We start from the raw sequence: 111214 nt of genomic DNA, 5'->3' as shown, positions 1-111214 counted from the left end.
GCGGCCCGCATCCGGGGCAACTCCCTAACGTTATCCCGTCCGGTTCGTGGTGTCAAGTCCCGGCTTGCCGGGTTTGGCACCCACTGTCCGATCCGCGCACCAGCGCAGCAGACAACCAACGACACAACATCGAAGGATTTTGACAGGCCGGCCGCCACGGCGCTCCCGCACCGCACTCGCCCGGTTCCCTGCCGGTCGTTCAGGTTACCCGATTTGAGCTCCCACTCCAAACGAACCGCAGATCCGGTCGAAGTAGTTGCCACATCGGGCACCAGTCAGGCCAGCGCTCACGCACCACCCACCTGGCTTGGCCCGCCGCCGCCGGAGATGATCTCCGTCAGCCCCGCGGGCAAAGAGAAAATTACGCTCGACGGCTCATGATCGTCAAATCCGCGACCGTTGTCCTGCGTCACATTCCGACTGACCATCGCGAACGATGCACTACGGGAACGCTGAGGACGCTCACCGAGCGGAGCCCTACTGTCATCGCCGGCCAGCGACGACTCATTCCCACCCCAAGAGTCAGCACCCGGACCGGCCAAGCGGCCGGCGGCAGCGAGTCCAACAACCACGGCCGGAGACGCATTCCCGTCGCCGTCGACGCTGCGGCAACCACCCGTCGAGCTCCACGACGCCAGGTATGGCCGGCGCCCGAGAGGCGCCGGCCATACCCGTACGCCTAACGCACCAGCTCGACCCCCGCGATGGTCTTCTTGCCCCGGCGCAGGACGAGCCAACGACCGTGCAGGAGCGCGTCCTCGGAGACCGCCTCCTCCGCATCGGTCACCCGGACGTTGTTGATGTACGCGCCGCCGTCGGCGATGGTGCGCCTGGCCTCGTTCATACTCGAAACCAGGCCGGACTCCTTGAGCAGTGCGGCGACCGGTGGCAGAGAGCTCCGGATCTCGGCCAGCCCCGCCTCGGCAAGCGCCGCCCGCAGCGTCGCCGGCGGCAGCGCCTCGAGGTCGCCCCGCCCGAACAGGGCCTGGCTGGCGGCGATGACGGCGCGGGTCTCCTCCTCGCCGTGGACCAGGCGGGTGACCTCTTCGGCCAGCCGCCGCTGCGCGACGCGCGCGGCGGGCCGCTCGGCGGTCTCCTTCTCCAGGGCGAGGATCTCCTCGCGGTCGAGGAACGTGAAGATCCGCAACAGCGGTCCGACCGTCGCGTCGTCGACGTTGATGAAGTACTGGTACAGCGCGTACGGGCTGGTCATCTCCGGGTCGAGCCAGAGGTTGCCGCCACCGGTGGACTTGCCGATCTTCTCGCCCGACGCGTTCGTGATCAGCGGCGTGGCCAGCAGGTGCACCGACTCACCGGTGACCCGGCGGATCAGGTCGCTGCCTGCCGTCAGGTTGCCCCACTGGTCGCTGCCACCGGTCTGCAGGCGGCACCCGTACCGGCGGAACAGCTCCAGGAAGTCCATCCCCTGCAGGATCTGGTAGCTGAACTCGGTGTAGCTGATGCCGGCTTCGGAGTTGAGCCGGGCGCTGACCGCCTCCTTGGCGAGCATGGCGTTGACCCGGAAGTGCTTGCCGATGTCGCGCAGGAAGTCGAGCGCGGACAGCCCTTCGGTCCAGTCCAGGTTGTTGACCATGCGGGCGGCGTACTCGCCGTCGAAGTCCAGCAGCGGCTCGATCTGCCCGCGTACCCGCTCGACCCAGCCGGCGACCGTCTCGCGCGAGTTGAGCTGGCGTTCCGACTGCGGCCTGGGGTCGCCGATCAGGCCGGTGGCGCCGCCCACGAGAGCGAGCGGCTTGTTACCGGCGAGCTGCAGGCGCCGCACGGTCAGGATCTGGACCAGGTTCCCGACATGCAGGCTGGGCGCCGTCGGGTCGAAGCCGCAGTAGTAGGTGATCGGCCCACGCGCCATCTCCGCGCGCAGGGCGTCGAGGTCGGTGGAGAGCGCGATCAGGCCGCGCCACTGCAAGTCATCGAGTACGTCGGTCACGCCCGCGATTGTCCCTCATCGGGGGCGCGCGGTCGTAACGGGTTGTCAGGCGCGGATCCGCGACGACCGTTTCGGCACGTGCCGCCGGTACTCGCTGACGGTCGGGTCACCTTTGATCCAGAAGCGCCACGGGGTGTCGTGGCCGCCGGTCACCCCCACGCGCGGGCCACTGCAGATCAGCTCGGCGGGTACGGGCTTCTCCGGCGGCAGCAGGGTGACCGGGCCACCGCCGAGCAGGTACGTGCCGTACGCCGACCGGTCGATGCCGAGCGCCGAGCACAGCCGGGCCGGGCCGCGGGCGAGCTGCCGGTCGTCGGGTACCCGCAGCCGGCGCCGCGCCCGCGCCTCCTCGACGCCGTCGACCACCTCACCGGCCCGCAGCAGGACCGCCGCGGCCTCACCCTCCGGACCGCAGACCACGTTCATGCAGAAATGCATCCCGTACGTGAAGTAGACGTACGCGTACCCCGGCGGGCCGAACATCACCGCGTTGCGGGGCGTACGGCCGCGGTAGGCATGTGAGGCCGGGTCGCCGGCCGTGCCGGCGTACGCCTCGACCTCGCTGAGCCGTACAGTCACGCCGCCGGCGGTCAGGCGGCAGCCGAGCAGCCCCGGGGCCGCCACCTCGGCGGGGCCGGCGAGCAGATCCAGGAGTTGGTGACTCATCCGGCTACCGCGGTACGACCGACTCCCCGACCCATTCCCGCCAGCCGTCGAGGCGGTCCTGCACGGCGGCGAACTGCTCACTCACCGGACCGGGACCCGTCGAGCCCGGCGTCGTACGCGCCGCGAGCGCCCCGCGTACCGACAGCACCTCGCGCACGTCCGGGGTCAGGTGCGGGCTGCACGCGGCCAGGTCCTCGTCGGACACGTCCTCCAGCGGGCACTCGCGCGCGGCGCAGATCATCACCAGCTTGCCGGTGATCTCGTGGGCCTCGCGGAACGGCACGCCCCGCTGCACCAGCCAGTCGGCGACCTCGGTGGCCAGGGTGTACCCGCGCGGCGCGGCCTCGGCGAGTCGGTCCACCCGTACCGTCATGGTCGAGATCATGCCGGCGAGCGCGGGCAGGACCAGCTCCAGGGTGTCGACCGCGTCGAAGACCGGCTCCTTGTCCTCCTGCAGGTCCCGGTCGTACGCGAGCGCGAGTCCCTTGAGCATGGCCAGTACGCCGGCGACGTGGCCGATCAGCCGGCCGGACTTGCCCCGGGCCAGTTCGGCGATGTCGGGGTTCTTCTTCTGGGGCATGATCGACGAACCGGTCGCGAAGGCGTCGTCGAGCTCGACCCAGCCGAACGACGGCGTCGTCCAGAGCACGACCTCCTCGCCGATGCGGGACAGGTGCACGCCGGTGAGCGCCGCGACGAACAGGAACTCGGCGACGAAGTCGCGGTCGGCGACGCCGTCGATGGAGTTGGCGACCGCCGCGTCGAAGCCCAGCTCGTGGGCGACGACAACCGGGTCGAGCGGCAGCGACGAGCCGGCGAGTGCCCCGGAGCCCAGCGGCGAGACGGCGGCGCGGCGGTCCCAGTCGCGCAGCCGGTCGAGGTCGCGCAGCAGCGCCTGGACGTGCGCGAGGAGGTGGTGTCCGAAGGTGACCGGCTGCGCCGGCTGCATGTGGGTGAAGCCGGGGGCGGGCGTGTCGATGTGCCGGCCGGCCTGGTCGACGAGCGCGTCCGCCAGTTCGACGATCCGGGCGGCGACGCCACGGGCGTGGTCGCGCAGGTACAGGCGCAGGTCGGTGGCGACCTGGTCGTTGCGGGAACGCCCGGCCCGCAGCTTGCCGCCCAGCGTGCCGAGGCGTTCGAGGAGGCCGCGCTCGAGCGCGGTGTGCACGTCCTCGTCCTCGACGGTCGGCCGGAACTCGCCCGCCGCGCAGGCCGACTCGAGGTCGTCGAGCGCGGCGAGCATCTGGCCGAGCTCCTCGGCGTCGAGCAGACCGGCCCGAGCCAGGACCCGGGCGTGCGCCCGGGAGGCGGCGAGATCGTACGGGGCCAGGCGCCAGTCGAACTGGACGCTCACGCTGAGCCGGGCCAGGGCTTCGGCCGGACCACCGGCGAAGCGGCCGCCCCACAGCCGCGTGGGTCCGTCGGTCTGCGTCACGCGCTTACTCCTTCAGGACTTCAGGACTTCAGGTAAATCTTGGGGAGTTTGACACCGAATACGATGTCAAACTCCCCAAGATCGCGTATGGGCGGGTCAGTGCTCCAGGCGGGCGTCGCGGGCGGCGGCCAGCCGGCTGGGCAGGCCCCACAGGTCGACGAAGCCCTTGGCCAGCGACTGGTCGAACATGTCGCCCTCGTCGTACGTGGCCAGGCTGAAGTCGTACAGGCTGGCCTCGGAGCGCCGGCCGGTCACCGTCGCCCGGCCCCCGTGCAGCACCAGACGGATCTCGCCGGACACGTGCTTCTGGGTCTCCGCGATGAACGCGTCGAGCGCCTTCTTCAACGGCGAGAACCACAGGCCGTCGTAGACCAGCTCGCCCCACCGCTGGTCGACGGTGCGCTTGAAGCGGGCCACGTCCCGCTCGACCGTGACGTTCTCCAGCTCCTGGTGGGCGGTGATGAGGGCGATCGCGCCGGGGGCCTCGTACACCTCACGGCTCTTGATGCCCACGAGCCGGTCCTCGACCATGTCGAGGCGGCCGACCCCGTGCTCACCCGCGCGCCGGTTCAGCTCCGCGACGGCCTGGTACGGCGTGACGGTCTCGCCGTCGATGGCCACCGGTACGCCGCCGTCGAAGGTGATGACGACCTCGTCGGCGTCCTTCGGTACCGTCGGGTCCTGGGTGTAGCTGTAGAGGTCCTCGATCGGCGCGTTCCAGATGTCCTCGAGGAACCCGGTCTCGACGGCGCGGCCCCACAGGTTCTGGTCGATCGAGTACGGGGACTTGTGCGACACGTCGATCGGCAGGCCCTTCTCCTCGGCGTACGCGATCGCCTTGTCGCGGGTCCAGGCGAAGTCGCGGGCCGGAGCGATGACCTTGAGGTCGGGCGCGAGCGCGCCGATGCCGACCTCGAACCGGACCTGGTCGTTGCCCTTGCCGGTGCAGCCGTGGGACACGATCGTGCCGCCGTGCTTGCGGGCCGCCGCCACGAGGTGGCGCACGATCAGCGGCCGGGACAGCGCCGACACCAGCGGGTACCGGTCCATGTAGAGGGCGTTCGCGCGCAGCGCCGGCAGGCAGAAGTCGGCGGCGAACTCCTCCTTGGCGTCGACGACCTCCGCCTCGACGGCGCCGCAGTCGAGCGCCCGCTGGCGGATGACGGCCAGGTCCTCGCCGCCCTGGCCGACGTCGACCGCCACGGCGATGACCTCGGCGCCGGTCTTCTCGGCGAGGTACGGGATGGCGACGGAGGTGTCCAGCCCTCCGGAGTATGCAAGCACGACCCGGTCGGTCATGATGTGCTCCTTTCAAATCCTTCTACTAGCTGTGTGCCGCCCGGGGGAGCGGCTGCGATGTCGTTGTCAACGGGCCCGGCCGCGGCATCGGTACGGCCCCAGGCCGACAGCTTCTCGGCCAGCGCCGGGCCGCCCATCACGTCCCGGGCGACGACCAGGATCGTGTCGTCGCCGGCGATCGTGCCGATCACGTCCGGCAGGCCGGAGCGGTCCAGCGCGCTGGCCAGGAACTGCGCGGCGCCCGGCGGGGTACGCAGGACGACCAGGTTGCCGCTGGCGTCCGCGCCGGTGAGCAGCTCGCGCAGTAGCCGTACGAGGCGGGCCGGCGCCTGCTCGGCGTGGCGCAACGGTCGGCTGCCGTCCTCCGGGATCAGGTACGCCCCGCCCACCTTGACCGCGCCCAGCTCCTCCAGGTCCCGCGACAGGGTGGCCTGGGTGACCTGGATCCCCTCGGCGGCGAGCAGATCGGCGAGCTCGGTCTGGGAGCGCACCGGGCGCTGCCGGATGAGCGCGTCGATGCGGGCGTGCCGGGCGGCTTTGGTCTGCGGGGCGGTCATGACAGCAGCCAGGTGAGCAGGGCCTTCTGGGCGTGCAGCCGGTTCTCGGCCTCGTCCCAGGCGGCGCTGGCGTCGAGCACGTCGCTGGTGATCTCCTCGCCGCGGTGGGCGGGCAGGCAGTGCAGCACGACCACGTGCGGCTTGGCGCCGGCAAGCAGGTCGGCGTTGACCTGGTACGGCCGGAACGGCGTGATCCGGTCCAGGCCGTCGCTCTCCTGCCCCATCGACGTCCAGCAGTCGGTGGCGACCACGTCGGCGCCGGCCACGGCCCGCACCGGGTCGTGGCCGACCTCGATCGAGCCGCCCGTCGTCGCGGCGATCTGCGCGGCGCGCGCCACGACCGCCGGGTCGGGGTCGAAGCCGGCCGGGCCGGCGAGCCGTACGTGCATGCCCGCCGTCGCCCCGCCCAGCAGGTACGAGTTGGCCATGTTGTTGCCCGTGTCGCCGAGGAAGGCGAGGGTCCGGCCCTGGGTCGAGCCCAGCCGCTCCCGGACCGTGAGCAGGTCGGCCAGCAGCTGGCAGGGGTGGAACCCGTCGGTGAGCCCGTTGACCACCGGCACGGTCGCCCCGGCGGCGAGCTCGGCGAGCCGCTCGTCGGCGCCGGTCCGGATCACGACCGCGCGCACGAACCGCGACAGCACCCGGGCGGCGTCCGCCACCGTCTCGCCCCGGCCGAAGTGGGTGCTCTGGGCGTCGATGATGATCGGGTGGCCGCCCAGTTCGACGATCCCGGCCTCGAACGACACCCGGGTACGCAGGCTGGGCTTTTCGAAGATGACCGCGACCGAGCGCGGACCGGCGAGCGGCCGCTGGCCGTACCGGTCGGCCTTCAGCTGGGCCGCCAGATCGAGGACGGCGGCCTGCTCGGCCGCCGTCAGGTCGTCGTCACGCAGGATGTGCCGGATCATTGTGCTTTCTCCAGAGCGGCCGGCAGGGCGGCCACGAACGCGTCCGCCTGGTCGGCGGTCAGGATCAACGGCGGCGCCAGGCGCAGCACGTCGGGCTGTACGGCGTTGGCGAGGAACCCGGCGTCGCGCAGCGCGCCCGCCACCGCGGCCGAGACCGGTGCGCTGAACACGACGCCCAGCAGCAGCCCGGCGCCGCGGACCCCCGCGACGAGCGGGTGGCCGAGTGCCTCGATGCCGGCGCGCAGCCGCTCACCGACCCGCTTGACGTGGTCGAGCAGGTTTTCGGACTCGATGGTGTCGAGGACGGCCAGCGCCGCGGCGCAGCAGACCGGATTGCCGCCGAACGTGCTGCCGTGGCTGCCCGGGCCGAGCAGCGCCGCCGCCTCGCCGAACGCCATGCAGGCGCCGATCGGCAGGCCGCCGCCGAGCCCCTTGGCGAGCGTCACCACGTCCGGCGCGACGCCTTCAGCCTGGAAGGCGTACCAGTACCCGGTGCGCCCGATACCGGTCTGCACCTCGTCGAGGGCGAGCAGCGCGCCGTGCCGGGCGGTGATCTCGCGGGCCGCGGCCAGGTATCCGGCGGGCGGCACGACGACGCCGCCCTCCCCCTGGATCGGTTCGAGGATCACCATGGCGGTGGCGTCGGTGACCGCGGCGGCCAGCGCGTCGGCGTCGCCGTACGGCACATGCGTCACCTGTTCCGGCAGCGGCAGGAACGGCTCGCGCTTGGCCGGCTGGCCGGTGAGCGCCAGCGCGCCCATCGTCCGGCCGTGGAACCCGCCGGCCGCCGCGACGATGTGGGTGCGTCCGGTACGCCGGGACAGCTTGAACGCCGCCTCGTTGGCCTCGGCGCCGGAGTTGGCGAAGAAGACGGCGCCCGGTGCTCCCGCGAGCGCCACGAGCCGCTCGGCCAGCGCCGCCGGCGGCTTCGCCGCGTACAGGTTGGACACATGGCCGAGCGTCTGGATCTGCTCGGTGACCGCGCGTACCACGGCCGGGTGGGCGTGGCCGAGCGCGTTCACCGCGATCCCGCCGAGGAAGTCCACGTAGGACTTTCCGGCCTCGTCGACGACGACCGCGCCCTCACCGCGTACCAGGGCGAGCGACGGCGCGCCGTACGTGTTCATGACCGCGGACTTCCACTGCTCGACCACACTCATGATGGGACCACCATCGTTCCGAACCCTTCCGAGGTGAACACTTCGAGCAGGATCGAGTGCGGTACCCGCCCGTCCACGACGTGCGCGGCCGGCACCCCGCCCTTGACCGCCCGCAGGCAGGCCTCCATCTTCGGGACCATCCCCGCGTCGAGCGTGGGCAGCATGCCGGCCAGCTCGTCGGCGGTCATCTGGGTGATGAGGCTGCCGGTGTCGGGCCAGTCGGCGTACAGGCCCTCGACGTCGGTGAGGACGACGAGCTTGCGCGCGTTCAACGCCACCGCGAGCGCGCCGGCGGCGGTGTCGGCGTTGAGGTTGTGCAGGACGCCGTCGGCGTCGGGGGCGACCGTCGACACCACCGGGATCCGGCCGGCCTCGATCAGGTCGGTGATCGCGGAGGTGTTGACCTCGGCGACGTCGCCCACCTGCCCCACGTCGACCGGCTCCCCGTCGACCATGGCGGCCCGCCGTACGGCCGTGAACAGCGCCGCGTCCTCACCGGACATCCCGACCGCGAGCGGGCCGTAGCCGTTGATGAGGTTCACCAACTCCCGGCCGACCTGCCCGACGAGAACCATGCGGACCACGTCCATCGCCTCGGGCGTCGTCACGCGCAGGCCCCCGCGGAACTCACTTTCGATGTCGAGCCGACCCAGCATCGATGAGATCTGGGGCCCGCCGCCGTGCACGACGACCGGCTTGATCCCCACGTACCGCAGGAACACCATGTCCGCGGCGAACGCCCGCTTCAGCTCGTTGTCGATCATCGCGTTGCCGCCGTACTTGACGACGACGGTCGCGCCGTGGAACTCCCGCAGCCACGGCAGCGCCTCGATCAGCGTGGAGGCCTTGCCGAGCGCGATCCCGAGATCCCGTCCGTTCATGTCGAATACGCCGAGTTCTCGTGGACGTAGCCGGTGGTCAGGTCGCTGGTCCAGATCGTCGTCGCGGCGTCGCCGGCGTGCAGGTCGACCCGGACGGTGACCTTGCGGCTGGTCAGGTCGACCTTGCCCCGGTCGTCACCGGCGGCACCGTTGCGGCACACCCACACGCCGTTGATGGCCACGTCGATCGCGTCCGGGTCGAAGGTGGCGGCGGTGGTGCCGATCGCGGCGAGGATGCGGCCCCAGTTGGGGTCGTTGCCGAAGAACGCGCACTTGACCAGGTTGTTGCGGGCGATCGAGCGGCCGACCTCCAGCGCGTCGGCTTCGCTCGCCGCGCCGGTCACCTCGATGGCGATGTCCTTGGTCGCGCCCTCCGCGTCGGCGAGCAACTGCTGGGCGAGGTCGTGGCAGGCCTCGGTGACCACGGCGGTCAGCTCCAGAGGCGAGGGCTCGATGCCGGAGGCGCCGCTGGCCAGCAGCAGCACCGTGTCGTTGGTCGACATGCAGCCGTCGGAGTCGATCCGGTCGAAGGTGAGCCGGCACGCTTCGCGCAGCGCCGCGTCGAGGACCGCCGAGGAGGCCACCGCGTCGGTCGTGAGGACGCACAGCATGGTGGCGAGAGCCGGCGCGAGCATCCCCGCGCCCTTGGCCATGCCGCCGACGGTGTACCCCTCGCCGGTCTTGACGGTCGTCTTGGGCTGGGTGTCCGTCGTCATGATCGCTGCTGCGGCGGCGTCGCCGCCGTCGCGGGCGAGCCCACGCACGACCGCGTCCACCCCTGGCAGCAGCTTGTCCATGGGCAGCCGCTCACCGATGAGGCCGGTCGAGCAGACGGCGACGTCCGCCGCGCCGAACGGCTGCCGCGAGGCCGCCGTCAGCCGGGCCGCGACGTGCTCGGCGGTGCGATGGGTGTCCTGGAAACCCTGCGGGCCGGTGCAGGCGTTGGCGCCGCCGGAGTTGAGCACGACGGCGCGCACGATGCCCGCGCGCAGCACCTGCTGGCTCCACAACACCGGCGCGGCTTTGACCCGGTTGGCGGTGAACACGCCGGCCGCGGTGGCGTCCGGCCCGTCGTTGACGACGAGCGCCACGTCAGGCTTACCGGACGGTTTCAGGCCGGCGGTCACCCCGGCCGCCCGGAACCCCTTCGGACTGGTAACACTCACGGTGCCACTCCGTTCGCCGTGAGGCCTGCCTCCTCGGGCAGGCCGAGCATGAGGTTGGCGCACTGGACCGCCTGGCCCGCCGCGCCCTTGCCGAGGTTGTCGATCGCGGATGTGACGAGCAGGCGGCCGGAGTCGAGGTCGACCGTGCCCTGCAGGTGGCAGGCGTTCGACCCGTACGTGGCGGCCGTGTGCGGCCAGCGGCCCTCGGGCAGGACCCGGACGAACCGCTCCCCCGCGTACGCGTCGGCCAGGACCGCGCGCACGTCCACGCCGGCGGCGGTGGCGACCGCGGTGACGGTCGACAGGATCCCGCGCGGCATGGGCGCGAGGACCGGCGTGAGCGACAGCGTCCGGGCGCCGGACGCCTGCTTGATCTCGGGTACGTGCTGGTGCGCGCCGACCTTGTACGGGCTCAGGTCGCCCATGACCTCGCTGCCGAGCAGGTGCGCCTTGGGCGACTTGCCGGCTCCGGAGGTGCCGGACGCGGCGACGACGACCACGTCGTCGGGGCTGGCGACCCCGGCCGTGATCAGCGGCGCGAGCGCGAGGATGGTGGAGACCGCGTAACAGCCGGTCGCGGCGACCCGGGTGGCCCCGGCGATCTTCTCCCGCTGGCCCGGCAGCTCGGGCAGCCCGTACGTCCAGGTACCCGCGTGCGCGCCCGGGTAGTAGCGGGTCCAGTCCTCCGGATCGACCAGCCGGTGGTCGGCTCCCAGGTCGACGACCTTGGTGTGGGCCGGAAGTTGGGCGGCCACCGCTGCCGACTCCCCGTGCGGGAGAGCCAGAAACACCAGGTCGGCGTCGGCGAGAGCGGCGGGCTCGGTCGGTGCGAGGACGTGGTCGGCGAGGTCGACCAGGTGCGGGTGCACCGCACCGAGCGGCGACCCGGCCTGGCTCTGCGCCGTCGCGACGGCGAGCTCGAGGTGCGGGTGCCCGGCGATCAGGCGCAGCAGTTCGCCACCGGCGTACCCGCTCGCCCCGGCGACCGCGACTCGCATTCCCATACCGCCTCCTGCATGACTATGCAGGAGACTGTATAGAGGTCACGGAGGGTACGCAACCGAAACCGCGAAGAGGGTGACGGCCGACACAACCCGGCACCACTCCCGCTCTCATGATCACGGGCCCCAGCCGGAAAGAGCAGTCAGTCCATCGAGTCGAGCGCGCGGGCCAGCTGAGCCCGGTTGCGCACGCCGAGCCGCCGGTACAGGCGGGTCAGGTTGGCCTCCACGGCCTTGATCGACAGGAACATGGACCGGGCGATCTCCCGGTTGGTGGCGCCGCCACGCACCAGCTCGACGATGCGCCGCTCGGTCTCCGACAGCCCGGCGCCGCGACCGCCGTCGAGCCGGGCCAGCTCCGCGGTGGCCACCTGCCGCCACGGCACCGCCTCGGCGGCGGTGTACCGGCGGACCGCCTCGGTCAGGGCGGCCCGGGCCGCGCCCCGCCGGTGCGCGCGCCGCTCCAGCCCGCCGAGGGTGTGCCAGGCCCGCGCGACCTCCAGCGGGTACGGGTGGTCGGCCCACTTCTCGATCGCCGCGGCCAGCGACTCGGCGGCCTCCCGGGGATCGACCGCCGCGGTGAGCATCGCCCGGGCCCGGGCCAGGCCGAGCAGCGCCACGTCGCGCCCGAGCCGCTCGGCGCAGCGCTGCACCTCGGCCAGCACCGTCGCGGCCTCGGCCCGCGCACCCGACGCGATCAGCGCTTCAATGAAGTCGGCGTGCCAGGGCAGGACGCCCGGGTCCACCCGGCCGTGGGACTGCTCGATCGCCCACGCCTGCCGCATCACGTCCGCGGCCGCCGCCGGGTCACCGCGGTGCAGGTGCACCATGCCCTGGGTGGCGTACGCGAGCTTCAGCCAGTCCTCGTCGCCGGCGTCCTGGATGGCGCGCACCGCCTGCTCGGCATAGGTGGCCGCCTGGTCGGCGGTGCCGCCGAGCAGCTCACTCATGGCGCCGACCAGCAGCCCCGGCCCCGGCGTGATCTCCACGTCGGCGTACAGGCGGGCGCAGTAGCGACCGGCGGCGAGCGCGTCGGCGCACCGGCCGGCCCGCCAGTAGATGCCGGCGACCGAGATCAGTACGACGGCGAGGTCGTGGACGGTGCCGGCGCTCTCGACCGCCGTACGCAGCGACTCGATGCGCCGGATGGCCTCGGCGACATCGCCGCGGAACAGCCGGCTCATCGCGGCCAACTGCCGGGCCGCGATGACCGGGCGGGTCAGCGGCAGCCCCAGCGCCAGCTCACCGGCCCGCTCCAGGATCTCGTCACCCTCGGGGCCGTCGTGGAAACTGCCCTGCCAGCCGAGAACCTCGACCAGGCAGTCGAGATCACCGCACTGCCCGGCGGTCTCCTCGGCGCGCTTGAGCTCGGCGAGCGCCGCCTCGGTGTCGCGGTCGTAGTGCGCCTTGACACCCCGGTACAGCCGTACCCGCGCCAGCAGCGCGGGGTCATCGGCGGCGTCCCGGAACGCCTCGTCCAGCAGCGGCGCCACTCCCGACTTGTCCTGGCCGGCGAGGTCGACCAGCAGCAGCCGGGCGCCGACCCGGGTACGCGGGTCGGCCGCCTCCCGGACGGCCACCGTCGCGTACCGGGTGGCATCGGCGGGCGAACCCGCGTCGTAGGCGTACTCGGCAGCCGACAGCCAGCGCCGCGCCGCGACCCCGGGCAGCGCGGCCGGCGTGCGCTCGGACGCGAGCGCGGCCAGGTCGGCGGCCGTGGCAGGGGCGCCGCGCCGCCGCGCCACCGCCGCGGCGTCGGCGAGCGTGTCCGCCAGGGACTCGTCCGGCTCCGGCCGCGCCTGCGCCAGGTGGCGGGCCCGTTCGACCGGATCGACGACCGCGTCGGCGAGCATTTCATGCGCGCGCCGCCGCTCCGTCGGGGTGGCGTCGGCGTACACCATCTCGCGCAGCAGCGGGTGGGAGAACGTGACCGCGTCGCCGTCGACGGAGACCACCCCGGCGCAGACCGCCCCGCCCAGCTCCTCGTCGACGGCGATCCCGCAGTGCTCGAGCAGCGACCGGCTCGGGCGGGCGGTGGCCGCCGCCACCAGCAGCGCCGGGCGGACGCGCGGGGGCAGCGTGGCGATCCGGGCGGCGAGCAGCGCCCGCAGCCGGTCGGGCACGGGCAGCGGCGCGGTCGGCGAGTCCTCGTCGCGCTCGCGCAGCGCCCGGCCCAGCTCCACGGCGAACAGCGGGTTGCCGCCGCTGGCGGTGTAGACCCGGTGCAGCCGGCTACGGGGCACCGGCCCGCCCAGCCGGGCGCGCAGCAGGTCGGCGACGTCCGACTCGGGCAGCGGCGGCACGGCAAGCTCCACGCACCCGGGCGGGCACAGGTCGAGCGCTGTCGGAGCGCCGCCGTCGGAGACCCGCTCGGCGGCGAGCACCCGCGCGGCGACCGAGCCGAGGCGCCGGACGACGAAGCGGAGCACGCCCGCGCTGGGCTGGTCGATCCACTGCACGTCGTCGAGGACCAGCAGCACCGGCCGGTCGGCGGTAAGCGCGCGGACCAGTTCGAGCACGGCGAGCCGGACGGCGAGCTGGTCGTGCGCCGTGTCCGGCAGGGAGCTGCGCAGCAGCGCGCCGTCGAGGGCGGCGCGCAGGTGCGCGGGGAGCGCGGCGGCGTACTCGTCGAGCACGCCGTCGAACAGGTCGACCAGTGCGAGGTAGGGCAGTTCGGCTTCGGCTTCGGCGGCGTCGGCACGCAGGACCAGGGCGGGACCGGCGTCCGCGGCGAGGGCCTGCAGGATGGTGGACTTACCGATCCCCGCCGGCCCGTACAGCAGTACGCTCCCCCCGGCCGCGAGCCGGGTGCGGGCCTGGTCGAGGATTTCGCCGCGGCCGATGGGGATGGACGGCCGGGTATTCACCACGGTTGCGAGTCTGCCTTCGCGAGGGGCGCTCACGCGAGCCTCCCCGTCAGTTTGTTAGCGCACCGCGACTGTCGGTACACGCCGACCCGCTCAGCCCGCGATCCGGAAGGGGTCGAGGTCGGCCACGGCACCGTCACTCACCGGCCCTCCCCGACCGGTGAAGCGCGGCACGGCTGGCGAACAGATACACGTGTTTACCCTACAGTACGGTCACGTCCATCGATGGAGAGGAAGTGGTCCACCTAACGGCCACTTCCCCTCCATCAGCGAATATCGACGCGTATGAGTAGGCTACGCGCCGCGAAGCGTGGCGCCCAGTCGCTCGGCTGCCACGGCGACCGCCGCGTCACGGGCGGCGACCGCCTCCTCGACCGTGAGGGTCCGGTCGGGCGCCCGGAACGTCAGCTTGTACGCCAGGCTCTTGCGCTCCGCACCCACCTGCTCGCCGGTGTACACATCGAACAGTCGGACGCCCTCCAGCAGCTCACCCGAGCCCTCGACCAGCGCCGCCTCGACGGAGGCCGCGGACGTCGCCCGATCGACCACGAGCGCGACGTCGATGAGGGCCGGCGGGAAGCCGGAGATCGGCGGCGCGACCGTCACGTCGGGCAGCGGCAGCGCGTCGAGGTTGACCTCCATGGCCGCCGTGCGCCGGGGCAGCTCGAGCGCGGCGCAGGCCTGCGGGTGCAGCTCACCGGCGTGCCCGACGACCGTGCCGTCGACCAGGATCTCGGCGCAGCGGCCGGGGTGCCACGGCGCGTAGGCGGCGGCCCGGATCTCCGGCGTGTGCCCGGCCCTGGCCACGACCAGCCGCGCCGCCTCGACGGCGTCCGACCAGTCGGCGGCCCGGCCGGCGCCCCACCAGCCGGCCGGCTCGACCTCGCCGGTCAGCACCGCGGCCACGTGCCACGGCTGCTCCGGCAGGAACTCGTTGACGCGGGCCAGCTCCGCGTCGGACGGGCGCCGGTCCACGCCGAGGCGCGGCGGCGTGCCCTGTGCGTCAGCCGGGTGGAACACCATGCCGATCTCGTACAGCGCGAGGTCGCGGTGGCCGCGTCCCAGGTTGCGCCGCAGCGTGGCGAGCAGCGGCGGCAGCAGCGTGGTGCGCAGCTCCGGCTCCTGCTCGGAGATCGGGTTGCGCAGCCGTACCGCCCGGCGTCGCGGGTCGTCCGCGGGGATGCCCAGCGCGTCGAGGGTCGCCGACCCGACGAACGGGTAATTGATCGTCTCCACGTACCCGGCCTCGGCCAGCGCGCGGCCGACCGTACGGCGGCGGCGCTGCGTCGCGGTCAGCCCCCGACCGGGCGGTGCGACCGGCAGCTTCACGGGCACCTTGTCGTACCCGTCGAGCCGGATCACCTCCTCGGCGAGGTCCGCCGGGTCGGTGAGGTCGGGCCGCCACGTCGGCGGGGTGACCAGCAGCCGGTCGCCGTCGGACTCGACCGACGCGCCGATCTCGGTCAGCAGCTCGACGACCCGTTCTCCCGGGTAGTCGACGCCGGCGGTGCGGGCCGGCAGGTCGGCCGGGATCGCGATCGGCGCCGGCGGGGTCACCGCGTACACATCGGTCAGTCCGCTGTCGACGGTGCCGCCGGCGTACTCGGTGAGCAGCGCCGCGGCCCGGGCGAGCGCCACCGGGGTCAGCTGCGGGTCGACGCCGCGCTCGAAGCGCTTGCTCGCCTCGCTGGGCAGCTTGTGCCGCCGCGCCGTACGGGCGACGGTGACCGGGTCCCAGTGCGCGGACTCGAACAGCAGGTCGGTGGTCTCCACCGACACCTCGGTCGTCGCGCCACCCATGACGGCCGCGAGCGAGATCACGCCGGTGGAGTCGGCGATGACCAGATCCTCCGGGTCGAGGGCCCGGTCGGCACCGTCCAGGGTGGTCAGCCGCTCGCCGGGGCGGGCCCGCCGGACGACCAGCTCGCCGGACAGGCGCCCCAGGTCGAACGCGTGCATCGGCTGGCCCAGCTCGAGCATCAGGTAGTTGGTGATGTCGACCGGCAGCGAGATCGAACGGATGCCGGCGAGCGTGAGTCGTCGCTTCATCCACTCCGGACTCGGGGCGACGGGGTTGACGCCGCGCACCGCGACCGCGGTGAACCGGTCGCAGCCGGCCGGGTCCTCCACGCGGATCGGGTAGCCCGGACCGTCATTCTCCAACGGCAGGACGGCGGCGGCCGGGTCGCGGTAGGCGACGCCGAGCGAGTGCGCCAGTTCGCGGGCGACACCGCGCATCGACAGGCAGTACCCGCGGTCCGGGGTGACGTTCAGCTCGACGACGACCTCGTCGAGGCCGACGAGCGGCCGGGCGTCCTCGCCCAGCGCGGCCTGCGTGTCGGCGGGCAGCACGATGATGCCGGAGTGGTCCTCGCCGACACCCAGCTCACGGGCCGAGCAGATCATGCCGTTGGAGACGTGGCCGTACGTGGTCCGCGCGGCGATCTCGAACCCGCCCGGCAGCACCGCCCCGGGCAGCGAGACCACGACGAGGTCGCCCTCGGCGAAGTTGCGGGCGCCGCACACGATCCCCTGCGGCTCCGCGTTGCCGACGTCGACCAGGCAGTACCGGATGGGCTTCTTGAAGCCGGTCAGCTCCTCGATCGAGCGCACCCGGCCGACGACGAGGGGGCCGGTGACGTTGCGGCGCAGGTCGTGGAGCGCCTCGACCTCCAGGCCGACGCGTACGAACGCCTTCTCCAGCTCGTCGACGTCCAGGTCGGCCGGCAGGTCGACGTACTCGCGAAGCCAGGAAACGGGTACCCGCACGGCTCAGACCTCCATTCCGAACGCGCGGGCGAACCGCACGTCGCCTTCGACCATGTCGCGCATGTCGGCCGCACCGTGGCGGAACTGCAGCGCCCGCTCGATGCCGATGCCGAACGCGAACCCGGAGTACTCGTCAGGGTCGATGCCGCAGGCGACCAGCACGCGGGGGTTGACCATCCCGCAGCCGCCCCACTCGACCCACCGGGGCCCCTCACGGTGCTGCGGGAACCACACGTCGAACTCCGCCGACGGCTCGGTGAACGGGAAGTACGACGGCCGCCACCGGGTACGCACGTCGTCGCCGAGCATCGCCTTGGCGAAGTGGTCGATCGTGCCCTTGAGGTGGGCCATCGTGATGCCCTTGTCGACGACCAGGCCCTCGACCTGGTGGAAGACCGGGGTGTGGGTGGCGTCCAGCTCGTCGGTGCGGTACACCCGGCCCGGGCAGGCGATGTAGATCGGCGGCTTGCGGGTGAGCATCGTGCGCGCCTGTACTGGCGAGGTGTGGGTGCGCAGCACGAGCCCGGAATCCTCGTTACCGACTCCAGCGGCCGCGACCCAGAACGTGTCCATCATCGTGCGCGCCGGGTGGTCGGGGGCGATGTTGAGCGCGTCGAAGTTGTACCAGTCCAGCTCGACCTCGGGGCCTTCGGCGATCTCGTACCCCATGCCGACGAACAGGTCGGCGATCCGCTCCATCACGGTGGTCAGCGGGTGCCGGGCGCCGCGCGGGCGACGCTCCGTCGGCAGGGTGACGTCGACGGTCTCCTCGAGGAGGACCCGGCGCTCGTGGTCGGCCCGCAGCTCGTCCTGCCGCGCCTCGAACGCTTCGGTGATCGCGGTCCGGGCGGCGTTCACCCGCTTGCCGGCGTCGGACTTCGCGTGCGGCGGCAGCGCGCCGATCTCCCGGCGCGCCAGCGACACCGGCGCCCGGTCGCCGAGGTGCAGGTGCTTGACCGCCGCGAGCGCGTCGAGGTCACCGGCGTCGGCGAAGGCCTTCTGGGCGTCGGCGACCGCGGCGTCGAGGCTCGACTGGTCGAGCAGCGCGACCTGCTTCGGGTCGTAGGGATCGTTGCGGTACGTCATGCCGGCACCTCGCAAGGCTCGGGCGCGCTGGAATTACTGGTTGGCTCGCTCACAGCAAGGGCTCTCTTCCCCTGGAAAGGACCGGACAGAGTCTAGGGCGCGCGGCTTCGCCGCAGCCCGCCGGTGTTCGCGCGAAGAGAGCGTGGAGGTCAGCTGGCCCTTAGCCCCGTCGCCCGCCGACACCGGCGGGCTGGCTAAACAGGTGCCTCATCGGGATGTCCCCTCCATACGCTGCGCTCTCGCGCAAGAGTACAGGCAGACGGCTGCGGCGGCAGCCAGGTTCAGGCTCTCGGCGCGACCGTGGATCGGCACCCGCACCCGGGCGTCGGCGGCGTCGGCGAGCTGCGGGGGCAGCCCGTGCGCCTCGGAGCCGAACAGCCAGGCGGTGGGCCCGGCCAGCGGTACGTGGTCGAGGTCGGCCGCGCCGTACGCGTCGGCGGCGTACACGGTCAGGCCGGCGGCCCGGATCCGCTCGACGACCGCGAGCGGATCGTCGGCCCGGACCACGTCGACGTGGAACAGGCTGCCGGCCGACGCCCGCACGCACTTGCCGTTGTACGGGTCGACCGCGCTGCCGGCGAACACCACGGCGTCGGCGCCGGCCGCGTCGGCCGTGCGCAGCACCGTGCCGGCGTTGCCGGGGTCGCGGATGTCGGCCAGGACGGCGACCAGCCGGGGCTGCTTCGCCAGCGCCTGAGCCAACGGGACGTCGACGAACGAGCAGACGGCGACGACGCCCTGCGGCTGCACCGTCTCGGCCAGCGCGGCCAGGGCGTCGTCGGTGACCGGGGAGACGCGGGCGCCGTCGGCCTCGGCGGCCGCGATCAGCTCGGCGTACCGCTCGGCGGCCGCGGCGGTGGCGAACAGCTCAACGACGGCGCCGTCGGCGAGCGCCTCGCGTACGGCCTGGGGCCCCTCGGCGAGGAACCGGCCGGTTTCGGTGCGCTCACGGCGCCGTTGCAGTCGCCGCGCAGCAACGACCCGGGGCGTGCGCGTGGTGAACGGCTCGACCCCGGGTCGCATGTGCGTACTTCGATCAGGCGGCGGCAACGGCCTTGCGCGCCACCTCGACGAGGCCGGCGAACGCCTTGTCGTCGGTCACCGCCAGGTCAGCGAGGATCTTGCGGTCGACCTCGACGCCAGCCAGGCGCAGCCCCTGGATCAGGCGGTTGTAGGTCATGCCGTTCGCGCGAGCGGCGGCGTTGATCCGGGTGATCCACAGTTGGCGGAAGTCACCCTTGCGGTCGCGCCGGTCGCGGTAGCTGTACTGCATCGAGTGCAGCATCTGCTCCTTGGCCTTGCGGTACAGCCGCGAGCGCTGGCCGCGGTAGCCGCTGGCGGACTCAAGGACGGTACGGCGCTTCTTCTGGGCGTTCACAGCCCGCTTGACGCGTGCCACGGTTCGTACTCCTCATCAAGGACCGGGCCGGTGGGCGGCCCGGTCAAAGTGGTTCTCGTCAGTTGGTGGCGCGCCTCTTAGAGGCCCAGCAGCTTCTTGATCCGCTTGGTCTCGACCTGGTCGAGCTCAACGTTGCCGGTCATCCGGCGGGTGACCTTGGAGGACTTGCCCTCCAGAAGGTGGCGCTTGCCGGCCGGCTCACGGAGGAACTTGCCCTTGCCCGTGATCTTGACCCGCTTGGCCATGCCGGCGTGGCGCTTCATCTTCGGCATTGAAACTGCTTCTCCCCTACTGTTCGCCCGCACCGCGGTCTGCAGTGGCCGCGGCGTTGACCGTCTGTGCGGACGGAGCCGATGCCCCGCCACCCGTCGCCTCGCGCTGCGTCGCCTTCGCGGCCGCCGCGGCGGTCTTCGCCTCCGCTGACGCGGTCGCCTTCGCTTCGGAGGCGGCGACCTTGGCGTCGGACGCGGCGACCTTCGTCGCGCGGTGCGGCGCCAGGACCATGATCATATTACGGCCGTCCTGCTTCGGACTGGCCTCGACAAACCCGAGCTCCGCAACCTCTTCGGAGAGCCTGCGCAGGAGTCGGAAGCCCAGCTCGGGCCGGCTCTGCTCGCGGCCACGGAACATGATCGTCACCTTGACCTTGTCGCCCGCCTTGAGGAACCGCACGACGTGACCCTTCTTGGTCTCGTAGTCGTGCGCGTCGATCTTGGGGCGGAGCTTCATCTCCTTGATGACGGTCTGCTGCTGATTGCGCCGCGCCTCGCGTGCCTTGAGTGCACTCTCATACTTGAACTTGCCGAAGTCCATGAGCTTGCACACGGGTGGGCGGGCCATCGGCGCTACTTCGACCAGATCCAGGTCGACGTCCGCGGCCAGCTGAAGGGCACGCTCCAGCGGGACGATACCCACCTGCTCACCCTCGGGGCCGACCAGCCGGACCTCACGTGCCCGGATCTGCTCGTTGATGCGTGGCTCGGTGCTGATGTGGCCTCCTAAGTCAATATCTTTCGTGTCGCCGGGCATCTCCCGGCAAGCCGACCAAAAGCAGAAGGCCCCAGCACATGCCGGGGCCCGCTCGACCGGTCATCGCGCACAACGCGCTACCGCCCGTCGATATTCCGACGGCGGCTGACCGGACCCGGCCGCCCGTAGGCTGCTCGGGTGGGAGCGGGACGCTCCGCTTCAAACACCGTGGGTAACTGATCGCTTACGCGAATCAGCGGCACGATGTGGTCGACGCGACCAGACTATCAGGATCGCGCCGCAACCCGCCAATCGGCGCACCGTGGACGCCGTCAGCGATCAGAACCGACAGCGGACGATCAGCTGCCCTCGGCCGGCGCGGACGTCGCCGCCCGGCGCGACTCCAGCATGGCGCGCAACGCGCGCACCGCCTCCACCGCGTACTGCTTGTCGGCCGCCTGCACCGCCAGCACGCTCACGACGTCGTCGTCGTCCAGCTCGATGCTCGCCCACGGCGCGCCGCGCGAGAACCGCACCGCGCGCACGATGCCCCACTCCAGGTCGTAACCGCCCAGGACGTTGCGGACGTGGATGCCCCGGTCGTCGGCGACCACCCGCGGCCGGGTGAACAGCAGGATCCCCAGCGCCGCCAGCACCCCGATACCGATCATCGCGGCCTGGTCACCGCGCTGGAAGCTGCCGGGAGCACCGTCGCCCAACGGACCGTGCAGGCCGAACGAGACGGCCGTGAACACGGCGAAGACGACGACCGCCGACACCCAGCACACGACGCGGAGTCGACGCGGACGGAAGCTGACCGACTGGTTCAGAGACGTGCTCACGAGAATCGAGTGTGCCACGCCGGCCGGCGACTACAACCGGCAGGCGTGGATGCCGGTCACGAGGATCGCCCGCGCGCCCAGGTCGTACAGCTCGTCCATGATCCGGTGCACCTCGGCGCGCAGCACCATCGCCTGCACCGCGACCCAGCCCTCGCGGTGCAGCGGGGAGATCGTCGGCGACTCGATGCCGGGCGTCAGCGCCGAGGCCCGCTCCAGCAGGTCGGCCCGTACGTCGTAGGCGAGCATCACGTACCGGCGGGCGACGAGGACCCCCTGCAGCCGCCGCAGCAACTGGTTGACCGGGGGCGTCAACTCTCCGCCGCCGTTACGGCGGCGGATCAGGATCGCCGACGACTCCAGCAGCGGCTTGCCCACCGGCTCCAGGCCGGCCTGCCGCAGCGTCGCGCCGGTCGAGACCACGTCGGCGATCACGTCGGCCACTCCGAGCCGGATCGCGTTCTCCACGGCGCCGTCCAGCCGTACGACCTCCGCCGCGATCGCCCGCTCCGTCAGGTAGCGGTTGACCACGCCGGGGTACGCGGTGGCGATCCGCCGGCCGGCCAGGTCGGACGGCGCGGTAAGCGTGCCCGGACGGGCGGCGAAGCGGAACGTCGCGCCGCCGAACCCGAGGTCGAGCATCTCCTCGGCGTCGGCGTCGGCGTCGATGAGCAGGTCCCGGCCGGTGATGCCGAGATCCAGGTCACCGGAGCCGACGTAGGTGGCGATGTCACGCGGACGCAGGTAGAAGAACTCGACGCCGTTGTCGGCGTCGGTGCACACCAGGTCGCGGCTGTCGGAGCGCTGGCGGTAACCCGCCTCACGCAGCATGTCAGCGGCCGGACCGGACAGGGTGCCCTTGTTGGGGACGGCGATACGCAGCACGTTCAAAGCTCCTTGGCGGGACTTTCGGCGGACACGACGACGCGAGGCGTCACAGATGTCGGTACACGTCCTCCAGCTCCAGCCCGGTCGCGAGCATCAGCACCTGCACCTGGTACAGCAACTGGGAGATCTCCTCCGCGGTCCGCTCGCGCCCCTCGTGCTCGGCGGCCATCCACGCCTCGGCCGCCTCCTCCACGACCTTCTTGCCGATCGCATGCACCCCGCGCTCCAGGGCGGCGACGGTGCCGGAACCGGGCGTACGGGCCGCGGCCTTGCCCCGCAGCTCCTCGAACAGGTCGTCGAACGTCTTCACGGGCCCTGAGTCTGCCAGGGTTGCCCGCCTCACATCACACCGGTTCCACCTGGTGCGATACGGGACCCACTCAGGACCCGTCCGCCGGTCACCCGGTCGGCTCCAGGATCACCACCGGGATCTCGCGCTCGGTGCTCTTCCGGTACTCCTCGTACGGCGGGAAGATCCGGGCCATCTGCGGCCACAGCCGCGCCCGCTCCTCCGGCGTGGCGGTCCGGGCCCGGGCGTCGAACCGGTCGCCGAGCACCTGCACCCGTACGTTCGGGTCGGCGCTGAGGTTGCGGTACCAGTCGGGATGTTCCGGGTGGCCACCCTTGGACGCCACGACGACGTACCGGTCGCCGTCGCGCCCGTAGATCAGCGCGTTGCGCCGCGCCTGACCCGAGCGACGGCCCCGCGTGGTCAGCAGCAGCGTGAAGACGCCCGGCCGCCACTCGTGGCCGTCGAGGCCGTCGGTGTCGACGTACCGGCGGATGTGATCGGCCTGCCACCCCTCGGTGGGGTCGGTCGGCCGGTCGAAGTCGGTCGCCATGTCAGCCCCCCGCATCGATCGACGGTTCCAGCCTGGCACCGCCACCGGCGGGCCGCCACCCTACGACCGGAGCACCCGGCGGAGCGTCAGCACGGCGTCGAGCGCCGCGACGGTGGCGTCCCACCCCTTGTCCTCGGGCGAGTCGGGGAAGCCGGCGCGGTCGTGGGCCTGCTCGTACGTGTCGACGGTGAGCACGCCGTGCGCGACCGGCCTGGACTCGTCGAGGGCGACCCGGGTCAGCCCCTCGGTCACCGCCTGGCAGACCACCTCGAAGTGGGCGGTGTCCCCACGGATCACCACCCCGAGCGCGACGACGGCGTCGTGCCGGCGCGCGAGGGCCTGTGCGACCACCGGAAGCTCCACCGAGCCGGCGACCCGCGCGACCGTCACGTGCTCGACGCCGCAGGCCTTCGCCGCCTGCGTCGCGCGCTCGAGCAACTGCTCGGTGAGGTCGGAGTGCCAGCGGCTGACGGCGATGCCGAGGGTCAGCCCGGCCCCGTCCACCACCTCGAGGTCGGGAATCCCGTGTCCAGCCATCTGCTACACCAACCCTTCCGCCGTCATCTGATCCAGGCCCTCCAGCAGGTGCCCCATCCGGTCCCGCTTGGTGCGCAGATACCGCACGTTCTCGGGGTGCGGGCGCACGGGCAGGGCCACCCGTCCGGTGATCTCCAGACCGTACCCTTCCAGGCCCGCCCTTTTGGCCGGATTGTTAGTTAACAGCCGCATACTCTTCACGCCGAGCTCGACGAGGATCTGCGCCCCCGTTCCGTAGTCGCGCGCGTCCGCCGGCAGCCCCAGCTCCAGGTTCGCGTCGACCGTGTCGCGGCCGGCGTCCTGCAGCTGGTACGCCTGCAGCTTGTGCATCAGCCCGATGCCCCGGCCCTCGTGGCCGCGCATGTACAGCACCACCCCGCGCCCCTCGGCGGCCACCCGGGCCATCGCGGCTTTCAGCTGCGGTCCGCAGTCGCAGCGCAGCGAGCCGAAAACGTCGCCGGTCAGGCACTCCGAGTGGACCCGCACGAGCACGTCCCGGCCGTCGCCGAGGTCACCGAAGACCAGCGCCACCTGCTCGGAGTCGTCGAACTCGGCGCGGTAGCCGACGGCCCGGAAGACGCCGAACTCGGTGGGGATGCGCGCCTCGGCGACCCGCTCGACCTGTGTACCGGTACGCCGCCGGTACGCGATCAGGTCGGCGATCGAGATCAGCGTGAGGCCGTGCTCGGCGGCGAACTTCTCCAGCTCCGGCAGGCGCATCATCGTGCCGTCGTCGTTGACCAGCTCGCACAGCACCCCGGCGGGCCGCAGCCCGGCCAGCTCGGTCAGGTCGATCGCGGCCTCGGTGTGGCCCGGCCGGCGCAACACACCGCCCTTGCGCGCCCGCAGCGGCACGACGTGACCGGGGCGGGCCAGATCGGCCGGCGAGGTCGCCGGATCGGCGAGCAGCCGGATGGTGTGCGCCCGGTCCGCCGCCGAGATGCCGGTGGTGACGCCCTCGCGGGCGTCGACGGTCACCGTGTACGCGGTGCCGCGCCGGTCCTGGTTGGTGTGGTACATCGGCGGCAGCTCCAGCCGGTCCGCGTCGTCGGCGGTCAGCGGCGCGCAGATGAAGCCCGACGTGTACCGGACGGTGAAGGCCAGCAGCTCCGGAGTGGCGAGCTCGGCGGCGAAGATGAGGTCGCCCTCGTTCTCGCGGTTCTCGTCGTCCACGACGATCACCGGCCGGCCGGCGGCGATGTCCGCGATGGCCCGTTCGATGTCGGCGAACCCGGTCATGCCACGACCTCCACGTGACTCGGCGCCGACTCGGTACGCCGGCGCAGCACCCGGGCCGTCCGCAGCCAGGACACGAAGCCCCAGGCGCAGAAGAGCCCGTACACGCCGTACATGGCGGCCGAAGGGTAGAACCGGCCCTGCAGCAGCAGCGGCACCCCGACGGCGTCGACGGCGATCCAGATCAGCCAGAACTCCACCCAGCCGCGCGCCATCCCGTACGTGGCGAGCAGGCTGCCCACCAGGATCCACGCGTCGGGAAGCGGCCCCCACGACCCGAGGGCTTTCAGGGCCGGATAGGCCAGCGCCATCCCGACCACCAGCATGCCGAGCAGCAGGGCGCGCTCGCGGTTGGTGGCCCAGCGCGGGACGACCGCGCCGGCGTCGGGCGCCGTCCCGGTCCGGCGGTTACGCGACCAGCGCCACCAGCCGTACACGCTCACCGCGAAGAAGAACACCTGCCGGCCGGCCTGCCCGTACAGGTCGACGGCCTGGGGCGTGACGAACACCCCGCCGAGAAAGACGGTGAACAGCAGGGCGTTGCCGAGCATGCCGATCGGCCACGCCCACACCAGGCGGCGCATGCCGAGCAGCGCCGACGCCAGCCCGAAGACGTTGCCGATGATCTCGCGCCAGAGCACGGCGGAGCCGCCGATGTGCACCTGGGCGTCGAGCAGCCAGCGCAGGGTACCCATCACGCGACCTCGTCCCGGCCGGCCAGCAGCTTCTCGACGTGCTTGGCGATCACGTCGATCTCCAGGTTGACCGGGTCGCCGACGCCCTTGTGCCCGAGCGTCGTGAGCTTGAGGGTGGTCGGGATCAGGCCGACGGAGAAGAAGTCGGCGCCGACGGCGGTGACCGTGAGCGACACGCCGTCCACGGCGATCGAGCCCTTCTCCACGACGTACCGCCCGAGCGCGGGCGGGAGGGTGAACCGGACGGCTTCCCAGTGCTCACCCGGCTGGCGGCTGACGATCGTGCCGACCCCGTCGACGTGCCCCTGGACGAGGTGGCCGCCGAGGCGGGTGGCCAGGGTCGCAGCGCGCTCCAGGTTGACCGGGTCGTCGGGTACGAGCGACGCGAGCGACGTCCGGTCGAACGTCTCCTTCATGACGTCGGCGGTGAAGACGCCGCCGTCGACCTCGACGACGGTGAGACAGACGCCGTTGACGGCGATCGAGTCGCCGTGCCGCGCGTCGGCGGCGACGGCCTCGCCGCGGACGATCAGGCGGGAGTGGTCGGCCGACCAGCCGACGACGGTGCCCAGCTCTTCGATGATGCCGGTGAACAACGCCCGCAGCCTCCTTCGCGCGCGGCGCCGGCGAAGCCGCGGGCGGCCACGAGCAGGAGGGGACGGGTGGCCGGCGGGAAAACACGCACGGCACCCGGCGGCCGAATACACGGCCGACTCCCGCGCGCTGCCTCCCATCCGGACTTTCACCGTCGGCCCCGGAATTTCACCAGGTCCACCGGTCACCGGATGTGACCGGGTCGCGGGCTGCCGGTCTCACACGAGACCGATCACCGCCGGTTCGGACTTTCACCGAGCCCCGCCAGCGCGTGGTGGGTACTCTGCGAGTCTTGCACACCGACCGGCGCCCTGACCCGCCGTGAGCGACGGATCTCACACCGCCGTGTCGCGGCTCACGCGCGGCGGCGGTCCATCGCCACGTACGAGCCGTCGTGGCCCTTGGCTACGGTCTTCATCTCGGTGGCGATCTCGATGATCTCGCGGGGGCTGGTGTGGCGCCGGTTGGTCGACACCGCCACCCCGATCGACAGGGTGACCAGCGCGGCCCGCTGGATCTCACCGTTGCGCTTGACGACTTCGGCGTAGCCGCGTTCCCGGTCCTCGGGGTCGTACAACGCGTCGGCGGCGGCTTCGAAGTCGGTCACCGCCCGTTCGGTCACCGGGTACACCTGCTCCGGGGTGCACACCACGATGAAGTCGTCGCCGCCGATGTGCCCGAGGAAGGCCGGCGGCAGGCCGACCGCCACGACGGCGCGGTGCAGCGAGCGGGCCAGGGCGCTGATGAACTCGTCGCCGCGGGCGAACCCGTACACGTCGTTGACGCTCTTGAAGCGGTCGATGTCGATGTGGCACACGGCGTAGTCGGTGCCGCCGTTCACCCGGTCGGCGATCTCCCGGAGGATGCGGGTGTTGCCCGGCAGCCCGGTCAGCGGAGAGATCTCCCGGGCCTCCTGGTTGCGCCGCAGGGTGGTCTGCACCCGGGCCACCAGCTCCATCGTGTCGAACGGCTTGACCAGGTAGTCGTCGGCGCCGGCGGTCAGGCCGAGCACCTTGTCCACGGTCAGTCCCCGGGCGGTCAGCATGATGATCGGCATCGGCGCGGTCAGCGGGTTGGCGCGCAGTCGGCGGGTCAGCTCGAGACCGTCGATCTTGGGCATCATCAGGTCGATGATCGCCAGCGCGGGCTGGTGCCGCTCGATCAGGGCCAGCGCCTCCTCGCCGTCGTGGGCGAGCAGCACCCGGTACCCCTCCAGGGTGAGGTTGACCTCGACGAACCGCGCGATGTCGACGTCGTCGTCGACGACGATCAGCAGATCCGGACGTGACTCGGTCAGACCTACGCCGGCCCCGACCCCCTCGACGCTCACGGCAGTCTCCTCGTCTACCTCATGGTCGTCGGACTTGTGCCCGCACCCGATGCCGTCGCGCCGCCGGCCACCGCGCTCGTCGCCCGCGCGCGCAGCCGCCGGACCGCCTCCGCCGGATCGGCCGCCCCGTAGACGGCGGTGCCCGCCACGAACGCGTCCGCGCCGGCCTCCGCCGCCGCCGCGATGGTGTCGTCGGCGATCCCGCCGTCGACCTCGATGCGCAGCTCCAGCTGGCCGCTGGCCACGTGCCGGCGCGCGGCGCGCACCTTGTCCAGCAGCTGCGGGATGAACTTCTGGCCGCCGAAGCCGGCCTTGATCGTCATGATCAGCAAAGTGTCGAAGTGCGGTAGGAGCTCCAGGTAGGGCTCGACCGGGGTGTCCCGGTCGATCGCCAGCCCGGCCTTGCTCCCGGCCGCCCGCAGATCCCGGGCCAGGCCGACCGGGTCCGCGGCCGCCTCCGCGTGGAACGTCACGTTGTACGACCCGGCCTCGGCATACCCCACCGCCCACCGGTCCGGCGCCTCGATCATCAGGTGGCAGTCGAACGGGATCGTCGTCGCTTTGCGCAGGCTCTCGACCACCGGCAGCCCGATCGTCAGGTTCGGCACGAAGTGGTTGTCCATCACATCGACGTGCAACCAGTCGGCGGCGCCTTCGACGGCGTGCACCTCATCGGCCAGGTGTGCGAAATCAGCGGCGAGAATGCTCGGAGCAACGATGAGCGGGGAAGCAACCACGCGGTCAGTGTACGGATGCGGACCGGTCCGGGTCCGACCCGCGTACACCTCGTCTATGCCTCGCCCCGGCGCAGCACCGCCAGGAACATCGCGTCCGTGCCGTGCCGGTGCGGCCACAACTGCACGCTCGGGCCGCCACCGAGCTCCGGCATGCCCGCCGGCAGCAACGGCCGCGCGTCGACCAGCTCGACCGGGTACCCCGACCGCCGGCAGGCCTCCGTCACCCCCACGTTGGTCTCCACCAGATGGGGCGAGCAGGTCACGTACGCGACGACGCCGCCCGGGCGCACCGCGCGCAGACCGGCGGCGAGCAGCTCGCGCTGCAGCCGGGTCAGCGGCGGCAGATCCGACGGCTGGCGGCGCCAGCGTGACTCCGGGCGGCGGCGCAGCGACCCCAGGCCGGTGCAGGGCGCGTCCACCAGTACCCGGTCGAAGCCCTGCGCGGGTAGCTCGGCGATGGCTCCGACGTCCCGCCCGTCGGCGGTCACCACCGTCACCGGCAGGTTGCGGGTGGCGGCCGCGACGAGGTCGGCCCGGTGCGGGGTGACCTCGACGGCGGTCAGCGCGGCGCCCCGCTGGGCGGCGAGCGCACCGAGCAGCCCCGACTTGCCGCCCGGGCCGGCACACAGGTCCAGCCAGCGCTCGTCGGCCCCGTCGACGGCCGCGTTCACCAGCGCCGCGGCCACGAGCTGGCTGCCCTCGTCCTGAACGTGGGCGCGGCCCTCCCGGACGGCGCGGATCTCGCCCGGCGCGCCGCCCGGCAGGTAGACCGCGTACGGCGAGTACCGGCCCACCTGGCCGCCGACGTCGGCGGCCAGCTCGGCGGCGGTGACGAGCCCCGGCCGGGCCGCCAGGTGCACCGGCGGCGCGACGTTGTCGGCCGCCAGGGCCCGGGCGGTCTCGTCGCTGTCGGCGCGCAGCGACTCGCTGAACGCCCGCACGATCCACTCGGGATGGGCGTGGGCGAGCGCGAGCCGGCGGACCGGGTCGGCGTCGGCGGCCAGCCGTTCGATCCAGCCGTCCCAGTCCCGCTCGCCGACGCGGCGCAGGACGGCGTTGGCGAACCCGACCGCTCCCGGCGCGAGCGCCCGGACCAGGTCGACCGTCGTGCTCGCGCCGGCGTGCGCGGCGACCCGCATCCGCAGCAGCTGATACGTGCCGAGCCGGAGCGCGTCCCGGACCGGCGGGTCGATGCGCGCCACGTCCCGGTCGGCCGCCACCGCGATGATCGCGTCCAACGTGCCGGTCAGCCGCAGGGTGCCGTACGTCAGCTCGGTGGCGAAGGCGGCGTCGCGCCCGCGCAGCCCGCGCTCCCGCAGCAGCCGCGGGAGGACCAGGTTGGCGTACGCGTCGTCGCGGTGGACCGCCGACACGGCGTCGTAGGCGGCCCGGCGGGCCGGATCGGCGGGTGGACGCCGTCGGCTGTCCCGCCTCGGGCCGCCCTCGCGCCGCTGGTCACGGCCCACGCCGCTCTCGCGCCGCTGGTCGCGGCCCACGCCGCCCTCGCGCCGCTGGTCACGGCCCGCCGAGCCCTCGCGCCGCTGGTCCCGGCCCGTCCCGCCCTGGGGCCGTCGGCCTGCCGGGCGTCCCGCCTCACCCATCACGCGGCGCCGTCCACCCCGAAGCGCTCACCGGCGGCCGGGCGCACCCCGCGCGCCCAGGAGTCGGCAGCCATCGGCTTCTTGCCGGCCGCGCGCACCTCCCCCAGCGCGACCGGGTCGGTGGCCGTACCCACGAGCACCCGGCCCCGCTCCACCAGCAGTTCCCCCGGCGACAGCGCCGGCCCGCCCGCCGCAGGCGTGACGGGGCCGAGCTTGACCCGCTCGCCACGGAACGTCGTCCAGGCGCCCGGGGCGGGGGTGCAGCCGCGGATGCGCCGGTCGACCGCGAACGCCGGGTCGCCCCACCGCACCGCCGCGTCCTCGACGGTCACCTTCGGCGCGAGCGTGACCCCCTCGTGCGGCTGCGGCACCGGCTCGAGCGCGCCGGCCTCGATCCCGTCCAGGACGTTGACCAGCAGCCCCGCGCCCGACCGGGCGAGCCGGTCGAGCAGATCACCGGCGGTGTCCGACGGCTTGACCGGCTCGGTCAGGGTGCCGAAGACCGGGCCGGTGTCCAGCCCCTCCTCCAACTGGAACACGCTCGCGCCGGTCAACTCGTCGCCGTGCGTGATCGCGTGCTGTACCGGCGCGGCGCCGCGCCAGGCGGGCAGCAGCGAAAAGTGCAGGTTGACCCAGCCGTGGCGCGGGATCTCGAGCGCGACCGGCGGGACCAGGGCGCCGTAGGCGACCACCGGCACGCAGTCCGGGGCGATCTCCCGCAGTCGGTCCAGGAACTCCGGCTCGCGCGGGCGCTGCGGGGTCAACACCTCGATGCCCCGCTCGTCGGCCCACGCGCCCACGGGCGAGCGCTGGAGCTGGCGGCCCCGGCCGGCAGGCGCGTCCGGCCTGGTCACCACGGCGACAAGGTCGTGGCGGGAGGCCGCGATGGCGTCGAGGGCGGGTAGCGCGACGGCGGGCGTACCGGCGAAGACGATGCGCATGGCTAGCCGAAGATACCCCGGGAGCCGTGCGGGCTCACCTTGATCTGGGGCGGATTGGACGGGTCGTACCAGTCCGCCGAGCGGATGGCCCGCAGGGCCTCCTTACGGGCGGAGCGGTCGAGCCGGTCGACGAACAGCACGCCGTCGAGGTGGTCGGTCTCGTGCTGGACGCAGCGCGACATCAGGCCGGTGCCCACGATCTGCATCGGGTCGCCGTAGACGTTGAAGCCCTTGGCGATGACGTTCTGCCGGCGCTTGGTGTCGAAGTACAGCCCCGGGATGGACAGGCAGCCCTCCGGGCCGTCCTGCTCCTCTTCGTCGGGGAACTCCAGCACCGGGTTGACCATGTACCCGAGCACGTCGTCGACGTCGAACGTGAACACCCGCAGGCTCACGCCGATCTGCGGGGCCGCCAGGCCGGCGCCGCTCTGGTCGCGCATCGTCTCGGTCAGGTCCTCGACGAGCTTGCGCAGCTCCTTGTCGAAGTCGACAACCGGCTCAGCCGGAGTACGCAACACCGGGTCGCCGAACAGGCGGATCGGCTGCACGGTCACCCGGGCACGCTCCCTTCGTACGCTTGCCAAGAACCTTTGACGAGTTTACGGGTACCGACCCGGCGGCCACTCCACGCCCTACTCCCATGATCATGAAGACTTCGTGGGGCCCTGGCCCCACGAACCTTTCACGATCACGAAATCGGTACCGGTCAGAGAAGCTCCAACGGATCGATCTGGACGCGGACCGGGTCCCGGGCCTTCTTGGCGCTGCGCACCCCGGCGGCGGCGTGCAGGGACGCGGCCAGCCGCCGGCCGGCCGAGCGCGGCACCCGTACGAGCATCCGCTCCTGGTCGTCGTCGGCCGGTACCGGGCCGAGCAGCTCAGCATCCGGTGGCAGCTCGGCGGTGGCGAGCAGGTCGGCCACGGCGTCGGGGCTGCCGGTCAGCGACGCGAACCGGACCGCCGGGGGGAAGCGCAGCTCCCGCCGCTCGGATAGCTCGCGGGCGGCCAGCCAGGCCGGATCCCACCGCAGCAGAGCCTGCACGGTCGGGATGCCGGCGTCGGCCGTCACCACGACCCGGCCGCCCCGCCTGCCCGGGCGGGCCAGGGCGGCGGCGGCCAACCAGCGGCGCAGCGTCTCCTCGCCGGCCCGCAGGTCGGCGCGGGTGAGCAGGGCCCAGGTGTCCAGCAGCAGCACGGCGCCGTAGCCGCCCTCGGCGACCGGCTCCGCGCCGGGAGTGGAGACCACCACCGCCGGCTGGGCCGGCACGCTGTCGAGCACACCGTCGCGGCCGCTGGTGCGCACGGGCGTGCCGGGGAAGGCGCGGCCCAGCTCCTCGGCGGTACGCCGGGCGCCGGTCACCGACGCGCGCAGTCGCCGGCCGCCGCAGTGCGGGCAGGCGTACGCCGCGGCGACCTTGCCACACCAGCGGCAGACCGGGGCGCCGCCGGATTCGCGCAGGGCGAGCGGGCCCGCGCAGGACGGGCAGCGCGCCGGCGTGTGGCAGTCGGCGCAGGCGACCGACGGCAGGTAGCCGCGCCGCGGCACCTGGACGAGTACCGGGGCGCCGGCCGCCAGCGCGTCCCGGGCGGCGCGCCAGGCGACGCTCGGCAGCCGCGCGGTGACCGCCGCCGGGTCCCGGTCGAGCTGCACGTCGTCGCCGACCGGCTGTACGTGCGGAGCGGCGCGATGGACCACCTCGCGGGGCGCCGCGATCTCCTTGGCCCAGCCGGTCTCCAGCAGCTGTTGCGCCTCGGCGCTGCGGGCGTACCCGCCGACCAGGGCCGCGCAGTTGCCGAGCTGGGCGCGGGTGAGCAGCACCTCACGGGCGTGCGGGTACGGTGCGCGCGGCTCGGCGTGCAGGTCGTCACCGTCGTCCCAGATGGCGACCAGTCCGAGCGGGTCGGCCGGCGCGAACGCGGCCGCCCGCGTACCGGCGACGACGCGGACCCGCCCGCGGCTGGCCGCGAGGAACCGCCGGTAGCGCTCCTCCGGCCCGACCGCCGCGGACAGCGCGACGTGCCGGCCGGCGCCGAGGACGCGGGTGAGCGCGGCGTCGAGCCGGTCGAGGTCACGGGCGTCGGCGACCACGAGCACGGCGCCCCGTCCGCCGGCGTCCGCCGCCGCGGCGGCCTCGGCCAGCCGCGCCGGCCAGTCCTCGCCCGGCAGCGCGCTCCACACCGCCCGCGCGGGGCGGCCGTCGGCGACCGCGCGCAGGAACGCGGCGCCGGCCGGGTACGCCGACCAGCCGCTGTCAGTGGGGTGTGCCGCCGCTGCGATGCCGGCTGTTGTTTCCGCCTTCCCCTCGGCGCGGGCGTGTCGCGGCGGGACCGCCAGGCGCAGCACGTCGGCGAGGGTGCCGCCGTACCGGTCGGCGACGGCCCGGGCGAGCCGGGCGATCTCGGGGTGCAGGACCTGCTCGGGCGAGACGACGCGCTCCAGGAAGGCCAGCCGGCCGGTGTGCGCCGAGTCGTCGACGCGTTCGAGCACGTACCCGTCGACGAGCTGGCCGGAGAAGCGCACGCGCACCCGGGTACCGGGCACGGTCTGGGCGTCCAGGGATTCGGGTACGAGGTAGTCGAACGGCCGGTCGAGGTGGGCGTGCGGCACGTCGACGCAGACCCGGGCGACCGGCAACGAGGCCGCGGGCTCGGGGCGGGTACGCGGTGCCCGCCGGGCGGGCGCCTTCACGAGGTGGCCTTTCTACGATCTTGGACACTTGACGGGCCTATGACCCCGCCAAGTGTCCAAGATCGCGGGACGAGACTTACGCGCCGGCGGCCGACTTGAGGTCGGCGACCCGGTCGGTACGCTCCCAGGTCAGCTCCGGCAGCTCACGGCCGAAGTGACCGTAGGTGGAGGTCAGCCGGTAGATCGGGCGCAGCAGGTCGAGGTCGCGGATGATCGCGGCCGGGCGCAGGTCGAACACCTCGCCGATGGCCTTCTCGATCCGCTCGACCGGCACGACCTCGGTGCCGAACGTCTCCACGAACAGGCTCACCGGGTGCGCCTTGCCGATCGCGTACGCGACCTGCACCTCGCACCGGTCGGCCAGCCCGGCCGCCACCACGTTCTTGGCCACCCACCGCATGGCGTACGCCGCCGAGCGGTCCACCTTGGAGGGGTCCTTGCCGGAGAAGGCGCCGCCGCCGTGCCGGGCGTACCCGCCGTACGTGTCGACGATGATCTTGCGTCCGGTCAGCCCGGCGTCACCCATCGGGCCGCCGATCTCGAACCGGCCGGTCGGGTTGACCAGCAGCCGGTAGCCCTCGGTGTCCAGGCCCAGGTTCTCCAGCTCCGGACCGAGCACGTGCTCGCGCACGTCCGGCGTGAGCAGCGACTCCAGCGAGATGTCCGGGGCGTGCTGCGAGGACACCACCACGGTGTTCAGCCGCACCGGGCGGAGGCCCTCGTACTCCACCGTCACCTGGGTCTTGCCGTCCGGGCGCAGGTACGGGATCGTGCCGTCCTTGCGGGTGGCCGACAGGCGCCGGGCCAGCCGGTGCGCCAGCGCGATCGGCAGCGGCATCAGCTCGGGCGTCTCCGTGCACGCGAAGCCGAACATCATGCCCTGGTCGCCGGCGCCCTGAGCGTCCAGCGAGTCACCGGTCTCGCCGGTGCGCGCCTCCAGGGCCGCGTCCACCCCCTGCGCGATGTCGGGCGACTGGGAGCCGATCGAGACGCTGACACCGCAGGACGCGCCGTCGAAGCCCTTCTTCGACGAGTCGTACCCGATCCCGAGGATCGTCTCCCGCACGATCGCCGGGATGTCAGCGTACGCGTTCGTGGTGACCTCGCCGGCCACGTGAACCTGACCGGTGGTGATCATCGTCTCCACCGCGACGCGGCTACGCGGATCGGCACCGATCAGGGCGTCGAGGATGCCGTCGCTGATCTGGTCAGCGATCTTGTCCGGGTGGCCCTCCGTCACCGACTCGGAGGTGAACATTCGCCGTGCCACGGTGCTCCTTTACGGCTCGAGTGTTTCGGCAGAGTCTAAGAGTTGCCGTTTCACGTATCGTCTGTCGTCCGGTCCACGTACCGTCTGTCGTCCGGGCAGTTACCCAGTGCGAGGGGTGTCGGACAGCCGGCCGACGACCAGGTCGAGGACGGCGTCGGCCAGTTCATCCTTGGTACGGTCTCCGATCCGGACCGGTTCAATCCCGGCACCGAGCACGACTGCGGCGTTGTTATCGGCACCAAATGTACGGTCGGCGCCGACCTCGTTGACCACGATGAGATCGGCCCGCTTACGGCGCAGCTTCTCCTGCGCGTTCGCCAGCGCGACCGGCTCGGCCGCGGTCTCCGCCGCGAAGGCGACGAGCACCTGGCCGGGCCGCTTGCGCTCACCCAGCTCCGCGGCGATGTCCGGGTTGGCGACCAGACGGAGGGTCGGCGCGTCCTCGCCGTCCCGCTTCTTGATCTTCTCCGCCGCGTAGTGCGCCGGACGGAAATCGCTGGGCGCGGCCGCCATGATCACGGCGTCCGCCTCCTCGGCGGCCTTGACCGTGGCCAGCCGCAGCTCCTCGGTGGTGCCGACCCGCACGACGTCGGCGCCGGCGGGGTCGGGCAGCGCGACGTTGGCCGACACGACCGTCACCCGCGCGCCCCGGGCGACGGCGGCTCGGGCGAACGCGTACCCCTGCTTGCCGGACGACCGGTTTCCGATGAACCGGACCGGGTCGATCGGCTCACGGGTGCCGCCCGCGGTGACGACCACGTGCCGGCCGGCCAGATCCGGCCCCTGGTCGGGTCGCGCCAGCACCCGCCGGGCGACCGCGAAGATCTCTGCCGGATCGGGCAACCGGCCCTTTCCGGTGTCGACGCCGGTGAGCCGGCCGACGGCGGGCTCGATGACCACCGCGCCACGCCGGCGCAGGGTGGCCACGTTCCGGACGGTCGCCGGGTGCTCCCACATCTCCGTGTGCATCGCCGGCGCGTAGACGACCGGGCAGCGCGCGGTGAGAAGCGTGTTGGTCAGCAGGTCGTCGGCCTGGCCGGTCGCCGCCTTGGCCAGCACGTCGGCGGTCGCGGGCGCCACGACGACGAGGTCGGCGCGCTGCCCGAGCCGCACGTGCGGCACCTCGTGCACGTCGTCCCAGACCTCGGTGCTCACCGGCTGCCCGGACAGCGCCGCCCAGGTCGGCGCGCCGACGAACCGCAGCGCCGACGCCGTGGGTACCACGCGCACGTGGTGGCCGGACTCGGTGAACAGCCGGAGCAGCTCGCACGCCTTGTAGGCGGCGATCCCACCGGAAACGCCCAGTACGACCTCGGTCACGGCTGCTCCGCCTCGCGGCACGGCGCGACGACGGCGACCGGAGCTGACTGCCCCCGCTCCACCCGGTGCGCCGCTCAGCCCTCGATCGGCTCTGCCGTCAGCAGCGACGAGTTGATCTCGCGCATCGCGATCGACAGAGGCTTCTCCTGCGGCGTGGTCTCCACCAGCGGACCGACGTACTCGAGCAGGCCCTCACCGAGCTGGCTGTAGTACGCGTTGATCTGGCGGGCGCGCTTTGCGGCGAAGATCACGAGGGCGTACTTGGAGGTGGTCTTCTCCAGCAGCTCGTCGATCGGCGGGTTGGTGATGCCCTCGGGGCTGGCCACGATTCCGGACACGATGCAAATCCTCGAGACGGGGCTAGATGGTAGTCCTCAGCGGTACGCGGGAGAACCGAGCAAGCTTACCAGTTCATCGGCGGCGCGTTCGATGGAGTCGTTGACGACGACCTCGTCGAACTCCTTTTGCGCCTCCAGCTCCTCGTGGGCGTGCTGCAGCCGGCGCGCGATCATCTCGGGGTCCTCGGTGCCCCGGCCGGTCAGCCGGCGCTCCAGCTCCTCGACGCTGGGCGGGGCGAGGAAGACGAGCTGCGCCTCGGGCATGGCCGCGCGTACCTGGCGGGCACCCTGAATGTCGATCTTCAACAGCACCGGCGTGCCCATGGCGAGGTGCTTCTCGACCTCGATCCGCGGGGTGCCGTACAGGTTGCCCGCGAACTCGGCCCACTCGAGCAGGGCGCCCTCGGCCACCAGCCGCTCGAACTCGGTACGGCTGACGAAGTGGTAGTGCTTGCCGTCGATCTCGTAGTCACGCTTGCGACGGGTGGTGACCGAGACCGACAGGTGCACCCAATGGGTACGCGCCCGGATCAGCTCGATGACACTGTCCTTGCCGACCCCGCTGGGGCCGGAGAGGACCGTCAATCGAGCCGAAGCCGGGCGCGTGTCGTTGTTGCTCACTGCTTGTTTCTACACAACGGTCACTTGCCGTTGGCAGAGAACTCCCCAAGCAGTGCCTTGCGCTGCTGCTCGCCGAGGCCACGCAGGCGCCGGCTGTCGGCAATCTTGAGCTTCTCCATGATCTGAGTCGCTCGGATCTTGCCGATACCGGGCATGGCCTGCAGGACGGCCGACACCTTCAGCTTGCCGACGATGTCGTCAGACTCAGCTTGCTCGAGCACCTCGGCGAGCGTGGTCTTGCCTTGCTTGAGCTGCTCTTTGAGCTCAGCACGGGCTTTGCGGATCTCCGCAGCCTTCTCCAGAGCGGCAGCGCGCTGTTCGGGGCTCAATGACGGGAGCGGCACCAGGTCTCCTCGGGTCCCTTGACGAAACGGTGGTCCATGAATTGTGTGTTGCTAGCTGAATTGTGTTGTTGCTAGCGCGGGGAAAACTAGCGGTCCAGCGCGAATTCGGCAACGCCGGGGTACCTTGATCACATCTTGCCGCGTCATCCGATCGGCTGCACCACGCTCCGACAGACATCCAAAAGGCGCTCGATCGAATCCCGCAGCCGCGTCACGGACGGGCCCTGGGACAGTATCTCCCGGGAGTACGAGGGCAGCACCGCGCCGAGATCATCGCCGAAGACGGCGCGCAGGTCTTCGGGCCGGCCACCCTGCGCGCCGAGGCCCGGAACGAGCACCGGACCACCGAGCGCGCTCATGTCGTGCCCGGTGTCCCCGACGGTCGCACCGACCACGACACCGATATCACCAAGGGGGTTTACACCCGCGTTGACCTGCGAAACCTCGTCGATGACCGTCTGCGCGACGGTCCGGCCGTCGGCCGTACGGGCGTGCTGGAAGATCGGCCCTTCGGGGTTGGAGGTGAGCGCCAGCACGAAGACGCCACCCCCGGTGGCCACCGCCTTTTCGATCATCGGGCTGAGTGATCCGAACCCCAGATAGGGACTCGCCGTGATCGCGTCGGCGCGCAGCGGACTCGCCGGATCGAGGTACGCGTCGGCGTAGGCGGCCGCCGTCGAACCGATGTCACCGCGTTTGACGTCGAGGAGAACCAGGGCGCCCGCCTCGCGCAACTGTCGGAAAGCCGACTCAAGGACGGCAACGCCCTGTGACCCAAATCTCTCGAAGAAAGCCGACTGCGGCTTCACGACCGCCACCCGGTCAGCGACCGCCTCGACCACCGTTCGGGTGAATCGTTCGAGGCCGGACACGTTGTCCGGTAGCCCCCACGCCGACAGCAGCGCCGGGTGCGGATCGATGCCCACACACAACGGCCCTCGCGTGTCCATCGCGGCGCGCAGCCGCGCACCGAACCGGCCTTCCGTCATCAGCGCGCCCTTCCTCGACTCAAACCCCGCACGCTGGCGCGTACGAGTGCCGGACCGGCATAGATGAGACCCGAATACACCTGGATCAGGCTCGCGCCCGCGTCACGCAGCCGCACCGCGTCGTCCGGGCACATCACGCCGCCCACCCCGATCACCGGCAGCCGGCCGCCGGTCTCACGGGTCACGAACGCGACGACGTCGCGGGCCCGCCGCGTCAACGGGGCCCCGCTCAATCCACCCGCCTGGACCGCCCTCGCCGCGTCGGCGGGCGCCACGCCCTCACGCGAAAGGGTGGTGTTCGTGGCGATCAGCCCGGCCACCCCGTGCGCCTCGCACACCTCGAGCACCTCGCCCAGCGCCCCATCGGTGAGGTCGGGGGCCACCTTGACCAGCAGCGGCTTGGGCCCCACCGCCCGCAGCGCCGGCAGCAGCGCGTCGAGGTGGGCGCGGTCCTGCAGGGTACGCAGGCCCGGCGTGTTCGGCGACGAGACGTTGACGGCGAAGTAGTCCCCGTACGGGTACAGCGCCGACAGCGACGCCACGTAGTCGGCCACCGCCTCCTCCAGCGGCGTCACCTTCGACTTGCCGAGGCTGATGCCCAACGGCACCGGCAGCGGCCCCAACGCCGCCAGACGGGCCGCCAGGGCCCGCGCACCGGCGTTGTTGAAGCCCATCCGGTTGACGATCGCCCGGCTGGTCGGCAGCCGGTACAGCCGGGGGCGGTCGTTGCCCGGCTGCGCATGCCACGTGACGGTGCCGACCTCGACGAAGCCGAACCCGAGGGCCGGCCAGGCCGGCAGCGCCCGGCCGTCCTTGTCCATGCCCGCCGCGAGCCCCACCGGGTTGGGGAAGCGCACCCCGAAGACGGTCGTGGCCGCGCCCGGCGGCGAGTACGCCCGAGCCGGCGCGAACCGGCTCAGGCGGGCCAGCCACCGCAGCGTGGCCTCGTGGGCCGCCTCCGCGTCACCGCCCCCGACGCGGAACAGCACCGGCCGGGCCACCCGCTCGTAGAGGGTCACCTCACGTCACGCCTCGTCACCGCGCAGCGCCGCGTGCAGCTCCTGCAGCGGGCGTACGGTCATCTCGCCGCGCAGCAGCGCCTCGATGCCCATGACGGCCGCCGCGGCGCCCGGCAGGGTCGTGATGCACGGGATGTCGGCGGCCACGGCCGCGCTGCGGATCTCGTACCCGTCCATCCGCGCCCCCGAGCCCTGCGGCGTGTTGATGACCAGGCTCACCTCGCCCGACCCGATCAGCTCCACCGCGTCGCGGGTGCCGTCGTCGCCCTCGAAGTGCTTGCGCAGCACCTCGCACTCGACGCCGTAGCGGCGCAGCACCGACGCGGTGCCGTCGGTGGCGAGGATCGAGAAGCCCAGGTCGGCCAGGCGCTTGGCGGGGAAGACGATCCCCCGCTTGTCCCGGTTGGCCACGGTCACGAAGATCTTGCCCGACGTGGGCAGCGAGCCGTACGCCGCCGACTGCGACTTCGCGAAGGCGTGCCCGAACGCCCGGTCGATGCCCATGACCTCGCCGGTCGACTTCATCTCCGGGCCGAGCAGGCTGTCGACGCCCTTGCCCGCGCGGGTACGGAACCGCTTGAACGGCAGCACCGCCTCCTTGACCGCGATCGGGGCGCGCGGCGACGCGACACTGCCGTCACCCACGGGCGGCAGGATCCCTTCGGCCCGCAGCTCCTCGATCGAGGCGCCGAGCATGATCCGGGCCGCGGCCTTCGCCAGCTGCACGGCGGTCGCCTTCGACACGAACGGCACCGTACGCGAGGCGCGCGGATTGGCCTCCAGCACGTACAGCGCGTCGTCCTTGAGCGCGTACTGGACGTTGAGCAGGCCGCGCACCCCGATGCCGCGCGCGATCGCGGCGGTGTAGCGGCGTACCTCCTCGATGTGGGCCGCACCGAGCGTGATCGGCGGCAGCGCGCAGGAGGAGTCGCCGGAGTGGATGCCGGCCTCCTCGATGTGCTCCATGATGCCGCCGATGTACACCTCGCCGGTCGCGTCGCACAGCGCGTCCACGTCGATCTCGATGGCGTCGTCGAGGAACCGGTCGACCAGCACCGGGTGCTCCGGCGAGATCGCCGTGGCCCGCGCGATGTAGTCGCGCAGCGTCGCCTCGTCGTAGACGATCTCCATGCCCCGGCCGCCGAGGACGTAGCTCGGCCGGACCAGCACCGGGTACCCGATCTCGTCGGCGATGCGCTTGGCCTCCGGGAAGCTGGTCGCGGTGCCGTGGGCCGGCGCCCGCAGCCCGGCCTCGTCGAGCAGCTTGCCGAACGCGCCGCGCTCCTCGGCCAGGTGGATCGACGCCGGCGACGTGCCGACGATCGGCAGCCCGGCCGCGGCCATCCGCCGGGCCAGGCCGAGCGGGGTCTGACCGCCGAGCTGGACGATCACGCCGACGACGCCCGGCCCGCCCGCGGCCCTGCCGCTTTCGTCCTCGGCGTGGAACACCTCGAGAACGTCCTCGAAGGTCAGCGGCTCGAAGTACAGCCGGTCGGCGGTGTCGTAGTCGGTCGACACCGTCTCCGGGTTGCAGTTGACCATGACAGTCTCGTAGCCGGCCGCCCGCAGCGCCATGACCGCGTGCACGCAGGAGTAGTCGAACTCGATGCCCTGGCCGATCCGGTTGGGGCCGGAGCCCAGGATCATCACCTTCGGCCGGTCGGACGGGCCGACCTCGGTCTCGAAGTCGTACGACGAGTAGTGGTACGGCGTCTTCGCGGCGAACTCGGCCGCGCAGGTGTCGACCGTCTTGTACACCGGGCGCAGGCCGAGGCGGTGGCGCAGGGTCCGCACGCCGTCCTCACCGGCCAGCTCCGGGCGCAGCGCCGCGATCTGCTTGTCCGACAGCCCGGCGCGCTTGGCCCGGCGCAGCAGCGCCTCGTCCAGGACGGCCGCGGCCACGATCTCGGCGCGCAGGTCCACGAGCGACGCGATCTGGTCGACGAACCAGGGGTCCAAGCCGGACGCCTCGGCCACCTCGTCGACCGACGCGCCGAGCCGCAGGGCCCACTCCACCGTGTACAGCCGGCCGTCGTGCGGGGTGCGCAGCCGTCGCAGCACCTCGGCGCGGGCCGCCGCGGCCGGGTCGTCGACCGCCTCGGCGCTCGCGTCCGGCGGCGCGACCAGCACCGGGTCGGGCACCGTCCAGAACCCGGCGGCCTTCGTCTCGACCGAGCGCATCGCCTTGTTGAGGGCCTCGGTGAAGTTGCGGCCCAGCGCCATCGCCTCACCGACCGACTTCATGGTCGTGGTCAGCTCGGGGTCGGCGCCCGGGAACTTCTCGAAGGCGAAGCGGGGAATCTTCACCACGACGTAGTCGAGCGTCGGCTCGAACGCCGCCGGGGTCTCCCGGGTGATGTCGTTGGGGATCTCGTCGAGGGTGTACCCGATGGCCAGCTTCGCGGCGATCTTCGCGATCGGGAAGCCGGTCGCCTTCGACGCGAGCGCCGACGAGCGCGACACCCGGGGGTTCATCTCGATGACGACCAGGCGCCCGTTGTCCGGGTTCACCGCGAACTGGATGTTGCAGCCGCCGGTGTCGACGCCGACCTCGCGCAGCACCGCGATGCCGAGGTCACGCAGCCGCTGGTACTCGCGGTCGGTGAGCGTCATGGCCGGCGCCACGGTGACCGAGTCACCGGTGTGGACACCCATCGCGTCGACGTTCTCGATGGAGCAGACGACGACCACGTTGTCGTTGCGGTCGCGCATCAGCTCCAGCTCGTACTCCTTCCAGCCGAGCACGCTCTCCTCGATGAGGACCTCGTGGACCGGAGAGGCGGCCAGGCCGGTGCCGGCGATGCGCTCCAGATCCTCGTCCGTGTGCGCCATGCCGGAGCCGAGGCCGCCCATGGTGAACGACGGCCGGATCACCACCGGCAGGCCGAGCTCGGCGACCGTCTCCCGGACCTCGTCCATGGAGTGGCAGACCCGGCTGCGCGGCGTCTCCCCACCCGCTCGGGCCACGATCTCCTTGAACAGCTGCCGGTCCTCGCCGCGGCGGATCGCGTCGATGTCGGCGCCGATCAGCTCCACGCCGTACTTCTCCAGCACGCCGGCCTCGTGCAGCGCGACGGCGGTGTTCAGCGCGGTCTGGCCGCCCAGCGTCGCCAGCAGCGCGTCCGGGCGCTCCTTGGCGATCACCTTCTCGACGAAATCGGGCGTGATGGGCTCGACGTACGTGGCGTCCGCGAACTCCGGGTCGGTCATGATCGTTGCCGGGTTGGAGTTGACGAGCGTGACCCGCAGCCCCTCGGCACGCAGCACCCGGCAGGCCTGGGTACCGGAGTAGTCGAACTCGCAGGCCTGTCCGATGACGATCGGGCCGGACCCGATGACGAGTACGTGGTTGATATCGGTCCGTTTAGGCACGCTGCACCAGCTCCAGCAGGCGATCGAAAAGGTAGTCGGCGTCGTGCGGGCCCGCCGCGGCCTCCGGGTGGTACTGCACGGAGAACGCCGGCGCGTCCAGCAGGCGCAGCCCCTCGACCACGTTGTCGTTGAGGCAGACGTGGCTCACTTCGGCCCGGCCGAAGTCGGTGTCCACGGTGTCGCCGATCGGCGCTGCGACGGCGAAGCCGTGGTTGTGTGCGGTCACCTCGACCTTGCCGGTGGTCCGGTCGAGCACCGGCTGGTTGATGCCGCGGTGGCCGTACTTGAGCTTGTAGGTACCCAGCCCCAGCGCCCGGCCGAGGATCTGGTTGCCGAAGCAGATGCCGAACAGCGGCACCTTGCGTGCCAGCAGCGACCGGGTCAGCGCGACCTGGGGGTCCGCCGTGGCCGGGTCGCCCGGCCCGTTGGACAGGAACACCGCGTCGGCGCCGGTCGCGAGGACCTCGTCGACGGTCGCGGTCGCCGGCAGGACGTGCGTGGTGATGCCGCGGGCGGCCATCCGGCGCGGAGTGTTGCGCTTGATGCCCAGGTCGATCGCGGCCACCGTGAGCCGGTGCTCGCCGTCGGCGGAGACCACGTACGGCTGCGCCGTGGTCACGTCGGCGACCAGGTCGGCGCCGGCCATCTCCGGCTGCTGACGTACCCGCTCCAACAGCGAATCAGCGCCGTCCACACTGGAGATCCCCACCCGCATCGCGCCGCGCTCGCGCAGGTGCCGGGTCAGCGCCCGGGTGTCGATCTCGCAGATGCCCACGACGCCCTCGGCGGCCAGCCGCTCCTCCAGGCCGCCGCCGGCGCGCCAGTTGGAGTAGCTGCGCGAGGGATCGCGTACGACGTATCCGGCGACCCAGATCCGATCGGACTCGTCGTCCTCGCCGTTGACCCCCGTGTTGCCGATGTGCGGGGCCGTCATGATGACGACCTGCCGGTGGTAGGACGGGTCGGTCAGGGTCTCCTGGTACCCGGTCATTCCCGTGGAGAAGACCGCCTCACCGAAGGTCTCCCCGACGGCGCCGTACGCCTCGCCGTGGAACGTCGTGCCGTCTTCGAGCACGAGTACCGCGCTTCGCCGCCTCGTCATTTAACAGCCTTTCCGTCGAGGACCGTCGGTTCGCCGTGCAGGAACGTGGCGACCACCCGGCCCGGCAGCGTCATCGCCGCGTAAGGGGTGTTCCGGCTGCGGCTGGCCAGCCCGGCCGGGTCGACCGTCCAGCGGGCGGCCGGGTCGACCAGGGTCAGGTTGGCCGGCGCGCCCGCGGCCGGCTCGAGGCCGTGCCCGGTCAGGCCGGCGATGCGGGCCGGGGTGCGCGACATCCGTTCCGCGATCCCATCCCAGCCCAGCTCGTCACCGACCACGTCGAGCACGATCGACAGCGCCGTCTCCAGCCCGAGCATGCCCGGCCGGGCGTACGCCCACTCGCACTCCTTGTCCTCCACCGCGTGCGGCGCGTGGTCGGTCGCCACGATGTCGATGACCCCCTCGACCAGGGCCGCCCGGAGCGCCGCCACGTCGGTGGCCGTACGCAGCGGCGGGTTGACCTTGAACACGGGGTCGTACGAGGTGGCCCGCTCGTCGGTGAGCAGCAGGTGGTGCGGCGTGACCTCGGCGGTCACCCGGATGCCGCGGCCCTTGGCCCAGCGCAGGATCTCGACACTGCCGGCGGTCGACACGTGGCACACGTGCAGCCGCGCGCCGACGTGCTCGGCCAGCAGCACGTCCCGGGCGATGATCGACTCCTCGGCCACCGCGGGCCAGCCGGTCATGCCCAGGCGGGCGGCGACCTCACCCTCGTGCATCTGCGCGCCGGAGGTCAGGCGCGGCTCCTCGGCGTGCTGGGCGACCACGCCGTCGAACGCCTTGACGTACTCGAGGGCCCGGCGCATCAGCCGGGGGTCGGCGACGCAGTTGCCGTCGTCGGAGAAGATCCGCACCCGGGCGGCGGAGTCGGCCATCGCGCCCAGCTCGGCGAGCTGCTCGCCGGCTAGGCCGACGGTGACCGCGCCGATCGGCTGCACGTCGACCAGCCCGGCCTCCCGACCCAGCCGCCACACCTGCTCGACCACGCCCGCCGTGTCGGCGACCGGCGAGGTGTTGGCCATCGCGCAGACGGCGGTGTACCCGCCGAGCGCCGCCGAGCGCGAGCCGGTCTCGACCGTCTCGGCGTCCTCACGGCCGGGCTCGCGCAGGTGGGTGTGCAGGTCCACCAGGCCGGGCAGCGCGACGAGACCGTCGGCGTCGACGACCTGCGCGCCGGCAGCGGACAGGCCGGTACCGATCTCGGCGACGACGCCGTCGCGGATCAGCAGGTCCTTTTTCTGGCCCCCGAGGATCCGGGCGCCCTTGATGACGTACGTGGTCATGCCTTGCCCCCCAGCAGTAGGTAGAGCACGGCCATCCGGACGCTCACGCCGTTGGCGACCTGCTCGACGATGGTGGAGCGCGGGGAGTCCGCGACCTCCGGGGTGATCTCCATACCGCGGTTCATCGGGCCGGGGTGCATGACGATGGCGTGCTCCGGCAGCCGGCGCATCCGCGCGACATCCAGGCCGTAACGGCGGGAGTACTCCCGCGCGGACGGGAAGTACGCCTGGTCCATCCGCTCGCGCTGCACCCGCAGCATCATCACCACGTCGGCGTCGGGCAGTACCGAGTCGAGGTGGTAGCTGGTCTCGGCCGGCCAGGCGTCCACCCCGACCGGCAGCAGCGTCGGCGGCGCGATCAGCGTGACCTTCGCGCCCAGGGTGTGCAGCAGCAGCACGTTGGAACGGGCCACCCGGCTGTGCAGGACGTCGCCGACGATCGCGACGTTCAGGCCGGCCAGGCGGCCCAGCCGGGACCGCATCGTGTATGCGTCGAGCAGCGCCTGGGTCGGGTGCTCGTGGGTGCCGTCGCCGGCGTTGACCACGGTGCCGTCGATCCAGTTGGCCAGCCGGTGCGGCGCGCCGGAGGCGGAGTGGCGGATGACGACCGCGTCGGCGCCCATCGCCTGCAGCGTCAGCGCGGTGTCCTTGAGGCTCTCCCCCTTGGACACGCTCGACCCCTTGGCCGAGAAGTTGATGACGTCGGCGCTCAATCGCTTCGCCGCGGCCTCGAACGAGATGCGGGTGCGGGTGGAGTCCTCGTAGAAGAGGTTGACCACGGTGCGCCCGCGCAGCGTCGGCAGCTTCTTCACCTCGCGGTCAGCGAGCGCGGCCATCTCGGCGGCGGTGTCGAGCACCATCGTGGCAGTCCCGGCGTCCAGGTCCGCGGCCGACAGCAGATGTCGGATCATCGGACACCCCCCAGCAGCCGCACCTCGTCCACGCCGTCGGTCTCGGTCAGCGCGACCCGTACGTTCTCGGCGAGGGCCGTCGGGATGTTCTTGCCCACGTAGTCGGCGCGGATCGGCAGCTCCCGGTGGCCGCGGTCGACCAGGACGGCCAGCTGCACCACGCTCGGCCGGCCGAGGTCACCGAGCGCGTCGAGGGCGGCGCGGACGGTACGGCCGGAGAACAGCACGTCGTCGATGAGGATCACCCGCCGGCCGTCGATGCCGCCGGGCGGCAGCTCGGTCCGGCCGAGCGCCCGCGCGCCGCGCAGCCGCAGGTCGTCGCGGTAGAGGGTGACGTCGAGCGCGCCGACCGGCACGGTCACCCCTTCGAAGGTGTGGATGCGCTCGGCGAGCCGGTGGGCCAGGGGCACGCCCCGGGTCGGCACGCCGAGCAGGATCGTGTCGGCCGCGCCGGACGTCTTCTCCAGAATCTGGTGTGCGATCCGGTCCACCACTCGGGCGATGTCGGCCGCCGAGAGGATCGTCTTCGCTGGCCCCTCGGGGGATACGTCAGTTTCTGAGGGTGACGGAGCGGAGACAGCGACCGGGGCGGAGGAGACGGGGGCCGGCACGGTGCCGTCGGGGCGCGTGGCCGGCTCACCGGGGGCCCGGAAAGCGGGTGTACCAGGGGATCCAGTGCGCTGGGAGGCGTCGGAGCCGGACTGCCGGCCAGATGATGGATACGACAAAATGGACCTCCTTCCCCGCCTCGCTGGACGGGTCGTTAAAGGACGTCAAGGCCGTCGACCAGCCTAGCAACCCATCTGAGCAGGGAACCGGAAGGGTCGTGAGTACTTGACCACATCTCACATCCCGGTTACCATCACGCTCCGTAGCGATCGCTCGGGAGACCCCTCGGGCCAGTGACTGGGAGTATCCGTATGCCGTCTGAGTACGCCAAGTCCCTTGGCGCCCGCCTGCGCTCCATCCGCCAGCAGCAGGGGCTTTCCCTGCAGGGGGTGGAGGAGAAGTCGGCCGGGCGCTGGAAGGCCGTCGTCGTCGGCTCGTACGAGCGCGGCGACCGCGCCGTGACCGTCTCGCGCCTGGCCGAGCTCGCCGAGTTCTACCGGGTGCCGGTCGCCGAACTGCTCCCCGAGGGCAGCGGCGTCCGCCACGAGCCCACCAACAAGATCGTCCTCGACCTGGAGAAGCTGTACGACCAGGCGGCCGACGATCTCGCGTACGTCGCCCGGTACGCCCGGGCCATCCAGCAGCAGCGTGGCGACTACAACGGCCGGGTGCTCTCGATCCGGGCCGACGACCTGCGCGCGCTCGCCATCGTCTACGACAGCTCGCCCTCGGGCCTGGTCGAGCGGCTCACCGAGGCCGGCGTCACCGTTTCCGACCCGCGCAGCCTGTTCAACTCCTGAACCGATCGAGGAGAAGTGACCGGCGGGGGGTCACTTCTCCTCGATCGTTTCGGTTTCAGCTCGGTTTCAGCGGGTCGCGTACTCGGCGATCCGCCCGAGCACGCCGTTGAGGAAGCGCGGCGAATCGTCGGTGGACAGCGCTCGGGCCAGCTCCACCGCCTCGGTGATCGCGACCGCGTCGTCGATCTCTTCGCGGTACAACAGCTCGTAGACGGCGATCCGGGCGAGGTTGCGGTCGATGACCGGCATGCGGTCGAGCGTCCACCCCTCCGCATAGCTCGCGATCAGCTCGTCGATGCGGTCGTGGCGGCTCGCCACCCCCTCGGCCAGCGCCACGGTGTAGTCGAGCTGCTCGGGCCGCGGCTCGGGCAGCCGCTCCAGGTAGGCGGCCAGCACGTCAGTGATCGGCGACTCCCGGAGATCCGCCTCGTAGAGCACGTCCAGCGCCCGCTTACGGGCCTTGCGGCGCGCCGACATCGTCGAGGTGACGTCGCCGGTGAAGCTACTGCCGCGGGGTTTGCTCACGACCGGCTCACGCCCGCCCGAGATAGCGGCCGTCGCGGGTGTCGACCTTGATCTTCTCGCCGGTGGAGATGAACAGCGGAACCGCCACGGTCGCGCCGGTCTCCACGGTCGCCGGCTTGTTGCCGCCGGTCGAGCGGTCGCCCTGCAGGCCGGGCTCGGTGTAGGTGATTTCCAGGATCACGCTCGTGGGCAGCTCGACGTAGAGCGGTACGCCCTCGTGGGTGGCGACGGTCGCCTCGGCCTCGGGCAGCAGGTACTTCGCGGCGTCGCCGACGGTCGCGCCCGGCACCGGGATCTGGTCGTAGGTGTCGAGGTCCATGAAGATGAAGTCGTCACCGTCGGCATACAGGTACTGCATGGTCCGCTTGTCGACCGTCGCCGTGTCGACCTTGGTGCCGGCGTTGAACGTGCGGTCGACAACCTTGCCGGAGAGCACGTTCTTCAGCGTGGTGCGCACGAACGCGCCGCCCTTACCCGGCTTGACGTGCTGGAACTCCACGACGGTCCACAGCTCGCCGTCAAGGTTGAGGACCAGGCCGTTCTTGAGGTCATTGGTGGTGGCCATACGTACGCGCGTCTCCGTCTTCGGCTGCCTACTGAACCGAAGAAGTGTACCCATCGCGACGCGGCCGCCAGGCCATGCCCCCACCCCTTCTTCCGGGATCTTGGACACTCAGCGGTGCCACGGGCCCGCCAGGTGTCCAAGATCGCTGTCAGGAACGGGCGAGGTGGTGCAGCGCGAGCCGGTACCCGTCGACGCCGAGCCCGCAGATGACCCCCGTCGCGACGGCGGACACCACCGAGTGGTGCCGGAACTCCTCCCGCGCGTGGATGTTGGAGATGTGCACCTCCACCAGCGGGCCGGTCAGCATGGCGCAGGCGTCCCGCAGCGCGTACGAGTAGTGCGACCAGGCGCCGGGGTTGAGCACCACCGCGGCCTCGGTGTCGGCGGCCTCATGCAGCCAGGCCAGCATCTCGTGCTCGGCGTCGGTCTGGCGGACCTCGACGTCGAGGCCCAGCTCCTTGCCGACCTCGACGCACATCCCGGCGAGCTCCGCGTACGTGGTCGAGCCGTAGATCACGGGCTGGCGGTTGCCCAGCCGACCCAGGTTGGGCCCGTTCAGCACGTAAACCTTCATGCCGCCACCTCCTGGTAGGCCGTGCGGAGCAGGTCGTCGGACGGATTGTCCAGGATCGACGGCTCCGCGAGCCCGTCGAGCACGACGAAACGCAGTCGCGACCCGCGCGCCTTCTTGTCCACGCGCATGGCCGCGTGCAGGTCCGGCCACGCCTCGGCGCCGTAGGACACCGGCAGGCCGAGCCGGGTCAGCACCGACCGGTGCCGGGCGGCGGTCTCCTCGTCGAGCCGGCCCGCATGGCGCGCCAGGGACGCGGCGTACACCAGGCCCACCGACACGGCGTGGCCGTGCTTCCAGCGGTACCCTTCGCGCTTCTCGATCGCGTGGCCCAGGGTGTGACCGTAGTTGAGGATCTCGCGCAGGCCGGACTCACGCAGATCCTCGCTGACGACTCTGGCCTTCACCCGCACCGCCCGCTCGACCAGGTCGCGCAGCGCCGCGCTGCCCGGATCGGTGGCGGCGACCGGGTCGGCCTCCACGACGTCGAGGATCCGCGGGTCGGCGATGAACCCGCACTTGACCACCTCGGCCAGCCCGGCGCGCAGGTCATCAGCGGGCAGGGTATCCAGCGTCGCCAGGTCGCAGAGCACGCCGGCGGGCGGGTGGAACGCCCCGACCAGGTTCTTGCCGGCGGCGGTGTTGACCCCGGTCTTCCCGCCGACGGCCGCGTCGACCATGCCGAGCAGGCTGGTCGGCACCTGCACCACGCGTACCCCGCGCAGCCAGCAGGCGGCGACGAAGCCGGCCAGGTCGGTGACCGCTCCCCCGCCGACGCCGACCACCGCATCGGTACGCGTGAAGCCCGCGCCGCCCAGCGCGTCCCAGCACCTGGCCGCGACCTCGATCGACTTGCCCGCTTCCGCGTCCGGCACCTCGATCGGTAACGGCGCGATACCCGCGTCACGCAACGTGACCGCGATGCGCTCGGCGTACGCCCGGAGCGGCGCGGCGTGGACCACCGCGACCTGGGCGGCGCCGCCCAGCAGCGCCGGCAGGCCGTCGCGCAGGTCACGCCCGACCAGCACCTGGTACGGCTGGTCCCCGCCGACCTCGATGACGGTGTGCCCGCTCATCGGCCGCCGAGCCCGAGCGCCGCCGCCACCTCGTCCGCGACCTCGTCTGGCGTACGGCCGTCGGTGGCCACCACGACCGTGGCGACCTCCTCGTAGAGCGGCCGGCGCTGATCCAGCAGGTGGCGCAGGGTCGCCCGCGGGTTCATCGCCAGCACCGGCCGGCCCGCGCCGAACCCGACCCGCTTGAGCGCGTCCGGTAGCTCGACCGACAGGTACACGACCCGGTGGTCGGCGAGCCGCTTGCGGGTCTGCGGGTCCAGAATCGCCCCTCCGCCGAGGGCCAGCACGCCCGCGAACCCGTCGAGCGCGGCGGCCACCGCGTCGCGCTCCAGCTCCCGGAAGCGCTCCTCGCCGTCGTCGATGAAGATGTCGGGGATCGGCTTGCCGGCGGCCGCCTCGATGTCGGCGTCCACGTCGCGGAACGGCACGCCCAGCCGCTCGGCAACCAGCCCGCCGACCGTGGTCTTGCCCGCGCCCATCATGCCGACGAGCACACACACCGGGGTGCTCATGCCGTCACCTCGCTGCGCTCTGCGCGCAGTCTGGCTCGCGCCGCTGCGCCTTGCGACCCAGACCACGCGCTCACGCGATCACCAGGTTCTCGAGGTACCCGCGCAGGTTGCGCTGGATCTCCGCGACCGAGTCGCCGCCGAACTTCTCCAGCGCCGCCTCGGCGAGCACGAGCGCGACCATCGCCTCGGCGACGACCGCGGCGGCCGGCACGGCGCACACGTCCGACCGCTGGTTGATCGCCGTCGCCGGCTCGCCGGTCGTCACGTCGACGGTCTGCAGCGCCCGGTTCAGGGAGGAGATCGGCTTCATGGCGGCGCGTACCCGCACCGGCTCGCCGTTGGTGATGCCGCCCTCCAGCCCGCCGGCGCGGTCGGTGACCCGCCGGACGCCGTCGGGCGTCGGAATGATCTCGTCGTGGGCCTGCGAGCCACGCGACCTGGCCTGGGTGAAGGCGTCGCCGATCTCGACACCCTTGATCGCCTGGATCGACATCAGGGCCGTGGCCAGGCGGGCGTCGAGCTTGCGGTCCCACTGGACGTGGGTGCCCAGCCCCGGCGGCACCCCGTACGCGAGCACCTCCACGATGCCGCCGAGCGTGTCGGCGTCCTTCTTGGCGGCGTCGACCTCCTCGACCATGCGCGCGCTCGCGTCCGGGTCGAGGCAGCGCAGCGGGTCGGCGTCGATGCGCTCGGCGTCCTCGGGGCGCGGCAGCAGCCCCGGCTTGGCCGCCACCGAACCGAGCTCGACCACGTGCGAGACGATCTCGATGCCCAGCGCCTGCTTGAGGAGGGCCTTGGCGACAGTGCCCACAGCGACCCGCGCGGCGGTCTCCCGCGCGCTGGCCCGCTCCAGGATCGGCCGGGCGTCGGTGTGGCCGTACTTCTGCATGCCGGCGAGGTCGGCGTGGCCGGGGCGGGGGCGGGTCAGCGGCGCGTTGCGCGCCAGGCTCGCCAACTCGTCGGCGTCGACCGGATCGGCCGACATCACCTTCTCCCACTTGGGCCACTCGGTGTTGCCGACGCGGACCGCCACCGGGCTGCCCAGCGTGAGCCCGTGCCGGACGCCGCCGAGAATCTCGACCTCGTCCTGCTCGAAGCTCATCCGGGCGCCCCGGCCGTAGCCCAGGCGACGGCGCCCCAGCTCATGAGCGATCTCGGCGCTCGTCACCGCGACCCCGGCGGGCAGTCCCTCCAGGATCGCCACGAGCGACGGTCCGTGTGATTCTCCAGCGGTCAACCAGCGCAGCACGCGTCACAGTCTGGCACGCCGAGCGAGCGCCCGGACGTCCGATCCCACGTCAGGGCCCCGTCAGCAGGGAAAAGTAGCGTCGGTCACACCGCGGTCCGGCGCAGCACGAGCAGCGCGACGTCATTGGCCACGATCAACGACGGACGGTCAGCGCAGCCCGTCGCGGCGGCCCAGCCGCGGCTCTACCGCGGCTCAACCGCGAGCCCGCCGGAGCGCCGCCCGCATCGCGTCCACCGGCGCGGTCACGCCGGTGAACTGCTCGAACTGGTGTACGGCCTGGGCGAGCAGCAGGTCCAGGCCGGACACGACCGGGCAGCCGGCCCGCGCGGCGGCGGCGGCGAGCGGCGTCGGCCACGGCTCGTACAGCGCGTCGAACAGCACCACCGAGGGCCGCCACCGGACCGCCTCGGCGAGCCCGTCAGCCGCGCCCTTGGGGACGGTCGAGATCACCACCTGCGCGTCGGCGCAGCCCGCGGCGTCGTCCCAGGCGGCACCGGTCAACTCCACCCCGAGCGCCGCGGCCACCGGCGCCAACTGGTCGATCGCCGAGTGCCGGCGCGCGTACACCGTGACCTTCGCGCCCAGCGCTCCCGCGGCGGCGAGCGCCGCACGCGCCGTTCCGCCGGCGCCGAGCACCGCGATCTCGGCCGCCGCCGTGACGCCGGCCCCAGCGAGCGCGTCGACCATCCCCGGCGCGTCCGTGTTGTCCGCGCGCCAGCCGCGCTCGTCCCGGACGAGGGTGTTGGCCGCGCCGAGGGCCGCCGCGACCGGCGTCACCGCGTCTGCGACCGTGAGCGCGACCTCCTTGAGCGGCATGGTGAGCGACAGCCCGGCCCACTCCGGGCCGAGGCCGGCCACCAGACCGGCCAGCTCGGCCTCGGCGCACTCGGTCGCCGTGTACCGCCAGTCGGACAGGCCGGCGGCCGCGTACCCGGCGTTGTGGATCACCGGCGACAGCGAGTGGGCGATCGGCTTTCCGAGTACGGCGGCGCGGTGTACCGGCATATCAGAGCACACCGTTCTTCTTCGCGAGCTCGACGTTCTGCTGGAACTCCTGGAACGTGTCGGAGAAGCCGGTGTGGCCCTGCTTGTCGATGGTCACGAAGTACAGCCACTGGCCGTCGGCCGGCGACTGCGCCGCCTGCATGGCCTCCTTGCCGGGGTTGGAGATGGGACCGATCGGCATCCCGGCGACGTCATGGGTGTTGTACGGGTCGTTGGGGTCGTGCAGCTGCGAGACGGTCAGGTTCTTGGAGTCCTGCGCCTCCTTGCCGGAGATGCGCAGCCAGTAGTTGACCGTGCTGTCGAGCTGCAGGCAGGAGCACGGGAACTTGCCGCTGTAGACGCGGTTGTACAGGACCCGGGCGACCTTGGTCATGTCCTCCGGCAGCGGCGCCTCGGCCTGTGCGATCGACGCGGCGATGAGGCCCTCGTACGGGGAGATGTTGCGGGTGTTCTGCACGGTGTCCGAGAACTTCAGCTCGGCGTTGACGGAGTTGAACTTGTTGACCATGGTCGACAAGACCGTCTTGGCGTCGACCCCCGGGTTGAACTCGTAGGTCGCCGGGAACAGGAAGCCCTCGATCGACTTGGCCACGGGCTTACCGTCGTTGCGCTTGAACCACCACTCCGGCACACCGAGGGCGACCGGATCCTTCGCCGCCTCCTGGAAGTCGGCCACCGGGATCTTCGTCGCCTTCGACAGCAGCTCGAACGCCGCGAGGCTGATCGTGCCTTCCGGGATCGTCACCTTGGCCGAGATCTTGTTGATCAGGTTGCCGGCGGAGTCCGTGGCCAGGAGCGCCGTGAGAGCGGTCTTGGCCCGCATGTGCTTGTGGAGCTTGTAGGTACCGGGCTGGACCTGGTCACCGCGGGGGTCGGCCTTGGCGGCGTCCACGAACGCCTTGGCGCTCTTGACGACGCCGGCCTTGAAGAGGGTGTTGGCGATGTCGGTGGCCGTCTCCCCGCTGTTCACCTGCACCTGCGCGTCCCCGGTGCCGGCGCCCGTGTAGTCGGGCGCGGTGAAGAAGTTTTTCACCGCCGCGTAGCCGTACCACCCGCCGACGCCCAGGACGCCGAGGAGGACGACGCTGAGCAGGAGCGCGAGGAGGCTGCGGCCACGTCGTCGGGGTGTGCCGGGTTCGGTCCCGCGTTCGGCGGCGCGCTTGGCGCGGCGCATCGTGGAGCGCCGATGCCGATGTCGCACGCGCGCGCGATCCTGTTCATCGAACGCGAGCTCGAGCTCGTCCAACATCAGGGTCGCCTCCGCTGTGAGTCGAGCCAGGTCTGCAGGATCTCCACGGCGGCCGCCTGGTCCACGACCGCACGTTGGCGCTTGCCCCGTACGCCTCGCTCGGACAGCCTACGCGCCGCAGTTACCGTCGACATCCTCTCATCGACGAAAACCACCGGAACGGGATCGACGACAGCCGCTAGCTTGTCCGCGTATTGCCTGATGGCGGCCGCTGCCGGCCCTTCCTTCCCGGCCAGGTTGACGGGCAGCCCGACGACGACTTCGACGGCGTCGCGCTCAGTGGCCAGTCGGGCAATCTCCACCATGTCGGACGGAACGTCGCTACTCTCCGTAACATCCCGGGCCACGGTGACGAGCGGCGTCGCGAGAATGCCGTCGGGGTCGCAGACCGCGACCCCGACCCGCACCGTGCCGACGTCCACGCCCAGGCGGATACCCCGCCTCACCGGAGCCCTCCGAGATCTTGGACACTTACGGGGGCTATAGCCCGCGTAAGTGTCCAAGATCCAGGGTCATGAACCAGCAATCGCCTTCTCCACGGTCACCAGCAGCGACGCCGCGTCACCGGCCGGTACGCCGCCACCCTGGGCGAGCTCGGGGCTGCCACCACCCCGACCGGACAGCGCGCTCTTGACCAGCGTCGCCGCCGACAGGCCCCGGTCGCGGGCGGCGGCGTTGACCGCCACGATCAGTGAGGCCTTGCCACCGGACCGGGCCGTGACCGCCACGACGCCGGGCCGGTCCGCCGGCATCCGGCCCCTGATCTCCTGCGCGAGGGTCCGCACGTCGTTCGCGCTCGCCCCCTCCGGCGCCTCGGTGCCCACATACGCCACGCCCGCGACGTCGCGCGCCCCGGCCGCCATCGCACCGACGTTGGCCAGGACGAGCTGGGCGCGCAGCTTCTCCAGCTCCTTCTCGGCGTCGCGCAGCTGCGCCACGGTCTGCTCGACCCGGTCGGCCACCTGCTCGCCCGGCACCCGGTAGAGCTCGGCGAGCCGGCTCACCAGCAGGTGCTCCCGCGCCAGGTAGCCGAACGCGTCCATGCCGACCAGCGCCTCGACCCGGCGGATGCCGGAGCCGACCGACGACTCGTTCAGGATCTTGACCAGGCCGAGCTGCCCGGAGCGGGAAGCGTGCGTACCGCCGCACAGCTCCCGGGCGTAGTCGCCGACCTCGACCACCCGCACCTCGTCGCCGTACTTCTCACCGAACAGCGCCATCGCGCCGAGCTTGCGCGCCTCCTCCAGGGAGGTGATGAACGCGCGAACGTCGAGGTCGCTCATCAGCACCTCGTTGACCTGCTGCTCGACGTCGTGCAGCACGCTCGGAGGCACCGCGCCCGGGGTGTTGAAGTCGAAGCGCAGCCGGCCCGGAGCGTTGAGCGAGCCCGCCTGCGTGGCCGACTCCCCCAGGAACTGGCGCATCGCCGTGTGGATGAGGTGGGTCGCCGTGTGCGCCCGCGAGATGGCCCGCCGCCGCGCGATGTCGATCTCGGCGTACCCGGTCTCCCCGGCGCGGATCTCGCCCTCGACGACCCGGCCCCGGTGCACGATCAGACCGGGGATCGGCTGCTGGACGTCGTACACCTCGACGCTGCCGCCGCCCACGGTGATGATCCCCTGGTCGGGCTGCTGGCCGCCACCCTCGGCGTAGAACGGCGTGACGTCGAGCACCAGCTCGATCGTCTCGCCCACGCCCGCGCCGGTCAGCCCGTCGCCGGAGCTCGACAGCAGCGCCCGCAGCCGCGACTCGCGCGCCGTCTCCTCGTACCCGGTGAAGTCCACCGGACCGCCCGCGTCGAGCACCGCCCGGTACGCCGAGAGGTCGACGTGGCCGGTCTTGCGCGCCTGCGCGTCGGCCTTGGCCCGCTGGCGCTGCTCGTTCATCAGCCGCCGGAAGCCCTCCTCGTCGACCGTCAGCCCCTGCTCGGCGGCGATCTCGAGGGTGAGGTCGATCGGGAAGCCGTACGTGTCGTGCAGCTGGAACGCCTGCGCGCCGGTCAGCTGGCTGCCGCCGGAGCTCTTCGTCTCCGCCATCGCCATGTCGAGGATCGTCGTGCCGGAGCGCAGCGTCGAAAGGAACGCCTCCTCCTCGCCGTACGCGTACGACGCGATCCGGTCGAAGTCGGTGGCCACCTCGGGGTAGGACGGGGCCATGCAGTCGCGCGCGACCGGCAGCAGCTCCGGCAGCGCCGGCGCGTGCCAGCCCAGCAGACGCATGTTCCGGATGGCCCGGCGCATGATGCGGCGCAGCACGTAGCCGCGGCCCTCGTTGGACGGGGTGACCCCGTCGCCGATGAGCATCAGCGAGGTGCGGACGTGGTCGGCGACCACCCGCAGCCGCACGTCGTCGGGGTGCGACTCGCTGGCCACGTGGCCCGAGTGCGCGCCGTACCGCCGGCCGGTCAGCTCGACGGCCTTGTCGAGGATGGGCCGGACCTCGTCGATCTCGTACAGGTTGTCGACGCCCTGCAGGATCGACGCCATCCGCTCCAGGCCCATGCCGGTGTCGATGTTCTTGGCCGGCAGCGGGCCCAGGATCGGGTAGTTCTCCTTGTCGGAGCCCGGACCTCGCTCGTTCTGCATGAACACGAGGTTCCAGAACTCCATGTAGCGGTCCTCGTCGACCTCCGGGCCGCCCTCGCGCCCGTACTCCGGGCCACGGTCCAGGTAGATCTCCGAACAGGGGCCGCAGGGGCCGGGGATGCCCATCGACCAGTAGTTGTCGGCCTTCCCGCGGCGCACGATCCGCTCCAGCGGCAGCCCGACCTTCTTGTGCCAGATGTCGATCGCCTCGTCGTCGTCGAGGTAGACCGTCGCCCAGATGCGCTCCGGGTCAAGGCCGAAGCCGCCCGCGTCGACCGGCTTGGTGACCAGGTCCCACGCGAGGGTGATCGCGCCTTCCTTGAAGTAGTCGCCGAACGAGAAGTTGCCGTTCATCTGGAAGAACGTGCCGTGCCGGCTGGTCTTGCCGACCTCGTCGATGTCGGGGGTGCGGATGCACTTCTGCACGCTCGTCGCCCGCTTGAACGGCGGCGTGCGCTGGCCCAGGAAGTAGGGCACGAACTGCACCATGCCGGCGTTGACGAACAGCAGGTTCGGGTCGTCGATCGCGGGCAGCGGAGCGCTGGGCACGACGGCGTGGCCGTTGGCTTCGAAGTGGCTCAGGAACCGCCGCTTGATCTCCGCTGTCCTCATCAGTCCTGGTTTCCTTCTGCGTCGTACTCGTCGAATAGGGCGCCCGCGCTGAACGCCTCGTGGATCTCGGCCTCGCGCTCGGCCGCGGCCGAGCGCACGTCCTCTACAAAGCTACGCACCTCGTCGAGCAGCCCGACAGCGGATTGCTGGACGGTGCCGGCGAGCGAGGCCGGAGTCAGCGCCTGCATCTTCTTGTTGACCGCCCGGACCACCAGCGCCCCGACGGCGAGACCCACCCCGAGCCACAACAGACGTCGCATGCGAATCCTTCCTCAGGCGCCGTGGCGGCCGGCCCGGCGCCGCCGCTTGAGCTCGCTGCGGACCTCGGCCTCCTCGTCGGCCCGCCGGCGCTTGGCCGCGGCGCTGCGCACGCCGTAGCCGAGGGCGGCGACCTTGACCAGCGGGTTGGCCGCCGCGGCGGTCACGACGGTCGACAGGTTGGCCACGTTGGCGGTGACGTGCTGTACGTGCTCGGTGATGGTGTCCAGCCGCGCGAGCTGGAGATTGACGCCGTCGAGCGAGGTCTGCACCTGGCCCAGGGCGGTGTTGACGTTCGCGATCGTCGTGTTGACGTTACCGAGCATGGGGCCGGTCACGTCGGCCACGTCGCGCAGGGTCCGGCTCGCCGCGTCGACCGTGTGCCGCAGCCGCAGGATCGGCACGATCAGGGCGAGCACGAGCAACGCGAACGCGCCGGACACGATCAGCAGCGCTATCTCCCAGCCATGCAACTGCACGACTTCCTCCTTCGGCCACGCCGAGACATTCCGCCAACTTCGCAAGACCCTACCGTCGGCATCGACACAGCGCGCCGCGGCTTCCCGTGTCGGCGTCCGATGTGACGACGACCGCGTGACGATGTGCTTGCCGTAACACCGCCGCGGTTACTGACCGTCCCTGCGCACGATCCGACGTAGCCGGACCACCCGCTCGGCCACCGCCCGCTCGGCACCGTGGTTCGTCGGGTCGTAGTAGTCACGGCCGACCACCTGGTCCGGCGGGTACTGCTGGGTGACGACGCCCCGGGCGTCGTCGTGCGGGTACGCGTACCCCACACCGTGCCCCAGCCCGCGTGAGCCCTGGTAGTGGGCGTCCCGCAGGTGTGCCGGGACCGGACCGCCCAGCCCGGCCCGCACGTCGGCCATCGCCGCCCCGATGGCGGTGGTGACCCGGTTGGATTTCGGGGCGGTGGCCAGGTGAATCACCGCCTGCGCGAGGTTGAGCTGCACCTCCGGCATGCCGACGTACTCCACGGCGTGTGCGGCGGCGTTCGCCACCACCAGCGCCATCGGGTCGGCCATGCCCACGTCCTCACTCGCGAAGATCACCATGCGGCGGGCGATGAACCGGGGGTCCTCCCCCGCCACCAGCATGCGGGCCAGCCAGTGCAGCGCGGCGTCGACGTCCGAGCCGCGCATGCTCTTGATGAAGGCGCTCACCACGTCGTAATGCGCGTCGCCCGCCCGGTCGTAGCGCAACGCCGCCACGTCGACCGCCTTCTCCGCGGTCGCCAGGTCGATCTCGGTCAGCCCCTGCGCCTGCGCGCCGCTCGCGGCCGCCTCGAGGGCCGTGAGCGCCTTGCGCGTGTCACCGCCGGCCAGGCGTACCAGATGGTCCTCGGCCTCGGCCGAGAGCGTGACCGCGCCACCCAGCCCGCGCTCGTCGGAGAGCGCGCGCCGCAGCAGCGTGCGCACCTGGTCGTCGCCGAGCGGCTGCAGGGTGAGCAGCACGCAGCGCGACAGCAGCGGCGAGATCACCGAAAAGTACGGGTTCTCGGTCGTCGCGGCGAGCAACGTGACCGTACGGTCCTCCACCGCGGCGAGCAGCGAGTCCTGCTGCGTCTTGGAAAAGCGGTGCACCTCGTCGATGAACAGCACGGTCTGCGCCCCGCCGGAGCGGCGGGTCCGTCGGGCCTCGGCGATGACCGCCCGCACGTCCTTCACCCCGGCCGACAGCGCCGACATCGCCACGAAGCGCCGGTTGGTCGCCCCGGCGACCAGATGCGCGATCGTGGTCTTGCCGCAGCCGGGCGGCCCCCACAGGATGACCGACATCGGGGTGTCGCCCTCGACCAGGCGGCGCAGCGGCGCACCGGGCGTGAGCAGGTGCCCCTGGCCGACGAGCTCGTCGAGGGTACGCGGACGCATGCGCGCCGCCAGCGGCGCGTCCCCCGCCGGCGGCTCGAAGCTGGCGTCCCCCGCCGCGTCAACGGGTGCCGATCCCCCGAGCTCGAAAAGTCCCGCGTTGTCCACCGCGCAGAGAGTACCTGCGCACCCGCCCCGGCTAGCCGACAGGCTCGTCGCCGCCGCGTATCTGCGCCAGCGCGTCGGTCAGCCGGCGCCTGAGCACCGGGGCGAGCGGGCGCTCCACGATCCGGTGTACGAGCCAGGCGATCGCGAGCATCGCCGCGCTCAGTCCGATCAGCAGCGGCCACCGGGGCACGTGGTGGTGCAGACGGGCCAGGACCGCCCACCCGATCTGCTGGTGGAGCAGGTACAGCGGGTAGGTGAGCGAGCCGGCGACGGTCAGCCAGCCGCCGCGGATCCACGACAGCTTGCGCAGCGCGACGGCGGCCATCACCGCGAACGCAGCGGTGACCACGAGGATCACCCCGTGCAGTGACAGCGGACCGGACCGCTCCACCCCCAGCGCGGTCGGCCAGACGCGGTGCAGACCGACCGCCCACGAGACACCGACGATGCCCCACAGCAGCAGGTTCTGGCCGAACCGGTACATCAGGTAGAAGGCGATCCCGGCCACGAAGAACGCCGACATGTCGTCGCCGACGAGGATGTGCGCCAGCTTGTCCGGCGCGGTCGCGACCATCGCCGAGAGGGCGAGCCACCCGACGCAGAACGTCACCGCGCGGCGGTAGGTCAGCCCGCGCCACACGACGATGGCGAACAGCAGGTAGAAGTGCAGTTCCGACCAGAGCGTCCAGTACACCCCGTCGACCTCGGGCACGCCCAGGGGCCGCTCCAGCATCGTCAGGTTGACGAACAGGTCGGTCAGCGGCGGATGCGGATGGCCGTCACCGATCGCGTAGACCACCACCGCGGTGGCGACCACCGCGAAGCAGTACGCCGGAAACAACCGGACGACCCGGGACACGAAGAACTGGCCGACGCCGCGGTCCCACGCGCTCAGACAGATCACGAACCCGCTGATGATGAAGAACAGCTCGACGCCGAGCCAGCCGAACCCGGTGACCAGCGCCGTATGCGGGAAGAGCGCGGTCGAGCGGCCGCCCCACGCCGTGTTCGGCGCGTGGAACGAGTAGTGGTACGCCATCACCATCACGGCGGCGACCAGCCGCAGCCCGTCGACGACGGCGACCCGGCCGGTGGGCGCATCGGCCGGCTTCGCCGGCCGGCTCGGCACGGGTGCGTCGACCGCAACGGTCTCGGGAGAAAGAACCACGCCTTATCAACGATGTCCGTTTCACCCGGATATGGGAGTGATGCCGCGCAGGACGGCGCGCCTCGCCGCCGGCAACGCTCGGGCCGCCGCCGTCCACGGCGTGATCGTGGACGGCGGCGGCCCGAGTGCGGTCCTGCGACCCGGCCGCCGGAGCGGCGTCAGCTCGTCAGAACGGCGGCGTCAGCTTGTCAGAACAGGCGGCGTCAGCTTGTCAGCGCGGCGTCAGCGGGAGTGCTCCACCGGCACGGCTTCCCCGGACGTGCCCGGGATGGCCGCCGTCTTCGGCTTGGCGTCCACGCCCGCCTCGGCGCGCTGCTGCGACGTGATCGGGGTGGGCGCCCCGGTCAGCGGGTCGTACCCGCCGCGGGTCTTCGGGAACGCGATGACCTCGCGGATCGAGTCGGCGCCGGCCAGCAGCATGGTCACCCGGTCCCAGCCGAACGCGATGCCGGCGTGCGGCGGCGGACCGTACTTGAACGCCTCCAGCAGGAAGCCGAACTTCTCGTTCGCCTCCTCCGGGGTGATGCCGAGCAGGTCGAACACGCGGCGCTGGACATCGGCGCGGTGGATACGCACCGATCCGCCACCGATCTCGTTGCCGTTGCAGACGATGTCGTACGCGTAGGCGAGGGCCCGGTCGGGCGCCTCCTCGAACCGGTCGATCCACTCGGCGTTGGGCGAGGTGAACGGGTGGTGCACGGCGGTCCAGCCGCCGTCGTCGGCGCGCTCGAACATCGGCGCGTCGACCACCCAGCAGAACGCCCAGGCGCCCTCGTCGATGAGGCCGGTGCGCCGGGCGATCTCCTGGCGGGCCGCGCCGAGCAGCTCCTGCGCCTCCCGCCGCTCGCCGGACGCGGCGAAGAAGATCGCGTCACCGGGCTTGGCCTGGACGGCGGCGGCCAGGCCGGCGAGGTGCTCGGCCGAGAGGTTCTTGGCCACCGGGCCCCGGGGCTCGCCGGTCTCCGCGTCGAGCACCACGTACGCCAGGCCGCGCGCCCCGCGCGCCTTCGCCCAGTCCTGCCAGCCGTCCAGCTCCTTGCGGGTCTGGGACGCGCCGCCGGGCATCACGACCGCGCCGACGTACCCGCCGGCGTCGATGGCGCTGGCGAACACCCGGAACTCGGTGCCGCGCAGGTAGTCGGTCAGCTCGGTCAGCTCCAGCCCGTAGCGCAGGTCCGGCTTGTCCGAGCCGTACCGGTCCATCGCCTCGTGCCAGGTGATCCGCGGGATCGGCGTGCTGATCTCGTGGCCGGCCAGCTCGCGCCAGAGCGCCGACACGATCGCCTCGCCGAGCGCGATCACGTCCTCCTGGGTCACGAACGACATCTCGATGTCGAGCTGGGTGAACTCCGGCTGCCGGTCGGCGCGGAAGTCCTCGTCGCGGTAGCAGCGGGCGATCTGGTAGTACCGCTCCATGCCGCCGACCATCAGCAGCTGCTTGAACAGCTGCGGCGACTGCGGCAGCGCGTACCAGGTGCCGGGCTGCAGCCGCACCGGCACGAGGAAGTCGCGGGCGCCCTCGGGCGTGGAACGGGTCAGCGTCGGCGTCTCGATCTCGACGAAGTCCCGGTCGTGCAGGACCGTACGGGCGATCTGGTTGGCCTTCGAGCGAAGGCGCAGCGCCCGTGCCGGGCCGCTGCGGCGCAGGTCCAGGTACCGGTACTTGAGCCGGATGTCGTCGCTGGCCTCGACGGTGTCGTCGACGGGCAGCGGCAGCGGAGCCGCCTCGGACAGGATCGTCAGCTCGGCGGCGTTGACCTCGATCTCGCCGGTGGGCAGCTCGGGGTTCTCGTTGCCGGCCGGCCGGCGCTGCACCTCGCCGGTCACGAGCACGCAGAACTCGTTGCGCAGGGCATGAGCTTCGCTCATGCCCGCCATCTCTTCCCGGCTGAGCTCCTGGTCCTCGATCGCTTCCGCTCCTCGGAACACGACCTGCACGATGCCGGAGGCGTCCCGCAGATCCACGAAGATCACCCCGCCGTGATCGCGCCGGCGGGCCACCCAACCGGCGAGCGTCACGGTCGTGCCGGCGTCGGCAGCGCGCAGCGTGCCGGCGTCATGGGTACGGATCACGGGTACTTCTCCTTCATGGCCTCGCCCGTTTTGGGCAAAACTAGCGCGCGGACTTTCTCAGGTCCTACGGAATTCTCTCAGCCCGTGGAGCGGCCGCGTGCCGCCACCCCGGGTGCCGTGAATGGGCCGGTTCACCGTACCGGCGGCGGCCCGAGCCGCATCATGGTCCAGACCACCTTGCCGTCGCGCGTCGGCAGGTAACCCCACTTCGTCGTCAGCGTCTCGACGAGGATCAGCCCGCGGCCACCGATCGTGTCCGGTGCGTCGGGCGACAGCAACCGGGGCGGGGCTGGGCTGCCGTCGGCCACGGAGATGTGCAGAAACGGCTCGCGAAGCGCGACCACCACCTCCAGCTCGGTCTTCGCATGGATGATCGCGTTGCTGACGAGCTCGGTGACGACCAGTTCGGCCCGGTTGGCCACCTGCTCCAGCCCGGCGGCCGCGTTGACGCCCCACGCCTCGCAGGCCGCCACGACCATCGCGCGCGCGGCCGGCCCCGTGATCGACGGCGCGGCGGTCAGCCGCTGCCGGAACCGCAGCGGCGGCGGCACCGCTTCCAGGGCGGCCAGCGCGTGGTCGAGGTCCGGGTGGATGACGGCCGACCGGTTGACCGACATCCGGGCGAGCCCCGCCGCGACCGCGTCAGGTGGGCCGCTGAGCGCCACCGGACAGCCCGGCCACGCCGCCGCGGACCGGGCACAGGCGGCGAAGACCGTGAGGTCGTCGTCGGCGGCGGCGGCGGTCAGCCCGGCCAGATCGGCCACCACCGCGGCCGGCTGGAGCGCAAGGGCGGTCGCGACGGCCAGCCGCACCTCGGGCGCCGTGTCGACGTCGAGAACTCCTTCGAACCGGATGACCGCCACCGGCAGCTCTGTCTCGACCTTCCAGGTCAGCGTCACGAGGCGGCCAGCCCCGCCGACGACGCCGAGCGCGGCGGCCATGGCACCCCCACCCGGGGCGAATCGGGCGGAAGCTCCGGTGCCGAGCGCGGCGGTGACGGTCGACTCATCGGGCTCGGCGATTGCACGTCCCCAGCAAACACCCCCGCCCGACCCGCAATCAAGTTCCCGGCGGGTGCACGGCCCCGGATCAGGACCGCCCGCTGATCCGCGGCCGCAGGTCCACCGCCGGCGGCTGCCATGTCGAGGCGTCCGCCTGGGCCTGGTCGCCGGAGCGGATGTCCTTGACCTCGTCGGGCTCGCCAGGGAACCAGACGTACGGGATCCCGCGCCGCTCGGCGTACCGGATCTGCTTGCCGTACTTGACCGGGGCCGCCGCCACCTCGGTGGCGATGCCCCGCCCGCGCAGGGCCCGCGCGATCCGCTCGCACGCCGGGCGGTCGGCCTCGGTCGGCAGGGCGACCAGCACGCACGTCGGCACCTGCCGGCTGATCGTCAGCGCGTCGTGGCCGAAGAGCAGGCCGAGCATGCGGGAGACACCGATGGAGATGCCGACGCCGGGGTACCGCTCGGTGCCGCTGGAGGCGAGGTTGTCGTACCGGCCGCCGGAGCAGATCGAGCCGAACTTCTCGTACCCGCGCAGCTGGGTCTCGTAGACCGTGCCGGTGTAGTAGTCGAGGCCTCGGGCGATCTTCAGGTCGGCGACCAGCAGCCCGGGCGCGTGCTCGTTCGCGGTCTCCACGACCCGGACCAGCTCGGCGAGGCCCTCGTCGAGCAGCGGGTCGGAGACGCCGAGGGCGCGGACGGCGTCCGCGAAGGAGGCGTCCCCCGCCGAGATCTCGGCCAGCGCCAGCGCGGCCTTGGCCTGCGCCTGGGTCGCACCGGCGGTCTCCACCAGCAGGTCCGCCACCCGATCAGGTCCGATCTTGTCGAGCTTGTCGACCGCACGCAGGGCCGCCTCGGGGTCGCCGATGCCGACCCCGCGGTAGAAGCCCTCGCAGACCTTGCGGTTGTTGACCTGAATGCGGATCGGCGGGATCGGCAGGCCCCCCAGCGCGTCGGCGACGACGAGCGGCATCTCGGCTTCGTAGTGGAACGGCAGGGTGTCGCGGTCGACGACGTCGATGTCGGCCTGCAGGAACTCACGGTAGCGCCCCTCCTGGGGCCGTTCACCGCGCCACACCTTCTGGATCTGGTAGCGCCGGAACGGAAACTGAAGCTTCCCGGCGTTCTCAAGGACGAACCGGGCGAACGGGACGGTGAGGTCGAAATGCAGGCCGAGCGCGTCGTCGTCGGGTGCGTCGGGGTCGGCCTGCAGCCGGCGCAGGACATACACCTCTTTCGAGGTCTCACCCTTGCGCAGGAGCTGGTCGAGCGGCTCGACCGCCCGGGTCTCCAACGGCGCGAAGCCGTACAGCTCGAAGGTGTCGCGGATGCGGTCCACGACGTACTGCTCGATCATCCGCTGCGGTGGCAGCCACTCGGGGAAGCCGCTGATCGGCTTGGGACGGGTCATGGAAGTCTCTACCAGCCTCGGGTCGGAAAGGCCGCGCCCTGCGCCTCCCGCAGGTACGGGTTGGTGGCGCGCTCGCGGCCGATGGTCGTCTGGGGGCCGTGGCCGGGCAGGACGATCGTCTCGTCGGCGAGCGGGAGGACCTTGTCACGAAGGCTCGTCATCATCGCCGCGGAACTGCCGCCCGGCAGGTCGGTACGCCCGATCGAGCCGGCGAACAGCACGTCGCCGCTGAAGCACAGCGGCGCGTCGTCGCCGGGCAGCCGGAACATCACCGACCCGCCGGTATGGCCCGGCGCGTGGTCGACGGTGATCTCGAGGCCGGCGATCGTGATCGCGCCGCCGTCCGGCAGCTCGGCGACGTCGTCGGGCTCGGTCCACGGCAGACGGCCGCCGAAGAGCGCGGTCATGTCGGCCGACAGCCCCTTGGCCGGGTCGGCGAGCAGCTCCCGGTCGGCCGGGTGGATGTAGGCGGTCGCACCGCGGGCGCCGCAGACGGGCGTCACCGAGAACGTGTGGTCCAGGTGCCCGTGGGTCAGCAGCACCGCCACCGGCTGCAGCCGGTGCTCGGCCAGCACCTCGTCGAGCGCGTCGACCACGCCGATGCCCGGGTCGACCACCACGCACTGCTCGCCCGCTGCGGGCGCGATGACGTAGCAGTTCGTCCCGAACGCCTGCGCGGGAAATCCGGCGACCAGCAAACCCTCGACCCCTCCCTGTGCACCTTGCGGTGTGCGCGCCGCACCGCGCGGCTATCCGAGCCTATCCGCGCGCCCGGACGCGGTCCCGGCCGGCTCTCCCAGCTCTTTCCCGGCCAATTCCCAGCCAGCTCCCGCCGCCGTGACACATAGTTGAGCGTCCGGCCTCGATCCGCCATCGCTCAACCGGAATTCGCCGGCGACCGGCGGGCCTTGATCGACGTCCCCTGATCGGCGCGACAGCCGCCGCTGTCACCAGCCGGCCTGACCTGGCCGTTACACTCTTGAGCCGGCGTGTGGCATGCGCCTCACCGTTGTCGACGAAGTTGGGAAGGGGGCGTCCGGTGGCGCCAAGCAAGTCCCGGCAGCGCGCGCTGGCCCGCGCCAAGTACGAGCGCCAGGCCGCCCGCCGTGCGGCGGCCGCCCGCCGGCGCCGACAGATCCAGGCCTCGGTCGCCGCCGGGATCGCGGTGGTCGTCGTCGTGGTCGGCATCGTCTGGGCCGCCGGCGGCTTCGATCACAAAAGCAAGTCCAAGACCACCGCCGCCGACGAGTGCGCCTGGACCCCGGTCCCCGCCACCGGCAACATCAAGGACGTCGGGCAGCCGCCGACGAGCGGGATCCCCAAGACCGGCAGCTCGACGATGACGATCAACACCAACCAGGGCGTGATCGAGGCGCAGCTGGACCGTGCCGGCGCACCCTGCACGGCCGCCAGCTTCGCGTACCTGGCGGGCAAGCACTTCTTCGACAACACCAAGTGCCACCGCCTGAGCACCAGCGGTATCTACGTGTTGCAGTGCGGTGACCCGTCGGGCACCGGCACCGGCGGCCCGGCGTACCGGTTCCCGGACGAGAAGATGCCCACGCCCGCGGCCGATGCGTCGCCCTCGCCGTCGGCCAGCGCCGGCCCCCGCACCGATCTCTACCCGGCGGGCACCCTGGCCATGGCCAACAGCGGGCCGGACACCAACGGCAGCCAGTTCTTCATCGTCTACAAGGACGGCTCCGCGCTCGACCCGAAGTACACCGTCTTCGGGAAGGTCACCAAGGGCCTGGACCTCGTCCAGAAGGTGGCCGCCGCCGGCCACGACGGTGCGTTCGACCCCACCCCGGGCGGTGGCCACCCCAAGATGGATCTCGCGTTCCAGTCCGTGACCGTGACCGCGACCCCGGCGAATCCCGCCGCCACCTCCTCATCGAACTCCTGACCGACGCCATAGCACCAGTAACACCAAGGGAGATGCCGTGACATCCAACCGGGAGCGCCAGCAGCGCGCCGCCGCGCGCGCGAGGCTGGAGCGCGAGATGACGCTGCGCGCCGAGGCCGCCCAGCGGCGCCGCCGGATCCAGTCGAGCATCGGCGCGGGCCTGGCCGTCCTCGTGGTGCTCGTCGGCGTCATCCTGGTCGTGACGCTCACCGGAAACGGCAAGAAGAAGAACACCACCGCCGCCGCCCCGTCGGCGTCGGCCACTCCGACCAGCTGCACGTGGAAGCCGGCCGCGCAGTCGGGCCAGCCCGCCAACCCGAACGCCAAGGACGTCGGCACGCCGCCGGCTTCCGGTGAGCCCCGGTTTGGCACCCAGACGATGGCCATCAACACCAACGTCGGCGCCATCGAGGTCCAGGTCGACACCGCCCACGCACCCTGCACGGCGTCGAGCTTCACGTACCTGGCGAGCAAGAAGTTCTTCGACAACACCCCGTGCCACCGGCTCACCACGTCGGGCATCTACGTCCTGCAGTGCGGCGACCCGTCCGGCACCGGCACCGGCGGCCCGACCTACCAGTTCGCCGACGAGAACCTGCCGACCGACAAGCGCCCGGCGTACCCGGCCGGTACGGTCGCGATGGCCAACGCCGGCGCCGGCACGAACGGCAGCCAGTTCTTCATCGTGTACAAGGACACCGACCTGCCGGCCAACTACACCGTCCTCGGCAAGGTCACCAAGGGCCTCGACGTGGTGCAGAAGGTCGCCGACGGGGGCGTGACGCCGGCCGACCCGAGCAACCCGGGCGACGGCGCGCCGAAGACGAAGGTGACCATCCAGTCCCTGACGATGAGCGCGCCGACGCAGTCGTAACCACCCACCCAGAAGACGGAGGGCGGGCCGCTGGCCCGCCCTCCGTCGCGTTGTTCGCAGATCAGGCGCCGGAGGTCACCCGGTAGGCGTCGTAGACGCCGTCGACCCGGCGCACGGCGGCGAGCAGGTGCCCGAGGTGCTTCGGGTCGGCCATCTCGAAGCTGAATCGGCTGACCGCCACCCGGTCCCGGGTCGTCGTCACCGTGGCGGACAGGATGTTGACCTTCTCCTCCGACAGCGACTTGGTGATGTCGGCGAGCAGCTTGTGCCGGTCCAACGCCTCCACCTGGATCGCCACCAGGAACGTGGAGGCCGACGTCGGCTTCCACGCCACCTCGAGGATCCGTTCCTCCTGTGCCTTCAGGTCGGCGGCGTTCGCGCAGTCCTCCCGGTGCACACTCACCCCACCCGAACGGGTGACGAAACCGAAGACCTTGTCGCCGGGCACCGGCGTGCAGCAGCGCGCCAGCTTGATCCAGACGTCCTCGGCGCCCTTGACGACCACGCCGGGGTCGCTGGCCGCGCCGGTGTGGCGAGGGTGGCGGGTGGGGATCGCCGTCTCGGCGATGTCCTCGACCGCGCCCTCCTCACCGCCGTAACCGGCGACCAGTTTCTGCACCACCGACTGCGCCGACACCTGGCTCTCGCCGACCGCCGCGTACAGCGAGGCGACGTCGGCCAGATGGAGGTCACGCGCGATGGTGAGCAGGGCGTCGGAGGTCAGCAGCCGCTGCAGCGGGAGGCCCTGCTTGCGCATGGCCTTGACGATGGCCTCCTTGCCGGCCTCGATCGCCTCCTCGCGCCGCTCCTTGTTGAAGTAATGGCGGATCTTGGTACGCGCCCGCGGGCTCTTGACGAAGCCCAGCCAGTCCTGCGACGGCGCGGCGGTCGGTGACTTCGACGTGAAGATCTCGATGACGTCGCCGTTGGACAGTTGGCTCTCCAGCGACACGAGCTTGCCGTTGACCCGCGCGCCGATGCACTTGTGTCCGACCTCGGTGTGCACCGCGTACGCGAAGTCGACCGGCGTGGACCCCGTCGGCAACGCGATCACGTCGCCCTTCGGCGTGAAGACGTACACCTCCTGGCTGGACAGGTCGAAGCGCAGGGCGTCGAGGAACTCGCTCGGGTCGCTCGCCTCGCGCTGCCAGTCCAGCAGCTGGCGCAGCCAGGTCATCTCGTCGATGTGCGCGGGCGGCCCGGCGATGGTCGCGCCCTTGGTCTCCTTGTACCGCCAGTGCGCGGCGATGCCGTACTCGGCCGTGCGGTGCATCGCGTACGTGCGGATCTGCATCTCCACCGGCTTGCCGGTGGGTCCGATCACCGTGGTGTGCAGCGACTGGTACATGTTGAACTTCGGCATCGCGATGTAGTCCTTGAACCGGCCCGGAACCGGCTGCCAGTTCGCGTGGATCACACCGAGCGCCGCGTAGCAGTCGCGGACGGTGTCGACGAGGATGCGCACGCCGACCAGGTCGTAGATGTCGGCGAACTCGCGGCCCCGCACGATCATCTTCTGGTAGACCGAGTACAGGTGCTTCGGTCGGCCGTTCACCTCGGCCTTGATCTTGGCGCCCTTGAGGTCGTTGGCGACCTTCTGGGTGACCTGCCGCAGCAGCGCCTCGCGCTGCGGGGCGTGCTCGCCGATGAGCCGGTTGATCTCCTCGAAGCGCTTGGGGAACAGCGTCTTGAACGCCAGGTCCTCCAGCTCCCACTTGATCGTGTTCATACCGAGCCGGTGGGCCAGCGGCGCGAGGATCTCCAGCGTCTCCTTGGCCTTCTGCTCCTGCTTGGCGCTGGGCAGGAAGGTCAGCGTACGCATGTTGTGCAGCCGGTCGGCGAGCTTGATCACCAGTACCCGGGGGTCCTTGGCCATGGCGACGACCATCTTGCGGATGGTCTCGGCCTTGGCCGCGTCGCCCAGCTTGACCTTGTCGAGCTTGGTGACGCCGTCGACGAGCAGCGCGACCTCACCGCCGAAGTCGGCGCGCATCTGCTCGAGCGTGTACGGGGTGTCCTCGATCGTGTCGTGCAGCAGCGCCGCGACCAGTGTGGTCGTGTCCATCCCCAGCTCAGCCAGGATCCCGGCCACGGCGAGCGGGTGCGTGATGTACGGGTCGCCCGACTTGCGGTACTGCCCGGTGTGCCAGCGCGCCGCGGTGTCGTAGGCGCGCTGAAGCACCCGGATGTCGGCCTTCGGGTGGCTGGCCCGGTGGTTGGCGATCAGCGGCTCCAGGGCCTCGCTGACCGACGGGGTCTGCCAGGGAGCGTTGAAGCGGGCGAGCCGCGCCCGGACCCGCCGGCCCGTGGGCGCGCCGGCGAAGGAGAAGCTCTGGCCGCCAGCGGCGCCGCTGCTCGGAAGGGTACGTGGCGTCGCCGAGCCGTTACCCGCTGACGTGCCGTTACCGTTCCGTGCCGGGGTACCGGGCGCCACGCTGCGAGGCCCGGCGGTACGAGGTGCCGCACCGTTGCCCGGGGCCGCCCCGTCGCCGGCCGGCGTGGCCCGGGTCGGCTTCCCAGCGCCGGGAGCCGCAGCACCCGTACTCTGCCGGAACGGCACGACGGTCCCGTTGGCCGCGTCCGGGCCGCCGGCATCACCGCCCGCCCGCCGGGGCGCGGCATCACCGGCCCACCGGGCGGCGCCGGTCCGTGGGGCCACGGCGTCGTCGGTCCGCGCGGCGGCAGGATCACCGGTCCGCGGAGCGACGGCATCATCGGTCCGCGCAGCGACGGTGTCATCGGTCCGCGCGGCGGAGGTGGCGTCGCCCGTCACCGGCTCGGCGGCGGGCCCGTCGCCGGGCGCCCCGCTGGCCGGCACCTCCCGGGCAGGGTTCGTCGGCTTGATCGTGCCCTCCGCGGGAGGGGCGATATCCCCTGACACACGCCGCTCCTCATCGCCATCGGCGGAAAGGCAATCCTACCCGCCTCGGGAAGCATCCCGACCAGATCGTCTGCTGTCCAGCCGTTCGGTCAGTCAGAACCGGCCGTCAAACCGTCAAGAGAGCGTGTACCGAACGCGGTTTCAGCCGCTCGCGCCCCTTCAGGAACGCCAGTTCCAGCAGCACCGTGAAGCCGGCGACCACGCCGCCGGCCTGTTCCACCAGGTTCAAGGTGGCCTCCGCCGTGCCGCCCGTCGCCAGTACGTCGTCGACGACCAGCACCCGCTGCCCGTTCATGAACGCGTCGGCGTGCAGTTCGAGCGTCGCCTCCCCGTATTCGAGGGCGTACGTCTGGCGCAGCGTCTGCCGCGGCAGCTTCCCTACCTTGCGGACCGGGACGACGCCGACGCCGGTCGCGTAGGCCACCGCCGCAGCGATCATGAAGCCGCGCGCCTCGATGCCCGCCACCACGTCGAACGTGTCGCGGCCGTAGTGCGCCACAATCGTGTCGACCGTCGCGGCGAAGTCCGGGCCGCTCGCGAAGAGCGGTGTCAGGTCCTTGAACATGATTCCCGGCTGCGGAAAATCCGGAACGTCGAGGGTGAGATCCGCCACCCGGCGGGCCACGTCCCGGCCGCTGTCGCCGTCTGCCATTACGCCTCCATCATGATCGTGGAGATTCTCCCGGGTAAGGACCCGGAAGAATCTCCACGAACATCGCCTTTCATGCCGACCGGATCAGCGACGTTTGCCGCCGCCGCCCGACCGCTTACGCGACTGGCCCTGCTTGCCACCGGCGGGCTTGGCGCCCGCGGCCCGCGCGCCGGCGGGCTTGGCGCCGACCCGGGGCGCCGTCGACGCCGCCACGGGGTCGACCCGGGTCTCCGCGTCCGCGCCAGATTCTCCGGCGTTCGCGGAACCGGCCCGGCCCGCCTTGGCCTCGGTGCCGCCCTCGGCCGACTTGCCCGCGGCCCGCCGGGCCAGCACCCGCTGCGTGTGCAGCTTGTAGCGCTTGTCGAGCAGCTTGAGGTCGACCAGCCACGGCGTGGCCAGGAACAGCGACGAGTACGCACCGGTCAGCATGCCGACGAACAGCACGAGCGCGAGGTCCTTCAGCGTGCCGACCCCGAGCATCCCGGCGCCGACGAAGAGCAGGCCGGCCACCGGCAGCAGACCGATCAACGACGTGTTGATCGACCGCATGAGCGTCTGGTTGACGGCCTGGTTGGCCACCTCGGCGTACGTGTACCGGGAACTGCCGAGCAGCCCGCGCGCGTTCTCGTCGACCTTGTCGAACACGACCACGGAGTCGTACAGCGAGAAACCGAGGATCGTGAGCAGACCGACGACCGTGCCGGGCGTGACCTCGAACCCGACGACGGAGTAGATGCCGGCCGTCAGCAGCAGGTCGTGCGCGAGCGCGGCGAGGCCCGCTATCGCCATCTTCTGCTCGAAGCGGATCCAGATGTACGCACCGACGACAACCAGGAAGACGACCAGGGCAAGCAGCGCCTTGTCGGTGACCGCCGAGCCCCACGACGAGCTGACCTCGCTGGTGTCGACCTTGTCGGCCGAGACGTGATCAGCCTTCGCGACCGCGTCCTTCACCGCGGCCTGCTTGCCCGAGTCCTTGAACTCGGGCGTGCGGATCACGTACTTCTGCGCGCTGCCGCTGCCGGCCGTCTGCGCCGACACCACGGTCACGCCCTGGTTCTCCACGGCGGCGCGGACGTCCTGCAACGACACGCCGGGCTGCGCCGGCACCTGGAACTGGCTGCCACCGGCGAACTCGATGCCGAAGTTGAAGCCCCGGAAGATCAGGCTGGCGAGGCAGACCAGGACGATGATCGCCGAAGCGATGTACCACCGCTTGCGGTGCCCAATGAAGTCGATGTTCGTTTCACCGCGGTAGAGCCGGCGAAGGGTGTTCATGCTCAGGACTCCTTCGTGCGCGCCGCGCCGAACCGGTTGGTCGTCTTGACCGTGGTCAGCGCCCGGTCGGAGCGGAGGTTACCCAGCCCGGAGATCCGGGGCGAGGTGAACGCGTTCAGCCGGGACAGCACCGCGACCAGCGGATGGGTGAACAGGAAGACGACGATCACGTCTAGCAGCGTGGACAGGCCGAGCGTGAACGCGAAGCCCTTGACCGCACCGATGGCGAGGAAGTACAGCACCGCGGCGGCCAGGAACGACACCGTGTCGGCCGACAGGATGGTGCGCCGGGCCCGTACCCACGACCGCGGCACCGCGCTGCGGACCGACCGACCGTCCTTCACCTCGTCTTTCAGGCGCTCGAAGAACACCACGAACGAGTCGGCGGTGATACCGATCGCGACGATGAAGCCGGCGATACCCGCCAGGCTGAGCGTGTAGCCCAGGTGGCGGCCGAGGAGCACCAGCGACGCGTAGACGAGCGCGCCGGAGACCACGAGGCTCGCGATCACGGCCAGGCCCAGCGCCCGGTAGTAGAGCAGGCAGTACAGGACGACCAGCGCCAGACCGATCGCGCCGGCGAGCAGACCCATCTTCATCTGCTGCGTGCCCAGGGTCGGCGACACGTGATCGAACGACTGCATCTTGAAGGCCAGCGGCAGCGCCCCGTACTTGAGCTGCTGCGACAGCGTCACCACCTGTTCCTGGGTGAACGAGCCGTAGATGGTCGCGTCACCGGTCATCACGCCCTCGATCGAGGGCGCGGAGACCACCTGGTTGTCCAGGACGATCGCGACCTGCCGCTGGGACTTGTCAGCGGTGCCGTTGCCGTAGACCTCCCTGGACAGGTTGGCCCACTTGTCCGGGTTCTTGAACGACAGGTTGACGATCCAGCCCTGCGTGGGCGAGTTGGTGAAGTTCGCGTCCTTGACGTCCTCACCGAGGACCTTGGCCACGTCCAGCTTGTACTTGGTCGGCGCGCCGCCCTCCGAGCCGCACGACACCACCTGCTGCTTCGGGTCGCTGATCGAGCCCGGCTGGCGCGCGTTGAGCTGCGCGCAAGTGATCGTCGGCACGTTGTACTGGATGTCGACGGGCAGGGCCGCGACCTCGTCCGGGCTCAGCGTGCTGAACGGCTTGAGCGCGGGCAGCAGCTGCGGGGCGACCTGGTCGGGGCTCTGGATGCTCTGCGCGACCTGGTACGCCGGGCCGAGCTTGGCGATCACCGCCTCGCGCCGCTTCTCGAGCGACTCGCTGATCGGGGCCGCCGAGGCGGAGGCGCTGGCGCTCGGCGCGGCCGAAGCACCGGCGCTGGGCGTGGCGCTCGCGGCGGCGGGGCTCGGCGTCTCGTTGAGCGCGGTGCCGGTGCCGCCCCCGGTGCCGCTGGCCGCGGCGCTGGGTGTCGCCGTCGCGCCGGATGCCGACGGGGCCGGCGCGGCGGATCCGGAGGCCGACGGAGCCGGCGACGCGGGCGGCGAGGGCTGGACGCCGCCGGTGTCCGGCGTCGAGCCGACAACCTTGCGGAACCGCAGCTCCGCCGGGGCGACCAGCTTGCTCAGGTCGGCCTCGGAGGTCTTGCCCGCGACGTTGACGACGATGTTCTTGTTACCCTCGGTGATCACCTCCGGCTCCGACACGCCGGAGGTGTCGACGCGGTTCGCGATGATCTGTCGGGCGCGCTCGAGCCGGTCCTTGTCCGGGGCCTGGCCCTTGCCGAGCGTGGTGGCCGACAGCGTCATCGTCGTGCCGCCCTGCAGGTCGAGGCCAAGCTTGGGGTGCGCCTTCTTGTCGCCGGTGAAAAACACCAGCGCGTACAGCGCCACGAGGATCAGCGCGAGGGCGATGAAATATCGCGACGCCTTCAGCTGTCCGGAAGGTGCGGCCACGTCGGTCGTTCTCCTAGAGTTTCGATGAGGTCTGATCGGGCGGGGAGCCGGCTCTTACTCGGGCTCGACCACGTCGCTGGAGGCCGGCTGCGACTCCGCCTCGGGCTTGTCGGCCGGCGTGACGACCTGGCCGATGGCCTGCCGCGCGTACCGGTTGGTAACCCCCGGCGCCACCTCGAGCGTCACGGTCTTGTCGTCGATCTCGACGACCTTGCCGTACAGCCCCGCGACAGTGACGATCTCGTCACCCGGGCCGATCGAGTGCTGCAGCGCCTCCATCTGCTTACGCCGGCGCTGCTGCGGCCTGATGATCAAAAAGTATGCGGCAAGGATGAACAGCGCCAACAGGATCCACATCCCGAAGGGGCTGCCACCTTGGTTCGGTGCGGCGAGTGGCACGGTATCTGCCTTCCAATCGGCTCAAAACGGGCGAAATACCACCCGCGGTGAGGTAACGCGTCCAGTACGGACCGCGGCGAGTCTAGCCGCTGTGTGCAACACCACTGGGCCCGGCACCGATCACGGTCCGGTCACAGGCCCCTCAGGGCTCAACGCTGAACAGGTCCGGAACCGTTCCCGCGGTCCCCGGCGGGGGTGTACGTCCCAGGTGGCGCCAGGCTCCGGCGGTCGCGACCCGTCCGCGAGGAGTTCGGGCGATCAGCCCCTCCCGGAGGAGGAACGGCTCACATACCTCCTCAACGGTATCCGGCTGTTCGCCCACCGCCACGGCGAGCGTCGACAGGCCGACCGGCCCACCGCCGAAGGACTCGACGAGGGCTTTGAGCACCGCCCGGTCGAGCCGGTCGAGGCCGCGCTCGTCGACGTCGTACACGCGCAGCGCCGCCCGCGCCGCCGCCCCGTTGACCACGCCGTCGGCACGGACCTCCGCGTAGTCGCGGACCCGCCGCAGCAGGCGGTTGGCGATTCGGGGCGTACCGCGGGAACGGCCGCCGATCTCCGCGGCGCCGTCGTCGGTGATCGGCACCCCCAGGATCCCCGCCGACCGGCGCACGATCCGCTCGAGCTCGGCCGGCTCGTAGAACTCCAGATGCCCGACGAAGCCGAACCGGTCGCGCATCGGGCCGGTCAGCAGGCCGGCCCGGGTGGTCGCGCCGACCAGCGTGAACGGCTCCAGGTCGATCGGGATCGCGGTCGCGCCGGGGCCCTTGCCGACCACCACGTCGACGCGGAAGTCCTCCATCGCGCTGTACAGCAGCTCCTCGGCCGGCCGGGCCATCCGGTGGATCTCGTCGATGAAGAGCACGTCACCGGGGCCGATACTGGTCAGCACGGCGGCCAGGTCGCCGGCCCGCTCGATCGCCGGTCCGCTGGTGATCCGCAGACCCACGCCCAGCTCGGCGGCCACGATCATCGCCATCGTGGTCTTGCCCAGCCCCGGCGACCCGGACAGCAGGATGTGGTCGGGTGGGCTGCCCCGGCGCAGCGCGCTGCGCAGCAGCAGTTCGAGCTGTTCGCGTACCCGGTCCTGGCCGACCAGCTCGTCCAGGCTGCGCGGCCGGACGCTGGCCTCCGCCTCGCGCTCCTCGGGCGAGGCGTAGGCGGAGACGAGCGAGTCGCTCACCGGGCCCGCCCGAGCATGCGGATCGCCTGCTTCAACAGCTCGGGTACGGGCGGAGCGGCCTGCCCGTCGAGGCTCTCCGCCACGGCGGCGACCGCCTGATCGGCCTGTCCGGCCGTCCAGCCGAGCCCGACCAGCGCCTGGCGGACCTGGTCGGCCCAAGCGGCGCCCGCCACCGGCAGGGCGCCCTCGCCGCCCGGGACCAGGCCGACCTTGTCACGCAGCTCCAGCACCAGCCGCTCGGCGCCTTTCTTGCCGATGCCGGGCACCCGGGTGAGCGTGGCGGTGTCTCCACCGGCGATGGCGCGGCGCACGGTGTCGGGCGAGTGCACCGCCAGCACGGCCTGCGCCAGCCGGGGGCCCACCCCGCTGGCCGTCTGGAGCAGCTCGAACACCTGACGCGCGTCGTCGTCGGCGAAGCCGTACAGCGTGAGCGAGTCCTCCCGGACGACCAGCGTCGTCGCCAGCCGCGCCTCCGTACCGACCCGCAGCGAGGCGAGGGTGTCGGGGGTGCACGAGACCGACAGGCCGACCCCGCCGACCTCGATCACGGCGCCGTCCCGCCCCACGGCGGCCACCCGGCCTCGGACACTTGCGATCACAGTCGTCCTCCCCGACCTCCGGTGACAGCGGCCGCGGCGGCGGCCAGCCTGGACCGGGTGCCGCCGCGCCAGACGTGGCAGATCGCCAGCGCCAGGGCGTCCGCGGCGTCGGCCGGCCGGGGCGGGGCGTCCAGCTTCAGCAGTCGGGTCACCATCGCGGTGACCTGCGCCTTGTCGGCGCTGCCGGAGCCGGTCACGGCCGCCTTCACCTCGCTGGGCGTGTAGGTCTGCACCGGTAGCCCGGCCCGCGCGCCGGCCAGGATGGCCACCGCGCTGGCCTGGGCGGTGCCCATGACCGTACGCACGTTGTGCTGGCTGAACACCCGCTCGACGGCCACCGCGTCGGGACGGTGCCGCGCGACCATCTCGGTGAGCGCGACGTCGAGGTTGAGCAGCCGGTGGGCCAGGTCGGCGTCGGGATCGCTGCGGACAACGGTGTATTCGACGAGCGTGCAGGCGCGCCCAGGCACGCCCTCGACGACGCCGACCCCGCACCGGGTCAGCCCCGGATCGACGCCGAGCACCCGCACCTGGTTCCTCCCGCCACTTCCGCCGTACGTCTGTTCGACACCCTACCGGCCGCGGTGCCGGGTTCCCGGTGCGACACGGGCCGACGCACTCCACGAATCTGCGCAATTTGCCATAAACCGCCACCTCCCGCTGTTCGGCGAGCAGCGCCGGACCTCAGCGCGCGTCGGGGCCGCCGATGCCACCGAGAACGGCGTCGACGACGCGGGCCGCGAGGTTTTCACTGTCGATCGCCGGGTTCCACCGCAGCATCGACTGGATCAGCACCGGCCCGGACAGCAGGCTGAGCGCGAGTTCGATATCGAGGTCGGCGCGCAGCTCCCCGGTGTGCACGCCGCGCTGGAGGACCTCCCGCATCGCCTGTCGACGCGGCTCGATGACCTCCTGGTAGCAGCCGTGCAGGCTGGTGCTGCGCTGGACCTCCGGCAGCAGGCAGGAGATGATCTTCGCCCCCCGGCCGTCCTGGTTCTGCCACACCCGCGACAGCAGCGCGACGAGATCGTCCCGGACCGACTCGCCGCGCACTGCCGGGAGCGGGCCCTTCATCGTGGAGACCGCGTCGACGAGCAGCGCCTCCTTGTTGGCCCAGCGCCGGTAGATCGTCGCCTTCCCGACGCCGGCGCGGGCGGCCACCGCCTCGATCGAGATGGCTTCGGCGGAGTGGCCTTCGGCCAGGAGGCCCAGCACGGCGTCGATGATCGCCTCATCGGCGCGCGCGCTGCGCGGCCGGCCGGGAGCCTTACGGTCCCGGTCGGCCGCGTCGGCGCTTGCGGTCGTCATGTCCGTCATTTTCCGCGATCAGGCTATGTCGGCCAACTCCCGGTCACGGGAAGTCTCCTCCGCCACCACCGGGCCGTACCGCGCGCTGTGCCGTGGGACCCACCCGAAGACGACCAGGAGCCCGATCAGCGCGACCAGCGTCGAGCCGATCGCCGCGTAGTGCATGGCGTGCACGAACGCGTCGTTGACGTGGCCGATCAGGGTACGGCCGGCGGTGCCGAGGCGGGCGGCCACCGCGTAGCCGCCGCTGATCGACTCGCTCGCCGGGGTGCGCGCGGCGGCCGGCAGCCCGGTCACGTGCGGCGCCATGCCGCCGCGGTACGCGGCCGACAGCACCGAGCCGAGCACGGCGACGCCGAGCGCGCTCGCCACCTGCCGGACCGTGTTGCTCACCGCGGAGCCGACGCCCGCCTTCTCCCGCGGCAGGCTCGACATGACCGACTCGGTGGCCGGCGGCATGACGTTGGCCATCCCGACGCCCTGCACGAACGCGAGCGCGGCGACGACCCAGGCCGCCGTGCCGACGGTGACGAACGCGAACCCGGCGAGGGCCACCCCCGTGACAACCATGCCGGCCGCCATCACGGCCTTCGGCCCGTACCGACGGACCAGCGCCGAGCTGCGCGGCGCGAAGACCATCTGAGCCACCGCGAACGGGACCATCAGCAGACCGGACTTCAGAGGGCTGTACCCGCGCACCAGCTGCAGGTAGAACGCCATGAAGAACATCGAGCCCATTGCCGCGAAGAAGACCAGGCCGACCGCCGCGACCGCGGCGGAGAAGCGCCGGTCGGCGAACAGCCGCACGTCCAGCGACGGGAACGGGATCCGCCGCTCGTACGCGACGAAGCCCGCCAGGATGGCCAGTCCGGCCACGATCGAGCCCCACGCGACCGGCCTGCCGAAGCCGTGGTCGCCGGCGTCGACCACGCCGTAGACCAGCACGACCAGCCCCAGCACGGACAGCAGCACCCCCGCGACGTCGACGCGGCCCGGTTTCGGGTCGCGCGACTCGGGGACGATCGCAAGCACCGCGATGACGCCGGCGACCACGATCGGCACGTTGATCAGGAAGACCGAGCCCCACCAGTACCGCTCCAGCAGGGCGCCGCCGACGACCGGGCCGATCGCGACGGCGAGGCCGACCGAGCCGGCCCACACGCCGATGGCGCGCGCCCGCTCCCGCGGGTCGAACACGTTCGAGATGATCGACAGGGTCACGGGCATGACGGCCGCCCCGCCAATGCCCATGAGCGCCCGGGCCCCGATGAGCTGGGCCGGGCTCTGCGCGTACGCGGACGCGAACGAGGCCAGTCCGAACAGGACGAGGCCGATGAGCAGGGTGGCGCGGCGGCCGTACCGGTCGCCGAGCACGCCGGCGGTGAACAGCAGGCCCGCGAAGACCAGGGTGTACGAGTTGATCGCCCACTCCAGCTGGCTCTGGGTGGCTCCCAGGCCGTGGACCGGGTCGGCGATCGTGCGTAGCGCGACGTTGAGCACGGTGTTGTCGAGTACGACCACGAGCAGGCTGACGACCAGGACGCCGAGGATCGCCCAGCGCCGTGGATGGCCGGTATTGGACGCGATGTCCATGAACCCATCCCCATTTCAATACGGAACTGTCTCGTATACGAAGGCCACGATAATGGTGACTCATCAGATACGGAACGGGATCGTATTGAAAGTGGGGACGGTCACATGTCCGTCAACGCATCGAGCGCGAGATCGACGTCGGCCGGCGTCGAGTACACGTGGAACGACGCCCGCACCCGGCCGGCCCGCACCGCGGCGCGCACCCCGACGCGGGCCAGCCGCTCCTGCGCGCCCGGGACGTCGACCGTGACGATCGCGCTGTCGGACGCCGGCCGCCCCAGCCCGGTCAGGAACCGGTTGGCCAGGGCGACGTTGTGGGCCCGGATCCGCTCGACCCCGATCTCCGCCACCAGTTCGAGGGCCGGCGCGGCAGCCACCCAGGAGAACCACGCCGGCGAGATGTCGAAGCGGCGCGCCGACGACGCCAGCCGCATCGGCGGCCCGTAGTACGACTGGCCGAGGTCCGCACCGGCGTACCGCCCGGCGGCGTACGGCGTCAGGCGTTCGCGCAGCGTGGGCGCGAGGTAGGCGAATGCGCAACCGCGCGGCGCCATCAACCACTTGTACCCGCTGACGACCACGGCGTCGGCCTGGCCGGCGTCGAACGGCAACCAGCCGCACGCCTGCGTGGCGTCCACGACCACGAGCGCGCCGTGGGCGCGGGCGGCCGAGACGACCGCCTCGTGGTCGACGATCGCCCCGCTGGCGGATTGCACGAGACTGAACACGACCAGGTCGGTCCCGTCGTCGACGCTCGCGGCGAGCTCCTCCACGGGCACGGCGCGTACCTCGACGCCGGGTGCGGCCAGCCACGGGAACAGGATGGAGGAGAAGTCGCCGACCGGCGCCACGACCCGGGTACCGGCGGGCAGCGCGGCGGCGACCGGCGCAAGTAGCTGCGACGTGGCGCTGCCGACGGCCACGTCGTCCACCGGCACCCCGACAAGTCGGGCGAAGGCCGTCCGGGAGCGCGTGATCGACGTGTCCCAGCCGTCCGGCAGGATCCGGCCCACCCGCCAGTCGTCGAGGGCTGCCTGCAACTGTTCGAAGGCCGGCCGGGGTGGCAGCCCGTAACCGGCGGTGTTGAGCCAGCCTGGCTCGGGGTCCCACAACTTCTGCGCGCTCGCAAGCTCCATGATCTGACGCTAGGCGCGCCGGCAGCCGATTTCCGAGAGCCAGTCGTCGATCGGTGGCCCCGCGATGCAACAGGGGGCGGGCTCACCGGATCCGGCGAGCCCGCCCCCTGTTGCGAAACTGCGCGGCCGTCAGCCGACGGCCGCCATCACGTCGTCGGAGACGTCGAAGTTGGCGTACACGTTCTGCACGTCGTCGCAGTCTTCGATGGCGTCGATGAGCTTGAAGACCTTGCGCGCGCCCTCCTCGTCGAGCGGCACGGTCACGCTCGGCACGAAGGACGACTCAGCCGACTCGTACTCGATGCCGGCGGACTGCAGGGCGTTACGGACGTCGAGCAGGGCACTCGGCTCGGAGACGATCTCGAAGGACTCCCCCAGGTCGTTGACCTCCTCGGCGCCCGCGTCCAGCACCGCCAGCAGCAGGTCGTCCTCGGTCAGCCCGTCGGTCTTGGGGACGATGACGACGCCCTTGCGCGAGAACATGTACGACACGCTGCCGGCGTCGGCGAGGTTGCCGCCGTTGCGGGTGAGCGCGGTGCGCACCTCGGTCGACGCCCGGTTCTTGTTGTCGGTCAGGCACTCGATGAGGATGGCGACGCCGTTCGGGCCGTACCCCTCGTACATCGCGGTCTGCCAGTCGGCGCCGCCGGCGACCAGGCCGGCACCCCGCTTGACCGCGTTGTTGATGTTGTCGTTGGGTACCGAGTTCTTCTTCGCCTTCTGGATGGCGTCGAAGAGGGTGGGGTTACCGGCCGGGTCGCCGCCGCCCGTACGCGCCGCCACCTCGACGTTCTTGATGAGCCGGGCGAAAAGCTTGCCGCGCTTGGCGTCGATGACCGCTTTCTTGTGCTTGGTCGTCGCCCACTTTGAGTGGCCGGACATTACCCCTCCGTCGTCTCTGCCGCCCGCGCCATCTCCACGAAGAACCGGTGGACCCGCAGGTCCCCGGTGAGCTCGGGGTGGAAGGCGGTCGCGAGCAGGTTCCGCTGCCGAACCGCGACAATCCTACCGGTGGCAGGCCCTTCTGTGACGCGCCCCAGCACTTCGACGTCGTCGCCGACCGATTCGACCCACGGCGCCCGAATGAAGACCGCGTGGAACGGGCCGCCGTCGATGCCCTCGATCTCCACCGGCCCCTCGAACGAGTCGACCTGCCGGCCGAAGGCGTTGCGCCGGACCTGCATGTCGATGCCGGCGAGCGTCTGCTGGTCGGGCCGCCCGTCCAGCACGTCCGTCGCGAGCATGATCATGCCGGCGCAGGAGCCGTAGACCGGCATCCCGCCGGCCACCCGCTTGCGCAGCGGTTCGAGGATGCCGAAATCGACCGCGAGCTTGCTCATCGTGGTCGACTCCCCGCCCGGGATCACGAGCGCGTCGACGGAGTCCAGCTCCTCGGGGCGGCGCACCGGCCGGGCGAGGACGTCGCACTCCGCCAGCGCCGCCAGGTGCTCACGGACGTCGCCCTGGAGGGCGAGTACACCGATGATCATTACTCTCCCCTAAACCACGCGATCTTGGACACTTGTGCGAGCTATAGGTCGCACAAGTGTCCAAGATCGCCGAAAAGACGTTTACCAGCCGCGCTCGGCCAGGCGGTGCGGCACCGGGATGTCGTCGACGTTGATGCCGACCATCGCCTCGCCCAGCCCGCGCGACACCTTCGCGATGACGTCCGGGTCGTCGTAGAACGTGGTCGCCTTGACGATCGCCGCGGCGCGCTGCGCCGGGTTGCCCGACTTGAAGATGCCCGAGCCGACGAAGACGCCCTCGGCGCCGAGCTGCATCATCATCGCGGCGTCGGCCGGGGTGGCGATACCGCCGGCGGTGAAGAGCACCACCGGCAGCTTGCCGGTCCCAGCGATCTCCTTGACCAGCTCGTACGGCGCCTGCAGCTCCTTGGCCGCCACGTACAGCTCGTCCTCGGGCAGCGAGGTGAGCCGGCGGATCTCCTGGCGGATCTTGCGCATGTGGGTCGTCGCGTTGGACACGTCGCCGGTGCCCGCCTCGCCCTTGGAACGGATCATCGCGGCGCCCTCGTTGATGCGGCGCAGCGCCTCACCGAGGTTGGTCGCCCCGCACACGAACGGGACGGTGAACGCCCACTTGTCGATGTGGTTCTCGTAGTCGGCCGGGGTCAGCACCTCGGACTCGTCGATGTAGTCGACGCCGAGCGCCTGCAGCACCTGGGCCTCGACGAAGTGGCCGATCCGGGCCTTCGCCATCACGGGGATCGACACGGCGTTGATGATGCCCTCGATCATGTCGGGGTCACTCATCCGCGACACACCGCCCTGGGCCCGGATGTCGGCCGGCACACGCTCGAGAGCCATGACGGCCACAGCGCCGGCATCCTCGGCGATCTTCGCCTGCTCGGGGGTGACCACGTCCATGATCACGCCGCCCTTGAGCATCTCGGCCATGCCGCGCTTGACCCGGGCGGTCCCGGTCACGGGCGCGCTGTTGCTGGTGGACGAGGAGGTCTGTTCGGACACGACGGTATGGGCTCCTAGCGGGAGATGGGAAAGATCTGCGCTAATCGTACGCCGGGCCTGATCGGGCCCCGATGGCCAATTCGCAGGTCGCGGCCTGCCCGGCCGGTCCCGGCCGGCGGCTGGGCGCTCAGCCGTCCCCGGCCGGCCCGCTTCTCGCCTGGACCGTGGACGGGGTCACCGCCGCCGGCGGGGTGGGATCCAGCGCCGGGTCGTCCACGTCGAAGTACGCCGGTCGAGGATGCTTGCGGGCCAGCCGCAGCGCCCGGACCAGCGGACGACGGCGTGCCCCGAGCGCGTCGCGGACCAGGTCATTGTGGACCTGCCGGGCCAGGGCGACCCGGCGACTGACCGCGACGACCTCGGCGAAGACGGGCGTGTCCGGATCGATCACGACCGACCGCAACTGGCGGGTGAGGTCGTTCTCGGCGATGTCGCGCTCGTCGGGACGGGCTTCGATCGCCGTCCGGGCGGCGTACATCAGCTCGGGCCGCTGCGCCGCCTCCGCCAACGCGGTGGCGGCTGCCGCCCGGCGCACCAACTGTGCGTCGAGCGCCGCGTACGCGGTGGCCGCCCGTCCGTGCAGCCGGTCGACGCGGGCCGCCGTCCACGTCAGGTAGGTGGCGACGAGCATCACCACCGCCACGACAACGACGACCCACCACATGCCCGGCATCGTAATGCCCCGCGTTCACAGAATGTTGTCGGCAGCTTCGTCGATGACGACGCCCCCGGTGGCTTCGATGGCCGTCGTGTAGACCTCGAGCACCCGGGCGGCCACGACCGGCCAGTCGTACCCGGCGACCACGTCGGCGGCCCGGTCGACCAGCGCCCGGCGGCCGGCCGGGTCGTCGAGCAGGCGGTCGATCACCGCCGCGAGCGCCTTCACGTCGCCGTTGGGGAACAGCGCGCCGGCCCGACCGTTGTCCAGCACCCGCCGGAAGGCGTCCAGGTCGCTGGCGACCACCGCGGTGCCGGCGGCCATCGCCTCGGTGAGGATCATGCCGAACGACTCGCCACCGGTGTTGGGCGCCACGTACAGGTCGACGCTGCGCAGCATCCGCGCCTTCTCGTCGTCGGAGATCATGCCGAGAAAGACGATCCGCTCCCGGACGTCGGCCGGCAGGTCCCGGATTGCCTCGTCGGACTCGCCGCGCCCGGCTACCAGCAGCCGCAGCCCGGGGCGCGCGGGCGCCAACAGGGCGAACGCGTCGCGCAGCAGCGCGAAGCCCTTGCGCGGCTCGCTGTAGCGGCCGAGGAAGCCGAGCGCGCCCCCGGGACCGGGCCAGCCGTCCAGGGGCCGCGCGACGGCGAACCGGGCGACGTCGACGCCGTTGGGGATCTCCCACGCGCTGTTGCCCAGGTGCTCCACCTGTACCTTGCGCGCCAGTTCGCTGACCGCGATCCGGCCGGTGATCTTCTCCGAGACGAGTTGGAGCACGCCGGAGGCGGCCACCATCGCGCGCGAGCGGGTCATCGCCGTGTGGAACGTGGCCACCACCGGACCCCGCGCCGCGAGCACGGCGAGCATCGACAGGCTCGGGGTGAACGGCTCGTGCACGTGGAGCACGTCGAAGCGGCCGGCGGCCAGCCACCGGCGCACCCGGGCGGCCGACAGCGGTCCGAAGGCCAGCCGCGCCACCGAACCGTTGTAGGGCACCGGCACGGCGCGCCCGGCCGACACCACGTACGGCGGGAGGACGGCGTCGTCGTCGGCGGGCCCGAGCACGCTCACCTCGTGGCCGAGCCCGATCAGCGTCTCGGCGAGGTCGCGCACGTGGTTCTGCACGCCGCCGGGGACGTCGAAGGAGTACGGGCAGACGATGCCGATACGCACTCCGTGCCCCTTCCGTCAGGCCCGGTCCGGCCCGGCCACGCCGTCGGGCGAAGGCGCCAGACTAGCGGAGGTGGATCCCCGACCCGACCCCTCGGGTGGCGGCGTGAGCCACACCCGTTGAAGCATGTGCCAGTCCTGAGGATGCTCGGCGATGCCCTCGGCGAGCCGGTCGGCCACCCCCTGGGTGAGTTGACGCACCCGTACGTCGAGGGGTCCGGCCTCGGGCGGCGGCACCGGCCCGAGCAGGCGGGCGTGGGCGCGGCCGGGTTCGAACCACATCGAGGCGGTGTACAGCGGCGCGCCGGTGCGCAGCGCGAGCAGCGCGGGGCCGGCCGGCATCCGGGTACGGCCGCCGAAGAACTCCACCTCGACACCGCGCGCGGACAGGTCCCGGTCGGCGAGCAGCGGCACCACCCAGCCGGCGCGTACCCGGTCCTCGAGCACGTCGATGGCCGGCCGCTCGCCGCCGGTCAGCGGGAGGATCTCCATGCCGAGCCCCCGCCGGAACGCCAGGAAGCGCTCGTACAGCCCCTCCGGCTTGAGCCGCTCCGCGACGGTCGTGATCGGCCAGCCCTTCGCCGCCACCCAGGCTCCGGCGAGGTCCCAGTTGCCGGCGTGCGGCAGCGCCACGACCACGCCCCGGCCGGCCGCGACCGCCTCGGCGAGGATCTCCTCGTTCTCCAGCCGGAACGAACACAGGATGTCGTCGCGGGTGAGCGCCGGCAGCCGGAACGCCTCCAGCCAGTACCGGGAGTACGAGCGCAGGCCCGCCCGGACGAGCGCGTCGAACTCGGCGTCGGGCACGTCGGGCCCGACGACCTGGCGCAGGTTGGTCGCGAGCCGCTGGACGCCCCGCCCCCGCCGGCGCGCCGCGAGGTCGGCCCCGGCGGCGAACGCGGGCCAGGTCAGCCCGCGCGGCAGGGTGCGGACCACCCGCCATCCGGTGGCGTACCCCAGCTCCGCGAGGTTCACGACGCCTTGACCTGCCGGTACACGTGCGCCATGCGCTGCCAGACCGTGATGACCGACAGCACGGCGAGCAGCCAGAGGGCGACATCGAGCGCGTACGGGATGTGCAGGCCCCACGCGAGCCCGCCGAGGCCGATGATGAGCAGGCGCTCGGTGCGCTCGGCGATACCGACGTTGGCCTCGAGGCCGAGGCCCTCCGCCCGGGCTTTGACGTAGGACACGACCTGCCCGGCGACCAGGCAGATCAGCGCGGCGGCGAGGGTGGCGTGCAGGCCCTGGGTGGCGAGCCAGTACGCGAGGGAGGCGAAGATCGCGCCGTCGGCGATCCGGTCCATCGTCGAGTCCAGGAGGGCGCCGAACCGGCTGGTCGTGCCGCGGGCGCGGGCCATCGCCCCGTCGAGCATGTCGGTCAGGGCACACGCGGCGATCACGAACGCGGCGATGACGAGGTGCCCGCGGGTCGCGAGCCCGACCGCGGCGACGACCACGCCGACGGTGCCGGCGACGGTCACCGCGTTCGGTGAGACGCCGGCCCGCAGCAGAGATCGGGCTATCGGATCGACGACGCGCAATAGCCCCGACTTGGTTACGACACTGAAGATCTTCGCCATGGCGCTCCCACCCTATCGGCGCCCCGCTAGCTCGGCATACTCCCCCACCGGGCGCGGCGCGCCGCGGGGTTGTGCGGTCGGTGCATCGGGTGTGGGATCAATGAGGAGACTCTCGACCCAGACATGATCAAATAGAACGGCATTTGGCCGGCCTGACGGGAGGCGTGCGATGGCACAGAAGAGTCAGGAGAAAGGGGTCACCGGCCCGGCGCCGGTGGTGGAAGATCCCGGGAGGGTCCGCAACGTGGTGCTCGTCGGGCACTCCAGCGCGGGCAAAACCACTCTGGTCGAGGCCCTGTTGGCGGCGACCGGCACGATCAGCCGCGCGGGTGCGGTCACCGACGGCACCACGGTCTGCGACCAGGATCCCGCCGCGGTCAAGCAGCAGCGGTCGGTCGCGCTCGCCTGCGCCCCGCTGATGTACGACGACGTCAAGATCAATCTGCTCGACACGCCCGGATACGCGGACTTCGTCGGCGAGCTGAGGGCCGGCCTGCGGGCCGCCGACGCCGCCCTGTTCGTGGTGTCGGCCGCCGACGGCATGGACGCGGCCACGGGCGCGCTGTGGGAGGAGTGCGCCGCCGTCGGGATGCCGCGCGCCGTCGCGGTGACCCGGCTGGACCACCAGCGGGCCGACTTCGACGAGACCGTGGCCATCTGCCAGCGGGTCTTCGGCGACAACGTGCTACCGCTGTATCTGCCGATGTTCGGCGACGACGGGCAGAGCGTGGTGGGGCTGATCGGCCTGATCACACAGCGCGTCCTCGACTACTCGGCGGGCTACCCGCCGGCCGTGCGCGAACCGGACCCCGAACACCTGCCGGCGATCGAGGAGTACCGCAGCGTCCTGCTCGAAGGCATCATCGCCGAGAGCGAGGACGAGACTCTCATGGACCGCTACCTCGGCGGCGAGCAGATCGAGACCTCGGTGATCATCGAGGATCTGGAGAAGGCGGTGGCCCGCGGCCACTTCTACCCGGCTGTGCCCGTCTGCGCCGAGACGAAGGTCGGGCTCGACGCCCTGCTGGAGGTGCTGACCAGAGGCTTCCCGTCGCCGCTGGAGCATCCGGCGCCGGCGGTGACCGGGGTCGACGGCTCGCCGCACGCGCCGCTCACCTGCGATCCGGCCGGCCCGCTGGTCGCCGAGGTGGTCAAGACGACGATCGACCCGTACGTGGGCCGCGTGTCGCTCATCCGGGTGTTCTCCGGCACGCTGCGCCCCGACCAGCCGGTACACATCGCCGGTCACGGCATGGCCGAGCGGGGCCACCCCGACCACGACGCCGACGAGCGGTTCACGCATCTGTACTCGCCGCTGGGAGCCACCCTGCGGGAGGTGCCCTACGCGGTCGCCGGTGACGTCGTCGCGGTGACCAAGTCGACCACCGCCGAGACCGGCGACACCATCTCCGCCAAGGACACGCCGCTGCTCATCGAGCCGTGGGAGATGCCCGAGCCGCTGCTGCCGGTCGCGATCGTCGCCAAGAGCCGTTCCGACGAGGACGCCCTGGCCAAGAACCTCGGCCGCCTCGTCGCCGGCGACCCGACGATGCGCCTCGAGCGCAACCCGGAGACCCACCAGCTGGTCCTGTGGTGCATGGGCGAGGCGCACGCCGACGTGGTGCTCGACCGGCTGCGCGCCGGCGGGGTGGAGCTGGAGACCGAGCCGGTCCGGGTGGCGCTGCGCGAGACCTTCGCTACGGCCGGCACCGGGCACGGTCGCCACGTCAAGCAGTCCGGCGGGCACGGGCAGTACGCGGTCTGCGACATCGAGGTGGAGCCGCTGCCCCGCGGCGCCGGGTTCGAGTTCGTCGACAAGGTCGTCGGCGGCGCGGTGCCCAACAACTACATCCCCAGCGTGGAGAAGGGCGTACGCGCCCAGATGGAGCGGGGCATCGTGGCCGGCCATTCGGTGGTGGACCTGCGGGTCACGCTGTTCGACGGCAAGGCGCACTCGGTCGATTCGTCGGACGCGGCGTTCCAGACCGCGGGGGCGCTCGCACTGCGCGACGCGGCCGAGAAGGCCCAGGTGGCGCTGCTCGAGCCGGTCGACGAGGTGACGATCCGGGTGCCCGACCAGTTCGTCGGCGCCGTGATGAGCGACCTGTCCGGGCGGCGCGGCCGGGTGCTGGGCACCGAGTCCGGCGACGGCGACCGGGCGGTCGTCCGCGCCGAGGTGCCCGCGACCGAGCTGCTTCGCTACGCGGTGGAGCTGCGGGCGATGACGTCCGGCTCGGGCACGTTCACCCGCTCCTTCGCGCGGTACGAGATGATGCCGGCCCACCTGGCCGAACAGGTGAAGAAGGAGGCGGCCACCAGGCACGGCTGACCCGCGCCGCAGCTGGTGCCGGAGGCGCGCCGCGTCGCCGGCACCAGGGCGGTGTCAGACGTGCGCCGGGGCGACGGCCGGCGTGCCGAGCGCCATCAGCTCGCTGACGGTGACGAACCGGAACCCGCGCGCCCGCAGCCCGGTGATCATCTCGCCCAGGTGCCGGAGCGCGACGAGGCGGGTGTTGTTACCCACGTCGTGCGCGAGAATGATCGAGCCGGGCGTGGCGTGCCGGACGATGTCGGACACCTGACCCTGCTCGTTCGACACGTACGCCGCCTCGTGCATCTGCTGCGACCACAGCACGACGTTGTAGCCGAGCGAGTCGGCGGCGAGCAGGGTGGAGCCGCCGAGGTGACCGTACGGCGGGCGGATCAGATGGGCCTCCCGCCCGGTGACCGCGTGGATCATTTCGTGGCTGCGCGAGATCTCCCGCCGTACCCCGTTCAGGTCGAGCCTGGCGAGGTCGGCGTGCGACCACGAATGGTTGCCGACCTCGTGGCGGTCGAGCCGGCCGCGGACGAGGTCGCGGTGGAGGTCGAGGTTGCGCCCGACCATGAAGAACGTCGCGGGCACCTGGTAGTGGTCCAGCGTATCGAGGACCAGCTTCGTCCACAGCGGGCCGGGCCCGTCGTCGAAGGTGAACGCCACGACGGGTTCGCTGGTCTGCACGAAGTACGTGACCGAGGTACCCGGGTGACGGACGTCACCCAGCCGGTCGGCGGCTGCGGCGTACCCGCCGTCGAGCGGAAGCCGGTCGGGACCGACCCAGCGCGGCACCTGGGTCGCCGCCGCGCCCGCGACGGCGCCCGCGCCGACCAGCAGCGATCCGCGCAGCAACGATCTCCTGGTCACCTTCATCGACGACTCTCCCCCGTCCCGATCCTGCCTCAGACGATAAGCGAAGATCGCAAATGCCCGATGACACGGAGAGTCGGCCGACCGGCCAAAATCAACGTACTTTACGGCAAACCGCCGCCTCCCGTCATCGGATGGCGGCAGTTTCCCCGAACCGCGCGACAGCTACGCGTGCTCCGCCTCGACCTCACGCCACCGCTCAGCGAGCAGCTTCCGGGTGTCCCCGAGAAGCTGCGGCAGCACCTTGGTACGCCCGACGACCGGCATGAAGTTGGTGTCACCGCCCCATCGGGGCACGACGTGCTGGTGCAGGTGCGCCGCGATTCCCGCGCCGGCCACCGCACCCTGGTTCATCCCCAGGTTGAACCCGTGCGCCCCGCTGACCCGGCGCACCACCCGCATGGCGGTCTGCGTGAAGCGGGCCAGCTCGACCGTCTCGGCCTCGTCGAGGTCGGTGTAGTCCGCGACGTGCCGGTACGGGCAGACCATCAGATGGCCGGGGTTGTACGGGTACAGGTTGAGCACCGCGAACACGCTCTTGCCCCGCGCCACGACCAGCCCGTCGGCGTCGTCGCGGGTGGGCGCGAGACAGAACGGGCAGCCGGCCGGCTGGTCGTAGCTCTCCTCGCGCCGGTCGTTGTCGTTGATGTAGGCCATCCGGTGCGGCGTCCACAGCCGGTCCAGCTCGTCGGGCACGCTCATCCTTCTCCCCCATAGATCTTGGACACTTGGCGGTGCTATAGGCCCGCCAAGTGTCCAAGATCGCAAAAAGACTACTTCGCAGACGGGCCCACGTTGGTTCGCGACCGCACCACGTCGACCACGTGCGCCACCGCCTCGTCGAGCGGCACGCCGTTGCGCTGCGACCCGTCGCGGTACCGGAAGGACACCGTGCCGCCCGCCACGTCGTCGTCACCGGCGATGGCCATGAACGGGATCTTCTGCTGCTGGGCGTTGCGGATCTTCTTCTGCATCCGCTCGTCGGAGTCGTCCACCTCGACCCGGATGCCCTCGGCCCGCAGCCTCGCGGTGAAGTCGCGAAGGTACTCGATGTGGTCGGACCGGATCGGGATCCCCACCACCTGCACCGGGGACAGCCAGGCCGGGAACGCGCCCGCGTAGTGCTCGGTCAGCACGCCGAAGAACCGCTCGATCGAGCCGAACAGCGCCCGGTGGATCATGACCGGCCGCTGCCGGGTGCCGTCGGCCGCCTGGTACTCCAGCTCGAAGCGCTCGGGCAGGTTGAAGTCGAGCTGGATGGTCGACATCTGCCAGGTGCGGCCGATGGCGTCCCGGGCCTGCACCGAGATCTTCGGCCCGTAGAACGCCGCGCCGCCCGGGTCGGGCACCAGCTCGAGCCCGGACTCGGTGGCGACCCGGCGCAGGGTCTCGGTCGCGACCTCCCACACCTCGTCCGAGCCGACGTACTTGTCCGGGTTCTTGGTTGACAGCTCCAGGTAGAAGTCGGTCAGCCCGTAGTCTTTCAGCAGGTCGAGGACGAACTGGAGCAGCGAGGCCAGCTCGCTCTCGACCTGCTCCTGGGTGCAGAAGATGTGCGCGTCGTCCTGGGTCATGCCCCGGACGCGGGTCAGGCCGTGGATCACGCCGGACTTCTCGTACCGGTACACGGTGCCGAACTCGAACATGCGCAGCGGCAGCTCGCGGTAGGACCGCCCGCGCGACCGGAAGATCAGGTCGTGCATCGGGCAGTTCATCGGCTTGAGGTAGTAGTTCGCGCCCTCGACCTCCATGGGCGGGAACATGCCGTCGGCGTACCAGTCCAGGTGGCCGGAGACCTCGTACAGGTGGCCCTTGGTGATGTGCGGGGTGTTGACGAAGGAGTACCCGGCCTCCTCGTGCCGCTGCCGGGAGTAGTTCTCCATCTCCCGCCGGATGATGCCGCCCTTCGGGTGGAACACCGGCAGCCCCGAGCCCAGCTCGTCCGGGAAGCTGAACAGGTCGAGGTCCACGCCGAGCTTGCGGTGGTCGCGGCGGGCGGCCTCCTCCAGCATCCGGAGGTAGTCCTTGAGCTGGTCGCGGGTCGGCCACGCGGTGCCGTAGACCCGCTGCAGCTGCGGGTTCTTCTCCGACCCGCGCCAGTACGCCGCCGCGCTGCGCATGAGCTTGAACGCCCCGATCAGCCGGGTCGAGGGCAGGTGCGGCCCCCGGCACAGGTCGCCCCAGCACCGCTCGCCGGTCTTCGGGTCGAGGTTGTCGTAGATGGTCAGCTCGCCCCCGCCGACCTCCATCACCTCGTTGGCGTCGACGTCGCCCTTGATGTCGACCAGCTCCAGCTTGTACGGCTCGTCGGCCAGCTCGGCCTTGGCCTGGTCGAGTGAGTCGAAGCGCCGCCGGCGGAACACCTGACCGGCCTTGACGATCTCCTGCATGCGCTTCTCGAGCTTGTCGAGGTCGTCCGGGGTGAACGGGCGGGCCACGTCGAAGTCGTAGTAGAAGCCGTTCTCGATCGGCGGGCCGATACCGAGCTTGGCCTCGGGAAACACGTCCTGCACGGCCTGCGCGAGCACGTGCGCGCAGGAGTGGCGCAGCACGTTGAGCCCGTCGGGTTCCGACAGCGGGACCGGCTCGACCTCCGTGTCGACCTCCGGCGACCAGTCGAGATCACGCAGCCGCCCCTCCTGGTCGCGGACCACGACGATCGCGTTCGGACCGGCTGCCGGCAACCCGGCGCCAGCCACCGCGTCGGCGGCCGTCGTCCCCGCCGGCACGACGACGGGCGCGGACAGGGCTGCGGTACGGGGTGCTGACACGGTTTACTCCCTGAAGGTCATGCGGCTACCCGACGAATGCTATCCGCAGCGCCGGAACCGGCGGCGCGGTCTTCCTCAGGACCGTCGTGTCGGAGCCGATCCGCTGGCTGGAGGAGTGCAATGGGCTCGGTACGGGAGACGTCCGGCATCACGGTCGGCGCGATCCTCGGGTACGTCCGCACGACGGGCGGCCCCGAGGCGGTCACCCGTACCCTCGTGCTGGCCGGCGCAATCGAGAGCCCCGAAGCGTACGAGGACACCCGCCGCTGGTACACGTGGGACTTCAAGATCCGCCTCTTCGAGGCCGCCGCCATCGTGCTCGACGATCCCCACGTCGCACGCAACATCGGGATCGCCTTCCTGCAGAACAGCGTCAGCAGCGCGCTGATCCTCGCGATGTCGCTGATCGGCGGGCCCACCCAGTTCTACCGGGTGGCCCCGAAGGTCAACACCAGGTTCTCCACCTGCGCGGAGATGACCGCCGTGCGCGTGCGCCGCGGCGCCGCCACGCTGCGCTACCGGGTGCTCCCGCAGTACACCCCGAACCGCCACGACTGCGAGTACACGGCGGGCCTGCTGATGCAGGTCCCCTGCGGGTTCGGGCTCCCGATGGGCGTCATCTCCCACCCGGAGTGCCAGGTGGACGGGGCGCCGGCCTGTGTGTTCGAGGTGCGCTGGGCGCAACCGCGCCGGTTCTGGCGCTGGCGGCGGGGCGGCGACGACGGGGCCGGCGCCTTCCAGGGTGCGATGGCCGATCAGCTCACCCAGTTGCAGCACACGGTGGCCGAGCTGGTCGCGGCCCGGGCCCCCGACAAGGTCCTCGCCACGATCGCCGAGCGGGCCGGTTTCGCGGTCAACGCCCACTCGTTCCTGCTCGTCGCCCAGCCGTCACCGGACGAGCCGCCCCAGGTACACGGCTTCGGCCTCACCCCCGCCGAGTTCGACCAGCTCACGGCCGACGGCAGCCGGGTACCGCCGGGCCCGGACCGGCTGATCGCCGACATCGTCTCCCCCACCCGGCGTTACGGCTACCTGGTCGCGTTCACCTTCGAGGATACGTTCCTCGAGACCGAACAGCCGCTGCTCGACGCGTACGCCAACCTCACCGCGGTCACCCTCGACGCGCTGACCGCCTTCGAGGCGGCCGAGGAGCGGCAGCGGACCGCCGAGAGCCTGCTCGGGCTGGCGCGCGCCCTCACCCATGCCCGGACCCCGGCCGACGTCGCCGCCGTGACGGCAGAGGCGGCGCACGCCGTGCTGCACGCCGACAAGGCGGCGATGCTCCTGCTCGACGACGCCGGCAGCCTACGCATGGCCGCCCACGTGGGCTGGCCGCCGGAAGCCCGCCGCGAGATGGACCGGCTCGTGCTGGAGGCCGAGCAGAGCCCGCTGATCTTCCAGTCGCGCCGCGCCGACCCGACCGCCACCAGGATCTACGACCACACCGCCGAGGACTCCCTGATCCGGCGGGTGATGACGCAGGCCGGGGTCGACGTCATGGCCGTCGTCGGCATCTCGCTGCCCGAGCGGCTGTACGGGGTGCTCGCCGCCGGCTTCACCGGCCCCCAGGGCGCGGCGCGCGCCCAGCAGTTCATCGATCGCATGCCCGGTATCGCCGACCAGGCCGCCAACGTCCTGCGCACGTGTGAACTGCTGGAGCAGACCTGGCAGCTGGCCCACCTGGACGCGCTGACCGGCCTGCCCAACCGGCGCGCCTTCATGGCCGAGCTGACCGAGGCCGTGGCCGACCGGCCCGGCGCGCTGCTGTTCATCGACCTGGACGGGTTCAAGGACGTCAACGACTCGTTCGGCCACGCCGCCGGCGACGACCTGCTCGCCGCGGTGGCGGACCGCCTGCGGGGCTGCGTCCGGTCGGACGATCTGGTCGCCCGGCTCGGCGGCGACGAGTTCGTCATCCTGTCGCGCCAGGTGGAGGACGAGGCGGGCCTGTTCCGGCTGGCCGAGCGGGTGCGGGAGGCCTTCACCGAGCCCGTCGTCGTGGCCGGCACCGCGATCCCGGCCCGGCTCAGCGTGGACGGCACCCTGTACCGCGCCGGCGAGCGCACCGAAGACGTCCTGCACCGCGCGGACAGCGCGATGTACCGGGCCAAGCGGTCCCGGCGACCGCTGGCGACCCAGCCCCGCCTGCAGGCGGGCTGACCGGCACCCTGACCCACCGCTGGCTGAGATCAGCGCTTCCAGAAGGCGCGCCGGCGGTCGGGCTGCGAGGCCGGGTCGACCTGATGGCCGGCGGCGAACTCGTCCAGTAGCCGCAGGGCTTCGGCCCACCGCGCCTCCAGGTCGCCGTCCGTCTCCAGCGTGGCGGCCAGCCGCCGCAGCGACGCGTACTCCGCTTCCGCCACCGACAGCGACGCCAGGTGCCCGATGAGCGCCGCGAGCCGGCTGGCCAGGTCGGCGAGCAGGTCGCTCCGCTCGTACGCGGGAAGGCCGGCGGATTCGCGCAGCCGCCGAGCCTCGACCGCGGCGATCTCGCGGACCGCCCGCAGTTCCGAGCGTGGGCCCGCATCGGCCGGCCCGGCGATCGGCGGGATCGGAGCAGCCGGAGGCAGCGGACCGGCCGGCGGCATCAGCGCGGCCGGCGGCGGTGGGGCCGACAGCATCGGGCCGGCCGCGGCCCTGAACCCCCGGGCGGGCCCGGGTGCGTGCATCGCCATCAATCGCATCGCACCCGCCGGCGCCGGGGCGGGCGTGGCCGGCAGGTCCCACCCGGACGGAGGCTCCACCGGCTGCACCACCCGGTGCGGCTGCCCGTCCTCGACCACCACGCGGGTGTCGACCGCCACGTACGCGGTGAACCGGCACAGCACACCGAAGCGCAGCGACGCCTCGACCGCCCGGCGTTCGAGGTCGGCGTCGCCGGAGCCGGCCACGTACCGGTCCTCCAGATCCCGCAGCCACGCGCGGGCCCACAGCGCGGTCACCGCCGGCTCCTCGCGCCGCTGCGCGGTCACCGTGGTCTGCCAGTCCCGACCGTCCCGGGCACGGCCGCAGACGGTGAGTGCCCCGGCGACCGGCCCGCGGTACCGGCCTGAGACCGTCAACGGCACCCCCGGGTACAGCGCGGGCAGCCGGGCCGGGGTACGGGCGTCGTCGACCGGCGTGAAGCCGTCGGCGGTGACGGTCAGATCGGTGACCAGCGGCGCGCCGATCCGGCGGTGGATGTGCTCCATCGCCTCGTCGAGGCGGTCCTCGCTCTCGACCAGTTCGCACCGCCCACCGCCGAGGGCGGCCAGGCGCCCCAGGAACCCGGCGTTGACGGCCCGGTCGATGCCGACGGCGTGGACGCGTACGCGCCCGAGGGACGCGGCCACCTCGTGCAGGATCTGGTCCTCGTTGCCGACCTGGCCGTCGGTGACGAGGACGAGCACGGCGTCGCGCGGCGACTCCGCCGCGACGTTCGTCAGCAGCGCCAGGCCGTCGCGCAGCGGCTCCAGCAGTTCGGTGCCGCCCCGCGCGTCCACCCGGGCGAGGTGTTCGACGGCGCGGAAGCGGTGCCGGTCGCCGGCCTCGACCAGGCCGGTCGGCAGGTCAGCGGGGCGCTGGACCTCGTGGTCGAAGGTGAGCACCGCGAAGCGGTCGCCGGGGGTGAGGGTGTCGACGATGCGGGCCGCGGCGCGCCGCGCGGCGACCATCTTCCAGCCGCCCATGCTGCCGGAGCGGTCCAGCAGGAGGACCACGTCGCGGCCGCGGGCCGGCCCGGAGGTGCGCGGCGGCAGCACCGTGAGGTGATACGTACCCTCGGTCGCGTCGGCGCCGTCCGGCACGCAGACCAGCGTCGCCGCGTCGCCCGCCGACCCGTACTCCAGTCGCAGCACGAAGTCGCGGTCGGCCCGCTCCCCCGGCCGGACGCTGATCCGCCGGCCTTCGGTCACCACGGCGTGCAGGCTGGAGCGCACCTCGCCCAGCGGCAGGCCGGCGGGGTCGATGTCGACGTCGAGCGACAACCGCAGCGGGTTGGGAAAGCCCGGCAGCAGCACCGGCGGGGTGATGCGCGACGCGTCGGGCACGGCGTCGGTGTCGACGGTGTGCCCGTCACCCACGCTCGGACCGGGCAGCGGCGAGCCCGGGATGTAGCGCGGCGCCACGACCAGGGGGAACCGGAACGTCGCGGCGCCGTCCTCGTACGGAAGCGGCGTGACCAGACGCAACGCGACGGTGACCCGCTCGCCCGGAAGGATGTTGCCGACCCGCATGGTGAACACGTCGGGCCGCTCCTCCTCGGCGATCGAGGCGCGCCGGCCGGCTGCGATGGCCCGGTCGTACTCGTCGCGCGCCGCGCCGCGCTCGCGCAGTTCGGCTTCGACGACCCGGCCGTCCGCGGTCATCGTCATGCCGGTGACGGCCGCCCGGTCGGGCAGCGGGAACACGTACGTCGCCTCGAGCGCGGTGTCGTGGGCGTTGACGAACTCCTGCGTGAGCTGGACGTGGCCGACCAGCCCGGTGAGCTGTGCCCGCACGTCGAGGCGGTCCAGCGGCAGGTTGCCGCGCTCGGTACGCAGGGCGCCGACGCCGGCTTCGTCGAGGGGCGCGGCGACCCGGGTCGCTTCGGCCGGGCTCATCGGGGTGACGGTGACGGTCATGGCGCGCTCCTATGGGTTGGTGAGGAGGCCTCGGTCGGCGAGTACGTCGAGCAGGGGTGCGGCGGCCGCGCGGATCGCGGCGAGTTCGTCGGGGCCGGGCTGGGCCGGCAGCAGGAGCAGGACGCCACCGGGCAGCCGCACGCCGGCGAACGTCGTGGTCGCGCCGTCGGCCGAGACGTCGGCCGATACGTCGGCCGGTGCCGCCTCACCCAACGGGGCGACCTCCGGTGCGGCGACGCCGGCCGGCGCGGCGGCGATCGGCGCGGCGACGCCAGGCGGGACGGCAGCGATCGGCGCGGCGACGGCAACGGGCGGCGCGGCCCAGAAGCGCGTCCGGGCCGGTGCCGGCTGCGGGGCCGCGCCCCCACCGGCGAGCAGGTCGTCAGAAACGCGCGCGATGCCGGCGAGGGTCCCATCGGTCGCGCCCGCGAGCTCGGCCTGGATCTGGGCCAGCGAGCGACCTTCGGCCTGCCGCCGCTTGACGGCTACGAGCTGGAGCAGATGCCGCGGCCCGTACAGCGCGGTCCTCCCCCGCATGCCGGTGGGCCGGTCGACCAGGCCGGTCGTCGCGTACCACCGGACGGCGCGCCGGTCGGGCAGGTCCCGGACCCGACCGTTGGGCGCGCCGGGGTACTCCGCCTCCGCCAGTGCGGCGCGGACCCGTTCCAGCAGCTCATCGAGCGTCCACACCCGTCAACCATGACACTGTCACAATGACACTGTCAACACGTCTCAGCGGCTTCTCAGCGACGCCCCGCACCATCAGGAGCAGGAGGTGCAGCCCATGTCGATCATCACGTCCCGGCCCGCGCTGCGCTGGGGAGCGCCGGTCGCCGTACTCGTGGCCGTCGTCGGGGGCGGTGCGGCAGCCCGCACCCTCACCGCGTCGGCCGATCCCAGCCTTCCCCCGCGTACGGTCGGGCAACTGCTGTCCGACCTGCGCAACGCCCGCCTCGACGGCGGCTCGGGCACGGTCGTGCAGCGCGCCGACCTCGGCCTGCCCGCCATCCCCGGCACGGACGGGCAGGGCAGCTCCAACCTTCAGGCGCTCGGCAGCGGGTCGCACACGCTGCGGGTCTGGTACGCCGGCCCGGACCACGCGCGGGTGGCGCTTCTCGGCACCCTCGGCGAGTCGGACGTCGTCCGCAGCGGCCGGGACGTCTGGGTGTGGGACAGCCAGCACAACGCCGCCTCGCACGCGGTCCTGCCCACCGACGAAAGCCCCGCCAGCCACCCGGAGGCCGCCCCCAGCCCGCTGGCCGGCACACCCCAGGAGGCCGCGCGGGCGGCCCTCGCGGCGATCGACCCGACCACGATCGTCACCGCCGGCAGCGCGACGCGGGTCGCCGGGCGGCCGGTGTACGAGCTGGTTCTCACCCCCCGTGACAGCGGATCGCTGGTCGGACGGGTGACTCTCGCCGTCGACGCCGAGCGGCACGTGCCGCTGCGCGTACGGGTGTATCCGGCCGGGTCGAACAGCGCGGCGTTCGAGACGGCGTTCACCCAGGTCAGCTTCGCCCGCCCGGACGACGCCCAGTTCCGCTTCGCGCCGCCGCCCGGCATCGTGGTCAAGGAGGAGGGCACGCGCGCGGACCCGGCCGCGACCACGCCCACGATGCCGCGGCCCACCGTCGCCGGGAAAGGCTGGACGAGCGTCCTGATCGGCAAGCTCCCGGCCGCGTCCGACGACCGGTCCGCCGCCGGCACTCCCCTGGACCGCCTCCCCCGCGTCAGTGGCGCCTGGGGCAGCGGACGGCTGCTCACCGGCCGCCTGTTCAGCGTGCTGTTCACCGACGACGGCCGGGTACTGGCCGGCGCGGTGCGCCCCGAACGGCTGTACGCGGCGGCCGGATGACGCGCACCCTCAGGGCGGCGGCGGGCCCGGCAGGATGTGCAGCCGTACCCGGGCCCGGATTCCGGGATGGGCGTCGGCAAGGGTGACGGTGCCGCCGTGGCGGTGCACCAGTTCCTGCACGATCGCGAGCCCCAGCCCCGCTCCCCCGGCGTCGCGGGCCCGGGCGTCGTCTAGGCGTGTGAACCGTTCGAAGACCCGCTCGCGGTCGGCGGGTGGGATGCCCGGGCCGTCGTCGATGACGGTGAACCCGTCCGGCACGACGGCCAGCGTCACCCGCGACGTGGCGTGGCGGACCGCGTTGTCGACCAGGTTGGTCACCACGTGCCGCAGGGCCTGCGGGTCGCCCGACGTCCACTGGGGCGGGCCGTCCGCCACGGTGACCGGCACCCGCGCGGCGCCGTAGCGCTCGGCCGTCTCCCGCAGCAGGGCGCCGAGCTCGACCGGCTCGGCGCGGACCAGGCCCGGGGCCTCGTCGGCGCGCGCCAGCAGCAGCAGGTCGTCGACGAGTCGGCTGAGCCGCTCCACGTCGGCGAGGAGGTCCTCGACGGCGGCCGGGTCGCCGATGCGCTGGGCGACCTCCAGCTCGGTACGCATGTTCGCGAGCGGGCTGCGCAGCTCGTGCGCGGCGTCGGCGACGAACGCCCGCTGCCGGGTACGGGAGCGGGCGAGCCGGTCGAGCATGTCGTTGAGGGTGACCGCGAGCCGGTGGATCTCGTCGCGCGAGTCGGGCACCGGCAACCTGTCGCTGCTGTCGCCCCCGGTGATGGTCTCGGCCCCGGCGCGCAGCTCCTCCACCGGGCGCAGCGCGGCGCCCACCACCCGCCAGGCGAACAGCGCCAGCACCGCGATCAGCAGCGGGTACGCGATGAGCAGCGCCGTGCGCACCACGTTCACGCTCTCGCGCATGCTCGCCACCGGCCGCGCCACCAGTACGGTCTGCGGGTCATCGGGCGGACCCGCCTTGACCGCCACGACCCGCAGCGGTCCGGCGACCCCGGCGCGGGAGCCGTCGACGGTGCGGGCCTCGCCGGCCCTCGCCGCGGCGAGCTCGTCGGGGCGCAGCAGCGGAACGAGGCGGTCGGCGCCGATCGACGCCGACCGCACCCGGTGTTTCGCGTCGACCACCTGCACGATCTGCCCGCCGGAAACTGGTACCGGCTGTGGCAACGCCCTGACGTTGACCAGTTCGGCGACCCCGTGGGCGGTGGCGAGCGCGTCGGAGTCGACCCCGCGCTGCAAGGCGTACTCGAGCGCGTAGATGAGCACGATCCCGCCGAGCGCGAACCCGACCGCGAGGCCGCCGGCCCCGATCATCAGCAGGCGGGACCGCAGGCTCAGCCGGTTCCACCAGCGCAGACGTACCCGGAGCTTCAAGCCTGACCCACCCGGTACCCGGCGCCCCGGACCGTCTCGACCACGTCCCTGCCGACCTTGCGGCGCAGGTATCCGATATAGACCTCCACGACATTGGGCGCGCTGTCGGCCCCGGCGTCCCAGACGTGGTCGAGCAGCTCCACCTTGGAGACCACCCGGCCGGCACGGCGCATCAGGTACTCCAGCAGCGCGTACTCGCGGGTGGTCAGGATGACCGGGGCGCCGCCGCGCTGGACCTGACGCGCGGCAGGGTCGAGCACGAGATCGCCGACGGCGAGCACCGTCGGGCGTTCGGGGGCGCCCCGGCGCAGCAGCGCGCGCAGCCGCGCCAGCAGCACGACGAACGAGAACGGCTTGGTCAGGTAGTCGTCGGCGCCGCAGTCGAGCCCATCGGCCTGGTCGTACTCGCCGTCCTTGGCCGACAGCATGAGCACCGGCAGCCAGTTGTGCTCGGCGCGCAGCACCCGGATCAGCTGGTAGCCCGACAGGCCGGGCAGCATGACGTCGAGGATCATCGCGTCGTACTCGCCGTGCCGGGCGAGTTCTAGCCCGTGGGGGCCGTCGAACGCGACGTCGACCGCGAAGCCCTCGGCGGCCAGGCCACGTTGCAGCGCACGGGCCATCCGCGCCTCGTCCTCGACGACCAGCACCCGCACTGTCTCAGGTTTTCATGAAGACCGTCCGCAATGAAGCACCACTCTCAGCTGACTCTCAGCTGACTCGCAGCGGGCGTCTCAGCGGGCGGCTCGGCGGGCTCTCAGCGGGCTCTCAGCAACGTGCGGGCGCTCTCAGCCACCTCTCAGCGAGTTCGAAGCAGCATGGGCCGTAGGAGGTGTAACAAATGCCGATCTTCACGTCTCGACCGGCGCTGCGCTGGGGGGTGCCGGTTGCCGTGTTCGTGGCGACGATCGCAGGCGGTGCACCCGCCGGTACCCTCGCCGCGTCGGCCGCTCCCAGCACACCGGCGCCGTCAGCGGCGCAGATCCTCACCGACGTGCAGAACGCCCGCAACCAACCTGTCTCCGGCACCCTCGTCGAACGGGCCGACCTCGGCATGCCCGCGATGCCGAACACCGGTGCCGGCAGCTCCAACCTGCACTCGCTGCTCTACGGGTCGCACACGCTGCGGGTCTGGTACGCCGGCCCCACCCGGCACCGGCTCGCGCTGCTCGGCACCCTGGGGGAGACCGACATCATCCGCAACGGCCGTGACATGTGGGTGTGGAACAGCCAGAAGAACACCGCCGTCCACTCCGTCGTCGGTGGCCAGGCGAGCCCGCCGGCGACTCCGAGTGGGCCGATGAGCCCCACCGAGACGCCGATGCCCGCGCCGAGCCCGACCGAAACCGCCACCATGAGCGGCGTCGCGGACGTCAAGACCCCGCACCCCAGCGGGACCGCCCACAAGTCCGCCAGCCCGCACGGCACGATGCAGACAAGCCCGGTCGCGGACGTCAAGACGCCACACCCGAGCAAGTCCGACCACAAATCCGCCAGCCCGCACGGCACGATGCAGACCAGCGCCGTCGCGGACGTCAAGACGCCACACCCGAGCAAGTCCGCCCACAAATCCGCCAGCCCGCACGGCACGATGCAGACAAGCCCGGTCGCGGACGTCAAGACGCCACACCCGAGCAAGTCCGACCACAAGTCCGCCAGCCCGCACGGCACGATGAAGACGAGCCCGGTCGCACTGATCCAGACTCCGGGCCCGACCGGAACTGAGGAGACCCTGAGCCCGACCGAGATGCCGACCGCGACGGAGATGCCGACCGCGACGGAGATGCCGACCGCCACCGAGACCGTGCCGATGTCGCCGAGCCCGACCGCCAGCGCGATGACGCCGCAGGAGATCTCCAACCGGATCCTCGCGAAGCTGCGGCCGTACACCACCATCACCACCCGCAGCGGGGTGAGGGTCGCCGGCCGAACGACGAACGAACTGGTCCTCGTTCCGCGCGACGCGAAGACCCTGGTCGCCCGGGTGACGATGGCGGTCGACGCGCGGCAGCACGTGCCGCTGCGTGTCCAGGTCTTCGCCCGCAACTACACCAGCCCGGCGTTCGAGACCGCGTTTACCCAGGTCAACTACGCCCAGCCGAACCCGGCACAGTTCCACTTCACGCCACCGCCGGGCGCGACCGTGAAGGAAGCCGTGCCGCAGCAACCGCCGCGCCAGCCGATGCAGCGCCCGACCGTGGTCGGCAAGGGCTGGAGCAGCATCGTCATCAAGAAGATTCCGCCGCAGGCCATGCAGTCGGCCAGCCCGAGCCCCGGCGCCATGTGGATCCAGCACCTGCCGAAGGTCCACGGCACCTGGGGTACCGGCCACCTGCTGAGCAGCAAGTTGGGCAACATGCTGTTCACCGATGACGGCCGGGTGCTCGCCGGTGCCGTGCCGGCGCAGTCGCTTTACCAGGCAGCGTCGGCGTGACCGCGGTATCGGAGAGCGGCGCGGCATCGGAGAGCGGCGCGGCATCGGAGAGCAGTCAACCCGCCGCGTCGCAGACCGCCCCAGGACCCGGCCACCCGGCCGGGTCCTGGGCCGTCGAGTCCACCCGGTTGACCAAGCGATTCCACCGCCAGGTCGCCGTCGACAGCGTCGACCTGGCGGTGCCGTGCGGCTCGATCTACGGCTTCCTCGGGCCGAACGGCTCGGGCAAGACGACCACCATCCGGTTACTGCTCGGGCTGATCCGGCCCACCGCGGGTACGCACCGGCTACTCGGCCAGCCGATGCCGGCCGCCGCGGCCCGGGTGCTCCCCCGCGTCGGCGCGCTCGTGGACGGGCCGGCGTTCCATCCGTACCTGTCCGGCCGGGCCAACCTGCTGCGGCTCGACGCCGGCGACCGGGCCGCGGATCCGCGCACCGCGCACAGGCGGGTGGACGAGGCGCTCGACCGGGTGGGGCTGCTGACGGCGGCGACCAAGCGGTACCGGGCGTACTCCCTGGGCATGCGGCAGCGGCTGGCCCTGGCGGCGACCCTGCTCGCCCCGCGCGAGCTGCTGATCCTCGACGAGCCGACCAACGGCCTGGACCCGCAGGGCACGCGCGAGGTACGCGCCCTCATCAAGCGGCTCGCCGCCGAGGGCGCGACGGTCCTGCTGTCGACGCATCTGCTGAGCGAGGTCGAGCAGCTGTGCACGCACGTCGGCGTGATGCACCTGGGCCGGCTCGTCGCGCAGGCGCCGCTGGCCGAACTGCGCGCCGGGGCGGTGCCGCGGGCCCACGTCGACACCGACCGACCCGCCGCCGCGGCCGAGGTGCTGCGGGGGCTCGGCCTGACGGACGTGCGTACGCACGACGCCGCCGCGACCGGGGTCCTTGGGTCGGTCGCGCCGGAAAAGGTCGTCGCCGAACTGGTGCACCGGGGCGTTGCGGTCCGCGGATTCACCGTGGCCGCGCCCGAACTGGAAGAGCTGTTCGTGTCACTGACCGGGGAGGGCTTCGATGTCAGCGGTTGACGCACCGGTGGCGGGTACGCGCCGGTGGAGCACCCGGCTGCTGCGCTCGGAGCTGTGGCTGATCTTCGGTCGCCGGCGTAACTGGGCGGGGCTGGCGGTGCTCGCGGCCGTACCCACCCTGATCGCCGTCGCGGTGAAGATCTCGCCACCCGGCGGCGGTGGGGGCGGTCCGAACTTCTTCGCCTCGATCACCAGCAACGGCCTGTTCGTCGCGCTCGCCGCGCTGACCGTCGAGCTACCACTGTTCCTGCCGCTGGCCGTCGCCGCGATCGCCGCCGACACGATCGCCGGCGAGGCGAATCTCGGCACGCTGCGATACCAGCTGACCGTTCCGGTCGGCCGGACCCGCATGCTCGGAGTCAAGTACGCCGCGATCGTCATCTTCGCGGTGGCCGCGACGCTCCTGGTCGCCGCCGTCGGCGCGGGGCTGGGCCTGGCGCTCTTCGGCGGCGGTCCGGTGACCCTGTTGTCGGGGCTCCAGGTGCCGTTCGCGTCAGGCCTGCTGCGGCTGCTCGGCGTCTGCGCCTACATCGCGTGCGGCCTCGCGGCGCTCGGCGCCGTCGGGCTGTTCGTCTCGACGCTGACCGAACAGCCGATCGGCGGCACCGTCGCGATCGTGATCGTCAATGTGGCGAGCTTCGTCCTCGACACGATCCCCCAACTCGGTTGGCTACACCCGTACCTGCTGACGCACCACTGGCTGGACTACGGCGACCTGCTGCGCGACCCCGTGGAGTGGTCGGGGATCAGGCAGGGCGCGCTGGTCGCCGCGGCGTACGCGTTGATCTTCTGCTCGGCGGCCTGGGCCCGCTTCACGACCCGTGACGTGTCGAGCTGACCCCGCCGAGCCTCCCCCTGGCCGCCGCCGGAGCCCCTACAACTGCCGGCCGACCCGGGGTCGCAGCGCCGCGGCGACCTGCGATCGGTCGGCGAAGCCGCCGTCGACCGGGACGACAGGCATTTCCACTGACCGCTCGTCGAACTCGACCGACGACCGCTCGCGGGGCTCGTCCACCGGCCGCTCGTTCTCCCGCCGTACCGACAGCCCGACTGTCGCGTAGGCGAGGGCGGTGATGACGACGCACGCCACGATGCTGATCGGCATGAGCAGTACGAAGGGCGCGACGCCCTCGATCGTGCCGTTCGGAGACGTGATCCTGACCCGGACCGCGGACATTCCGGTGTAGTGCATGCTGCAGACCGCAACGGCCATCAGCATCGCGGCCGCGACGGTGGCGGCAGCGCCGCGGATGACCTGAGCGAACCACAGGGCGACCGTCGCGGCCACCACGGCGATCGCCACCGACAATGCCACCCTGGTCGGCTCGAACGACATCACGCCGCCCATCCGGATGGCGGCCATACCGGTGTAGTGCATCGCCGCGACCCCGATTCCGGTGATCGGACCTCCGATGAGCAGCTTCCACGCCGACGGTTGCCCGGTGCCGACGATGAGCAGCCCGATCCCGACGATCGCGATGGCCAGCACCACGCTCGCGACCGTTATCGGCACGTCGTATCGCACCACTGTGGACGGCACGTCGAAACCGACCATCGCCATGAAGTGCATGAGCCAGATGCCGGTACCGCCGATCGCGACAGCCGCCAACGCCAGCCACCGGATCCGCTGCGCCCCGGTGACATCCCGCGCCCGTGCGGCGAAGACGAGGCCGAGCAGCGACCCGAGAAACGACATGACGTACGCGAGAGTCGGATTGATCCATCCGAACGCGAAATGATGAACCTCCGCCACGACAGCCCCTTTCACACCGGCGACCACGACGACGTGGGCACGGCGCTCGACGATGACCTATACGGTTTGGGACGTACGAAATTTGGCCGTGCTCAGCCGTTCGACCGGTGGACCGGCAGTGCGGAAATTGCATCGTCTTTTATCGACGCAGGCTCATATGAAGATGCCGTATTCCGCGAATGGGACCACCCTCACCCTGGAACGTCTGACGATCTCCGCGCTGCTGGCCGCCCCGGGTCGGCCCTCAGAGCGCCCCCGCGGTCGGCCCTGAGCCACCGTTGTGCGGTGGCATCGAGCGGGGCGTACGAAAAGTCATCCCGGTCCTCTTCGACAAGGGCCGAGCGCACTGCCCACGGCAGACTAGGCGCGCCCACCGCCGCGGACAAGGGCGTCGATTGACGACGTTTGCACTTACGTGAAGCGGGTAGCGAAACAGGGAGACGAGACGCGTGAGAGGAGTAGGCATGAGTACGGTCGTCGAATCCGTCGACGTCGCGGTACCGGTACGTACCGCCTACAACCAGTGGACGATGTTCGAGCAGTTCCCGCAGTTCATGGAAGGCGTGACGGAGGTACGCCAACTGGACGACACCCACCTGCACTGGGTGGTTGACGTCGCGGGCGTCCACCGGGAGTTCGACGCGGAGGTCACCGAGCAGCACCCCGACGAGCGGGTCGCGTGGACCTCGACCGACGGACCGCGCCACGCCGGCGTGGTCACCTTCCATCGCCTCGACGACAACCACACCCGAGTCACCGCGCAGATGGAGCTCGACCCCGACGGCTTCGTCGAGCAGGTCGGCGCCAAAACCGGCATGCTCGACATGCGCGTCAAGGGTGACATGAAGCGGTTCCGGGAATTCATCGAATCCCGCGGACAGGAGACAGGCGCCTGGCGGGGTGACGTCGACCGCCCCATGCCGTAACGGCAGCGGGTACGACCGCGGGCCGCGCCGGAGCCTTCCGGCGCGGCCCTTTCGTCGGTCAGCCTTGTCGCGCCCCACGTGGCCGCGGTCAGCCTCACGTGGCCTCGGTCAGCCTTGTCCGTCTTCGGTCAGCCGCAGCGCTGACGGGTACCGGGGGTCGCCGAACACCTCGACGTCCACCGGCAGCAGCCGGGTGGCCGTGGCGAGCGGCTCACCGGTACACGTGTTTCGGGCGAACCTGGGGTGCGCTCCCCCGCTGACCTGGACCCGGATGCGATGACCGGGCCGGAACAGGTGGGCCGTGGGCCACAGGTCGACGCGGACGGCCCGTACTCCGGAGGCGTCGGCCGGAAACCGGCCGGGCGACACCCGGACCAGCCCGTCGCAGAGGTTCCATGAGCGGCCGCTCGTCGTGACGTCGCAGAGCCGCACGAAGATATCGAAATGGTCTCCGCTGGCCCGCGCGTAGATCGTGGCCGACACCGGCCCGAGCGCCGTCACCGGCTGCCGCAGCGGCGCCGTCGTGAACGTCAGCACGTCCGGCCGCGCCTCCAGGTCGCGGTTGTCCAGGCTGCCCGCGCCGCCCGCCAACAACCGCGGCCCGCCGACAGACGGCGTCGGATCGGCCGGGTCGTAGCGGAACCGGGTCGGCGCCGCACCAAGCTGCGGGGGATGCCCCGCCAACTCGCCGCCGGGCGACAGGAACCAGTCCCGGGCACGGGCGTCGTCGGGCGGCCAGTCCTCGAACTCCCGCCACACGCGGGCGCCGCCCACGTACACCCGGACCGGCGCCCGGCGCGGTCGCACCTTACCGTCGCCGGTGTACGCTCCGCCCGTGTACTGATGAAGCGCGTCTCCCGTGTGTTGGTGGAACCAACCGACCGACTCCACGAGCGACTGGCGCAGGAGCCCGAAGCTGCCGTGCGTCCACGGCCCGATCGTCAGCCTGGGCCGGGCGCCGGCGGCACGCAGCGCGGCGTAGTCGTCAAGCTGCCAGGGCAGGAAAATGTCGTGCCAGCCGCCGACCATGAGCACCGGCGCGGTGACCGCGGCCCGGCGGGAGGCGTGGCCGCGCTGATCCCAGTAGTCCGCGCCCGGCTGCGCCAACCAGTCCCGCAGGAAGGCGATCTCCTCACCGGTCGCGACCACATCCGCCTCGCGTAACGGCAGGTGGGCCAGGCCACGTCGCAGCTTCGGCTGGCCCCGGCCGGCCTCCACGAGGTTCGCCAGCCGGGAGCCGCGCTGTGCGCTCAGCAGCGCCGCCCACGTGAGCACGACGTCGAGGGAGAAGGCCCCGCCCGCGTACGTGGAGTCGCGGAAGTCCGCGGCTGTCGCGATCGTCGCCATGGCCTTGAGATCCGGCCCGGCTTCCGCGGCGAGGGCCCACTGGACGAAGCCGGCGTAGCTCGGCCCGTACGTGCACAGTTCGCCGGAGTACCACGGCTGCCCGCGCAGCCAGCCGACGGTGTCGAGCCCGTCCTCGCGCTCGTGACGCATCGGCTCGAACACCCCGCCCGAGTCGTAGGTCCCCCGGCACGACTGCAGTACGACGTGGAACCCTTGCGCCGCAATACTTGTGGCCAGGACACGCAGCACGAACCCGCGCCCGTACGGGGTGCGCATCAGCACCGTCGGCCCGGGGCGCGGCCACGGCGCGAAGTGGTCGGCCTTCAGCGCCACCCCGTCGCGCATCGGGACGGTGAGCCCGCGGTGGCCGCGTACCCGCCTGGTGCGCGGCCGCGGCAGGCCGAACACCCGGCCGGCGATGCGGATGAGCGTGCTCATCGACGCTGCTCGTCTTAGTTGCGGTGTCAGCCGTTACGCCAGTCGTCGCCGGTGAGGTGTGAGCCGGCCTGCGGCCCCATCAGGAGCATGCCGCCGTCGACGACGTAGGAGGATCCGGTGACGTACGCCGCGGCAGGGCTGGCGAGCATCGCCACCACCGCCGCGACCTCGTTGGCGTCGCCGGGGCGACCGACCGGCACGCCGGGTCGGCGGACCGTCCGCGGATCCACGTCCTCGTTGCCGGTCATCGGCGTGGCGATCTCGCCCGGCGCCACCGCGTTGACCGTGATGCCGTCGCCCGCGAGCTCCTGCGCCATGACCTTGGTCAGCAGTCCCAGGCCACCCTTGGCGGCGCAGTACGCACCCGACCCGACCCGCGGCGCGTGCTCGTGCACGCTGGTGATGTTGATGATGCGCCCGCCCCGGCCGGCGGCTAGCATGCGGCGGGCGGCCCGCTGTGCGCACAGGAACGGTCCGTCCAGGTCGACGGCCAGCACGTGCCGCCAGTCCTCGTACGTCGTGTCGACCGCCTTCGCGCTGATGCCCGTACCGGCGCAGTTGACCTGTACGCCGAGGCCGCCGAGCGCGTCCGCCAGCTCATCCACCACACCTGCCGCGTCCGGCAACCGGTTGAGGTCGAGGTGACGGACCTCGCACTTGCGGCCGGCCGCCCGGACCTTCTCCGCCGTGCCGCGGGCACCGGATTCGTCCGAGTGCCAGGTCACACCGACCTCGAAGCCTTCGTTGGCCAGGGCCACCGCGATGGCCTCGCCGATGCCGGAGTCGGAGCCGGTGACCACCGCTACCCGGTCATAACCGTCGAATCGCTGAGGCATGTCCGGGATTTACCCGGCCGGGGCCGCCACACACGTAGGGCGCCGGACCTGTGGGTCCGACGCCCTACGTGTTACCCGTGCGAGGTGTCGCGTCAGCCCGGCACGGTAGTCGAGGTCCGGCGTGGTCGCCGGGCCTCGGGGTCGAAGGTCCGGCGAGCTCGCCGGACCTGGTGGGTCAGATGTCGGCGCGGGTCAGACGCCAGCGCGGGTCAGACGCCGGCGCGGGTCAGACGCCGGCGCGGGTCAGATGTCGGCCAGCAGTCGGTTGACGGCCGCGTCAACGTCGAGGTGCTCGCTTTCTCGCCCCCGCGGGACCGCGATGTAGGTACGGCGCAGGAACCGAACGAGAACGCTACGGGGCACCTCGAACAGGGCGTTTCCGTCGGGCGACGAGAGCGCGAGCGCGACGAAGTCCCCGCGACTGCTGGCCCAGGGCCAGACCCGGACGTCGCCGATGCCGGCCGGCTCGTCGAGGCCGGTCACGAGCAGGTCGCGGGCGAACGACCAGCCGACCGGGTCGCCCCCCACGGACTCGGTGTGGAACAGTACGTGAACCGCGTACGGGTCTTCCGGGTCAAAGCGGAGGCTGGCGCGTACCGGCAGCCCGGTCGCGTCCGGTGTAACCAGCCGCAATGACGTCTCGACTTCGACGGTCGTCGGTCGAATGGCACTCATCTCGTACTCCCCCCGGCACCACTGCGGGCGATCTTGCCCCCGCCGCTCCCATGGTCAGCCGTTAGCCCGCTATTACAATTCGTCATCCGCTGATCTCACCCAGTAGTGGGATTTGGCAGACCTGTTTAAGCCCTGAAATGAATGGAAAGCAGTTATGTCCGATTCGATTCAGGTTGTCCAGGTCCGCTCGGCGCCGGGATCGTTCAGACGTTGACCTGCTTGTGGTAACGCTTAGTGGAGCCGTCGGTGACGGGTACGTTCGGACAGGGAGTACAGAAATGGAGGGGTCCGATTCCGACGAACGGCCAGGGTCCCGTACACCTCCTATCAAAGGGCCCCTAGCCGCACGGATCGCCCCTATCCGCTCGTGGTTCCACTCCAGGCCCGGCGGGCCGGCCCTGTTCAGAGCACTGATCGCGGTCACCGGCGTCGTCCTGGTCGCCGTCGGCCTGCTGCTCGTGCCGCTCCCCGGGCCAGGCTGGTTGATCGTGCTCGCCGGCATCACCGTGTGGGCGATCGAGTTCGCGTGGGCCAGGCATCTGCTGCGCTTCACGACCGGCCAGTTGCGCCGCTGGAACGACTGGCAACGCGACCAGCACTGGCTCGTACGGGTGGCCGTCCTGTTGTCGCTCGCAGCCCTCACCCTCGCGGCGCTGTGGTTGTCGGTCAAGCACGGGCTGCGCGTCATGTCGATCAAGGGAACGTTCAGCGGGCGGGTCGGCGTTGGGCCGGTCGAGTAACCAGGCAGCCGGGTCGACTGCTCCGGAAGCCGGATCGGCCGCCCCGGAAGCCAGGGCAACCGGTCCGGAACCGGTCCCCGCGACACGCGAGTACCCCCGGGAATGCGGACAGCCGGAGGGATCAGGTACAGTCGTACCTCGCCCGGGCGATTAGCTCAGCGGGAGAGCGCTTCGTTCACACCGAAGAGGTCACTGGTTCGATCCCAGTATCGCCCACCAGCATTTATGCAGGTCAAACGCCCGTTACCGGAGGCCCGGTAACGGGCGTTTCCCGTTGTGCTCATTACGTTGGGAGCAAACCGGGAGCACATGATCGACTGGGGGCTCGCTTGTAGAGAGCTGCGGCGGATAGCGGCGATCGATCCCCGGACGGCGGTGCGCGCTACGGCGGTCACGCCGCTGCCTGCTCCCCCGCCCCGTCGCTGCCGCTATCCTCGGCGGCCGGCGCCGACGGCTGGATCGATTCTTACCGGCGTTGCAGCGCGTCGACGAGGTGTTGACGCATGGCGGGCGTGACGTGGCTGTAGATGCCCCGCACGCCGCCGAGGCGGTGGCCCAGCCGCCGGGCCTGGGCGATCTCGGGGATGCCGTCCTCGATCAGCCAGGTCTTGTGCGTATGCCGGAGATCGTGAAAATGTATAACGGCCAGGATCGGCGGCACGCCCCCGGCGGGGTCGCCGGCGACGGCCGGGGTCCAGGCACGGCGGTTGAAGTTGGAGCGGCGCTGGAAACCACCCCGGGCGCCGGGGAACACCATCGGGTGATCCTGGTCG

Annotated in this window: 101 protein-coding genes, 1 tRNA gene, 1 pseudogene and 1 riboswitch; of the genes and pseudogenes, 12 read left to right on the top strand and 91 right to left on the bottom strand. The window is 71.8% G+C overall.

The annotated features are described in order from the left end of the window. Positions 1 to 679: 679 nt before the first annotated feature. The 43 genes from tyrS to pyrR form a co-directional block, all read right to left on the bottom strand. Positions 680 to 1948, bottom strand: a complete 1269-nt coding sequence (gene tyrS, locus HC031_RS24165) for a tyrosine--tRNA ligase (protein ID WP_167927691.1) — start codon at positions 1946 to 1948, stop codon at positions 680 to 682. A 45-nt stretch (positions 1949 to 1993) separates the two neighbouring features. Beyond that, on the bottom strand, positions 1994 to 2614 hold the full coding sequence (locus HC031_RS24160; RefSeq protein ID WP_167927690.1) for a DNA-3-methyladenine glycosylase: 621 nt from the start codon (positions 2612 to 2614) through the stop codon (positions 1994 to 1996). A gap of 4 nt (positions 2615 to 2618) precedes the next feature. Then, entirely contained in the window at positions 2619 to 4049 is a 1431-nt protein-coding gene (argH, locus tag HC031_RS24155) for an argininosuccinate lyase (protein ID WP_167927689.1), read from the bottom strand. Positions 4050 to 4145: 96 nt separating this feature from the next. Further along, positions 4146 to 5348, bottom strand: coding sequence for an argininosuccinate synthase (locus tag HC031_RS24150; protein WP_167927688.1), 1203 nt, complete (start codon positions 5346 to 5348; stop codon positions 4146 to 4148). After that, positions 5345 to 5905: an arginine repressor gene (locus HC031_RS24145; RefSeq protein WP_167927687.1), complete on the bottom strand. Its 561-nt coding sequence runs from the start codon at positions 5903 to 5905 to the stop codon at positions 5345 to 5347. Before HC031_RS24145 ends, HC031_RS24150 begins: the two co-directional genes overlap by 4 nt. Next, entirely contained in the window at positions 5902 to 6813 is a 912-nt protein-coding gene (gene argF / locus HC031_RS24140; RefSeq protein ID WP_167927686.1) for an ornithine carbamoyltransferase, read from the bottom strand. Before argF ends, HC031_RS24145 begins: the two co-directional genes overlap by 4 nt. Continuing rightward, positions 6810 to 7973 (bottom strand): acetylornithine transaminase, encoded by a 1164-nt coding sequence (locus HC031_RS24135; protein WP_205863157.1) that lies wholly within the window; start codon positions 7971 to 7973, stop codon positions 6810 to 6812. The genes argF and HC031_RS24135 overlap by 4 nt, the downstream gene beginning before the upstream one ends. After that, positions 7970 to 8854, bottom strand: a complete 885-nt coding sequence (argB, locus tag HC031_RS24130) for an acetylglutamate kinase (protein ID WP_167927685.1) — start codon at positions 8852 to 8854, stop codon at positions 7970 to 7972. The genes HC031_RS24135 and argB overlap by 4 nt, the downstream gene beginning before the upstream one ends. Beyond that, positions 8851 to 10020, bottom strand: coding sequence for a bifunctional glutamate N-acetyltransferase/amino-acid acetyltransferase ArgJ (gene argJ / locus HC031_RS24125; RefSeq protein WP_167927684.1), 1170 nt, complete (start codon positions 10018 to 10020; stop codon positions 8851 to 8853). Before argJ ends, argB begins: the two co-directional genes overlap by 4 nt. Beyond that, on the bottom strand, positions 10017 to 11024 hold the full coding sequence (argC, locus tag HC031_RS24120) for an N-acetyl-gamma-glutamyl-phosphate reductase (RefSeq protein WP_167927683.1): 1008 nt from the start codon (positions 11022 to 11024) through the stop codon (positions 10017 to 10019). Before argC ends, argJ begins: the two co-directional genes overlap by 4 nt. Before the next feature lie 140 nt (positions 11025 to 11164). After that, positions 11165 to 13891: an AAA family ATPase gene (locus HC031_RS34530; protein WP_167927682.1), complete on the bottom strand. Its 2727-nt coding sequence runs from the start codon at positions 13889 to 13891 to the stop codon at positions 11165 to 11167. A gap of 291 nt (positions 13892 to 14182) precedes the next feature. Continuing rightward, positions 14183 to 16657, bottom strand: coding sequence for a phenylalanine--tRNA ligase subunit beta (gene pheT, locus HC031_RS24110; RefSeq protein ID WP_167927681.1), 2475 nt, complete (start codon positions 16655 to 16657; stop codon positions 14183 to 14185). A gap of 3 nt (positions 16658 to 16660) precedes the next feature. Then, on the bottom strand, positions 16661 to 17743 hold the full coding sequence (pheS, locus tag HC031_RS24105; protein WP_167927680.1) for a phenylalanine--tRNA ligase subunit alpha: 1083 nt from the start codon (positions 17741 to 17743) through the stop codon (positions 16661 to 16663). 207 nt (positions 17744 to 17950) lie between these two features. Then, positions 17951 to 18766, bottom strand: coding sequence for a TrmH family RNA methyltransferase (locus HC031_RS24100; RefSeq protein WP_167927679.1), 816 nt, complete (start codon positions 18764 to 18766; stop codon positions 17951 to 17953). A 13-nt stretch (positions 18767 to 18779) separates the two neighbouring features. After that, entirely contained in the window at positions 18780 to 19142 is a 363-nt protein-coding gene (rplT, locus tag HC031_RS24095) for a 50S ribosomal protein L20 (RefSeq protein ID WP_167927678.1), read from the bottom strand. 77 nt (positions 19143 to 19219) lie between these two features. After that, complete coding sequence (rpmI, locus tag HC031_RS24090; RefSeq protein WP_167927677.1) at positions 19220 to 19414, bottom strand: 50S ribosomal protein L35; 195 nt, start codon at positions 19412 to 19414, stop codon at positions 19220 to 19222. 16 nt (positions 19415 to 19430) lie between these two features. Then, positions 19431 to 20114: a translation initiation factor IF-3 gene (infC, locus tag HC031_RS24085; RefSeq protein WP_338090809.1), complete on the bottom strand. Its 684-nt coding sequence runs from the start codon at positions 20112 to 20114 to the stop codon at positions 19431 to 19433. A 356-nt stretch (positions 20115 to 20470) separates the two neighbouring features. Beyond that, complete coding sequence (locus HC031_RS24080) at positions 20471 to 20953, bottom strand: PH domain-containing protein (protein ID WP_338090808.1); 483 nt, start codon at positions 20951 to 20953, stop codon at positions 20471 to 20473. A gap of 30 nt (positions 20954 to 20983) precedes the next feature. Then, positions 20984 to 21835 carry an ATP phosphoribosyltransferase gene (gene hisG / locus HC031_RS24075; RefSeq protein ID WP_167927676.1) on the bottom strand — a complete coding sequence of 284 codons (852 nt, stop codon included), beginning with the start codon at positions 21833 to 21835 and terminating at the stop codon, positions 20984 to 20986. A gap of 49 nt (positions 21836 to 21884) precedes the next feature. Continuing rightward, entirely contained in the window at positions 21885 to 22148 is a 264-nt protein-coding gene (locus HC031_RS24070) for a phosphoribosyl-ATP diphosphatase (protein ID WP_167927675.1), read from the bottom strand. An 88-nt stretch (positions 22149 to 22236) separates the two neighbouring features. Next, positions 22237 to 22695, bottom strand: coding sequence for a nitroreductase family deazaflavin-dependent oxidoreductase (locus HC031_RS24065; RefSeq protein ID WP_420813671.1), 459 nt, complete (start codon positions 22693 to 22695; stop codon positions 22237 to 22239). Between the two features lie 45 nt (positions 22696 to 22740). Next, the gene (gene ribH, locus HC031_RS24060; protein WP_167927674.1) at positions 22741 to 23217 is read right to left on the bottom strand and encodes a 6,7-dimethyl-8-ribityllumazine synthase; all 477 of its coding nucleotides are present in this window, start codon (positions 23215 to 23217) and stop codon (positions 22741 to 22743) included. A 3-nt stretch (positions 23218 to 23220) separates the two neighbouring features. After that, a complete protein-coding gene (locus HC031_RS24055; RefSeq protein ID WP_167927673.1) occupies positions 23221 to 24456 on the bottom strand; it encodes a bifunctional 3,4-dihydroxy-2-butanone-4-phosphate synthase/GTP cyclohydrolase II in 1236 nt (411 codons plus the stop codon). Beyond that, positions 24453 to 25148, bottom strand: a complete 696-nt coding sequence (gene pnuC, locus HC031_RS24050; protein WP_167927672.1) for a nicotinamide riboside transporter PnuC — start codon at positions 25146 to 25148, stop codon at positions 24453 to 24455. Before pnuC ends, HC031_RS24055 begins: the two co-directional genes overlap by 4 nt. Next, complete coding sequence (locus tag HC031_RS24045) at positions 25148 to 25744, bottom strand: riboflavin synthase (protein ID WP_167927671.1); 597 nt, start codon at positions 25742 to 25744, stop codon at positions 25148 to 25150. The genes pnuC and HC031_RS24045 overlap by 1 nt, the downstream gene beginning before the upstream one ends. Positions 25745 to 25866: 122 nt before the next feature. Continuing rightward, positions 25867 to 26015, bottom strand: a riboswitch (FMN riboswitch). An 82-nt stretch (positions 26016 to 26097) separates the two neighbouring features. After that, a complete protein-coding gene (locus tag HC031_RS24040; protein ID WP_338090807.1) occupies positions 26098 to 27072 on the bottom strand; it encodes a response regulator in 975 nt (324 codons plus the stop codon). 14 nt (positions 27073 to 27086) lie between these two features. Then, a complete protein-coding gene (gene rpe / locus HC031_RS24035) occupies positions 27087 to 27809 on the bottom strand; it encodes a ribulose-phosphate 3-epimerase (protein ID WP_167927670.1) in 723 nt (240 codons plus the stop codon). Between the two features lie 53 nt (positions 27810 to 27862). Next, the gene (locus HC031_RS24030; RefSeq protein ID WP_167927669.1) at positions 27863 to 29410 is read right to left on the bottom strand and encodes an RsmB/NOP family class I SAM-dependent RNA methyltransferase; all 1548 of its coding nucleotides are present in this window, start codon (positions 29408 to 29410) and stop codon (positions 27863 to 27865) included. Next, a complete protein-coding gene (fmt, locus tag HC031_RS24025; protein ID WP_167927668.1) occupies positions 29410 to 30351 on the bottom strand; it encodes a methionyl-tRNA formyltransferase in 942 nt (313 codons plus the stop codon). Before fmt ends, HC031_RS24030 begins: the two co-directional genes overlap by 1 nt. A gap of 2 nt (positions 30352 to 30353) precedes the next feature. After that, complete coding sequence (def, locus tag HC031_RS24020) at positions 30354 to 30905, bottom strand: peptide deformylase (RefSeq protein WP_167927667.1); 552 nt, start codon at positions 30903 to 30905, stop codon at positions 30354 to 30356. 152 nt (positions 30906 to 31057) lie between these two features. After that, complete coding sequence (locus HC031_RS24015) at positions 31058 to 32986, bottom strand: primosomal protein N' (RefSeq protein ID WP_167927700.1); 1929 nt, start codon at positions 32984 to 32986, stop codon at positions 31058 to 31060. A 130-nt stretch (positions 32987 to 33116) separates the two neighbouring features. After that, entirely contained in the window at positions 33117 to 34310 is a 1194-nt protein-coding gene (gene metK, locus HC031_RS24010) for a methionine adenosyltransferase (protein WP_167927666.1), read from the bottom strand. A 99-nt stretch (positions 34311 to 34409) separates the two neighbouring features. Then, on the bottom strand, positions 34410 to 35630 hold the full coding sequence (coaBC, locus tag HC031_RS24005; RefSeq protein WP_167927665.1) for a bifunctional phosphopantothenoylcysteine decarboxylase/phosphopantothenate--cysteine ligase CoaBC: 1221 nt from the start codon (positions 35628 to 35630) through the stop codon (positions 34410 to 34412). 74 nt (positions 35631 to 35704) lie between these two features. Beyond that, positions 35705 to 35968, bottom strand: coding sequence for a DNA-directed RNA polymerase subunit omega (gene rpoZ, locus HC031_RS24000; RefSeq protein WP_167927664.1), 264 nt, complete (start codon positions 35966 to 35968; stop codon positions 35705 to 35707). A 36-nt stretch (positions 35969 to 36004) separates the two neighbouring features. Then, positions 36005 to 36589 carry a guanylate kinase gene (gene gmk / locus HC031_RS23995; RefSeq protein WP_338090806.1) on the bottom strand — a complete coding sequence of 195 codons (585 nt, stop codon included), beginning with the start codon at positions 36587 to 36589 and terminating at the stop codon, positions 36005 to 36007. A 20-nt stretch (positions 36590 to 36609) separates the two neighbouring features. After that, positions 36610 to 36933, bottom strand: a complete 324-nt coding sequence (gene mihF, locus HC031_RS23990; protein ID WP_167927663.1) for an integration host factor, actinobacterial type — start codon at positions 36931 to 36933, stop codon at positions 36610 to 36612. Between the two features lie 143 nt (positions 36934 to 37076). After that, complete coding sequence (pyrF, locus tag HC031_RS23985) at positions 37077 to 37922, bottom strand: orotidine-5'-phosphate decarboxylase (RefSeq protein WP_167927662.1); 846 nt, start codon at positions 37920 to 37922, stop codon at positions 37077 to 37079. Then, positions 37922 to 38941, bottom strand: a complete 1020-nt coding sequence (locus HC031_RS23980; RefSeq protein WP_167927661.1) for a quinone-dependent dihydroorotate dehydrogenase — start codon at positions 38939 to 38941, stop codon at positions 37922 to 37924. The genes pyrF and HC031_RS23980 overlap by 1 nt, the downstream gene beginning before the upstream one ends. Positions 38942 to 38947: 6 nt before the next feature. Further along, a complete protein-coding gene (carB, locus tag HC031_RS23975; RefSeq protein ID WP_167927660.1) occupies positions 38948 to 42313 on the bottom strand; it encodes a carbamoyl-phosphate synthase large subunit in 3366 nt (1121 codons plus the stop codon). Then, the gene (gene carA, locus HC031_RS23970) at positions 42306 to 43415 is read right to left on the bottom strand and encodes a glutamine-hydrolyzing carbamoyl-phosphate synthase small subunit (protein ID WP_167927659.1); all 1110 of its coding nucleotides are present in this window, start codon (positions 43413 to 43415) and stop codon (positions 42306 to 42308) included. Before carA ends, carB begins: the two co-directional genes overlap by 8 nt. Beyond that, positions 43412 to 44695: a dihydroorotase gene (locus tag HC031_RS23965; protein WP_167927658.1), complete on the bottom strand. Its 1284-nt coding sequence runs from the start codon at positions 44693 to 44695 to the stop codon at positions 43412 to 43414. The genes carA and HC031_RS23965 overlap by 4 nt, the downstream gene beginning before the upstream one ends. Continuing rightward, positions 44692 to 45606, bottom strand: a complete 915-nt coding sequence (locus HC031_RS23960) for an aspartate carbamoyltransferase catalytic subunit (RefSeq protein WP_167927657.1) — start codon at positions 45604 to 45606, stop codon at positions 44692 to 44694. The genes HC031_RS23965 and HC031_RS23960 overlap by 4 nt, the downstream gene beginning before the upstream one ends. Continuing rightward, complete coding sequence (gene pyrR, locus HC031_RS23955; RefSeq protein WP_420813673.1) at positions 45603 to 46127, bottom strand: bifunctional pyr operon transcriptional regulator/uracil phosphoribosyltransferase PyrR; 525 nt, start codon at positions 46125 to 46127, stop codon at positions 45603 to 45605. Before pyrR ends, HC031_RS23960 begins: the two co-directional genes overlap by 4 nt. Positions 46128 to 46526: 399 nt before the next feature. Between pyrR and bldD the strand changes: the two genes are divergently transcribed. Continuing rightward, complete coding sequence (gene bldD / locus HC031_RS23950) at positions 46527 to 47015, top strand: transcriptional regulator BldD (protein ID WP_167927655.1); 489 nt, start codon at positions 46527 to 46529, stop codon at positions 47013 to 47015. Positions 47016 to 47081: 66 nt separating this feature from the next. On the opposite strand, the gene nusB is transcribed toward bldD, so the two are convergent. From nusB to HC031_RS23860, 18 genes and pseudogenes are all read right to left on the bottom strand, one after another. Then, the gene (gene nusB / locus HC031_RS23945) at positions 47082 to 47492 is read right to left on the bottom strand and encodes a transcription antitermination factor NusB (RefSeq protein WP_167927698.1); all 411 of its coding nucleotides are present in this window, start codon (positions 47490 to 47492) and stop codon (positions 47082 to 47084) included. A 55-nt stretch (positions 47493 to 47547) separates the two neighbouring features. Then, entirely contained in the window at positions 47548 to 48105 is a 558-nt protein-coding gene (gene efp / locus HC031_RS23940; protein ID WP_167927654.1) for an elongation factor P, read from the bottom strand. 148 nt (positions 48106 to 48253) lie between these two features. Continuing rightward, entirely contained in the window at positions 48254 to 48679 is a 426-nt protein-coding gene (gene aroQ / locus HC031_RS23935) for a type II 3-dehydroquinate dehydratase (RefSeq protein WP_167927653.1), read from the bottom strand. Beyond that, positions 48676 to 49752, bottom strand: a complete 1077-nt coding sequence (gene aroB, locus HC031_RS23930) for a 3-dehydroquinate synthase (protein WP_167927652.1) — start codon at positions 49750 to 49752, stop codon at positions 48676 to 48678. Before aroB ends, aroQ begins: the two co-directional genes overlap by 4 nt. After that, entirely contained in the window at positions 49749 to 50264 is a 516-nt protein-coding gene (locus tag HC031_RS23925; protein WP_167927651.1) for a shikimate kinase, read from the bottom strand. The genes aroB and HC031_RS23925 overlap by 4 nt, the downstream gene beginning before the upstream one ends. 70 nt (positions 50265 to 50334) lie before the next feature. Further along, the gene (gene aroC / locus HC031_RS23920; RefSeq protein ID WP_167927650.1) at positions 50335 to 51513 is read right to left on the bottom strand and encodes a chorismate synthase; all 1179 of its coding nucleotides are present in this window, start codon (positions 51511 to 51513) and stop codon (positions 50335 to 50337) included. Positions 51514 to 51705: 192 nt separating this feature from the next. Continuing rightward, a complete protein-coding gene (locus HC031_RS23915; protein ID WP_167927649.1) occupies positions 51706 to 52518 on the bottom strand; it encodes a shikimate dehydrogenase in 813 nt (270 codons plus the stop codon). Between the two features lies 1 nt (position 52519). Beyond that, complete coding sequence (mltG, locus tag HC031_RS23910) at positions 52520 to 53719, bottom strand: endolytic transglycosylase MltG (protein ID WP_338090805.1); 1200 nt, start codon at positions 53717 to 53719, stop codon at positions 52520 to 52522. Positions 53720 to 53766: 47 nt separating this feature from the next. After that, a complete protein-coding gene (ruvX, locus tag HC031_RS23905; protein ID WP_167927647.1) occupies positions 53767 to 54213 on the bottom strand; it encodes a Holliday junction resolvase RuvX in 447 nt (148 codons plus the stop codon). Between the two features lie 66 nt (positions 54214 to 54279). After that, positions 54280 to 56964: an alanine--tRNA ligase gene (gene alaS / locus HC031_RS23900; RefSeq protein WP_167927646.1), complete on the bottom strand. Its 2685-nt coding sequence runs from the start codon at positions 56962 to 56964 to the stop codon at positions 54280 to 54282. Continuing rightward, positions 56964 to 57224 (bottom strand): hypothetical protein, encoded by a 261-nt coding sequence (locus HC031_RS23895; protein ID WP_167927645.1) that lies wholly within the window; start codon positions 57222 to 57224, stop codon positions 56964 to 56966. The genes alaS and HC031_RS23895 overlap by 1 nt, the downstream gene beginning before the upstream one ends. Before the next feature lie 12 nt (positions 57225 to 57236). After that, entirely contained in the window at positions 57237 to 57695 is a 459-nt protein-coding gene (locus tag HC031_RS23890; RefSeq protein ID WP_167927697.1) for a DUF948 domain-containing protein, read from the bottom strand. 165 nt (positions 57696 to 57860) lie between these two features. Next, positions 57861 to 59216, bottom strand: a pseudogene (locus HC031_RS23885) (replication-associated recombination protein A); the annotation flags it as partial. Positions 59217 to 59247: 31 nt separating this feature from the next. After that, a complete protein-coding gene (locus tag HC031_RS23880) occupies positions 59248 to 60384 on the bottom strand; it encodes an acyltransferase family protein (protein ID WP_167927644.1) in 1137 nt (378 codons plus the stop codon). 222 nt (positions 60385 to 60606) lie between these two features. Next, positions 60607 to 62457: an aspartate--tRNA ligase gene (gene aspS, locus HC031_RS23875; protein WP_167927643.1), complete on the bottom strand. Its 1851-nt coding sequence runs from the start codon at positions 62455 to 62457 to the stop codon at positions 60607 to 60609. A gap of 131 nt (positions 62458 to 62588) precedes the next feature. Then, positions 62589 to 63398 carry an ATP-binding protein gene (locus HC031_RS23870; RefSeq protein WP_167927642.1) on the bottom strand — a complete coding sequence of 270 codons (810 nt, stop codon included), beginning with the start codon at positions 63396 to 63398 and terminating at the stop codon, positions 62589 to 62591. Between the two features lie 148 nt (positions 63399 to 63546). Further along, the gene (gene hisS, locus HC031_RS23865; RefSeq protein WP_167927641.1) at positions 63547 to 64872 is read right to left on the bottom strand and encodes a histidine--tRNA ligase; all 1326 of its coding nucleotides are present in this window, start codon (positions 64870 to 64872) and stop codon (positions 63547 to 63549) included. A gap of 8 nt (positions 64873 to 64880) precedes the next feature. Further along, complete coding sequence (locus tag HC031_RS23860) at positions 64881 to 65570, bottom strand: MBL fold metallo-hydrolase (RefSeq protein ID WP_167927640.1); 690 nt, start codon at positions 65568 to 65570, stop codon at positions 64881 to 64883. A gap of 341 nt (positions 65571 to 65911) precedes the next feature. On the opposite strand from HC031_RS23860, the gene HC031_RS23855 reads away from it, so the two are divergent. Together HC031_RS23855 and HC031_RS23850 are read left to right on the top strand one after the other, a co-directional pair. Further along, positions 65912 to 66778: a peptidylprolyl isomerase gene (locus HC031_RS23855; protein ID WP_167927639.1), complete on the top strand. Its 867-nt coding sequence runs from the start codon at positions 65912 to 65914 to the stop codon at positions 66776 to 66778. 37 nt (positions 66779 to 66815) lie between these two features. Beyond that, entirely contained in the window at positions 66816 to 67652 is an 837-nt protein-coding gene (locus HC031_RS23850) for a peptidylprolyl isomerase (RefSeq protein ID WP_338090804.1), read from the top strand. Positions 67653 to 67713: 61 nt separating this feature from the next. On the opposite strand, the gene HC031_RS23845 is transcribed toward HC031_RS23850, so the two are convergent. The 18 genes from HC031_RS23845 to pgsA form a co-directional block, all read right to left on the bottom strand. Next, complete coding sequence (locus HC031_RS23845) at positions 67714 to 70533, bottom strand: RelA/SpoT family protein (protein ID WP_338090803.1); 2820 nt, start codon at positions 70531 to 70533, stop codon at positions 67714 to 67716. A 106-nt stretch (positions 70534 to 70639) separates the two neighbouring features. Further along, positions 70640 to 71185: an adenine phosphoribosyltransferase gene (locus HC031_RS23840; protein ID WP_167927638.1), complete on the bottom strand. Its 546-nt coding sequence runs from the start codon at positions 71183 to 71185 to the stop codon at positions 70640 to 70642. Positions 71186 to 71269: 84 nt separating this feature from the next. After that, the gene (gene secF / locus HC031_RS23835; RefSeq protein ID WP_167927637.1) at positions 71270 to 72463 is read right to left on the bottom strand and encodes a protein translocase subunit SecF; all 1194 of its coding nucleotides are present in this window, start codon (positions 72461 to 72463) and stop codon (positions 71270 to 71272) included. 2 nt (positions 72464 to 72465) lie between these two features. Further along, positions 72466 to 74349 carry a protein translocase subunit SecD gene (gene secD / locus HC031_RS23830; protein ID WP_338090802.1) on the bottom strand — a complete coding sequence of 628 codons (1884 nt, stop codon included), beginning with the start codon at positions 74347 to 74349 and terminating at the stop codon, positions 72466 to 72468. A gap of 54 nt (positions 74350 to 74403) precedes the next feature. Continuing rightward, complete coding sequence (yajC, locus tag HC031_RS23825) at positions 74404 to 74706, bottom strand: preprotein translocase subunit YajC (protein ID WP_167927636.1); 303 nt, start codon at positions 74704 to 74706, stop codon at positions 74404 to 74406. A 184-nt stretch (positions 74707 to 74890) separates the two neighbouring features. Then, positions 74891 to 75931: a Holliday junction branch migration DNA helicase RuvB gene (ruvB, locus tag HC031_RS23820; RefSeq protein WP_167927635.1), complete on the bottom strand. Its 1041-nt coding sequence runs from the start codon at positions 75929 to 75931 to the stop codon at positions 74891 to 74893. Beyond that, the gene (ruvA, locus tag HC031_RS23815; protein ID WP_167927634.1) at positions 75928 to 76530 is read right to left on the bottom strand and encodes a Holliday junction branch migration protein RuvA; all 603 of its coding nucleotides are present in this window, start codon (positions 76528 to 76530) and stop codon (positions 75928 to 75930) included. Before ruvA ends, ruvB begins: the two co-directional genes overlap by 4 nt. Then, a complete protein-coding gene (gene ruvC / locus HC031_RS23810; protein WP_167927633.1) occupies positions 76527 to 77060 on the bottom strand; it encodes a crossover junction endodeoxyribonuclease RuvC in 534 nt (177 codons plus the stop codon). The genes ruvA and ruvC overlap by 4 nt, the downstream gene beginning before the upstream one ends. 154 nt (positions 77061 to 77214) lie before the next feature. Beyond that, entirely contained in the window at positions 77215 to 77847 is a 633-nt protein-coding gene (locus HC031_RS23805) for a TetR/AcrR family transcriptional regulator (protein ID WP_167927632.1), read from the bottom strand. A 9-nt stretch (positions 77848 to 77856) separates the two neighbouring features. Beyond that, a complete protein-coding gene (locus HC031_RS23800) occupies positions 77857 to 79431 on the bottom strand; it encodes an MFS transporter (RefSeq protein WP_167927631.1) in 1575 nt (524 codons plus the stop codon). 101 nt (positions 79432 to 79532) lie between these two features. Beyond that, on the bottom strand, positions 79533 to 80567 hold the full coding sequence (locus HC031_RS23795) for an aminotransferase class V-fold PLP-dependent enzyme (RefSeq protein WP_167927630.1): 1035 nt from the start codon (positions 80565 to 80567) through the stop codon (positions 79533 to 79535). A 129-nt stretch (positions 80568 to 80696) separates the two neighbouring features. Further along, a complete protein-coding gene (locus HC031_RS23790; protein WP_167927629.1) occupies positions 80697 to 81449 on the bottom strand; it encodes a YebC/PmpR family DNA-binding transcriptional regulator in 753 nt (250 codons plus the stop codon). After that, on the bottom strand, positions 81449 to 82057 hold the full coding sequence (gene pdxT, locus HC031_RS23785; RefSeq protein ID WP_167927628.1) for a pyridoxal 5'-phosphate synthase glutaminase subunit PdxT: 609 nt from the start codon (positions 82055 to 82057) through the stop codon (positions 81449 to 81451). The genes HC031_RS23790 and pdxT overlap by 1 nt, the downstream gene beginning before the upstream one ends. Positions 82058 to 82138: 81 nt before the next feature. Continuing rightward, the gene (gene pdxS, locus HC031_RS23780; protein ID WP_167927627.1) at positions 82139 to 83059 is read right to left on the bottom strand and encodes a pyridoxal 5'-phosphate synthase lyase subunit PdxS; all 921 of its coding nucleotides are present in this window, start codon (positions 83057 to 83059) and stop codon (positions 82139 to 82141) included. A gap of 127 nt (positions 83060 to 83186) precedes the next feature. After that, positions 83187 to 83723 carry a hypothetical protein gene (locus HC031_RS23775; protein WP_240942883.1) on the bottom strand — a complete coding sequence of 179 codons (537 nt, stop codon included), beginning with the start codon at positions 83721 to 83723 and terminating at the stop codon, positions 83187 to 83189. A 24-nt stretch (positions 83724 to 83747) separates the two neighbouring features. Beyond that, complete coding sequence (locus HC031_RS23770; RefSeq protein WP_167927625.1) at positions 83748 to 84893, bottom strand: glycosyltransferase; 1146 nt, start codon at positions 84891 to 84893, stop codon at positions 83748 to 83750. Between the two features lie 15 nt (positions 84894 to 84908). Further along, on the bottom strand, positions 84909 to 85865 hold the full coding sequence (locus HC031_RS23765; RefSeq protein WP_167927624.1) for a phosphatidylinositol mannoside acyltransferase: 957 nt from the start codon (positions 85863 to 85865) through the stop codon (positions 84909 to 84911). Next, positions 85862 to 86473, bottom strand: a complete 612-nt coding sequence (gene pgsA / locus HC031_RS23760) for a phosphatidylinositol phosphate synthase (protein ID WP_167927623.1) — start codon at positions 86471 to 86473, stop codon at positions 85862 to 85864. The genes HC031_RS23765 and pgsA overlap by 4 nt, the downstream gene beginning before the upstream one ends. 169 nt (positions 86474 to 86642) lie before the next feature. On the opposite strand from pgsA, the gene HC031_RS23755 reads away from it, so the two are divergent. Further along, on the top strand, positions 86643 to 88802 hold the full coding sequence (locus tag HC031_RS23755) for an elongation factor G-like protein EF-G2 (RefSeq protein WP_167927622.1): 2160 nt from the start codon (positions 86643 to 86645) through the stop codon (positions 88800 to 88802). Between the two features lie 54 nt (positions 88803 to 88856). Here the strand turns inward: HC031_RS23755 and HC031_RS23750 are convergent, their stop codons facing one another. The 3 genes from HC031_RS23750 to thrS all read right to left on the bottom strand — a co-directional run bounded on the left by HC031_RS23750 (position 88857) and on the right by thrS (position 92431). Beyond that, the gene (locus tag HC031_RS23750; protein WP_167927621.1) at positions 88857 to 89663 is read right to left on the bottom strand and encodes a polysaccharide deacetylase family protein; all 807 of its coding nucleotides are present in this window, start codon (positions 89661 to 89663) and stop codon (positions 88857 to 88859) included. 162 nt (positions 89664 to 89825) lie between these two features. Further along, positions 89826 to 90362 carry an HIT family protein gene (locus tag HC031_RS23745; protein WP_167927620.1) on the bottom strand — a complete coding sequence of 179 codons (537 nt, stop codon included), beginning with the start codon at positions 90360 to 90362 and terminating at the stop codon, positions 89826 to 89828. 71 nt (positions 90363 to 90433) lie between these two features. After that, positions 90434 to 92431 carry a threonine--tRNA ligase gene (gene thrS / locus HC031_RS23740; protein WP_167927619.1) on the bottom strand — a complete coding sequence of 666 codons (1998 nt, stop codon included), beginning with the start codon at positions 92429 to 92431 and terminating at the stop codon, positions 90434 to 90436. 120 nt (positions 92432 to 92551) lie between these two features. Between thrS and HC031_RS34050 the strand changes: the two genes are divergently transcribed. Beyond that, entirely contained in the window at positions 92552 to 94591 is a 2040-nt protein-coding gene (locus tag HC031_RS34050) for a diguanylate cyclase domain-containing protein (protein WP_167927618.1), read from the top strand. Positions 94592 to 94620: 29 nt separating this feature from the next. Here the strand turns inward: HC031_RS34050 and HC031_RS23730 are convergent, their stop codons facing one another. Next, complete coding sequence (locus HC031_RS23730; RefSeq protein ID WP_167927617.1) at positions 94621 to 97032, bottom strand: VIT domain-containing protein; 2412 nt, start codon at positions 97030 to 97032, stop codon at positions 94621 to 94623. A 9-nt stretch (positions 97033 to 97041) separates the two neighbouring features. Then, the gene (locus HC031_RS23725; protein WP_167927616.1) at positions 97042 to 97722 is read right to left on the bottom strand and encodes a MerR family transcriptional regulator; all 681 of its coding nucleotides are present in this window, start codon (positions 97720 to 97722) and stop codon (positions 97042 to 97044) included. 94 nt (positions 97723 to 97816) lie between these two features. Here HC031_RS23725 and HC031_RS23720 point away from each other — a divergent pair, with 94 nt between their 5' ends. Further along, a complete protein-coding gene (locus HC031_RS23720) occupies positions 97817 to 98887 on the top strand; it encodes a LolA family protein (RefSeq protein WP_167927615.1) in 1071 nt (356 codons plus the stop codon). 9 nt (positions 98888 to 98896) lie between these two features. Here the strand turns inward: HC031_RS23720 and HC031_RS23715 are convergent, their stop codons facing one another. After that, positions 98897 to 100204, bottom strand: coding sequence for a sensor histidine kinase (locus HC031_RS23715; RefSeq protein WP_205863160.1), 1308 nt, complete (start codon positions 100202 to 100204; stop codon positions 98897 to 98899). Between the two features lie 53 nt (positions 100205 to 100257). Beyond that, positions 100258 to 100917, bottom strand: coding sequence for a response regulator (locus HC031_RS23710; RefSeq protein ID WP_167927614.1), 660 nt, complete (start codon positions 100915 to 100917; stop codon positions 100258 to 100260). Positions 100918 to 101102: 185 nt separating this feature from the next. On the opposite strand from HC031_RS23710, the gene HC031_RS23705 reads away from it, so the two are divergent. The 3 genes from HC031_RS23705 to HC031_RS23695 are packed head-to-tail and all read left to right on the top strand — an operon-like array spanning position 101103 to position 104564. Continuing rightward, positions 101103 to 102695, top strand: a complete 1593-nt coding sequence (locus tag HC031_RS23705) for a LolA family protein (RefSeq protein WP_167927613.1) — start codon at positions 101103 to 101105, stop codon at positions 102693 to 102695. Then, positions 102692 to 103726, top strand: coding sequence for an ATP-binding cassette domain-containing protein (locus HC031_RS23700; RefSeq protein ID WP_167927612.1), 1035 nt, complete (start codon positions 102692 to 102694; stop codon positions 103724 to 103726). Before HC031_RS23705 ends, HC031_RS23700 begins: the two co-directional genes overlap by 4 nt. Continuing rightward, positions 103713 to 104564, top strand: coding sequence for an ABC transporter permease (locus HC031_RS23695; RefSeq protein ID WP_167927611.1), 852 nt, complete (start codon positions 103713 to 103715; stop codon positions 104562 to 104564). The genes HC031_RS23700 and HC031_RS23695 overlap by 14 nt, the downstream gene beginning before the upstream one ends. A gap of 36 nt (positions 104565 to 104600) precedes the next feature. On the opposite strand, the gene HC031_RS23690 is transcribed toward HC031_RS23695, so the two are convergent. Further along, positions 104601 to 105479, bottom strand: a complete 879-nt coding sequence (locus tag HC031_RS23690) for an MHYT domain-containing protein (RefSeq protein WP_167927610.1) — start codon at positions 105477 to 105479, stop codon at positions 104601 to 104603. Positions 105480 to 105943: 464 nt separating this feature from the next. Here HC031_RS23690 and HC031_RS23685 point away from each other — a divergent pair, with 464 nt between their 5' ends. Next, positions 105944 to 106405 (top strand): SRPBCC family protein, encoded by a 462-nt coding sequence (locus HC031_RS23685; RefSeq protein WP_167927609.1) that lies wholly within the window; start codon positions 105944 to 105946, stop codon positions 106403 to 106405. A 108-nt stretch (positions 106406 to 106513) separates the two neighbouring features. On the opposite strand, the gene HC031_RS23680 is transcribed toward HC031_RS23685, so the two are convergent. The 3 genes from HC031_RS23680 to HC031_RS23670 form a co-directional block, all read right to left on the bottom strand. Next, the gene (locus HC031_RS23680; RefSeq protein WP_167927608.1) at positions 106514 to 108190 is read right to left on the bottom strand and encodes a CocE/NonD family hydrolase; all 1677 of its coding nucleotides are present in this window, start codon (positions 108188 to 108190) and stop codon (positions 106514 to 106516) included. A gap of 26 nt (positions 108191 to 108216) precedes the next feature. After that, on the bottom strand, positions 108217 to 109026 hold the full coding sequence (locus HC031_RS23675; protein WP_167927607.1) for an SDR family oxidoreductase: 810 nt from the start codon (positions 109024 to 109026) through the stop codon (positions 108217 to 108219). Positions 109027 to 109269: 243 nt separating this feature from the next. Continuing rightward, entirely contained in the window at positions 109270 to 109701 is a 432-nt protein-coding gene (locus tag HC031_RS23670; protein WP_167927606.1) for an SsgA family sporulation/cell division regulator, read from the bottom strand. A 278-nt stretch (positions 109702 to 109979) separates the two neighbouring features. Between HC031_RS23670 and HC031_RS23665 the strand changes: the two genes are divergently transcribed. Continuing rightward, positions 109980 to 110441, top strand: a complete 462-nt coding sequence (locus HC031_RS23665) for a TIGR02611 family protein (RefSeq protein ID WP_167927605.1) — start codon at positions 109980 to 109982, stop codon at positions 110439 to 110441. A 144-nt stretch (positions 110442 to 110585) separates the two neighbouring features. Then, positions 110586 to 110660, top strand: a tRNA-Val gene (locus tag HC031_RS23660). A gap of 247 nt (positions 110661 to 110907) precedes the next feature. Here the strand turns inward: HC031_RS23660 and HC031_RS23655 are convergent. Next, a partial coding sequence (locus HC031_RS23655; protein WP_338090801.1) for a tyrosine-type recombinase/integrase occupies positions 110908 to 111214 on the bottom strand: 307 nt, incomplete at its 5' end.

The sequence above is a fragment of the Planosporangium thailandense genome (assembly GCF_011947195.1).
Taxonomy (GTDB): domain Bacteria; phylum Actinomycetota; class Actinomycetes; order Mycobacteriales; family Micromonosporaceae; genus Planosporangium; species Planosporangium thailandense.
This window is presented reverse-complemented; position numbering and strand designations above follow the sequence as displayed.

Bases quoted from the DNA above. Each gene is read 5' to 3' on its own strand.
- pgsA (WP_167927623.1), bottom strand. From the start codon at position 86,473: ATGGCGAAGATCTTCAGTGTCGTAACCAAGTCGGGGCTATTGCGCGTC.
- HC031_RS24055 (WP_167927673.1), bottom strand. From the start codon at position 24,456: ATGACCGGGTTCGCCGACATCGAACGGGCCATCGCGGACATCGCCGCC.
- HC031_RS23795 (WP_167927630.1), bottom strand. From the start codon at position 80,567: ATGGAGCTTGCGAGCGCGCAGAAGTTGTGGGACCCCGAGCCAGGCTGG.
- alaS (WP_167927646.1), bottom strand. From the start codon at position 56,964: ATGAGGACAGCGGAGATCAAGCGGCGGTTCCTGAGCCACTTCGAAGCC.
- HC031_RS24100 (WP_167927679.1), bottom strand. From the start codon at position 18,766: ATGCGACCCGGGGTCGAGCCGTTCACCACGCGCACGCCCCGGGTCGTT.
- HC031_RS23960 (WP_167927657.1), bottom strand. From the start codon at position 45,606: ATGATCCGACATCTGCTGTCGGCCGCGGACCTGGACGCCGGGACTGCC.
- HC031_RS23800 (WP_167927631.1), bottom strand. From the start codon at position 79,431: ATGGACATCGCGTCCAATACCGGCCATCCACGGCGCTGGGCGATCCTC.
- HC031_RS23805 (WP_167927632.1), bottom strand. From the start codon at position 77,847: ATGACGGACATGACGACCGCAAGCGCCGACGCGGCCGACCGGGACCGT.
- HC031_RS23695 (WP_167927611.1), top strand. From the start codon at position 103,713: ATGTCAGCGGTTGACGCACCGGTGGCGGGTACGCGCCGGTGGAGCACC.
- HC031_RS24150 (WP_167927688.1), bottom strand. From the start codon at position 5,348: ATGACCGACCGGGTCGTGCTTGCATACTCCGGAGGGCTGGACACCTCC.
- HC031_RS23755 (WP_167927622.1), top strand. From the start codon at position 86,643: ATGGCACAGAAGAGTCAGGAGAAAGGGGTCACCGGCCCGGCGCCGGTG.
- fmt (WP_167927668.1), bottom strand. From the start codon at position 30,351: ATGCGCATCGTCTTCGCCGGTACGCCCGCCGTCGCGCTACCCGCCCTC.
- HC031_RS23720 (WP_167927615.1), top strand. From the start codon at position 97,817: ATGTCGATCATCACGTCCCGGCCCGCGCTGCGCTGGGGAGCGCCGGTC.
- HC031_RS23750 (WP_167927621.1), bottom strand. From the start codon at position 89,663: ATGAAGGTGACCAGGAGATCGTTGCTGCGCGGATCGCTGCTGGTCGGC.
- HC031_RS23685 (WP_167927609.1), top strand. From the start codon at position 105,944: ATGAGTACGGTCGTCGAATCCGTCGACGTCGCGGTACCGGTACGTACC.
- argC (WP_167927683.1), bottom strand. From the start codon at position 11,024: ATGGGAATGCGAGTCGCGGTCGCCGGGGCGAGCGGGTACGCCGGTGGC.
- HC031_RS23680 (WP_167927608.1), bottom strand. From the start codon at position 108,190: ATGAGCACGCTCATCCGCATCGCCGGCCGGGTGTTCGGCCTGCCGCGG.
- HC031_RS24160 (WP_167927690.1), bottom strand. From the start codon at position 2,614: ATGAGTCACCAACTCCTGGATCTGCTCGCCGGCCCCGCCGAGGTGGCG.
- HC031_RS23705 (WP_167927613.1), top strand. From the start codon at position 101,103: ATGCCGATCTTCACGTCTCGACCGGCGCTGCGCTGGGGGGTGCCGGTT.
- argF (WP_167927686.1), bottom strand. From the start codon at position 6,813: ATGATCCGGCACATCCTGCGTGACGACGACCTGACGGCGGCCGAGCAG.
- hisS (WP_167927641.1), bottom strand. From the start codon at position 64,872: ATGACCCGTCCCAAGCCGATCAGCGGCTTCCCCGAGTGGCTGCCACCG.
- nusB (WP_167927698.1), bottom strand. From the start codon at position 47,492: ATGTCGGCGCGCCGCAAGGCCCGTAAGCGGGCGCTGGACGTGCTCTAC.
- carA (WP_167927659.1), bottom strand. From the start codon at position 43,415: ATGACGAGGCGGCGAAGCGCGGTACTCGTGCTCGAAGACGGCACGACG.
- yajC (WP_167927636.1), bottom strand. From the start codon at position 74,706: ATGTGGATCCTGTTGGCGCTGTTCATCCTTGCCGCATACTTTTTGATC.
- HC031_RS24145 (WP_167927687.1), bottom strand. From the start codon at position 5,905: ATGACCGCCCCGCAGACCAAAGCCGCCCGGCACGCCCGCATCGACGCG.
- HC031_RS23915 (WP_167927649.1), bottom strand. From the start codon at position 52,518: ATGCCGGTACACCGCGCCGCCGTACTCGGAAAGCCGATCGCCCACTCG.
- HC031_RS23745 (WP_167927620.1), bottom strand. From the start codon at position 90,362: ATGAGCGTGCCCGACGAGCTGGACCGGCTGTGGACGCCGCACCGGATG.
- HC031_RS23665 (WP_167927605.1), top strand. From the start codon at position 109,980: ATGGAGGGGTCCGATTCCGACGAACGGCCAGGGTCCCGTACACCTCCT.
- HC031_RS23775 (WP_240942883.1), bottom strand. From the start codon at position 83,723: ATGTGGTGGGTCGTCGTTGTCGTGGCGGTGGTGATGCTCGTCGCCACC.
- HC031_RS24135 (WP_205863157.1), bottom strand. From the start codon at position 7,973: ATGAGTGTGGTCGAGCAGTGGAAGTCCGCGGTCATGAACACGTACGGC.
- ribH (WP_167927674.1), bottom strand. From the start codon at position 23,217: ATGGCTGGACACGGGATTCCCGACCTCGAGGTGGTGGACGGGGCCGGG.
- efp (WP_167927654.1), bottom strand. From the start codon at position 48,105: ATGGCCACCACCAATGACCTCAAGAACGGCCTGGTCCTCAACCTTGAC.
- HC031_RS23870 (WP_167927642.1), bottom strand. From the start codon at position 63,398: ATGGCCGCCGCGCTCGGCGTCGTCGGCGGGGCTGGCCGCCTCGTGACG.
- aroQ (WP_167927653.1), bottom strand. From the start codon at position 48,679: ATGAAGGTTTACGTGCTGAACGGGCCCAACCTGGGTCGGCTGGGCAAC.
- pyrF (WP_167927662.1), bottom strand. From the start codon at position 37,922: ATGACGGAAGGCCGGTTCGGTGCGCGGCTGCGCGCCGCGATGGACACG.
- rpmI (WP_167927677.1), bottom strand. From the start codon at position 19,414: ATGCCGAAGATGAAGCGCCACGCCGGCATGGCCAAGCGGGTCAAGATC.
- pnuC (WP_167927672.1), bottom strand. From the start codon at position 25,148: ATGGGTACCCTGCGCTGGCTGCTCGACGCCCAGGTGCACATCGGCGGC.
- HC031_RS34050 (WP_167927618.1), top strand. From the start codon at position 92,552: ATGGGCTCGGTACGGGAGACGTCCGGCATCACGGTCGGCGCGATCCTC.
- HC031_RS23790 (WP_167927629.1), bottom strand. From the start codon at position 81,449: ATGTCCGGCCACTCAAAGTGGGCGACGACCAAGCACAAGAAAGCGGTC.
- pdxT (WP_167927628.1), bottom strand. From the start codon at position 82,057: ATGATCATCGGTGTACTCGCCCTCCAGGGCGACGTCCGTGAGCACCTG.
- HC031_RS23730 (WP_167927617.1), bottom strand. From the start codon at position 97,032: ATGACCGTCACCGTCACCCCGATGAGCCCGGCCGAAGCGACCCGGGTC.
- pheS (WP_167927680.1), bottom strand. From the start codon at position 17,743: ATGACGTACCGCAACGATCCCTACGACCCGAAGCAGGTCGCGCTGCTC.
- argB (WP_167927685.1), bottom strand. From the start codon at position 8,854: ATGAACGGACGGGATCTCGGGATCGCGCTCGGCAAGGCCTCCACGCTG.
- HC031_RS23925 (WP_167927651.1), bottom strand. From the start codon at position 50,264: ATGAGCACCCCGGTGTGTGTGCTCGTCGGCATGATGGGCGCGGGCAAG.
- HC031_RS24030 (WP_167927669.1), bottom strand. From the start codon at position 29,410: ATGGGTGAGGCGGGACGCCCGGCAGGCCGACGGCCCCAGGGCGGGACG.
- secF (WP_167927637.1), bottom strand. From the start codon at position 72,463: ATGAACACCCTTCGCCGGCTCTACCGCGGTGAAACGAACATCGACTTC.
- HC031_RS23670 (WP_167927606.1), bottom strand. From the start codon at position 109,701: ATGAGTGCCATTCGACCGACGACCGTCGAAGTCGAGACGTCATTGCGG.
- bldD (WP_167927655.1), top strand. From the start codon at position 46,527: ATGCCGTCTGAGTACGCCAAGTCCCTTGGCGCCCGCCTGCGCTCCATC.
- HC031_RS23895 (WP_167927645.1), bottom strand. From the start codon at position 57,224: ATGCGACGTCTGTTGTGGCTCGGGGTGGGTCTCGCCGTCGGGGCGCTG.
- aroB (WP_167927652.1), bottom strand. From the start codon at position 49,752: ATGAGCGGGCACACCGTCATCGAGGTCGGCGGGGACCAGCCGTACCAG.
- HC031_RS23965 (WP_167927658.1), bottom strand. From the start codon at position 44,695: ATGACCACGTACGTCATCAAGGGCGCCCGGATCCTCGGGGGCCAGAAA.
- HC031_RS24065 (WP_420813671.1), bottom strand. From the start codon at position 22,695: ATGCGGGGGGCTGACATGGCGACCGACTTCGACCGGCCGACCGACCCC.
- HC031_RS23840 (WP_167927638.1), bottom strand. From the start codon at position 71,185: ATGGCAGACGGCGACAGCGGCCGGGACGTGGCCCGCCGGGTGGCGGAT.
- HC031_RS23675 (WP_167927607.1), bottom strand. From the start codon at position 109,026: ATGCCTCAGCGATTCGACGGTTATGACCGGGTAGCGGTGGTCACCGGC.